77 protein-coding genes and 1 pseudogene (1 of these 78 only partly in view) are annotated in these 115,343 nt (G+C 49.8%); 14 read left to right on the top strand and 64 right to left on the bottom strand.

What is annotated here, in order from left to right; all coding sequences use genetic code 11:
- Positions 1-202: 202 nt before the first annotated feature.
- The 13 genes from M1L66_RS06850 to rbsK form a co-directional block, all read right to left on the bottom strand.
- Positions 203-2,311: an ADP-ribosylglycohydrolase family protein gene (locus tag M1L66_RS06850; RefSeq protein WP_434691705.1), complete on the bottom strand. Its 2,109-nt coding sequence runs from the start codon at positions 2,309-2,311 to the stop codon at positions 203-205.
- 12 nt (positions 2,312-2,323) lie between these two features.
- On the bottom strand, positions 2,324-4,558 hold the full coding sequence (locus M1L66_RS06845) for an ADP-ribosylglycohydrolase family protein (RefSeq protein WP_434691702.1): 2,235 nt from the start codon (positions 4,556-4,558) through the stop codon (positions 2,324-2,326).
- Between the two features lie 105 nt (positions 4,559-4,663).
- On the bottom strand, positions 4,664-5,506 hold the full coding sequence (locus tag M1L66_RS06840) for a carbohydrate ABC transporter permease (protein WP_434691699.1): 843 nt from the start codon (positions 5,504-5,506) through the stop codon (positions 4,664-4,666).
- 9 nt (positions 5,507-5,515) lie between these two features.
- Entirely contained in the window at positions 5,516-6,385 is an 870-nt protein-coding gene (locus M1L66_RS06835; RefSeq protein ID WP_002601214.1) for a carbohydrate ABC transporter permease, read from the bottom strand.
- A 106-nt stretch (positions 6,386-6,491) separates the two neighbouring features.
- Positions 6,492-7,928 (bottom strand): ABC transporter substrate-binding protein, encoded by a 1,437-nt coding sequence (locus M1L66_RS06830; protein WP_434691696.1) that lies wholly within the window; start codon positions 7,926-7,928, stop codon positions 6,492-6,494.
- A 472-nt stretch (positions 7,929-8,400) separates the two neighbouring features.
- A complete protein-coding gene (locus M1L66_RS06825; RefSeq protein WP_434691693.1) occupies positions 8,401-9,456 on the bottom strand; it encodes a LacI family DNA-binding transcriptional regulator in 1,056 nt (351 codons plus the stop codon).
- A 178-nt stretch (positions 9,457-9,634) separates the two neighbouring features.
- Positions 9,635-10,756, bottom strand: a complete 1,122-nt coding sequence (locus tag M1L66_RS06820; RefSeq protein WP_434691690.1) for an ADP-ribosylglycohydrolase family protein — start codon at positions 10,754-10,756, stop codon at positions 9,635-9,637.
- 13 nt (positions 10,757-10,769) lie between these two features.
- Entirely contained in the window at positions 10,770-11,687 is a 918-nt protein-coding gene (locus tag M1L66_RS06815; protein ID WP_187022445.1) for a carbohydrate kinase family protein, read from the bottom strand.
- Between the two features lie 33 nt (positions 11,688-11,720).
- Complete coding sequence (locus M1L66_RS06810; RefSeq protein ID WP_434691687.1) at positions 11,721-13,859, bottom strand: ADP-ribosylglycohydrolase family protein; 2,139 nt, start codon at positions 13,857-13,859, stop codon at positions 11,721-11,723.
- 16 nt (positions 13,860-13,875) lie between these two features.
- On the bottom strand, positions 13,876-14,712 hold the full coding sequence (locus tag M1L66_RS06805) for a carbohydrate ABC transporter permease (RefSeq protein ID WP_187022447.1): 837 nt from the start codon (positions 14,710-14,712) through the stop codon (positions 13,876-13,878).
- Positions 14,705-15,586, bottom strand: coding sequence for a carbohydrate ABC transporter permease (locus M1L66_RS06800; RefSeq protein ID WP_117621492.1), 882 nt, complete (start codon positions 15,584-15,586; stop codon positions 14,705-14,707). Before M1L66_RS06800 ends, M1L66_RS06805 begins: the two co-directional genes overlap by 8 nt.
- 121 nt (positions 15,587-15,707) lie before the next feature.
- Positions 15,708-17,102 (bottom strand): ABC transporter substrate-binding protein, encoded by a 1,395-nt coding sequence (locus M1L66_RS06795; RefSeq protein WP_434691682.1) that lies wholly within the window; start codon positions 17,100-17,102, stop codon positions 15,708-15,710.
- 32 nt (positions 17,103-17,134) lie between these two features.
- A complete protein-coding gene (gene rbsK / locus M1L66_RS06790; protein WP_434691679.1) occupies positions 17,135-18,004 on the bottom strand; it encodes a ribokinase in 870 nt (289 codons plus the stop codon).
- A 267-nt stretch (positions 18,005-18,271) separates the two neighbouring features.
- On the opposite strand from rbsK, the gene M1L66_RS06785 reads away from it, so the two are divergent.
- Positions 18,272-20,164, top strand: a complete 1,893-nt coding sequence (locus M1L66_RS06785; protein WP_117634400.1) for a PfkB family carbohydrate kinase — start codon at positions 18,272-18,274, stop codon at positions 20,162-20,164.
- An 87-nt stretch (positions 20,165-20,251) separates the two neighbouring features.
- Here the strand turns inward: M1L66_RS06785 and M1L66_RS06780 are convergent, their stop codons facing one another.
- Positions 20,252-21,706, bottom strand: coding sequence for a M81 family metallopeptidase (locus M1L66_RS06780; protein WP_187022450.1), 1,455 nt, complete (start codon positions 21,704-21,706; stop codon positions 20,252-20,254).
- Positions 21,707-21,777: 71 nt separating this feature from the next.
- On the opposite strand from M1L66_RS06780, the gene M1L66_RS06775 reads away from it, so the two are divergent.
- Complete coding sequence (locus M1L66_RS06775) at positions 21,778-23,052, top strand: PucR family transcriptional regulator (RefSeq protein ID WP_187022451.1); 1,275 nt, start codon at positions 21,778-21,780, stop codon at positions 23,050-23,052.
- A 4-nt stretch (positions 23,053-23,056) separates the two neighbouring features.
- Here M1L66_RS06775 and M1L66_RS06770 read toward each other — a convergent pair whose 3' ends face one another.
- The 3 genes from M1L66_RS06770 to M1L66_RS06760 all read right to left on the bottom strand — a co-directional run bounded on the left by M1L66_RS06770 (position 23,057) and on the right by M1L66_RS06760 (position 26,248).
- Positions 23,057-23,881: a carbohydrate ABC transporter permease gene (locus tag M1L66_RS06770; RefSeq protein WP_002601229.1), complete on the bottom strand. Its 825-nt coding sequence runs from the start codon at positions 23,879-23,881 to the stop codon at positions 23,057-23,059.
- 2 nt (positions 23,882-23,883) lie between these two features.
- Positions 23,884-24,807, bottom strand: a complete 924-nt coding sequence (locus M1L66_RS06765) for a carbohydrate ABC transporter permease (RefSeq protein ID WP_002601230.1) — start codon at positions 24,805-24,807, stop codon at positions 23,884-23,886.
- A gap of 70 nt (positions 24,808-24,877) precedes the next feature.
- Positions 24,878-26,248, bottom strand: coding sequence for an ABC transporter substrate-binding protein (locus M1L66_RS06760; RefSeq protein WP_434691673.1), 1,371 nt, complete (start codon positions 26,246-26,248; stop codon positions 24,878-24,880).
- A gap of 278 nt (positions 26,249-26,526) precedes the next feature.
- On the opposite strand from M1L66_RS06760, the gene M1L66_RS06755 reads away from it, so the two are divergent.
- The 3 genes from M1L66_RS06755 to M1L66_RS06745 all read left to right on the top strand — a co-directional run bounded on the left by M1L66_RS06755 (position 26,527) and on the right by M1L66_RS06745 (position 30,552).
- Positions 26,527-27,471, top strand: a complete 945-nt coding sequence (locus M1L66_RS06755; RefSeq protein WP_187022453.1) for a DUF1177 domain-containing protein — start codon at positions 26,527-26,529, stop codon at positions 27,469-27,471.
- A 13-nt stretch (positions 27,472-27,484) separates the two neighbouring features.
- Positions 27,485-28,630 carry a GNAT family N-acetyltransferase gene (locus tag M1L66_RS06750; protein WP_434691670.1) on the top strand — a complete coding sequence of 382 codons (1,146 nt, stop codon included), beginning with the start codon at positions 27,485-27,487 and terminating at the stop codon, positions 28,628-28,630.
- A 170-nt stretch (positions 28,631-28,800) separates the two neighbouring features.
- Positions 28,801-30,552, top strand: coding sequence for a sensor domain-containing diguanylate cyclase (locus tag M1L66_RS06745; protein WP_434691667.1), 1,752 nt, complete (start codon positions 28,801-28,803; stop codon positions 30,550-30,552).
- Positions 30,553-30,709: 157 nt separating this feature from the next.
- Here M1L66_RS06745 and M1L66_RS06740 read toward each other — a convergent pair whose 3' ends face one another.
- The 14 genes from M1L66_RS06740 to M1L66_RS06675 all read right to left on the bottom strand — a co-directional run bounded on the left by M1L66_RS06740 (position 30,710) and on the right by M1L66_RS06675 (position 47,622).
- The gene (locus tag M1L66_RS06740) at positions 30,710-31,990 is read right to left on the bottom strand and encodes a serine dehydratase subunit alpha family protein (protein WP_434691664.1); all 1,281 of its coding nucleotides are present in this window, start codon (positions 31,988-31,990) and stop codon (positions 30,710-30,712) included.
- 37 nt (positions 31,991-32,027) lie between these two features.
- Positions 32,028-32,675 (bottom strand): GntR family transcriptional regulator, encoded by a 648-nt coding sequence (locus M1L66_RS06735; RefSeq protein ID WP_002601236.1) that lies wholly within the window; start codon positions 32,673-32,675, stop codon positions 32,028-32,030.
- A 97-nt stretch (positions 32,676-32,772) separates the two neighbouring features.
- Positions 32,773-33,849 (bottom strand): M24 family metallopeptidase, encoded by a 1,077-nt coding sequence (locus M1L66_RS06730; RefSeq protein WP_434691661.1) that lies wholly within the window; start codon positions 33,847-33,849, stop codon positions 32,773-32,775.
- 44 nt (positions 33,850-33,893) lie between these two features.
- A complete protein-coding gene (locus M1L66_RS06725) occupies positions 33,894-34,733 on the bottom strand; it encodes a carbohydrate ABC transporter permease (RefSeq protein WP_110325130.1) in 840 nt (279 codons plus the stop codon).
- Complete coding sequence (locus M1L66_RS06720; protein WP_025530464.1) at positions 34,730-35,593, bottom strand: carbohydrate ABC transporter permease; 864 nt, start codon at positions 35,591-35,593, stop codon at positions 34,730-34,732. The genes M1L66_RS06725 and M1L66_RS06720 overlap by 4 nt, the downstream gene beginning before the upstream one ends.
- A 71-nt stretch (positions 35,594-35,664) precedes the next feature.
- On the bottom strand, positions 35,665-37,101 hold the full coding sequence (locus tag M1L66_RS06715; RefSeq protein ID WP_434691657.1) for an ABC transporter substrate-binding protein: 1,437 nt from the start codon (positions 37,099-37,101) through the stop codon (positions 35,665-35,667).
- Positions 37,102-37,116: 15 nt separating this feature from the next.
- Positions 37,117-38,076 (bottom strand): uroporphyrinogen decarboxylase family protein, encoded by a 960-nt coding sequence (locus M1L66_RS06710; protein WP_434691654.1) that lies wholly within the window; start codon positions 38,074-38,076, stop codon positions 37,117-37,119.
- Between the two features lie 381 nt (positions 38,077-38,457).
- On the bottom strand, positions 38,458-39,447 hold the full coding sequence (locus M1L66_RS06705) for an RNA-guided endonuclease TnpB family protein (RefSeq protein ID WP_434691652.1): 990 nt from the start codon (positions 39,445-39,447) through the stop codon (positions 38,458-38,460).
- Positions 39,448-39,460: 13 nt separating this feature from the next.
- Positions 39,461-39,889 carry an IS200/IS605 family transposase gene (tnpA, locus tag M1L66_RS06700; protein ID WP_187022461.1) on the bottom strand — a complete coding sequence of 143 codons (429 nt, stop codon included), beginning with the start codon at positions 39,887-39,889 and terminating at the stop codon, positions 39,461-39,463.
- Positions 39,890-40,108: 219 nt separating this feature from the next.
- Positions 40,109-42,829 carry a family 78 glycoside hydrolase catalytic domain gene (locus tag M1L66_RS06695; protein WP_434691649.1) on the bottom strand — a complete coding sequence of 907 codons (2,721 nt, stop codon included), beginning with the start codon at positions 42,827-42,829 and terminating at the stop codon, positions 40,109-40,111.
- A gap of 40 nt (positions 42,830-42,869) precedes the next feature.
- The gene (locus M1L66_RS06690) at positions 42,870-44,375 is read right to left on the bottom strand and encodes an FGGY-family carbohydrate kinase (RefSeq protein ID WP_434691646.1); all 1,506 of its coding nucleotides are present in this window, start codon (positions 44,373-44,375) and stop codon (positions 42,870-42,872) included.
- Entirely contained in the window at positions 44,372-45,304 is a 933-nt protein-coding gene (locus M1L66_RS06685) for a transketolase family protein (protein ID WP_434691644.1), read from the bottom strand. The genes M1L66_RS06690 and M1L66_RS06685 overlap by 4 nt, the downstream gene beginning before the upstream one ends.
- 4 nt (positions 45,305-45,308) lie before the next feature.
- A complete protein-coding gene (locus M1L66_RS06680) occupies positions 45,309-46,157 on the bottom strand; it encodes a transketolase (protein WP_002601245.1) in 849 nt (282 codons plus the stop codon).
- Between the two features lie 55 nt (positions 46,158-46,212).
- A complete protein-coding gene (locus M1L66_RS06675) occupies positions 46,213-47,622 on the bottom strand; it encodes an L-fucose/L-arabinose isomerase family protein (RefSeq protein WP_434691641.1) in 1,410 nt (469 codons plus the stop codon).
- A gap of 235 nt (positions 47,623-47,857) precedes the next feature.
- On the opposite strand from M1L66_RS06675, the gene M1L66_RS06670 reads away from it, so the two are divergent.
- The 3 genes from M1L66_RS06670 (at position 47,858) to M1L66_RS06660 (ending at position 51,720) form a co-directional block, all read left to right on the top strand.
- On the top strand, positions 47,858-48,868 hold the full coding sequence (locus tag M1L66_RS06670) for a LacI family DNA-binding transcriptional regulator (RefSeq protein WP_002601247.1): 1,011 nt from the start codon (positions 47,858-47,860) through the stop codon (positions 48,866-48,868).
- Between the two features lie 448 nt (positions 48,869-49,316).
- Positions 49,317-50,231, top strand: coding sequence for an alpha/beta fold hydrolase (locus M1L66_RS06665; RefSeq protein ID WP_434691638.1), 915 nt, complete (start codon positions 49,317-49,319; stop codon positions 50,229-50,231).
- Between the two features lie 91 nt (positions 50,232-50,322).
- Positions 50,323-51,720, top strand: a complete 1,398-nt coding sequence (locus M1L66_RS06660) for a condensation domain-containing protein (protein ID WP_434691636.1) — start codon at positions 50,323-50,325, stop codon at positions 51,718-51,720.
- A gap of 142 nt (positions 51,721-51,862) precedes the next feature.
- Here the strand turns inward: M1L66_RS06660 and M1L66_RS06655 are convergent, their stop codons facing one another.
- The 12 genes from M1L66_RS06655 to M1L66_RS06600 form a co-directional block, all read right to left on the bottom strand.
- Positions 51,863-52,792, bottom strand: a complete 930-nt coding sequence (locus M1L66_RS06655; protein ID WP_055659534.1) for a nucleoside hydrolase — start codon at positions 52,790-52,792, stop codon at positions 51,863-51,865.
- A 33-nt stretch (positions 52,793-52,825) separates the two neighbouring features.
- Entirely contained in the window at positions 52,826-53,671 is an 846-nt protein-coding gene (locus M1L66_RS06650; protein WP_110325120.1) for a carbohydrate ABC transporter permease, read from the bottom strand.
- Entirely contained in the window at positions 53,661-54,569 is a 909-nt protein-coding gene (locus M1L66_RS06645) for a carbohydrate ABC transporter permease (protein ID WP_002601259.1), read from the bottom strand. The genes M1L66_RS06650 and M1L66_RS06645 overlap by 11 nt, the downstream gene beginning before the upstream one ends.
- A 73-nt stretch (positions 54,570-54,642) precedes the next feature.
- Positions 54,643-55,986: an ABC transporter substrate-binding protein gene (locus M1L66_RS06640; protein ID WP_187022469.1), complete on the bottom strand. Its 1,344-nt coding sequence runs from the start codon at positions 55,984-55,986 to the stop codon at positions 54,643-54,645.
- Between the two features lie 398 nt (positions 55,987-56,384).
- Complete coding sequence (locus M1L66_RS06635; protein ID WP_110325118.1) at positions 56,385-56,612, bottom strand: hypothetical protein; 228 nt, start codon at positions 56,610-56,612, stop codon at positions 56,385-56,387.
- An 86-nt stretch (positions 56,613-56,698) separates the two neighbouring features.
- Positions 56,699-59,902, bottom strand: a complete 3,204-nt coding sequence (locus M1L66_RS06630; RefSeq protein ID WP_434691631.1) for an alpha-mannosidase — start codon at positions 59,900-59,902, stop codon at positions 56,699-56,701.
- A gap of 36 nt (positions 59,903-59,938) precedes the next feature.
- Positions 59,939-61,129, bottom strand: coding sequence for a serine hydrolase domain-containing protein (locus tag M1L66_RS06625; protein ID WP_187022472.1), 1,191 nt, complete (start codon positions 61,127-61,129; stop codon positions 59,939-59,941).
- Positions 61,119-62,648, bottom strand: coding sequence for a response regulator (locus tag M1L66_RS06620; RefSeq protein ID WP_434691628.1), 1,530 nt, complete (start codon positions 62,646-62,648; stop codon positions 61,119-61,121). The genes M1L66_RS06625 and M1L66_RS06620 overlap by 11 nt, the downstream gene beginning before the upstream one ends.
- 1 nt (position 62,649) lies before the next feature.
- Complete coding sequence (locus M1L66_RS06615; RefSeq protein ID WP_187022474.1) at positions 62,650-64,440, bottom strand: cache domain-containing sensor histidine kinase; 1,791 nt, start codon at positions 64,438-64,440, stop codon at positions 62,650-62,652.
- An 81-nt stretch (positions 64,441-64,521) separates the two neighbouring features.
- Complete coding sequence (locus M1L66_RS06610; protein ID WP_002601269.1) at positions 64,522-65,352, bottom strand: carbohydrate ABC transporter permease; 831 nt, start codon at positions 65,350-65,352, stop codon at positions 64,522-64,524.
- A gap of 1 nt (position 65,353) precedes the next feature.
- Positions 65,354-66,211, bottom strand: coding sequence for a carbohydrate ABC transporter permease (locus M1L66_RS06605; protein WP_002601270.1), 858 nt, complete (start codon positions 66,209-66,211; stop codon positions 65,354-65,356).
- Positions 66,212-66,305: 94 nt separating this feature from the next.
- Positions 66,306-67,700, bottom strand: a complete 1,395-nt coding sequence (locus tag M1L66_RS06600; RefSeq protein ID WP_117621524.1) for an ABC transporter substrate-binding protein — start codon at positions 67,698-67,700, stop codon at positions 66,306-66,308.
- Between the two features lie 221 nt (positions 67,701-67,921).
- Here M1L66_RS06600 and M1L66_RS06595 point away from each other — a divergent pair, with 221 nt between their 5' ends.
- On the top strand, positions 67,922-70,219 hold the full coding sequence (locus M1L66_RS06595; RefSeq protein ID WP_434691623.1) for a family 78 glycoside hydrolase catalytic domain: 2,298 nt from the start codon (positions 67,922-67,924) through the stop codon (positions 70,217-70,219).
- Between the two features lie 89 nt (positions 70,220-70,308).
- Here M1L66_RS06595 and M1L66_RS06590 read toward each other — a convergent pair whose 3' ends face one another.
- From M1L66_RS06590 to M1L66_RS06555, 8 genes are all read right to left on the bottom strand, one after another.
- On the bottom strand, positions 70,309-71,070 hold the full coding sequence (locus M1L66_RS06590; protein ID WP_187022479.1) for an ABC transporter permease: 762 nt from the start codon (positions 71,068-71,070) through the stop codon (positions 70,309-70,311).
- The gene (locus M1L66_RS06585; RefSeq protein ID WP_187022480.1) at positions 71,067-71,984 is read right to left on the bottom strand and encodes an ABC transporter ATP-binding protein; all 918 of its coding nucleotides are present in this window, start codon (positions 71,982-71,984) and stop codon (positions 71,067-71,069) included. Before M1L66_RS06585 ends, M1L66_RS06590 begins: the two co-directional genes overlap by 4 nt.
- On the bottom strand, positions 71,981-72,184 hold the full coding sequence (locus M1L66_RS06580) for a PLDc N-terminal domain-containing protein (RefSeq protein WP_002601275.1): 204 nt from the start codon (positions 72,182-72,184) through the stop codon (positions 71,981-71,983). Before M1L66_RS06580 ends, M1L66_RS06585 begins: the two co-directional genes overlap by 4 nt.
- A gap of 157 nt (positions 72,185-72,341) precedes the next feature.
- Positions 72,342-72,884: a hypothetical protein gene (locus M1L66_RS06575; protein WP_002601276.1), complete on the bottom strand. Its 543-nt coding sequence runs from the start codon at positions 72,882-72,884 to the stop codon at positions 72,342-72,344.
- 111 nt (positions 72,885-72,995) lie between these two features.
- Positions 72,996-73,469, bottom strand: coding sequence for a GNAT family N-acetyltransferase (locus M1L66_RS06570; protein WP_187022481.1), 474 nt, complete (start codon positions 73,467-73,469; stop codon positions 72,996-72,998).
- A gap of 8 nt (positions 73,470-73,477) precedes the next feature.
- Entirely contained in the window at positions 73,478-75,202 is a 1,725-nt protein-coding gene (locus M1L66_RS06565) for a methyl-accepting chemotaxis protein (RefSeq protein ID WP_243270290.1), read from the bottom strand.
- 5 nt (positions 75,203-75,207) lie between these two features.
- A complete protein-coding gene (locus M1L66_RS06560; RefSeq protein WP_434694211.1) occupies positions 75,208-78,558 on the bottom strand; it encodes a response regulator in 3,351 nt (1,116 codons plus the stop codon).
- On the bottom strand, positions 78,558-79,829 hold the full coding sequence (locus M1L66_RS06555; protein WP_187022483.1) for an ABC transporter substrate-binding protein: 1,272 nt from the start codon (positions 79,827-79,829) through the stop codon (positions 78,558-78,560). The genes M1L66_RS06560 and M1L66_RS06555 overlap by 1 nt, the downstream gene beginning before the upstream one ends.
- Positions 79,830-79,991: 162 nt before the next feature.
- On the opposite strand from M1L66_RS06555, the gene M1L66_RS06550 reads away from it, so the two are divergent.
- The 5 genes from M1L66_RS06550 to M1L66_RS06530 all read left to right on the top strand — a co-directional run bounded on the left by M1L66_RS06550 (position 79,992) and on the right by M1L66_RS06530 (position 86,820).
- A complete protein-coding gene (locus M1L66_RS06550) occupies positions 79,992-81,404 on the top strand; it encodes a GntR family transcriptional regulator (RefSeq protein WP_434691618.1) in 1,413 nt (470 codons plus the stop codon).
- 28 nt (positions 81,405-81,432) lie between these two features.
- Positions 81,433-82,137 carry a response regulator transcription factor gene (locus M1L66_RS06545; RefSeq protein WP_187022513.1) on the top strand — a complete coding sequence of 235 codons (705 nt, stop codon included), beginning with the start codon at positions 81,433-81,435 and terminating at the stop codon, positions 82,135-82,137.
- Complete coding sequence (locus tag M1L66_RS06540; protein WP_434691616.1) at positions 82,138-83,493, top strand: sensor histidine kinase; 1,356 nt, start codon at positions 82,138-82,140, stop codon at positions 83,491-83,493. It abuts the gene before it with no gap.
- Positions 83,494-83,635: 142 nt separating this feature from the next.
- Positions 83,636-86,110 carry an ABC transporter permease gene (locus tag M1L66_RS06535; RefSeq protein WP_434691613.1) on the top strand — a complete coding sequence of 825 codons (2,475 nt, stop codon included), beginning with the start codon at positions 83,636-83,638 and terminating at the stop codon, positions 86,108-86,110.
- A 23-nt stretch (positions 86,111-86,133) separates the two neighbouring features.
- Positions 86,134-86,820 (top strand): ABC transporter ATP-binding protein, encoded by a 687-nt coding sequence (locus M1L66_RS06530; RefSeq protein WP_434691611.1) that lies wholly within the window; start codon positions 86,134-86,136, stop codon positions 86,818-86,820.
- A 27-nt stretch (positions 86,821-86,847) separates the two neighbouring features.
- Here M1L66_RS06530 and M1L66_RS06525 read toward each other — a convergent pair whose 3' ends face one another.
- From M1L66_RS06525 to M1L66_RS06465, 13 genes and pseudogenes are all read right to left on the bottom strand, one after another.
- Positions 86,848-88,233: an SLC13 family permease gene (locus M1L66_RS06525; protein WP_187022488.1), complete on the bottom strand. Its 1,386-nt coding sequence runs from the start codon at positions 88,231-88,233 to the stop codon at positions 86,848-86,850.
- Between the two features lie 140 nt (positions 88,234-88,373).
- Positions 88,374-89,522 (bottom strand): iron-containing alcohol dehydrogenase, encoded by a 1,149-nt coding sequence (locus tag M1L66_RS06520; protein ID WP_187022489.1) that lies wholly within the window; start codon positions 89,520-89,522, stop codon positions 88,374-88,376.
- 14 nt (positions 89,523-89,536) lie between these two features.
- Complete coding sequence (locus M1L66_RS06515) at positions 89,537-90,322, bottom strand: sulfite exporter TauE/SafE family protein (protein WP_187022490.1); 786 nt, start codon at positions 90,320-90,322, stop codon at positions 89,537-89,539.
- Between the two features lie 29 nt (positions 90,323-90,351).
- Positions 90,352-92,871 carry a (2S)-3-sulfopropanediol dehydratase gene (gene hpfG / locus M1L66_RS06510; protein ID WP_434691608.1) on the bottom strand — a complete coding sequence of 840 codons (2,520 nt, stop codon included), beginning with the start codon at positions 92,869-92,871 and terminating at the stop codon, positions 90,352-90,354.
- A 34-nt stretch (positions 92,872-92,905) separates the two neighbouring features.
- Entirely contained in the window at positions 92,906-93,856 is a 951-nt protein-coding gene (hpfH, locus tag M1L66_RS06505; protein WP_187022492.1) for a (2S)-3-sulfopropanediol dehydratase activating enzyme, read from the bottom strand.
- Between the two features lie 321 nt (positions 93,857-94,177).
- Positions 94,178-96,070, bottom strand: coding sequence for an ABC transporter substrate-binding protein (locus tag M1L66_RS06500; RefSeq protein ID WP_187022493.1), 1,893 nt, complete (start codon positions 96,068-96,070; stop codon positions 94,178-94,180).
- The gene (locus M1L66_RS06495; protein ID WP_187022494.1) at positions 96,045-98,360 is read right to left on the bottom strand and encodes a bifunctional diguanylate cyclase/phosphodiesterase; all 2,316 of its coding nucleotides are present in this window, start codon (positions 98,358-98,360) and stop codon (positions 96,045-96,047) included. Before M1L66_RS06495 ends, M1L66_RS06500 begins: the two co-directional genes overlap by 26 nt.
- 44 nt (positions 98,361-98,404) lie before the next feature.
- Positions 98,405-99,514, bottom strand: a complete 1,110-nt coding sequence (locus M1L66_RS06490) for a response regulator transcription factor (RefSeq protein ID WP_187022495.1) — start codon at positions 99,512-99,514, stop codon at positions 98,405-98,407.
- A gap of 232 nt (positions 99,515-99,746) precedes the next feature.
- Entirely contained in the window at positions 99,747-100,664 is a 918-nt protein-coding gene (gene metA / locus M1L66_RS06485; protein ID WP_187022496.1) for a homoserine O-acetyltransferase MetA, read from the bottom strand.
- A gap of 3 nt (positions 100,665-100,667) precedes the next feature.
- Positions 100,668-102,605 carry an NAD-dependent DNA ligase LigA gene (ligA, locus tag M1L66_RS06480; RefSeq protein WP_434694209.1) on the bottom strand — a complete coding sequence of 646 codons (1,938 nt, stop codon included), beginning with the start codon at positions 102,603-102,605 and terminating at the stop codon, positions 100,668-100,670.
- 597 nt (positions 102,606-103,202) lie between these two features.
- Positions 103,203-103,964: pseudogene (locus M1L66_RS06475) on the bottom strand (pseudouridine synthase); the annotation flags it as partial.
- A 514-nt stretch (positions 103,965-104,478) separates the two neighbouring features.
- Positions 104,479-111,411 carry a family 43 glycosylhydrolase gene (locus M1L66_RS06470; protein WP_434691604.1) on the bottom strand — a complete coding sequence of 2,311 codons (6,933 nt, stop codon included), beginning with the start codon at positions 111,409-111,411 and terminating at the stop codon, positions 104,479-104,481.
- A 109-nt stretch (positions 111,412-111,520) separates the two neighbouring features.
- A protein-coding gene (locus M1L66_RS06465) for a bacterial Ig-like domain-containing protein (RefSeq protein WP_434691602.1) crosses the window boundary here: on the bottom strand, positions 111,521-115,343 show its 3' portion. 3,392 nt of this gene lie beyond the right edge of the window; the window shows 3,823 of its 7,215 coding nt (coding positions 3,393-7,215); the start codon falls outside the window, past its right edge; the stop codon is at positions 111,521-111,523.

Genomic DNA, 115,343 nt, shown 5'->3' with positions numbered 1-115,343 from the left:
TTCTGTCTCCTATTTGTAATGCAGCCGATTTCTTATGAAAAACAAAGAGTCCGGTTCGCCGGACTCGCGCGCCGGAGTGACCTCACTTCGTGCGGGGCCGCACTCCGTTGGGTCAGACCCCGCGGTCGCTTCAGCGGCCATATTTCCTAAGCGCGGAGTGCGCATCCCCCCGGAGGGTTATTGTTTCATAGGACGAACCATCCTATGAAACAATAAAGCTGTCACACGTCATAGTTCCTTTTGATATTGTAAATCCGGCTCCGCCGCCCGAGTAAGCGGCATCCGCCACCTCGATCAGCTTCTCCCCGTTCACTGAGAATTCCAGCTTCTCCTGATGGGCCGCAAAGGTAAGCGTATATCCCACATCCTCCTGATAGGAGTAGGGTACCTCCGCCAAAATCACCCGTTCCCGGTCCTTCTGTACATATACCACGGCGCGGCTGTAATCCATGAGCGCAGCTCCATAGTACCGCTTATGGCCCCTGCTCCTCACCACCAGGCCTCCGGCCTCATGAAGGCTGTAGAAGACTGTCGATGACACGGTATAATCTTCCCATTCCCTGCTGCCGATCGTCACCAGACCATCTGCTTCCACATTGGATACACAGTAGGTATGTTTGAAATCTGCCGCAAACTGAACCGCGGAGCTGGCAAAGCCGGCCAGCCAAAGCGGATTCGTATTCCAGATGGAGGTCATCAGCATGCCTCTCTGTGCGAAGTCCGTGGGCGCTCCCTTCCAGTCGATGCTGTAGATCACCGCATCACCGTCAAAACGTTTCCCGCTAGCAATCTCATAACCCAGTTTAAAGATGGACATGCCCTTCGTATCCGGTACGGTCCACTCAAATGTCTTTTTCGTTTCATCCAGCAGAACCGCATCTCCGTACATGACTCTGACCTGATTTTCAATATCGTAATAGAGAATATACGGACGCAGAGTCACTGCCTCCTGTGAACCGGTGCGGGGAGAACCAGCCAAGCCCGCCTCCGTCACCACCTTCTGAGAGGAGTAAAGCGTCGGAGACGCCACGGTAGAGAAATTCTGTGCCAGCTTTGAGAAATCGATAAATGTCTGTGTGGAAACGTCTGCGGTCACTCCGTCCGCCACGTGGCGGCAGCGGATCAGCAGGCCGTTCTCCTCCGATATTTCATTATAATTGGAAAGCTCAATGCACGCCTGACTGCCGTGGTCGTAGTCACATACTGCAAAGCCCTGAAGAGAACCGGGGTATTCGAAGGTGTACCGTTTGTCCGATACGGAAACCGATTCCCCGTGCAGTGCGGCCGCAGCCTGAAGCACTTTTTTGCTCTCTATCACCGCATCAGAGACAACAGACCCGCCATCCGAGGTAACGACATACATCAAATCGGCCACCGGCGTCCGGAAGTCCGCTCCCGCATTGATTCCATCAAGCCCCAGCCGGATTCCGTTGAACGCGCCCACATTGCCCGCGTTGCAGTCCGTATCCCAGGCAGCCGAGGAGGCGATGGAGATGGATTTCTGGAAATCGTCTCCGCCCAGCAGAATGGCCGCGATCACCATGGCGTGGTTGGGAATCATGTGACAGCAGCCCGGAAATACTTCATAGCCGTATTTCGGATCCAGGTAATCACGAACCTTTCTCCAGTCAGTTTCTCTGCCGCAGATATCCCGGACATCACCGATCATATCCTTTAAAACCTGATTCTGCACATAGGCCCCCGCCCGGTCCAGAAGCACATTCACGTCTTTTTCCGTAAACGCCATCGCTTCCAGCGCCGCTAAATGGCAGGCTGCTTCGACTGCAATGCCGTCATGGCTGACGCTGGCCGCTTTTCTCACCAGACTTACCGCCAGATCCGGATCATCAGGGCAGGCCATGGCGATCGCATCGATGAAAATCTGTGCTCCGATCTGCTCCGCCAGCGTGGTTCCATTGGTCCTGACCGCTCCGCTCTCCGGCGCATCCATGCCGTTCTTCAGATTCAAATAAGCCGTGTGCTCGGTTGACCGTCCCAGGCCGCCCCACCATAAAATCGTCCGGTTCTCGATGATATAGTTCAGCCACGTGTCCCCAAACGCCTTAGCCGGCAGTTCCCTGTCATATCCATTGTCCTCCAAAGCCCTGAAAAATGCGAACGTTCCGGATATGTCGTCATCCGCCACAATTAATGGAACTCCCACCTTCTCATGAACATAGTATTTCACCTCATCAAAGGTTTCCCTGATCTTATCGTAACTCCAGCCTTCCACAGGGCGGCCTAAATAGACACCGATAATCTTCCCCAGCACGCCCGCATAAATCTGTTCTCTATATTTTAATACACTCACGCTTTTTTCCTCTCAATCCTTCTTATTCCTGCGGGAGCAGATGCGTTTGACCTCAAAGCCATCCGCCAGGATCGCTCCGGAATCCACTACAAAGCCCGCTCCGCCGCACAGGTAACTCTCATCCTGTCCGCTCACCGCTGTTTTCCCATCCACTGCCAGAGACAGCCGCGGGCCATCCAGAGTAAAGGCAAGCTCCCGGGTATCGTCAATTTCAAAATCAAAGGCAGCTTCCGCCACTACGGTGCGTTTTGCATCGCACTGCTTGTAGATCACAGCCTTTTTATCCTTCAGCACTGCCCCGTAATACCTTCTGTGTCCCTTTGCCCTGGCCACAAGCCCGGCCGCATCCTGCTGGGAAAATGTAATCACCGATTTCACAGAATAGTTATCCCAGTCCATGGTACCCGTCGTCACAACACCGTTAGGCGCCGCATGGGAGATGGAAAATGTCGTTGTATAATCCGGGCAGAAATGATCCGCAGATGAGACAAATGTCTTCAGCCATGATGTGGTCGTCGTCCACGGAGTCAGGGTCGGCGTCATTTCCATGGATCTTCCCATGCGGTAGCACTCCGGCGCCCCCGACCAGTCGAGAGATTTGATAATCACGGAACCATCCAGACGGGAACCGCCTGCCGCGCCGCTCATCCCTTCCATCGGACTTCCAGGCCGTTCTCCGCGCGCACCGCTTCTTAAGGACATCCCCAGCCGGTAGATGGCGTGGCCGCCCACATCGGGAATCCGCCATTTTATCTGATTATCTCCGTCGTTAAGCTGGAAGGCGCTGCTGGATAAGGTCTCCAGCTCATCTTTCTCATTAAAATACTCGATGAAAAAGGTAAAGGCAGGACTTACCGCTTCCGCCGCTATAACGGCCTTCACTTCCTGGCCGCTGTACAGAGAAGGGGAACAGAGCACGTCAAAGTAGCTGGTCCCTTCCTTTCCCTTCGGCTGAAGGTCTATAAAAGTATCGATACAGGCGGTCGCATGCACCCCAGGCCCTAAGCCGCGGTAAGAAAGGCGGCATCCATACTCTTTTGTCTCCTCATTACCATTCTGCGGATCGCAGTGCCGGGGACTTTCCACCAGATTATCGATTTCGCACAGTACCTGTTCTTCCGTATTCTTATCGTAAGGAACAATCCCCTGAACGGCGCCCGGATATTCGAAGGCCAGACGCTCCTCCGGGAAATCAACCGGCTCATATTCCAGACGGCAGGCCGCCTTTAAGATTTTCCTGGTCTCCTGCACCGCATCTGAAATGCAGGAACCTCCGTCGCTGGTAACCACATACAACCGGTCCGCCACAGCCTTTCTCAAATCCGTGCTCGTGCGAAAACCATCGAGGCCCAGCCGGATTCCATTCAGACAGCCGACATTGCCGGAATTACAGTCCGTATCCCAGCCGGAACTGCAGGCGATCATACTCGCTTTGTTAAACTCATCGCCGCCCATGATAAATGCCATCAAAAGAGTCAAATGGTTTGTCACCATCGGACAGTTACCGGGATACTTCTCATATCCGTGGTGATCTGCGATCCACTGTCTCACTTCCCTCCAGTCAGACGCCTTGGCACACTGTTCCCTGACCGCTCCGACCAGTCGGATAAATTCAGGATTTTCTATGTAGGCAAGCCCCGCATCCAGCAGCCTGTCGATATCCTTCTCCACAAAGGCCAGCGACTCCATAACAGCCAGATAAACCGCTGCGTCGATGGCGATTCCGTCGTGGCTGACGCCGGCCGCTTCCCTGGCCATCTTAGCCGCCCGCTCCGGATTGCCCGGATTTGCCATGGCCCATGTGTCGATAAAAATCTCCGAGCCGATCTGTTCCGCCATGCTCCGACCGTTTAACTCGATGGAACCGCTCTTAGGAGCCCTGATTCCATTTTTAAGGCGCAGATACGCGGTGTGCTCCGTGCTTCTCGAGAGGCCGCCCCACCAGAGGATGGTCTCATTCTCAATAATATAATTTAACCAGCTGTCTCCGATCTGCTCCGACCGGATATCCGGATCAAACTTGTTGTCCTCCAGACTCCTAAAGAACGCGAAGGTTCCCGAGATATCGTCGTCCGGAACGATGAGCGGCGCGCCCGTCCTGTGATTTTTATAGTAGTTGATCTCACCGAAGGTGTCCCGGATGGCCTCATAGGTCCAGCCCTCTACCGGACGCCCCAGGTAAACGCCGATGATCTTTCCCAATACACCGGCGTAGATGTCATTTTTGAAACGAGCTATGTTTTTCATTTTGAATTCCTCCATTTATATCTGAGAGTGCCCTTAATTTTCTCTCTGTCTTTCTGCCCGCATGGCAGTATTAGTGCCTCCCGGTGTATTAACGCCGGGTAGCACCTAGCCTTTCACAGCTCCGCTCACCATGCCGTCTACAAAGTATCTCTGAGCGCAAAGGAAGAAGACGACGATCGGCGCGATCAGGATTACCGAGGATGCCATCAGAATCGACATGTTGGATCCGTAGCTTCCGTTCATAGACAGAAATCCTAAAGTAGCGGTAAAGTTCTTTTCCCCCTGTAAGAAGGTACTGGATACAAGATATTCATTCCAGGACTGAAGGCCGATCAGAATTCCAACCGTGATTAACCCCGGCGAAACCACCGGACGCATCACATGCCAGATCACCTGTCCTGTGTTGGCCCCGTCAATTCTGGCCGCGTCCTCCAGTTCCTTCGGCACATTTAAGAAAAATGTTCTCATCAGAAATACCGACAGCGGCATAAACATAGCCGACAGAATCAGACTGGTTGCCGGAATATTTCCAATCAGGTTAAGCTTTGCAAAAGCATAATACAGCGGGAATAAGAACAGCTGAATCGGAACAGTCATCGCCATCATAAAGTAGGTGAGTATGATGCCGCTCCCCTTGATCCGGTAACCCGACAGCACGTAGCCCGCCAGAGTGGAGCAGACCAGAATGATGAGAATCGTACAGCCGCTCAGCTTGATACTGTTGATAAACCCACGGGCAAATTTACCTGTCTTCCACGCCTGGATAAAATTCTCCAGATGGAGCACTTTGGGAATCGACAATGGATTCCTTACGATTTCAGCATTTGTCTTAAATGCGTTGATGACCACCAGCGCAATCGGAAGCAGGCAGATAAGCAAAAGCAGAATCAGTACAAAATGAATCAGCACATTGATCCATATTCTTTTCTTTTTCGAAGAAACTCCCATATTCTCCTCCTAATCCATGTTTTCTTTGCGGCTCATTCGCGTATAAATCAGAGAAGCAATCAACCCAAAAAAACTCATAAAGAGACCAACCGCGGCCGCCTTGCCTACCTTCATCTCACTGAATGCAAAGGAGTAGGCGTATGTACCAAGTACCTCTGTCGAATGTGCCGGACCTCCGCCGGTCAGCAGCTTAACGTAATCAAATGCAAGGAAGGAACCAATGACTATCATGACAAACATCAGATTTACCGTGGACTTAATATTCGGCAGATAAATGTAGCGGAATAACTGCCAGCCATTACAGCCGTCAATCCTGGCCGCCTCCACCTGATCGGTCGGTGTCTGTCGTAATGCCGCCAGATAAATAACGGTCAAATAACTCCAGTAATGCCAGATATCTACGCCTGCACAGGCAAATATCGCACTTTTCATGCTGGCAAGAGGCGATCCTAAGTCGATTCCAAAATTCTTTAAAAATGAAACAACACCAACAACCGGGCTGAAAATCACATTCAGCCACAGCATGGCATTTACCGCCGGAGCCAGAACGTAAGGAATTAAAAAGGCCACCTGATAGATACTTCTCGTCTTCGATCTCGATAAGAGAAGCATCGCGGCCAGCATACCGATACACACCGGAATTGTGATGAACATAATGGTCCAGATTAAGTTGTTGCGGATTGCCAAAAAGAAAATCCTGTCGTGAAACAATTCTTTAAAATTCTGCAGCCCTATAAAATTAAAATTCTGCGAAATACCGTTATAATCCGTAAAGGAATAGACGATGGTCATGATTCCCGGGAGCAGGATAACGGACACGCTGATAAGCAGCGCCGGAGCAATCAAAAGATAATTCCAGTTTATCTTTTTACTCTTCATTGGAAACCTCCTCTTCATTGGAGAAAAATGACCGGTATGCTGTTTTCTTCCTGCATACCGGCCATCTCCCTTCTTCCCTTTTTAAGTTGCCTGTGCTGTACTGATATCAGTTCATTGCCGGTTCCGGAATTGGAGGTACAAGGCCCTTAGCCAGTGCTTCCGCAAAATCCTTGTCTACCTTATCCAAATATTCGGATACCGGTACCGTATCGTACCAGACATCCTCAATGTTCACCATACTCTGCTGTGTGGAAGCCGGGAAAAATACATTGTCATAATATCCAAAGTTTCCTTTATCCACGGCAGCTGAAATATTTTTTACAACGTCAACAAAGGACTGTGATAAATATCCCATTTTGCTGGTGTCAATGGTGGTTAAATCTTTCAGCGGAGTTCCCCAGTATCCCGGCCATGCGGTTGTCATCTCCTGCATGAATTCCGGCTGGAACATCATATCAATAATCTTAGCCGCCTCGTCCTTATGCTCCTGGCTTACATTGGCATTAATGGACAGGGTACAGGAAGCGCCCAGAGTATACGTTTCATTGGGAACCGTCTCTGTGGAAGGGAATGGGATAAACGCAATATTTTCTGTCTTATCTCCGGTAAAGAAAGACGCTGCCCACTGGAATGCGATTGACGGCCCAATAAAGAACGGAGCTTTTTCATCAGATAAAAGCTGCAGCGATTCACTGAAATTTAAGTTTACATAATCATCACCTGCAAGATATCCTTTATCCCACCATTCCTTTGACTTTTCGATCGCTGCGGTGACATTCGGATTGTTCCATTTTTCTTCTCCGGTCAGACATTTGTACATGGTCTCCGGTCCTGCTACATGAGTTAAAAATACGGAAGCATAGTTTTCATTCACTGGTTTCCAGCCCTTGTTTCCCGTAACAGATGCATACAATCCCTTTGCGAGGGCATCATCCATGATCTTCTCCATGTCTTCGATCGTCTTCGGAACTTCCCAGCCGTTATCAGCCAGTACCTTCTTATTATAAAAGACTCCCATCGTGCTGACACCGCTGATTAAACTGTACAGTTTTCCGTTCACGGTTCCAGATTCATAGAACGGCTTCAGGATCCGCTCACTCCACCCGTACTGTTCGGAATAGGTATCCAGCGGCTCCAGTTTTCCTGCCTCTACAAGCGGCATAACGAAAGATGGACCGGAACCATATACGATATCGGGTCCCTGATTTGCTGCCAGTGCAGTTGACATATCCGTATCAACCGATGGTCTGAATTCGATAGCCAGCTTATACTTATCCTGAGAGCTGTTATACTTATCTGCCAGGATTCGCTGCATCGCTTCCTGTGCGTATGGCTCTGCGCCCCAGAACCACAAAGTGATCTCTTCACGCCCCTTTAAATCCTGGCTTGCTGTTGTCGTCTCAGCCGCCGCCGTCTCACCCGCTGCTGCCGTAGTTCCTGCCGCATCGCTCTCCGGCGTGCTGGTTGTGGATATGCTGCACCCTGACAAAAGAGTTCCAACCATGGCAACTGATAAAGCTGCTGCAAAAATTCTTTTTTTCATTTACTTTTCTCTCCTTTTTCACTGAAATTTTCACGGTACCTTTGAGCACTTGATAAATTTGTGATAAATATTTCTGTAATTTCATTATATCATTTTATCTACTTTTGTCAATACGAAAAATGAATTCAGAATTTTCATTTTCCCTCTGTATTTTAATGGTGATTTATTCTTATTTATCAGTTATTTTAATATATTTTTTGTACATATAATCCAAATTTACGCAGATAAACAGGAGTTAAACTGATTCTTTTATTTTTTCCTGTTTTATTTATTCAAATTCGCCGTTGACAAAACACAAAAAAATAAAGACAGGAAACGAATCAATACTCTTCGTTTCCTGCCTTTGCAATATGTGGTATTTAACTTTTATTTAACTTTTATTTAGCTTTTATTTATCCGTTATTTATCTATCAATCGACTTTTCCTTGCTGCTTATTGCGAATTACGGCGTTTCATCTTTTTTCACTGTGTCTTACCGCATTTCACTGCGCTTTGCTGAGCACTGATTCATCTCTCCCACCGAATCACGCTCCACCACAAACGGCGTAAAATAATAGTTTCTGGCCGGTTCCGATTCATCGGCGGCCGGCTCCTCGATTCTTCGCAGCAATACTTCAACCGCCTTGGAGGCCATCGTATCGGTATTCTGGTCCACACTCGTCAGCGGCACGTCCATAAGGCCGCACAGCTCCGTATTGTCATAGCCGATCACCGATAAATCACCGGGTATGGAAAGGTGATGCTCCTTTGCAAAGAGATACACGCCATAGGCCATCAGATCATTGCCTGCAACCACCGCGGTAACGCCTTTTTCCCACAGGATCTCCATCCCCCCCCGTCCTGACTCTATATCATAATTTCCGTAATAGACAAGATCTTTATCAAATGGAATCTTCGCCGCGGCCAGTGCTTCGCGGTATCCCTCCACACGCTTTCTGGAGGTGTAAACATTCACCTCGCCTACGAGGCACCCGATTCCGGTATGGCCGTGCTTAATCAAATATTCCGTGGCAATCCGCCCGCCATGTTTGTTGTCCGCCGTCACAAAGTCACAGAACACCGCATACGCCGCCCGATCCAGCAGCACCATGGGAACTCCGCTCTTCTGCAGCGATTTTAGCAGCTTCACATTTTCTTTATCCATCGTTCTGGGCGGTATGATAATGATCCCATCCACGTTCTTGGCCATCAGCCCTTCCACCGCCATATAGAAGCACTGGATATCGTCATTAGTATAACACTGAAAGACTGTGTATTCCTGGTAAAACGCATGTCTTGACGTTTCCTCCGCCAGCCTGTGATAAAAAGAACTCATCACGTCCGGCACCACCATGCCGAGCGTCTTCACCTTCTTAAACTCCGAAAAATCTATTTCCGATTCCTTCTGAAACTGCATTTCTCTGGCGACCCGAAGGATATGCTCCTTCGTGTCCTCCGCAATTCTGGAAGGGCGGTTATTTAAAACCAGTGACACCGTGGTGGGCGATACCCCTGCCGCTTTTGCAATGTCTTTTACTTTTACTTTCAATGTTATCCCTCCCAATGGTTAGTTGATAAATATATTTATCAATAATATATAATATTTATCAGATGACGTCAACTGTTTTCTTCTTTTCTCATGATTCTTTACATGCAAAATGAAAATATCCGGTAAATCCCTGCAGCAGGAGATTTACCGGATACCAAAACAGTACGTCAGACTCTGCTTACATACCGCTCTCTGCCATACATTTTTCTTCTCTGTGGCGCACAAGCCGGGCTTCCATCAGCTTATCGGCAAGATCATCGAAGGATATGTTATTTATTTCCTCAATTCTTTGCACCACCTCCCGTGTAATACCCTCTCCCTCATTAAAAGCGCCGCATATCCCGCAAGCAATAGCTGCAATCGTATCTGTATCTCCTCCTGCCCGTACCACATATTCCGCACATTTCTGCAGATCAGCTTTTGCCAGACAGACAAAAGAAATAGCAGCCGTTACGCTCTCCTCTACAGGAAGTCCGGTTCCGATAATATCTGCAATAAAAGCTATAACCTCATCCTCCGTATGTTTTTTCATATACTCTTGGCAGAGTTCCAGTCTGGCGCTGACAGAGGGGGCTCCAATCTGATTTCCTAATACGCGGCCTCTCTCAGCCGCCTTTCGGGCAAAGCCAAGCATCTCCTCAAGCTTTTTGTCAGCAGACTGTCCCCCTTTTTCCGTCTTTTCGCATTCCCGTGTGCTCCTGATATTTGCCGCATAACAAACTGCAGCAGCCACTGCACAGGCTCCGCTGATGGCAGGTGATGTATTGTGGGTCGGCAGGCAGAGCCTCCTGACATCTTCTATTAAGTCGTCCAGATCTTTCATCTCATGAAGCAGTCCAATCGGAAGAATCTTCATCGCCGCTCCATTAGTAGTCCCTGTCACCCCAGTTTCTTCCATCGGAACACCAGCGGCATTTTTCTCCATCGCCTTAGCCGTACTCGGTCCGATTACTGTATTACTCTTTGAGGATGTCTCCGCCCATGCTTTCAATAACTCCATGAATTTTCCAGGATCCACTTGTCCCCCACTGCCGCTCAGCATATCTATAACAAGAATCGTATTTATTGTATCATCTGTTACTTCACAGGCTTTAAGCCCCTTGGATATAAAATTATTATCATCCCCCGGCAAATGTTCCCGAATTCTTCCGTACTCTGCAGCAATTTTTTCCCGGCTCCACATCTCCACTGGCATCCCAAACGAATCGCCAAAGGCTATTCCAACGAGGGCGCCACGAATTCGTTTCCACAGTTCTTCCTTCGCTTCCACAGCCTTCACCTCCGCTAAAAAGTGTGTCATCCTTTACGCTCTGTCACAGATATTGACCTACCATCTCCAGATCAGGTGAAAATCTTGCTCCAAGGCCGCTGCACGTATGTGCAGCACAAGCTGTGGCAAAACCCATGGAGGACAGCAGATCTTTCCCTTTGATGCAGTAAGAATAGATGAAGCCTCCCATGTAGGAATCGCCCGCTCCCGTAGTATCAATCACATTCACCTTTTTACATGGGACTTCATACTTCGTTCCATCCCGGTCATAAGCGGCCGAACCGCCGCTGCCCAGAGTAAAGAGCAGAACTGCATCTGTATAATTTCTTAAATATCCGCAACACTCATCCAGGTTTTCAGTTCCTGTCAGATCAAAGAGCCCCTGCCTGCATGGAGCAAAGACATCGACTTCCCTGATACAGGCAAGAAGCTCTTCTTTTGATACTCCCAGACCATTCATCGTTGCCAAGCCTACCTGCATGTTGAACACCGTTTCAATTCCTCGATTTCTGGCAGCAGTAACTGCCTTCATTGCCGTTTTTCCGGGGCAGAGATCTGTATAGAATACCTTCGCTTTCTCTACATAAAGCTTTTTCATATCATCAAATTCCAGTTTTTCAAAGGTATCTCCCATGTTTAGCATAATGAATTTGTCACCATTCTGATCAATAACAATATCTGTGTGAAGTGTCACCCCCTTCTCAAACACCTCCATGCACGAAGTGTCTACGCCTTCTTCTTTCAGATTATTCAGGATATCAAGCCCATACCGATCCTTCGACAAGGCTGCAATATAACCGCATTCCGCCCCTAGCCTTGCCAGTTGCACAATCACATTGCTTCCACTCCCTCCTGGCTGATATGAAGTATTTTCAACCATGCAGAAGCCATCTTTTTGCGGGAGCATATCCACCTGCATAAGAACGTCCATCGCAATCGTTCCAAGTCCGCAAACCTCCATAGAAAACCGTCCTTTCCGTCAATCAATGCCTCCCTATTTCACTCGAATTCCGCTGCAGCTCATATGACTTCCTTCCAATACAGCCAGGCCGATCCCGCCGTGTAAATACGCTTCCCCATCGTCTGCCCAGGTGATTGTCTCTCCATCGATCCCGGCAGTAATCACATTCCCGGCAACATTAACGGTAATCTTATACTCTTTGCCGTACTCCCAGTCAAACAGCTTAGATGCCATCGCCTTATATCCATTTAAATTTTTAAACACGGTTAATCTGCCTGCCGCATCGAACCCTACACCGTACGACCTCATTGCCCCCTGGCTTCTGACAATCACCATATGGTGAGTCCCAGTCATCGGTGTTATAGTAAATTCGGCCGTATAATCAGTCCAATCATACCTTCCAGTACTGATCTCGCCAAAATCACCGCATGCAATGTGGACTTGTCCATTTGCGAGATACGTATTGCCTTTCAGTTTTGTAAACTGGCTGATCTCTCTGTGCACCGTGCCAGGCCAGTATTCTTCTTCCTCCTTTGTGAAATCCACCCTGTAATCCGCAGCGCCGTCAGCATAGAGATCATCAACAAATCCAACAAAATCAAAATGTTCCATATGCTTACCTTCAATATGAAAGCACATACCCATCTCGCCAATTAATGCATCCATATTTCCCGGAATCTCGAACGTCAGTTCTTTCCACTGTCCTTTTACCAGTTCTTTAATCTCTCCCTCATATACTTTTCCTGTATGAATGTCTCTCACATACAGGCCCGCTCTCGCCTTAGGCCCGTATTCCGGAATGCATACACTTCCATGAAGAATCTGGCCTGGATAAACAAGCGGTGAGAAGCAGGGATCATAGCGGCTGTCCGAAAAGTCTTCCGGCCTGTAATAAGTCTGCTTATAAACGTAGACGTTTTCTCCAGGTTCCATAGTTCTGGCCAGGAACTTCAAGGAACGTTCCCCTGTATATGCCGTCTCATTCGTATTCATAATAGAAAGTTCTCTGTTTTCAGAGGCCTTTCTGTCGTTCGTTTCGATTCTCAGTCTCATTGCATGGGTGGAACCAGGATACTCAAAGTGGCAGCTGTCAATCCTCGATTTTGTGATTGTCTTCCACAGTTCTGGAAGCTCTGTACCCTCCAGTTCACTGGCCAGCTTCACAATGTAGGACGCCCCATAAGGGATATCCATAATATTTAACGAGCCCACTACACCGGAGCAAATGAGCAGATCATTGATCGGTTTTCTCCATTTATCATAAGAAATGCCTTCCAACCCGCAGATTACTCCCATAATCGTCGCTACATTTCCCACGTTGCAGTCTGTGTCCCAACCGCAAAGATTACAGATCTCCAGCGTACGGTCAAATTCACCATTTCCATACAGGAGAGCCAGAATCATCACCGCAACATTGGGAATAATATGGCAGTTTCCAGGATATTTGTCATAACCATAATTATCATGTATAAAATGATAACACGCTCTCCAGTCATCCGGATGGCCCGCATGATACTTCATAACAATTCGTACCACGTTTGCATACTCGCAATTCTCCGGAATATAGCTCAAACCTTTTTCTATGATTTTAACAATATCTTTTTCGTCGAACGCACAGCTAATACAGGCAGCTACAAAGATACCGCCATACACGCCGTTACCACCATGGGTTACGCTGGCAGCTTCCCTTGCCATCACAGCGGCTTTATCAGGATTTCCCGGATTTACCAGTCCCCATGTATCAATAAAAATCTGACCGCCAATCTGTTCCGCCATCGTGCTTCCATTCTGTTCGATACTCCCGCTTCTCGGCGCAGGAATGCCATTTCTCAAGTTTAAGTACGCAGTGTGCTCCGTTGATATACCAAACCCGCCCCACCAGAAAAATCCATGTTCAAAGGGGGCATAATTCAGCAGGGCTTCCGCCACATCCTGAGATTTCACATGATATCCTTTTTTGCTGTCTTCCACCGAGCGCAGGAAAAACAAAGGACCATTGCTGTCGTCATCTGCCGCAAAATTAATATAATCCGCCGGATAATGTTCCAGCCTCTCGCCAAAGATATTTTTAATCTTATCATAAGTCCAGCCTTCAACAGGCGCTCCGAACCGAATGCCGATTATCTTTGCCAGCCATCCCGCGTATATCTTTTCTATATATTCCGTCTTCATATAGTCTCCCTTTCCACTACCCTTTCACGCTTCCGCTCGTCATACCTTCAATAAATTTACGGCTGAACAGCAGATACAGTATAATAACAGGTGCAATCGTAATAACACTAGCCGTATAAATCTTCGCCATATCGCTGCCATACTCACCAGTAAATTTGACAAACCGGGTAGCCACCGGTTTGATAATCTCCGTAGTAACAAACGTATTTGACCAGAGGTACTCGTTCCACACATTCACAAACACAAGAATAGCTACAGTTAAAAACATCGGTTTTGCAATAGGCAGTGTAATTTTCATAAAGCTGTCCAGTTCATTGCAGCCATCGATCTTCGCTGCCTCCTCCAGCTCTCTGGGAATTCCCGCCAGAAACGTCTTTAAAAGCAGCATATTAAACGGTATCTGCATCGCAATGTATACCAGCATCAGCCCTACTCTGGTATCGATCAGATGAAGTTTGTTAAAGATAAAGTAATCCGGTACGATATAGAGGAATCCAGGCAGAGAGATTGCCACGAAGAAATAAGCATTAAAAAATCCTCTTCCCTTGTATTCCAGCTTGCTGATAGAATAAGCCCCCAAACCGGCCACTGCCAAAACCACGACAATTACCACTGCCGCTATCAGTAAGCTGTTAATATATGCCTGTCCGTAACCGCCGATCTTCCATGTCTCAGGGTAATTGTTAAACACCCACTGTTTCGGCAGCCCTAATGGCATCGTCTTTACCTCCCGATCCGATCGGAAGGAGTTTATGAATACCTGAAGCAGGGGCACAAGCGCAAACAGCAGCATCCCAAATAAAAATACATATTTAACGATATACCAGATACTGATTTTCTTTTTCTTACCCATTCTCAATCCCTCCCTTCTCGCTGATCACCTTCTGCACAAAATACAGTATGATGCAGATACCACACTGAATTACGCAGAGTGCATTGGCATAACCTGCCCGGTACTTTGTAAATGCATTCTTATAAATATACGTCGACATAATCTCTGTCGCATTGGCCGGACCGCCGTTCGTCATAATGTAAACGTAATCGAATGTCAGGAAGGACCACATGATCGTCATAATGAGAACAAAAGCAATTGTAGGTCTGATTCCCGGAATAGACACGTGTAAAAGCTCCTGAAACCGGTTTGCTCCATCCACTCTGGCAGCTTCATAAAGTTCGGAATCAACCTGCTGAAGTGCTCCCAAAAATAACACCATGATAAATCCCCACCAATGCCAGTTGTCAACAAACGCAACCGAATACAGGGCGATCTTGGGATTTCCAAGCCAAAGTGTTTTCGCCAGCCCATCCCAGCCAAGCTTTGCAAATACCTGATTAAACCCATAATACGGGTTCATATAGGCAGTCCAGATTTTACCTGCAACCGCCGCCGATATGACATAAGGGATAAAAAATGTTGTACGAAAAATCATCTGTCCCCGGTTTAATTGGCTTACAATAATTGCTACAACAAACCCGAGAATGAGCGGTACTGTAATAAATACCAGCAGCCATTCAATGTTATGTAAGATTGCCTGTTTCACCATAGGATCCGCTGCAATCTCTTTAAAATTATCCAGGCCTATGAATTTAGCAGCTCCCAAACCGTTCCATTCATACAGTGACATAACCAGTGTGCTTAACGACGGCAGGGTAACAAGCGCAAGATGGATCGCAAAGGCCGGAAGTATAAAAAGATATGGTGTCAAATGTATTTTCTTGTTTTTCACGTATTCACCTTCCTGATAAAACACGGATGAGTGTGCGTTTCATGGGAATTCCCTTAATATTGAAACATCACTCATCCGTGTCCGATTTATTTATGATTCAGCTTTCTGCAAATCTTTTTAATTATTCAGGAAGCACCGGAGCTGTGCCACTTGCCAGCGCAGCATCGAGATATTCCTGAGATTTATTCATAAAGTCATCCACGCTGAGTACCCCTAAGAACATAGAATCCACATTTTCATTCATATAGACTCTCATGTCAGACGGATAGAATGTCCAAGAGCAGAAACCAATCTGGTTGTTCGTTTGTGCATCCATAAGCAGCTGGTACTGGTCAAACATCTTTGGGTCCATACCCTCAAGTTTGGATATGTCGAAATCCTTTAAAGGATATGGCTGATATCCTGCTTCATTAATCGATGCATAGTGACGGTCCATACTTGTAAATAAGAAATTTAATACTTCCGCTGCCAGATCCGGATTTTTAGAGTTAGCATTAATGGAATACCCACCACCTGTCGCAAACGGCAGGATGCTTCCGATCTCCGGATCTTTCGGCATCATCTCAGAATCCCAGTTACAGTCTGGATATGTAGTATTCAACTGGTTTGAAGCCCATGTTCCGTTTATCATCATTGCTGCTCTGCCTTCTGCAAAGAAAGCCATCATGTCTTCGTTCGTAATAGACTGGGAAGCGTTGTCTCCGAGCCAGCCTTCTGTCCACCAGTCAACCATGGTCTGAATTGATGCAGTCAGCTTCGGGTCTGTAAATTTGCCTTCTCCGGTCAAGGCCTTGCGAAGAACATCCGGTCCGGCGTAACAGCTGGTAAATGTTGAATACAGCCAGTCAACCGCGCCCTGATAATTGGAGTTTCCAAACGACAGTGGTATAATCCCTTTGCCCTTCATTTCTTTCATCAGGGTGATCAACTCATCTTTTGTTTCCGGCTTTTTCCAGCCATTCTCTTCCATGACATCCATATTGTAATAAATCACCATACCTTCAAAGCTTGTCGGCAGTGAAAACAGTTTTTCATTATAGAAACAGCTGTCATAGGCCCAGTCATAAAACATATCCTGCCAGCCATATTTTGCCGCATAATCATCTAGTGCCAGAACACGGTCCGCTTTCGCGAATTCAGCGACATCGGTTGGGCCATCCAGATCCAGAATATCAGGGCCGCCACCGCCGGCAACCTCCACCTGGAGGCTTTGACGGTCATTATACATCTTGATCTCAATATCCACATCCGGAAATGCTTCCTGCAGTGGACCATCTATATATTTCTCTCTTACCGCCACCTGCGCCGCATCAGCCAAATACGTGGAAATAACCAGTTTCTCTCTTTTTCCCTCCCCCTTTGCTGCTTCAGTTTTCTCTGCTGCTGTTGTTTCTCCTGCCGCCTGTTTTTCTGTTGTCGGCGTCTCAGACGCTTTTCCGCCTGAGCAGGCAGTCAGTGACAGCAGGCTACACGCCGTCAAAGTTAATGCCAGTATCCTCTTTGTTTTCTTCATCATCTTCTTCTCCCTTCTCTTTCTTAAAATATATTTCACATAATCACCGCCACTTCTTCTCGTATTGGAAGTGATTCCTGCGCCCCTTTCCGGGTTACTGCAATTGAAGAAGCTATATTGGCAAATAGTATTGCCTCTGCCTCGCTCTGCCCCTCCGCCAGCGCTGCAACCATAGCTCCATTAAAGCAGTCTCCAGCAGCCGTTGTATCCACTGACACCACTTTTCTTGCCGGATAAAATGTCTCGCCATACCGGTTAACCAGCAAAGCACCTCTGTCTCCCAGAGTTGCAATTACATTGCTCACTCCGCGGCCAAGCAGTTTTTCAGCCCCCTCCCTGATATCGTCTTTTCTTTTACCATTCAATGCGATAATTTCCGTCTCATTGGGGGTAAGGTAATCCACCAGCGAAAGGATTTCTTCTGGTATTTCGTCCGGTGCCGGCGCTGGATTTAAGATCACCGTCTTTCCCAGCTCTTTTGCCCGTTTCACCGAATACCAGACCGCTTCATAAGGAATTTCCATCTGAAGCACCACATAATCGCACCATTGAAATTGTTCATCCTGTTCTTTTAGATACTCAATATCACAAGCCATATTTGCGCCCGGAATTACAACAATACTATTGTCACCGTTATCATCTACATAAATTACCGCAGTTCCTGTCGGCAGTGCCCGGCTTTCTTTTATGTAATCAGTCTCTACACCGGACTCAGACAGGCTCTTTACCAGCTTCTGTCCGAATTCATCCTGTCCAACACACCCCAGCATCCGGACTCTCCCGCCCAGCTTTCCAGCTGCGCACGCCTGGTTCGCCCCCTTTCCTCCAGCTTTATAAGCGATTCCTCTTCCCAAAATCGTTTCGCCGGTCACAGGCATCTTAGCCAGGTCAATGGACAGGTCCATGTTCAGACTTCCTATTACCAATATGCCCTTCTTCATCATTACCTCCGTTTGATATTATGTATAGGAAAATGTTTTCTTAAATAATTTTCATAGTTATATATTATCATATTTTTCTAGCTTGTCAATATGTTTTATCATTAATATCAACAAAAATGTTTTTAGAAATCGTTTTTTTATATATTATCTACAATATGTTTTTTTATTTTAATTGACAAAGATTCCCATCTATACCATAATAGACTTAACATATATATAGGGAGAATCCATATGACCATTAAAGAGATCGCTCAACTTGCAGGCGTTTCCATTTCTACCGTCTCAAAAATTGTTAACGGCAAAGATGCCAATATTAATACAGAAACAAGAAACCGTGTTCTTAAAATAGTAAAGGAATACAATTACACCCCCTATGGCACTGTAAAGAATACTTCAGATGCCAGAACTTTTATTTTGGGAGTGCTTTTAAAATCCGCTGTTAAAACAAATCGTTTTATAAACGGGGCCGTATCCACCGCCCAGAATAATGGTTACAGTGTACTGCTCTACGACAGCAAAGACAGTCCTGAAAGTGAATTAAAAAATATAACTTCACTTTGCAAAAATAATGTTGATGGCGTAATCTGGGAACCGGTATGCAATAAAAGCCTGGAATACGAACGTTACTTTGCAGAGAACAATATTGAGGTCTGCCGCATCAGCGCTCCAGCCGAGCCTTCCTCTTTTTTTATTGATTTTTCTGCCATGGGCTATGCGGCTACAGAATTTTTGCTGCAATACGGGCATACAAAAATAGCCTGTCTGACCAAACACAGCAGTGTGCGGTCTGCTATGGTTTTTGAGGGATTCAAAAAATGCCTTTTTGACCATAGTATTCCATATAGTGACTCAATGAGGCTTTCTGTCGAAACGGATGACTGGTGCGACGGTATTCTGTCACACACTCCCACAGGAATTGTCAGTACTCATTATGCCTCCTCCCTGATTCTGATGGATCATTTATCGAGGCGCCAATTTCACGTACCACAGGATCTATCACTTGTCAGTCTGCGTGACGATGCAAGGGAAAATATAGCATTCCCCTGCATTTCCAGTATCAAGATTCCATACTACGAATTTGGAGCATTTGTCTGTAAACGTCTGATTGAAAAATGTGAAAAAAAAGAAGGGGGATCCGATAGTTTCCAGGCCGAATATGTTTTAGAGAATACAAAAAGCCTGGACCTTCCTTTCTCATCTCATGCCCGAAAGATTATCGTGGTTGGCAGTATCAATATCGACATTACGCTGAATGTGGATGAACTGCCCCAGCCGGGGCGCACCGTAGGTACCAGTAAACACTCGGTCATCCCCGGTGGTAAGGGTGCCAATCAGGCGGTTGGTGTCGCAAGGCTTGGCAGTGAAGCCGTACTGATCGGGAAGGTGGGAAGTGACTACGATTCGATCCTCGTCTACACCTGTATGGAAGAAAACCACGTAGATATTCAGGGCTTAAAACGGGTTCCCAATGAGGAGACAGGAAAAGCCTATATTCATGTACAAAACGACGGCGAAAGTATGATTACGCTTTTATCTGGCGCCAATAAAAAACTGTGTCCCGATGATATCACTCCATATGAGAAAGTATTTGAGACAGCCGGATATTGTCTGCTTCAGACAGAAGTTCCGGAAGAGGCTGTGGAGGCAGCTGCCAGGATATCAAAAAAATACGGCGTACTCAACATCCTGAAACCGGCTGCAATGAACCGGATCAGTCCCTCACTCATGGCGTTGATCGATATCTTTGTACCCAACCGAAAAGAAGCCGAGCTTCTTTGTCCCGAAATTTCTGATATAGAGGAGAAAGCAGAGGAATTTATCCGGAGAGGAGCAAAAACGGTTATCATTACACTGGGACATTCCGGGTGCTTTGTCAAAAGCCGCGATTTTACCGGCTATATTCCTGCAGCTCCCTTTACCCCTGTGGATACCACCGGTGCGGCAGATGCCTTTATCGCAGCTCTGGCTGTCTATCTCTCTGCAGGCCACTCCATAGAAAAGGCCGCAAAAATAGCGACCTATGCCGCCGGATTCTGTGTACTGAGACAGGGAGTCATCCCTTCACTAATTGATAAAAATTCATTGGAGACTTATATCAAGCGAGTAGAATCGGACATTCTATAGGATATTTATTCCGAAAAACACAAAACAGGAACGGACAAGGGGCATATCATATTTACCGCCTGTCCGTTCCTGTTATATTTTCTCCGGTCAATCGTCTGCTGCTTCATACGTCTCCGCAATCCGCCTCTCATCCCCCACGATATCAAGCGGCTCCATCGGCCTGCGCACATTCCTATACGCCGCCATAGTAAGATCCTGGGCGCAGTTTCCCGGTGTCAGAGCCATGATATACGCTTTCAGCACCTCGTAGAATTCCGGCGTCAAATACCCCTGTTTTACCACGGTAATCCGGTAATCATATGCGCTCAGTCCGTACGAATTCAGCACGGCCTCCGAGGTGATCGGACCGCGTTCGGCCAGTATCAGCACAGTCACCGCATCTGTTTTCACGACTGCAGCCGTCGCTTTTCCTCCCTGCCGGAATACCTCCACCAGCTCGGCGTCCGTAAGCACCGTTCTCACGCTTCCCACTGGGTCGATCGTGCCGCCCAGGCTTATATCAAACCGGTCCCCCTTCTTCTTTGCGGCGCAGAACGCCACAGCGGGGCCGTCAATAAAATGGGCGACAAGAACGCCTTTAATCCCCTGTTTCAGGATCATATCCAGCATATATGCGTTATCACCCGCCGCGCCTGCCGTCACATTATCCGCCGAATCCGAGAGAAAGGCCGGATAATGGCCGCACCGGTCCAGCGTGAGAAGCGCCTTAAGCGGCTCCATGGCCGTACCCTGGAACTTGAATTCCGCCCTCCGCTCCCAGATTTTCCTGCCCAGTTCCACAGCGGCCTTCACTCCCGGGCGCTTATCCCCCACTCCCGAGATCACAATGGACGAGCCGCCCTGCGCGCAGTCCACCCATGGCATTCCGGCGAAATACGAGGAGCACCAGACGCCCGGAACGCGCTCTAAATCCGCCACCATGGAGATCACCTCTTTTCCGAATCCGGATTCCGTCATCATGTTTTCTCCCGGCATCATGAAGGGCAGACGGACTAACTCCGTCCAGGGCTCTTTTCCTTCCTCGATCGCCTTTATCAGAAGCTTTGCGGCCCGTATGCTGGTCTCTTCAATGTCGATGTGAGGCGCGGTCCGGTATCCGTAGATGATATTCGACAGCCTTGCGAGAGTATAGGTGTTATTGGCATGAAGATCCAGCGCCAGGGCGATCGGAACCCTGGGGCCCACCCGTTCCCGCAGCATGCTGATCAGAAATGCGTCCCCGCTCCCGATAAACTCCACCTCCAGCGCCCCATGGGACGGGAAAAGGATGCCGCTCAGCGAACCATCCAGCGGAAGCCGCTCCAGGATCTCCCCCACCATCCTGCGATAGTCCTCCAGCTTTAAAATCCCCCCCGGCCAGGCACTTGCGCAAAGCCCGGGAATCACCTCATAACCGGCGTCCTCCAGTTCTTTGACGCCAGGCGTCTGAGACGTCAGTTCCTCCCCCTTCAAATACGTCAAAAAATCTTTTTGCTCTGACATGAGCGGAGAAAAGGAGTTGCTCTCCTGATAAATACCTGCCACGAATATTTTCTTTTTCATCTTACTATTATTCCTTTGCAATTTGTTTCATTTCGTTTATAATTAAATATACTTTTACAGGGAGGGAAATCATGGGAAACGATAAAGCTTACAACAAACCTGTCTATAACGAACTGATCCGGGTTTCCAACTTATATTATTCCAACTGCAGCCTGTCTGACCTTCTGGACTATCTCGCAGGTGTCTCGGGATTTACGTTCATTCTGACCGACGCCGGCTTTCATCCGGCAGCCGCCAGACTGGCCTTTTCGAGTCACAGGAACACCTTCGCCGCGTCTGATCACGCGTTCGGAGAGATTCCTCCCCCGCAGATTTCCCTGCTGTCCCCTGCCTGCGAACCGGAATCCGATACGGCCGAATTTTCTATTTCCGGAGAAACGGTTGTATGTAAGGCGCTTCCGCTTCCCAACTACAGCTATTACCTCTGCATCGATAAAAAGATCGAACTGACTGACAGCCGCTTTCTGGCCATTGTGGAGAACGCGCTTCCTTTTCTTGCCCTGACATTGGACAAGGAAACTGCATTTACCGCCGCCGGTTTTTCCAATAATTTTTATGCGCCGTTTCTCCAGGTTCTCCACAGCAGCAGCTCCAAAACTCCGGATGAGATCAGGAACATCTGTAATATTTACAATTTCAATCCGGACTTAAAACGGGTCTGCATGACGCTGCAGCTTCAGGACTCAGAGGATAACGAGGACGAGCTTCGTGAGCTCATCTCCAGACTCCGCAATTACCTCACTGCAGACAAGTATTTCCTGGTCTATAACCACAATTTCGCCAGCGTCTTTCTCCTCTATCCGTACAAGGACCAGGATCTGGATATCATCACAAAAAGCTATGTGCTGGCCAACAATCTGTACAAGGAGCTGGAATCCCGCTTTTCTCTGAGAATCGGGATCAGCAGCGCGCACTTCGGTGTGGAGACCATCGCCCTCTCCTTTGAAGAGAGCTTCAAATCCATCAAGGTTCAGAAGCAGCTGAACTTATCAAACAGTGCCTCCTCCTATTTTGAGCAGAGCATTTACCACATTCTCAACATCCCGGAGCTAAAGGACTTCCGGAAGCTGAGCCGTGATATTATTTCGCCTCTCATCGAGTACGACGCCAACAACGATACTAACTTTTTTGAGACGCTTCAGCAGTATTTTCACAATTCCTTTAACATCCAGAAGACTGCCAGGGCCCTGTATATTCACCGGAACACCTTGACCTACCGGCTCCAGCATATCAAGGAGCTGCTGAAATTCGATTTTGATTTTGAACACAACACAGATGCGCTCTTCACCCTGTATTTATGCATCTGTGTCTATCAGCTTGGATATCATAAGGATTTTACCTCGTAGACTTCTAGCCTTTCACGCCGGAGCTCATGCTTCCTTCTACGAAGTAGTTCTGTAAAAAGAAGAACAGGATTATCATAGGCAGGATCGCTATGGCGGAAGCCGCCATCAGGAGCGCCCAGTCCACTCCGTATGTATTGGTAAACTGGCTGAGTCCCAGGGAGATCGTCCATTTCGTGGATTTCGTCAAATAGATCAGCGGACCCATGAAATCGGTCCAGGACCAGACGAATGAGAAGAGCGCGACAGTGACGATGGCCGGTTTCTCCAGCGGCAGCGCGATCCTTGCGTAGACCCACAGTTCACTGGCGCCGTCGATTCTGGCCGCCTCCATGAACTCGTCCGGCAGATTCCGGTAAAACTGGCGCATCAGGAAGATAAAGTAGGCCGTACCCAGGAAATCCGGCAAAACCAGCGGAATATACGTATTGATCCAGCCCAGTTTCGAAAACAGGCTGTATAAAGGAATCATGGTGACGGTGAAGGGAAGCATCATGGTGGCAACCACGAGCATAAACACCTTATCCCGTCCGGGCCATTTTAACTTTCCAAAGGCATAGCCGATCATGGGGGCCGACAGAACATTTCCCAGAACCGCCAGAGAAGTGGTTTTCATCGTATTCAGGATATATTTCAGATACGGAATCGCCTCGAAGGCCTCCCTGTAATTGCTGAATTTTGCCGGCTTCGGAATCCATTTGGGCGGATACGAGAAGATCTGGTCGGAACTTTTTAAGGATGTGCTGATCAGCCAGATAAATGGCACCAGGAAAAATAAGCCCGCCAGACAGAGAGGAATATACTTCAGCGCCGATTTGATACGTCTTTTCATTCTCATTCACCTCCGTAATAGACCCATTTTTTCGATCCCTTGAACAGGAAAAAGGTAATAATGATCATTACTACCAGCATAATGGTCGCCAGCGCGCTGGAATATCCGAATTTCAAATACTTAAAGCCTTCGTTGTAAATGTCCACCGCATAGAATAAAAGCGAATTTTTCACACCGCCCAGCGTACCGTTTCCCTTGGGAGCCGAGGCTGCCACGATATAGGACTGTGTAAAGGTGTTAAAGCCCATGATAATGCCGTTTACGACCTGGAAGAAGGTCACATTTGAGAGCATCGGCCACGTTATGTAGCGGAACTTCGAGATCGGGCCGCCGCCGTCTAAGTCGATGGCCTCGTAATAATCTCTGGGAATATCACCGATGCCTGCGAGGTACACGATAATGGTATTTCCAATTCCCCACAGAGTCATCAGGATAATGGCCGGTTTAGACCACTCCGCCGAAGACAGCCACAACGGCTGCGGCAGATGAAAGAACTTCAGGACCGCATTTACCAGACCGTACTGAGGGTTGAGCATCCACATCCAGACAAGGGAGCTGGCCACCGGCGGCACAAGAGTCGGAAGATAAAAAAGGGTGCGGAAGATTCCTCGCCCTTTTACGTTCATATTAAGTAAAACCGCCGAAAATACCGACAGCGCGATCTGCAGGGTCACTCCAATCACCACAAAATAGAGGGAATTATAGACCGCCTTGTAAAATAAATCGTCATGGAATATTTTCTTATAATTTAACAGGCCGACAAACTTCGGAGCCTTCATCAGGTTGTATTCCGTGAAACTGTAATAGACCGTTGAGACAATCGGATAAATATGGAACAGGATCAACCCAATCACCCATGGCAGCAAAAATACCATGGCCAGACGGATCTGAGGTGCCTGCGAATTGTATTTTTTCTTTTTCTTCATCTGTTTTCACCTCTGATAGAAAACAGGGCCGCTTTTCCACGGACAGCAGCCCTGTACTTCTTATTAAAATTTATCTGGCATTTTTCCATTCATCTGCAAGCGGCTGCAGCTGTTCATACATACTTTCCACCGCTTCTTCCACAGTCTTGTCGCCGGAATAGACAGCCTGCTCCTCAAGCCCCTGAATGTCGGAGTATTCCGCGCTGAAAGGTACCGCAGGGAAGGCCTTCGCTTTGCCTTCCAGCACACTCTTTATAAACGGTTCCAGCTGAGGCGCCTGTTTTACAAGGTCTTCTGATTCCAAAGCAGAGTACGCAGTCGGAAGATTTCCAATCAGGGAACAGAATTTAACGTAAGCGTCACCGGAGGTAAGATAACGGATTACCTGGAAGGCCGCATCAGAATTCTTGCTGGTAGACGGAATCGAAAGGAGACTTCCCTGCAGTCTTCCGCAGCCTGCGATCTCCGGCTTTGCCTCGGTAACAGGAACCTGCACCGCTCCCCATTCGAAATCATCCGGTGCGTATAAATTGATGAAATTCTCAAACCACTCACCCTCGATGGAGAATACGATTTTCCCCTGGAATAATGCGTTATCATTAGAAGCGTAAGCGCCGAAGCCGCTCTTAAACTTGGTCACTTCCGGAATTCCATATTCAGTATAGAACTGTGCCTTATAATTCAGTGCGTTCTTAAATTCGTCACTGGTACACGTCACCTGGTCATTTTCAAAATCATAGAATTCCGCTCCGAACAGATACGGAATCTCAACTCTGTCGATCCACGGATAATCCGGAACGTATCCGAGCCGTGTGTACTCTCCGTTTGCATCCTTTACCGTAACCTGCTTACACATCTCCGCCATCTCTTCCAGTGTCTTCGGCGGCTCCAGTCCCAGTTCGTCGAGAACGCCTTTATTATAGAAAAGCATGTAGGAATCCATGGTATAAGGCAGCCCGTACTGTTCTCCGTCATACGTGCCGAGGGCGTACACGGAAGGGTAAATGTCATCGACCTTCACATTTTCCGAGGTAATATAGCTGTCCAGTGTGCTTAAGAGTCCGGCCTGCGCCCACTTGCTGCACGTAGTATCTGAAGTATGTACAATATCCGGGCCGTCGCCGCTGGGAATAGCAGTCAGCATCTTCTCCTCGGTCTGAGACGCCAGCACCTCAACCTGGATCTCATCCTGGCTGGCGTTGAAATCATCAATTACCGTCTGAAATGCCTCGGCCTCGCTGCCGCTCCACATATGCCACATACTGACCACCGTCGCAGAGCCGGAATCTTTCTTTTTCTCACCGCTGTTTGAAACCGTATTTTCGCCGCTGACCGCCGCCTGGCTGTTATCCGTCTTTTCCCCCGACGAACCGCAGCCTGCGAGAGATGCAGCCACCATGGCCGCCATTGTAAGAGTTGCCAAACATTTCTTCCTTCTCATAATCATTCCTCCTTGGTTTTTAAAAAATAGCGGACCGTCCCCAATCCAACGGTCCGCCTCTTTGCCGACGTTTCACTGAGATCAAGTATATCGGATTTTTTATTTTATGGCTTCGTTACCATGCACATGGTTTTTTTTATATTTAATGCGTTTTGCACAATTAACGCTCTATATTTTAAATATTCTCTAATTAACAGTCAAAACCTGGGAGAGCCTTCTTGATTTTCAATTTTCACTATACTATAATGACTCAACATGAAATAAAGGAGGCTTTCCTAATGGTAATGAAACAACTTCTCGAAGTTTTCGATATTCTTGATGACAGCGCGGCAAGCGGTGAGCGCATGAAAGATTATCTTCTCTCCGTCAATCCGGCTGCAAATGTCGAGGTATTTCCTCTCACCGGACCGAAAGGCAGCACGGATGTAATCCGTGTTCTGATTCCGGGAAAGAACGGTAAATCATCCGGCAGAACCGCGCCCACACTGGGTGTCATCGGCAGGCTCGGCGGCCTGGGAGCACGGCCGGTCATGACTGGATTTGTCTCTGACGGGGATGGCGCATGCACAGTTCTTACCGTCGCCGCCAAGCTGCTGGATATGCAGAAAAAAGGGGATATCCTGGAAGGCGACGTCATCATCGCCACCCATATCTGCCCTGACGCCCCAACGGAACCGCATGATCCCGTCCCATTTATGGGTTCTCCCGTGCAAATGCATCAGAACAATGAGACGGAAGTGTTGTCCGCCATGGATGCCATCCTGTCGGTCGATACGACAAAAGGGAACCGGATCATCAATCACAGAGGATTCGCCATCTCCAACACCGTAAAATCCGGCTACATCTTAAGTGTCTCCGACGATCTTCTGGACATCATGCAGACTACCACCGGACAGCTTCCCCGCGTATTTCCTCTGGCGACTCAGGATATCACGCCATACGGCAATGATTTATACCATATCAACAGCATCCTTCAGCCGGCCACGGCCACGGACGCGCCCGTAGTCGGAGTCGCCATCACGACGGAGACCATGGTAGCAGGATGCGCCACCGGCGCCACCCATCCGACCGATTTGGAGGAGACGGCCCGCTTCGTCATCGAGGCAGCCAAGTATTACGGCAGCGGCAAATGCAGCTTTTACCGTGAAGACCAGTTCCGCCATCTCACTGATTTGTACGGCGATATGAGACACTTACAGACACTGGGAGACACTTCCCGTTAGGAAAGGAACGCCTATGACAGAATACCGAAAAGCCCGCTGCGGAGAATTACCGCAGATCATTGAATTTATCGACATGGTTTTCAGCCTTTCCGGCACCACCCATGATTTTGCCTCCCTGGTCCCCAAATTATATGGAAACGGAAAAAATACCGAGCCATACCATTTTCTGGCCCTTGAGGAAGGGAAAATCAAGGCGGTCGTCTGCTCTCTGCCCGTAACACTCCGTTTTGGCAGCCGTTCTCTTACATGCGCCGCCATAGGCAGCGTGGCGGTCCATCCGAACAGCCGCGGGAAAGGCTACATGAAGCGCCTGATGAACGATGCCATCCGGGATATGAAGGAAAACCACATAGCGCTCAGCTGCCTCACCGGCTTGAGACAGCGTTACCGCTATTTCGGTTATGAACCATGCGGCAGCGTCACGACTTATCGGTTCAGCCGTGATAATTTCCGTCACTGCAGACATGCCTTTTCTCATTACAATGTAAGCCTGCGTGAAGTAACCGGAATCCAGGACCCTGCGTGGGTGGAGATCGCCCGCCTGCATAAAGCACTGCCATACCGCGCAGACCGTTCAGCCGCTGACTTTAAAGACATTTCAGGCAGCTGGTACGAAAAAACTTACAAGGTTCTTCACAGCGGCGCCTTCGCCGGTTACTTAACTGCGGGAAAAAATACGGTCTCTGAGCTGCTCCTGAAAGATGATTCCATGGTCTTCTCCTGCCTGGAGACGTATTTCCGGGAAATTTCCGATCCGGAACTTTTGCTGGAGGTTTATCCTCACGAGACTGGCCGCATGGAGACGTTGTCCGCATGCTGTGAGAGATGGCAGATGAGACAGGATGACAATTACCAAATACTCGACTTTGAGGCAGTGCTGTCATTCTTTCTCTCTCTGAAAGCAGCCTCGGAACCGCTCATGGACGGAAGCACCATCCTGTCGATAGAAAACAACGGCAGTTACCTGCTGACTGTGACCGATGGAGTTCCCTTCGTCTCCCGCACCAGCGAAATATCCTCCCTGCCGCTGTCCGAAACAGAGGCCATACGTTTTCTCTTTTCTCCTGATTATCAGGAAACCCGTGCTCTGGTGTGCAGAAACAGCCGGATCAACTGGTTTCCACTCCCTCTGTCCATGTGCTGTCTGGATAAATGTTAGCACATTCCTGGTATCAGACTATTTAAGTAAAATTTTTACTTATTTTGTAGACCAGCGGAAATCGCATAGATTTTTTCCCGCCTTCGCGCTATAATTCGGATATAATACCGATATTATACCGTCATCGGCAGGAAGGAGGATATGCGATTTCCGCGATTTGCGGTTTTTGTATGCAAGATATGGAAAATACCTGTAATTCACCGGTTGAAAATGGTGTTCCTATTACACCAGAGCATTTTAATCATCTGATGATGGAACTGAAAAAAGCCCAGAAGGAACTGGCTATGCTGTCTGAGACCGTGCTTGGCGGAACCGCACGTCTGTCTGTGGACGACGAATTCCGCATCATTACGGCCACTGACGGTTACTACCGAATGACTGGATATACGGAGGTGGAGAGCCAGTCTCCCCCCTTCTGCGGCAAGGGAATGAATCTCGTCGTGCATCAGGACCGCCCGATCGTCACAGAGGCGCTGCAGAAGCTTCTTGTAACGAATGAGCCTGCCACTGTCACCTACCGGATACAAAAAAAAGATGGGTCCATCGCCTGGAATACTGCCTACTGCGCGCGGGTGGAGAAAAACGGCGGAGAACGCATGGTAAACGTCTTTTTCATCGATATCACAGATAAGCGTCAGACAGAAAATAAGCTGGAAAACCTTATCAATACCATTCCTGACAGCCTGATCAGCCTGCTGTCCGGAAAAAAGAGTATGATACGTTATGTAAACAAAGAATTCTACCGTCAAACCGGTTATCAGCCAGAGGACCTTCCTCTCGGAAGCCGAATTTCTAAATTTTTTCAGATCATTTACCCGGCTGACCGTCAAATGGTGAAAACGCAGTTTCTCGACTATGTGAAGTCTGATTTGGACAGCTGTATCATGGATTACAGAATCCGCACCAGGCAGGGAAATGTGAAATGGATGCACGCCAGGGCATTTCGCTTCCGTTCTGACATGGAAGCCGGCCAGATCATTCAGTTTATCATTTCTGACATCACCGAGGAGAAGCTTCAGCGGGAGGCGACCGCACTCAACGAAGAGCGGTACCGGATTATCTCCGAACAGACCCGGGACACGGTGTTCGACTGGGATATTCTTAAAGACAGGATCCAGTTCTCTCCTGTCTATGAGAAAATGTTCGGGTTTCCTCCGCCTCCCGATATTTCTATTAAGAACCTGACGGAGTACGACATTGTCTATCAGGCTGACAAGCAAAATGTGGAAGATATGATCTCTGCCATACTGGGCGGCGCGCCCTATGCCGAGGCAGAATACAGGGCAAAACGTGCAGATGGCACCTACCTGTGGTGCCGGAACCGGGTGACCACCATCTTTGACAGTGAGAAGAGGCCCGTTCATGCCATCGGCCTGCTCAGTGACATCGATGACTACAAACAGGAGACCGCACTCCTGCAGGAAAAGGCCATGCGCGATTCCCTTACCAGCCTGCTGAACCGGATGGCTTTACAGCGGCAGGTGGAACGCCGGCTTAAGAAGTATCCTGACCGGCTTAATGCATTTCTATTGTTGGATATCGATCATTTTAAAGAGATTAACGATACCCAGGGGCACAGCATGGGAGATACCGTGTTAAAAAGTATCTCCGCGCTGCTCTCCCAGCATTTCCGCAGTACGGATGTCATCGGACGCATGGGCGGGGACGAATTTGCCGTCTTTTTGACCGACCTTCCCTCCCCTTCCGCGATGCTTCGAAAGGCCGGGGAATTAAAGCACAAGACTGCACAGCTCTTCGAGTCCGGCCCCCTGTCCGGAAAGGTCACAGTCAGTATCGGAATTTCGCTCTATCCCTACGGAGGAAAGGACTTCCAGACGCTGTATCAGAAGGCCGACGAGGCGCTGTATCAGGTTAAGAGGAAGGGCGGGAACGGTTACTTCATGAATTCTCCCCACCATTGAGCCAGTCCTCCGCCTGGCAGACCGGCTTCGCATGGCAACCGGCGCTGAAGGGGGGGCGCTGAAGGCGTTTGAAGGGGACAGAACTGCTGGCATTTTAAGGGACAGTAAAATCATGAATCGTATGATTTCACTGTCCCTTCTGTTTACTGTTCACTGTTTACCTTACCATAATTTCCAATATCTTCGCATCGGTCACATTCATTCCCTGTGATGCAATCTCACAAACGCTCTCAATCGTATTTTCTACGGTGTCCTTTACGATCCCGTCTCCCGGCTGGAATTCCTCCGCCTCCATCGACAGGCAGTGCGCCATAATCGCCGCATCCACGGCGGTTGCTATCTTGGCCGCGCACGATGGCTTGGCACCGTCACAGATCATTCCTGATACGTTGGCTAATGTATTTGTGATTGTAGCACAGATCTGCTCATACGATCCCCCTGAAAGATATGTAATTCCGGCGCCTGCGCCGCATGCCGCGCTGACCGCTCCGCAGTATGCCGACAATCTTCCGATTCCGGTCTTTTGGTGAATCGCAATCAGATTGCTGAAGACCAGTGCACGCACAAGCTTTTCATGGCTGACGCCCATCTCTTTTGCGTATTCAATCACCGGGACCGACACGGTAATGCCCTGATTTCCACTTCCCGAATTGATCACAACCGGATAAAGGCAGCCACTCATTCTCGCATCGCTTCCGGCCGCCGCCATGGCGCGTGCTCTGACCTGCACGTCATTACCGTAGTATTTCACAAGATTGGCGCCAACGGATACGCCGTACTCCTTTTGCATGCCCTCCTGCGCAATTCTTTCGTTATATTCAATCTGGCGGTCGATCAGCTCCTGAATATCCTCCATCTGAACTTCATCTGCAAAAGCCAGAATATCAAGGACATTCAGGCAGCTCCTGTCCGCCAGGGATTCGTCAAAGCTGCCGGGCTGATACGGTTTTTCGTACAAAGCAAGACCGTCTTTCTCGATTCTCACCAGATTGGTATGCTGATGTATCAATTCCACCTTTGCTTCATGGCCATCACGCGTCCCGGTAATTCTCACATGCAGGTTCGCCGGAGAATTCATAACCCTGACTTCACAGAAATCGCGGTCTTCAAGCAGTTTTTTCGTTAATTCAATCGCCGCTTCTGTTACTCCGGTCAATACTTCCAGTTTTAATTCCGGATTACCTCCAGCCGCCCCCAGCACCGCCGCGGCCTCAATCCCTTTTAATCCGCCGGAATTAGGAACTACGGCGCCTTTCACGTTCTTAATAATATTTCCGCTGCTCTCCACCACCAAATGATCCGGCATACCGCCAAGACATCCAGCCGTCAGAGCCGCCGCATAGGCGATGCAGGTCGGTTCCGTACAGCCAAGAGCCGGAACCAGTTCCTCCTCCAGCACGGCAATATACTGTTTGTAAATATTCTTGTCTATCCTCATACTTCTCCATCTCTTTTTTATCCGGAGAGGCTCATTTCTACGGCCCAAGAATCTCATTCCACAGGCATTCAATATCTTTTACCAATAGTTCTTCCGCCAGTTTTCCATCCTGATGGCGGATTGCTTCCATAATTTGTACGTGGCCATTGGCATCTGTCGGATTACCTGTCTCCCAGGACTTATTAAAGTACTGACTTGCCCCTCTGGAACAGAATTTTAACGCATCGTTTAACGATTTATACATAAACTGGTTGGAACAACACTCACACAGCATCAGATGGAACTCCATATTCGTCGCCCAATGGGTCGTAATATCACGCTTCTGCGCCAAAGCTCCCGCATGCTTTGCATGAGCATTTAACTTATCAATCTGTTCCCTTGTAATGATCTTCATCGTCTTTCTAAGCGCACCTGTCTCCAGGACGATTCTGTATTCGATTATCGCATTGATCTCAGAAGGTGTAATTACAGGAAGCTGATACCCGTATCTTGGAATATTCTTTAAAATCCCCTCACCGCATAACTGAACCAAAGCCTCTCTCACCGGTGTCTTGCTGACACCATACTTTTCTACTAACGTCCTCTCATTCAAAATTGAATTAGCCGGGTACACTCCCTGAATGATATCATTCAGGATTCCCTCATAAACAAGTTCTTTGATTGACTGATTTTTTGCTCCATCCATACCCTTGTTTCCTCTCTGTTGTCCTTTTCCTGCTGGCAGTCCTGCCTCTCGGAATTTCTGTACTAAATATACCACAATAGCAGGAATAATAACAAGTTTATATAATGGCAAATTCCTTTGAGGCCTTCGTGAAATTTTCAAAACCAGTCTCTGTTATAACTCCCATATCTTCAATTCTAATTCCAAAATCATGTTCCAGATAGATCCCCGGTTCCACGGTCATCACCACATTCGGACAGATTATTTCCTGACAGGTTTCATTAAATCTCGGGTTTTCATGGCCCTCCAGACCTATGCTGTGACCTAATCCGTGTTCAAAGCAGCCCTGATATCCGCTTTCGTTAATATAATCTCTGGCTATGTGGTCAATATCACAGCCTCTGACTCCCGGATGGATACTGATCAGCGCTTTTTCCTGGGCCCTTCGCACAATTTCATAAATTTCTTTTTGACGGTCCGTGGCGCTCCCTACCGCAAATGTTCTGGTACAATCAGAATGATAGCCTCCGATTACCGCCCCAAAATCAATCATAATCAAATCACCGGATTCCACCACCTTATCTCCGGTCCCGCCATGCGGCAGTGAGGTTTTGCTTCCGGATGATGATATATAGCCGATATCGAAATTCTCCGATCCCTGCCGGATCATGAAGCTTCCCAGTTCAATCCGTATTTCAGACTCTTTCATGCCCTTTTTTACGCATGTTAAAATATACTCGTATGCACGGTCCGTGATTTCCTGAGCTGTCCTCAGACAGGATAATTCGTATTCATCTTTTCGTTTCCGATTTTCCTTAATGATGGAATCCATACAGTACGTATCGTCGAGACAAATCCCCTCCAGAACTTCTTTTAAATACAGATACCTTTGATGAGATATATTCTTTTCGCAGCAGACAGAGGACAGCTTCCAGTCTTTTACGATCTGTCTCATAGCTTCTTCGATATTCTTACACAGCCGTACCTCGCAGTCCCGGACTGATAATGACGCCATCTCATAATAGCGGAAATCCACTAACAGTACTGCTTCCTCCTGAGTGATCAGCATACTGCCTTCCCAAATATCTGCATAAACCAGATACTCTCGGTTTCTCCGGTTCTCGATCAGAGCGGCCTCTATCCCTTTTTCTCTCATCTGTTTCTGAAGCACTTCAATTCGATTTATTTTTCCCATAGCTTTTTCTCCATTTTTATCTGACAGTCCGTTCTCCGGCTTTTTTAACCCTTTACAGCTCCTGCAAAACTGCCTCCCTTTTGGAATCGTTCCAGAATAATGTATAAAATTATGATAGGAATAATGATGAGCGTCGTTCCAGCCAGGATTACCGGCCACGGAGTGGAAAGCCCTTCACTGATCGGGAGCAGCGATATCGTCACAATCAACGTGTATTTGGCCTGTTTCCGCAGATAAAGCAGCGGCCAGAAGAAATCGTTCCATCTGGAAATTAATGTGACCGCCCCCCACGAAGCCAGGGCCGGTTTAATAATAGGTACCACCACCTTCATAAAGATCCCAAAATCATTGCAGCCATCAATTTTGGCAGCCTCCACCAGTTCGTCCGGCACATCTGAGATATACTGATTCATATAAAAGATTCCAATTGCGGTGGCTATTCTTGGCACAATCAGGGACCATAAGCTGTTTACCAGATTTAATTTTCTCATTATAATAAACAGGGGAACCGCGCCGACTTCCACCGGAACCAGCATTGTCGCAATAATAAAATAGAATAAGAATTTTCTTCCTGGAAAACGATACTTCGAAAATGCAAAACCGGCCAGGGCACAGAAAAACAGTGAGGTCAGGGTTCCTGCCACCGTAGTGAACACACTGTTAAACGTATTCTGGGCGATCGGGATCAGCTCGAACAGCCTTTTAAAGTTGGACAAGGTTGGATGCTCGATCCACAGAGAATGAAATCCTGTCATGCTTTCCGATGTACTCTTAAATGAGATCAGGCACATCCATAAGATCGGAAACAGGCAGAAAGCTGTGATAACGATCAAAATCGCGTGAACCATGAAGGACTGCCATTTTTTCTTTCCTGTATTTTTCATGATACGGTCTCTCTGCCTCCTTTTCTGACGATGAACTGCACCAGTGATATGATGGTCAGCAATACAATCAATATAACACCGATCGCCGACGCATAGCCCATGTTAAATACATTAAAGCCCGATTCATACATGTACTGGAACAGCGATGTATTGGACGTTCCCGGACCTGGAAGAATATAAGGTTCATTAAATATTTTCCACATGTCCACGGTCAGAGTAATGGAACAGAACAACAGAATATTGCTAATGGAAGGCAGCGTAATATAAACAAATTTCTGATAGGTATTGGCCCCGTCTACAGTGGCAGCTTCATAGTAATCCGGCGATATATTCAGAAGCCCCGATAATACAATCATGGTATACCATGGGGTATTTCTCCAGACGATCAGGAGGATTACCGGTATTTTCGAATACGCTGTACTGGCCAGCCAGGGAATCTTCTTTCCCAACACCTCGTTGACTAAACCGACATTCTCATCGAACAGCATTCTGAAGATCAACCCCATCGCTACAGCCGCGCAGATATTCGGCAGGAAAGTGGCCGTCTTAAAAAACGCCTTTCCCTTTAGCAGCTGACTGTTCAGCAGGGAGGCTATCAGAATCGCAAGAAATAAGATAAGCACAAGACCGGTGAGCCAATACACTACCGTATTCCACAGAGCTTCCCAGAACATGCCGTCGATCAGCATCTTTCTGAAATTATCCAGCCCCACAAATTCCGGTGCTCCGATTCCTCTCCATTTCGTAAGGCTTATGTAAAAAGTCCATACCGTGGGAATTAACTGAAATACTAAAAACAGAATAAAAAATGGGAGTATAAATAAATAAGGGGCTTTATATTTTTTTATCGTCTTAATCATCTTCTCACCTATAAAGATATGACAGCAGAATTAGCCGTCTGCCGTCATATCTCCCTCTGCTGCAATAGAAGTTATTTTACAATCTCAGCTTTTCCAATCTTAGCATTCAGATTTTTATCCATATTGGCAATTGCTTCTTCCATCGTCTGGTCTCCAGCTACATATTTTTCAATTTCGGCGGAAATGATCTCGTCTCCCTCCGCATCCTGCGGCGTTACAACCATATTATCTGCACCATTTTTAAGAGTCAGGGCCTCCCATTCACGGAAAGACTGTCCTCCATAATAATCAGAAGGCTCCTTCCAGAAATCGTCCTCTAAAAGCTCTAAGGAAATCGGGTTCGTATACGGCGCATTCTGCTCTTCCATCGATTTAACCCATGCTTCCTTTGATTCTTTATCAAAGGTGAAATCTTTCCACATCTGTTCTACCAGTTCCTTATAAACGCCGTCTTTTCCCTTTTCAAGCACGCATAAATAACTGGATACAGGGGCACCCGCCCTGCCTACACTGTCAAATACCGGCGCCGACATAATTCTCCACTGTCCCGCTACGGCCTGGCAGTTCTGTCTCATAAACTCGTCCCAGTAGGCGCCAATATCAAAGGTAGCGATCTTCTGGCTGTTGACCGCATCGTACAACGCGGGATCATACATCTCCACACGCATCAGAAGGCCCTCCGAATACATGGTATCCAATGCACCCAGGGCTGTCTTTGTCCCTTCATCGCTGCCTATAATGACATTTCCGTCATCGTCCCAGACCTTCGCATTCGCCTGCGGCATGAGTCCGCGCCTTCCCCAGCACTTCCAGGTCATATTATTAGAGCCTATCCAGGATAAGTAAACCTCACCGCTGCTTTTTTCTTTCAGCTGTCTACCCGCCTCAATATAGCCATCCATCGTAGACATCTGTTCCGGATCTACGCCGTACTTATCGAAAATCTCTTTGTTATACATCAGCAGCTGCGGCCTCACGGAATCCGGGAGTCCGTACATTCTGCCGCTTACCATGCCGTCTGTAACAGCGCCGTCAACCATTTTCTCTACAAACGGCTCCAAAAAGCCGGTCTCATCAACCAGTAATCCTGCCTGCACCAAATCCATCAGATTCAGCCTGTCTAAGAACACCGCATCAGGCAGGTCCTCCACCGCCCCCGCCAGGGAAGTCATCGTAATTTTTTCTCTGGCATCCGCGTTGCTCTCCACCTGCACGAACTCTACAGAAACTTCCGGTGCAATATCCCTGTGATTATCGAGCCACGTCTCAAAATACTGCTGTCTGTACTGAGGATTGCCGTTCATGTAAAAGGTTACAGTTCCTTTCGGAAATACTGTAGCTTCTGCTGCCTTCTCTGTCTCCTCCTTCTCTGCCGTTTTGCTCTCAGCTGCCTTCGTATCCTGGACCGCTGCCGTAGTCGGCTGACTGCTTTCTTTTGCTCCGCATCCCGCCAGTAATGATGCTGCCATGGAAACCATTAATAAAGTTGCTGCGCCTCTTCTTCTCATAACATTCTTCTCCTTTTAAATGCTTCTTACTGCGTCTACAATTATCTTAATCCTTTCATATGGAATCTCTGTTGGAAGGGTACAGTCAGCCCCCATGATGAAACCCTTTTTTCCAAAATCCATAACAACTTTTTTTGCTGCCTCTGCGAGCTGCTCTCCGGTACCATCTACCATGACACCACTTCGATTCGCCAGTCCCCCCATGACAGCGGCGTTCGGAAATAACTGTCTCCCCTCTTCAAGAGAAAATCCCGTTTCATAAACTCCCCAGTTCACGACATCGGCTAAATCGCCATACGTCGCATACCGGTTCATATTCAGATTGTTTTTACACATATGCAGAAATGTGTACCCATCCGCTTCTTTCACTGCACGTAAAATCTGCTTGTCATACGGTTCTATACACTCTGCAAACTCGTCGTCCGTAAAGTAATGCTTCTCTCCGCCTAAAGCCGCATAATAGACACCGTCAAGTCCCATCTCGATGTACTTCTGGGACAACTGGCACATGCCATCGGTTATTCGCTTAAATGCCTCGATTACTGGTTTCTTATTTTCCCTGATGTGAGTGCAGAACAGTTCTCTGACAGCCTCGTATCCGTATCTCGCTTCAATTGGATGGATTGCCGAAGCGCAGATCCCGTGAATGGTGCCTAATTTGAAAGCACTGGGATCACACTTTTGAAGAATCTCATCTACCAGATGAATCTGATCCTGCACAAAGGTGTCTTTTAAGGAATACGACGGAATCTTATTCCAGTCCTCCGGAACCCGTATCTCTCCGATATCCGGAACGAGATTCTCGTTCATAATCTTCAGAATATCCGTATCAGTCCTTTCAAAGAACTCCAGATGTGACGTTACAGCCTCCTTTCCAAATGCGCGTTCTGCAGGAAAATGCAGAGAAAAGCCAGTCGAAACATAATCGGCCTCACCCCCCTGAATTGCAGTGATTACCCGCTCCCTCTTTGTCATTGCTTACCTCCATACCCTTTTTAATATTATTTCTATTACTATTACTGATAATACTACAAAACTTATCAACAGTCAATACACTTTTAGTTAATTTGTATATAATTCTTCATATCATTTTTCCTTTTTATTCATTTATTACATATCAAGCAGAAAGGTCCTGTATTTCAACGCAAAATAAAACAGAGTGAACATACCAGGGCTGCCTTGCCCTCCCAGTATGTTCACTCTGTTTTTCCTGCTATATGTGAACTTACTCATGTATAAATACACGAGCTTCCTGTTTCAGCGCCGATTGCCCTTCTATTAACAGGTCTTATGCCAGCTCCACAGGCGTAGATTATACTGTTCGGACCGTCCCGGCCCTACAGTTTATGATCACTTCTATGCTGCTTTTCGATATATCTCATACCCTCTGTTTCTGATGTTGATTGCTGCATTTAAATCTCTGTCCATGCTCATTCCACAGCTGCATTCATAACGGTGTACCGATAACGGCATCTTCTTTACCTTTCCACAACTGCTGCAGGTCTTCGTGGACGCATACCACTTTTCGATGCGAATCAGACGCTTTCCTTTGGACTCAAGTTTGTACTTTAGCATGATAAGAAATGATCCATACCCGTTATCCATGGTCGCTTTTCCGTTTCCGAACTTTCTATTTGCCAGCGCCCTCATATTTAAGTCTTCCACACACACTAAATCGTACTGTTTGGCTATCTCAGTTGATTTTTTGTGCAGATAATCCTTTCTCTGATTGGCTGCCTTTTTTGCAACCCGGGCAATTTTTTTCTGCTGTTTCCGGTAATTTACTGACTGCAGCTGCTTCGCTTTCAGCTTCCTCTGCGCCTTTGTCAGCTTCTTCTGGTTCTTTCTATAATAATGAGGCATACCGCAACACCTGCCTTCTGAATCCATATATAATCCGTCCGATTTATAGTCCAGACCAATCACCTGCTCTGGATTAACTGCCTGCGGCATAATCACGGCCTCATACCCGTAAAGGACTGACACATAATAACTGCCGTCACCTTCCCTTGATACCGTGGCCTGTTTCAGACGCCAGTCTTCCGGTGCTGCCCTGTGGACAATTGCTTTGACCTTTCCGAGCTTTGGCAGCCTGACTGCTCCATCCAGTATGGCAATATTTCCATTCGTATAGTTCGTAGTGTAGGACATACGGCTGTGATGCCTGCTCTTGAATCTGGGATAGCCGCCCTGTTTCCCGAAAAATCTCTGGTAAGCAGCATCCAACGCATAGATGGCATTGGTCAGGGCAAATTTATCCACCTGCTTAAGCCATGGCTGCTCCTGCTTAAGGATTCGATTGCAGTCGTTATTACAGGCAGTTTTATTCATATAAGCCCTGTTCATCCTATTTCTCCTGTTACCGTTCTTTTTGTGAATCAATATAGCACTTTACCTGTTCATGGCTTCGGTCACTGACAGTCACTGCGCAGTAAGATGGATTCCAGAGATGTCCTCCCCACAGCTGTTTCTTTAATTCCGGATGGTCTAAAAACAGCCTTCTGGCCAGATTTCCCTTCATGATTTTGACCATGTCTGATATCATGAACTGCGGGCGGCAGTCCAGGAGCAGATGAATGTGATCCGGCATAACCTCCATCGCCAGGATCTGAAAAGAATACTGGTCCGCCAGTTCTGTCAGCATCTCCTTACATTGAATATCGATTCCATCTGTTAATACCTTCTTCCGATATTTGGTACACCAGATAAGATGGTACTGTAAAGAATATACATATCCACGACCATATGTTAATTTTGTTTTCTCTGATATTTCATATACTTTTTCCATAAATCAATTATACCATATGTATGTGAATTATGCAACAGGATTCTCGAATGTGTGTTCTGTTTTTGTGTAAAAATATGTCTGGCTATTTAAGATGATTTACTATGTTACAGTCAGGAAACTGACAATGGATTTTTTAAGAACCGTGTCGACAGACACATATATTTACATGTTGCAAAAGCGAATCCGGAACAAACCTTGCCGGTTAACTCACGATTGAAATCACGAAAATGCCCCGGCAAAATTTTCAAATTCAAACACAATCCGATACGTCCCGGACCCGGCTTCCGCCTCCATATATCCATCCCCAGGTCTAAAGCACAATCCGTCGTCTTCCACCACGCGCTGCGCACGGTCAAGACGTATGGCCGCTCCGGTGTTGGCCGGGATATCTGCCAATAAGGTGATCCGGTTTCCCTCCATCTCCCAGCGCACGCGGATCGTGCCGTAGATGGTCTCATGCCTGGCATCGGTATAGCTTAAGCCTCCGCCCATGCGCGGCCAGATCACCGCATGTTTAAAGCCCGCCCCTGTGAAAGCGGCCTCATCTGTCTCTATTCCAGCCATAACGCGGTACATCCACTCGCCGATGGCTCCGTAAGCATAGTGATTAAAGGAATTCATTCCCGGGCTCCACATGGTTCCGTCCGGCTTAATCCCATCCCAGTGCTCCCAGATGGTGGTCGCCCCCATCTTCACCTGATACAGCCACGAAGGGTAATCTTCCTTTAAGAGCAGGTCGTAAGCCTCCTTTAAGCATCCATTCCGGCTTAAGGCGTGGCAGAAATACGGCGTTCCGATAAAACCGGTTACGAGATGGCCGTCTTCTTTATCCAAAAGACGTTTTAACCCGTTTACGGTCTGTTCAGTCCTGCCTTCCGGCACCAGTCCGAAGTAAAGTGCCACGATATGGGCGGTCTGCGTCTGGGCCTTTAAGCTGCCGTTCCCGTCGAAAAAGGTGTCCTGGAACTTCTTCACGATATGCCCGTATAAGTCCTCATACTCCGCCGCTTCATCCTTCTTCAGAATTCCGGCGATTCTGGCAAACAATCCTGTGGAATAGGCAAAATAGGCCGTGGAGGTCAGGTCGGTCGGCGTAGCCCCGAAGAAGCTTCCTTCCTCGGCGTCCAGCGCCACCCAGTCGCCCAGCTGAAGCTTGTAATTCCAGATATAATCCTCGGAGTGCTCCCTCATGAACTCGATCCATTTCCTCATGCTGTCGTACTGCCGCTCCAGGATCGCCGTATCTCCGTACATCAGATACATGGTCCATGGAACAATGACGGCTGCGTCCGCCCATGCGGAGGCCGAATGAGGTCCCTGCTTCAAAAGCCAGTTGCCTTCCGCGTGCTCCTCCTCGATGTTGGGAACCACATGGGGAACTCCGCCTTCCGGCGTCTGATCCGCTTTTAAATCCCAAAGCCATTTCTTATAAAAGGTATAGGTATTCATCAGATAACACGCCGTGCGGCAGAAAATCTGAGCGTCTCCCGTCCATCCCAGCCGCTCGTCACGCTGCGGGCAGTCCGTCGGTACATCTAAGAAATTACCCTTCAGCCCCCAGAGATAGTTGTGATGAAGCTGGTTCAACAGCGGATTGGAACAGGTGATCTCTCCCGCCGGCTCCATCCCGGAGTGAAGCGTCTCTGCCGTAAATGCCTTCGCCTCCGGCGTTCCCGGATACGAGACCACCAGGGCATACCGAAATCCCATATAGGTAAAATGCGGGTGGTACGAAATCTCGCCGTCCCTCCCAAAGATATACTTCATAGTGGTTCTGGCCTTCCGCAGGTTATCCAGATAGACATTGCCCTCCGTGTCCAGAATCTCGAAGCAGCGCAGCTCTATGACATCGTCCTTCAACCCGCTTGCCGTCACGCGGATTCTTCCTGCCATATTCTGTCCAAAATCGATGACAGTCTCCCCTTTGGGTGTGACGAACACTTCTTTCGCAGGAATCCGGTCAATCACCCGGACTCTGGCGCCGCCCTGCGCATGCAGGACCGAGGTGTCATACGGGACTGTTTCCACGGCATGCCAGTCGCCGGACGTATGATCTGCGGCATTCCTGTCAGCCCCGCACCACCCCGGAAGCTCCAGAGAGGCGTCATACGTTTCCCCGTGGTATATTTCAGAAAATACCACCGGGGCGTCCGTCCCCTCCCAACTGTCTCCGGTGCAGACGGTCTCTTCCCGTCCGTCTTCATATCTCAAAACCAGCTGCATGGCAAACGCGGTCTGGTCTCCATAGTTATTGCGTGATCTCGTGAGGCCCATGACGCCTTTGTACCATCCCGCCCCCACCATGGCGCCCGCGGTGTTGACGCCCTCTCTTAAGCATCTGGTGACATCGTACGTCTGGTACAGCAGGTGACGGCGGTAGGATGTCCATCCGGGCGTCATCTCATCCGCTCCCACCTTTTCTCCATTTAAATAGAAATGGTACAGCCCCAGCGCCGTGGTAAACGCATACGCCTCTTTTAAACCACTGCCGACTGAAAAGCTTCCTCTCACCAGAGTTCCCTTCGACTCTTCCCGGCAGTCGGGCGCGGATTCGGCCGATACGAATGGCGCCTTCCACTCCTCGCTGCTTAACAGGGCTGTCACAAAGCTTCCCTCACACCAGGCGCTCTCCTCACATTCCACTAAAGCGGCGTGGAGGACATCTCCCGCTCCTGCCCATACCCGGACACGGACACCGTAATTCACAGCGGATTTCAGTTCCACGTGAAGCGGGCGGATGTGGGCGGATTCACAGCTCTCTGTCACTCCGCTGTCGTAGACAGGTGTATCAAAGTCAAGGTTTTCTGCAATCTGCAGCTGGTACGCCTTCTGCACGACACCGCGTTTATCCGACTTCAGTTCCCAGTTAAACTGGGGCATCTCTTCGACACCGGCCGGGTCTTTTTCGTAATCCATTAAGATTCTTACGATCTCTAACATGATGTTTCTCCTTTGCTCCCTCAGACACGCTATAGTCTTCTTAAGGCTTCAGCACCATTTCCACGGCCGCCTTCCATCCCTTCAGCTTTTCGTTCCGCTCCACGGGATTCATCGCGGGCGCGTACTGGATGCTCGGAAGCCTTCCAAACAGGGATTCATCGTAAATCCCGGCTCCAAGGCCGGCCGCATAAGCTGCTCCAAGGCCGGAAAGCTCCTCCACCCCGGGCACCCTGATTCTGCTATCCAGTATATCACTCTGGAACTGCATCAGGAAGCTGTTTTTTGTTGGACCTCCATCGACCCGAAGCTCCACCTCACCGATTCCGGCCGCTTCCTTCATCAGCGCCACAATGTCTGCGATCTGGTAAGCAATGCTGCATAAACCGGCCTTCACCATTTCGGCGCGGCCGGTGGTCCTGCTCATACCGACAAAGGCCGCAGACACGTCGCTGCGCCAGTACGGAGCCCCGAGACCGGAGAACGCTGGAACGAGGTACGTGCGGTCTGCCGGATTGCCCATTTCGGCCAGTTCCTCCGATTCCGCCGCATGCTTCAGAAGGCCCACCTGATCTTTCATCCAGGTGATGACGGCGCCCGTATAGTTAATATTTCCTTCCAGCACGTACTGGACACGGCCGCCCGTCTTCCAGGCCAGGGAGGTGACAATTCCCAGATCTGAGAAGATCGGCTGCTCTCCGATGTTCATCATAATGGAGGAACCCGTGCCGTACGTGGTTTTCATCATGCCGCGGGTGAGACAGCCCTGGCCGAACAGCGCGCCGTGGGAATCACCCATCACGCCGTGGATCGGCACCTCGGCAGGCAGGATTCCCTCAAAATCGGTCATTCCGAAATATCCATCGGAATCGGTCACCTCCGGCAGGCAGGCGATAGGAATTCCAAATATTCCGCACAGCGTCTCATCCCATTTTAAATCTCGTATATGAAAGAGCTGGGTTCTGGAAGCGTTGGAATAGTCGGTGCGGAATTCCTTCCCCTTTGTCAGACGGTATACCAGGTAGCTGTCCATGGTGCCGCAGCAAAGCTCTCCGCGGGCGGCCAGACCGGCAGCCCCTTCCACGTGTTCCATAATCCAGGCCAGTTTTGCCGCGGAGAAGTACGGGGAAAGCTTAAGGCCGGTTCTCTGTCTCACGTCTTCGGCTGCACTAAGATTGTCTTTTTGCCTCACAGCTCCTACCGCAATCCGCCTGCATATCTCCTCTCCCCTGGCGCACTGCCAGACGATGGCGTTATAGACGGGTTTCCCGGTATTCCGGTTCCACGCCATAGCGGTTTCCCTCTGATTGCTGATTCCCACGCAGGCCACGGCTTCGCGGTCCACGCCGCTCTTCCCCAGCAGCTCTTCCACCACCAGAAGCGTATTCCGGTAGATTTCTTCCGGATCGTGTTCCACCCAGCCGCGTTCATCGATCAGCTGGGCGTGGCTCCTGTCCGTCCGGTGAAGCAGGTTTCCATTTTCATCGAACAGTATCGCCTTCGTTCCCTGGGTGCTCTGGTCTATTCCTATGATAAATTTTTGTTTCATTCCAACAGCTCCATCGCCTTTTTCGCAATACCTTCTGCGTTCAGGCCGTAATAGTCAAATACTTCCTTCGAGGTTCCCGTAATCACCGGGGCATCCGGCAGCGCGAGGATATCCATTTTTCTCGGACAGTTTTTGGCCAGCACCTGGCTGACCATGGCGCCCAGACCGCCGAACGGTGCATGCTCCTCCACTGTGATTACCGCCTTCACCCCCTCTGCCGCGGCGATCACCGCTTTTTCATCAAGGGGCTTTAAGCAGTACATGTCGAGAACCGCGGCGGATATTCCTCTTTCCTTTAACAGTTCCGCCGCCTGCATGGCGGGCCGGACCATCTCCCCGCACGCAATGATCGCCAGATCGGTTCCCTCGCTGATCACAGTTGCGCGGTCCATCTCAAATGGAACACAGTCTTCCTCGTATATATCTTCCACCGGATTTCTTCCCACGCGGATATAGGCCGGCTTCTCATCCGATACCAGAGACTCCATCAGTTTTCTCGTCTGATGGCGGTCGCTGGGCACATAGACTCTCATATTCGGAATCGCGCACATGGCCGCAAAATCCTGGGCCGAATGGTGGCTCATTCCCAATGCTCCGTAGCTGATTCCTCCGCTGATTCCGATCAGCTTCACATTGGTGTTGGAGTATGCCACATCCACCTTAGCCTGTTCATAGCTCCTGGTGCTTAAGAAGCAGGCCGGAGATGCGGCATACGGTTTTTTCCCCGCCCTGGCCATGCCTGCGGAAATGCCGACTAAATCCTGTTCCGCAATTCCGGTCTCCACAAACTGTTCCGGATAGCCTTCCGTAAATGGCGTCATGGAGGCGCTTCCCCTGGAATCACTGCACAGCACGACGATGTCCCGGTCGGTCTTCGCATGCTCCATCAGCACGTCACAGATTACCTGTCGGTTTGGTATTTTATTCATAGCACTAAGCCTCCTTGTTATGCGCGCTGAGCGACCGTAACTCCCGCTCACTCAACTCTTTTACAGCCGCCTGATACTGTTTGGCATCCGGCACCTTGTGATGCCACCCGGCACTGTTTTCCATGAAAGAGACGCCGCATCCCTTCGTGGTATTGGCGATCACTACGGTAGGGCATCCCTTTGTCTCCCTCGCTGCTTCAAATGCGTCCAGAAGGGCGTCGATCTCATTGCCTGCCACACTTAAAACGTTCCAGCCAAATGCCGCGAAACGGGCCGCAAGATCGTCGTGGTGCATGACCTCCTCCGTGGAACCGGAGATCTGAAGCCGGTTTCTGTCGACTACGGCGCACAAGTTATCCAGACGGTACTGGGAAGCTGCCATGACGCCTTCCCAGACGGAACCTTCCGCCAGCTCTCCGTCTCCCATAACCGTGTAGACGCGGCTCGGCCGGCCGTCCATCTGGCACGCTTTTGCTATGCCCACGCACACAGGCAGTCCGTGTCCCAGGGAACCGGAATTCATCTCGATGCCCGGCAGCTTGTTGTTGGGATGGCCGATATACTTTGAACCGAATGTGGAAAAATTCCGGATGACGTCATCGATATCCAGAAATCCCTTCGCTGCCAGAACCGAATAGTAGGCCTCCACGGAATGGCCCTTGCTCATCACGAAGTAATCCCGGTCAGGATCATCCTGGTTTTCCGGGCTGATGTTCATTTCCTTCAGGTACAGGCTTACCAGGATTTCCATGACGCTGAAATCTCCGCCGATATGGCCGGTTTTTGCCCTGTATACCATGTCCAGTACATTTTTACGAAGCGCGTAGGACAGCGCCTTTAGATTTTCATTCATTCCATTTACCCCTTGTTCTGATATGCTGCAATTCGCTCTGATTTACTTACCCCATTCACCTGCCGGACGGACTGTAGATCGCCGCTTTTACCTCTTCCTCGATGGGATCATATAAATCCGGGGTGACTCCTATGTATTTGCATGCCTCATATAATACAGGCACTACGTCTTTGTGGATTCCCACACAGTGATGGATATACGGGCCGCAGACCAGCTTGTTCTCGAGGCGTTTTAAATCCTCTACCTCCACCCACACATACGTGCCTTTCGTGTATGGTCCCTCGATGCCCCTGGCATTTCCAAGAAGCAGGGAATACTCTCCGTTGTCGCCGTCGAAGCGGCAAAGGGTCATCTCACCGTGCTTCGCTTCGGCCTCCACTGCCCCCGGATAGTCGAAGGCCAGAGGGTAGCCGATGGTTGGTTTTTCCTTCGCCACGGAGATCGGCCACGGGCCGCAGTGCTGAAGCAGCTCCCCGTTTTCGTTGTCCGGATGGCGCACCGTCCAGTCCGCAAAGAAGGTTCTCGCCTCGTCCATCCCCGCCGCTTCCGCCATCACCGCGGTGATCGCTCCATGAATATCGGTCTCACAGACAACGGGAATTCCTTCTTCATTTAATAAGGAATTGGCCGCGCAGGGCATGATTCCGATCTCGCTCTGAAGCGCGTTCCAGCACTGAATTGCGACCGCGTTGCAGCCGTACTTTTCGGTCAGGCGTTTCATCGCTACCTTGAGGGCGGCTACATTTTCCAGTTCCCCATCTTTGATCTTGACGCACATGCCGGTTCTGCAGTCGTCCATCACAGCCTGCACCTCCACGCCCTCCTCCTTCGCCCGCTTCATCTCGGCGGTCAGCTCCGGAATCGGAATCGGGGATAACTGAATCTGAAATTTCTCCAGCAGTTCCCCTTCGTTGCACATGGTGGACCAGAAATCAAAGGGTCTCGGCCCGATCTGAAGAATTCTCGTATGGCGGAATACCTTCACCACGTTGCAGACCGCCAGGAAGTTACGAATTCCGCCCTCGAATTCCGGATCCTCCAGACGGCAGTTTGTTAAATAGGTAAACGGCACCCCGAATCTGCGCAGGACTTTTCCGGTAGCAAATAAACCGCACTGGCTGTCCCTTAAACGGATTCCATTCTCATCCGGCCTCTCATCCCTTGGTCCCCATAAGAGAACCGGAACATTCAAACGCTTTGCGAGCCTTGCACAGACGTATTCTGTTCCAAAATTACAGTGAGGAAGAAACAGTCCGTCAACACCTGCCTCCTCAAAACGTTTCACAATGGCGTCGAGATCGCCGTCATCGTATAGCAGCCCCTCTTCATTGATCCCGTCGAGACCGACAAATTCTACCCCCAGCTCTTCCAGACGTTTCTTTGTTAACCCGGCAAACTTTAACGCATCCGGAGCGCTGAATATGCTTCTTCTTGTAGGCGCAAACCCCAGTTTCAGTGATAACATACGTTTCCTCCTTTTAAATCTCAATTGAATTATATTAAATTCTATCTTTATTATTAACTTAATTATATTAAATCTTATTTGAAATGTCAATTGAATTTAACTTAATTTTCTTTAAATTATATAGGAACTATCTATTGACGAATTTAACTAATTCCTGTATGATTAAGTAAACAGTACTTTTTTATTTTTAAACAGTTTTTATGCGTTTGATATTTGTGTCAGAGGAGGGCCAAGTATGTCAATTTCAGCGAAGGAGCTGGCTCAGAAGTTAAATATATCGGCAGCTACGGTTTCCATGGTATTAAACCGCAAACCGGGCATCAGCGAAAAGACCAGAAACCTGGTCCTGGATGCCGCCAGGGAATACGGTTACGATTTTTCAAAAAAATGGGATACCGCCGAGGAAAAAGGCAGTATCCTGTATGTCATTTACAAAAAGCACGGAACCGTCGTCGCAGATACGCCGTTCTTCTCCCAGCTGACGGAGGGAATCGAACAGGCCTGCAAGGGAAAGGGATTCGAACTTCAGATTACTTATTTTTATGAAAATAAAGATATCGGCGCGCAGATTCAGGAGCTCTCGGAGAAGAACTGCCAGGGAATCCTCCTGCTGGGCACGGAGATGGATGTGGAGTACTTCCAGCCATTTACCAGGCTGAAGGTGCCTATGGTGGTGCTGGATACGTACTTTGAAGAGCTGGACTGCGATTCCGTCCTGATCAACAATGTGCAGGGTGCATACCTGGCCACCAACTACTTAATCGACAAGGGCCTGGGAGAAATCGGCTACCTGCGTTCCTCCTATCCCATCGGCAACTTTGAGGAGCGGGCGGATGGTTATTACAAGGCGCTGCGCCACCACGACCTCCCCACCAGCCACCCCTACGTCCACAGGCTGACGCCTTCCATGGAGGGTGCTTACACGGATATGTCGGAGATTCTCCGCGAAAAACCACCGGTTGCCCCGGCCTACTTTGCCGACAACGATCTAATCGCCGCCGGTGCCATGCGGGCCTTTAAGGAATTCGGCTACAAGATCCCGGAAGACATCTCCATCGTCGGCTTCGACGATACCCCGATCTGTGATTTCCTCGAACCGCCGCTCACAACCATGGAGGTTCCAAAGAAACGCCTCGGTGAACTGGCCGTTCTAAGACTCCTGCAGAAGATCGCGGGGGAGACGAAGGTGATGATTAAGACGGAGGTTTCGGTGAAACTGCATGAGAGGAAGAGTGTGAAGGGTTAAATAAACGTTTAATTATTTAGTGAATACATGTTTTTAAAACAGGCAGCTGCTCTCAGGAAGGATTCCCGGAGCAGCTGCCTGTTACTTTTTTATGTTGTTTTCTGTACCATGGTTTGTTATAATAATATTGCCATTGCTGACACTTGAAGGTCTGATCGCTGCTCTTAGTCTCTTACTGACAGCTTTTGGACTTGGCTCTGCCACAGAAGGCAATCATAATCACAAAATAACCGCCCTGTCCTGAGAAAACAAGCGGTCATTTTTGATTAAGCTGTTTTCATGGGGTCAACCGTACAATCGGCAGCGCTTCTTTAATATTATATATTATTATAATAGTATCTTTAAACATATAATGTCAATCCCAATTCACTATAATGAAAGCAGTACCGGTTACAGCGTTGCAGTTCACAGCCATAAATTCTGCAATTTAATGTCGAAGGAGGCCCCTATGCCAATCAACCACCAGACCACCATCACCCTTAACGGAGTACCGCAGTACGTATCAATCCGGGCTGAAAGAGATCATCTGCCCCTTCTTCTCTATCTTCACGGCGGCCCCGGAGACGCCGCGCTGCCGATAGTTCTGAAATACAACAGCGAGCTGGAGAAGCACTTTACCGTCGTCGTATGGGAGCAGCGCGGGGCAGGTAAATCCTATTACGATTTCGGAGACAGCACCGTCACCATCGCTACCTTTCTCGAGGATCTCCATGCGCTGGTGACACTCTTAACCGAACGTTACCGTCAGGAAAAGCTTTATCTCGTCGGACATTCCTGGGGAAGCGTCCTGGGGCTTACCTATACGGAGAAGCATCCGGAGAAGGTACGCGCCTATGTCGGATGCGGCCAGGTGGTAAACATGAAAAAAGCCAGCCGCACGGGCTACGAGTTCGCCGCCGCACACGCCGGTAAAAAAGCTCTTGCGCGGCTGAAAAAGGCGGACTGCACCTACACCGGTGAAAACTGGCTGGACGATCTGCTTTTCGTGACAAAACAGGTTGTAAAACACGGAGGCTCCCTCTATGGCAGGACAAATTATAATCCCCTGGTGACACCGTTCCTATTTTCCAGGTATTATTCGATTCCTGATTTAATACGGCGCCAGAAGGGCAGCCTGCAGGCAATTAAACGGCTGTGGCCTGAGCTTATGGAGGTTAATTTTGAAGGCCGGACTGAATATGGGGCGCCTGTCATATTCGTGGAGGGGCGTCACGACGTCCACGTCTCATCCGCGCTTGCAAAAGAATACTATGATACCATACAGACGGAAAAGCAGTTTCACTGGTTTGAGCACTCATGCCACTTTCCGCAGTGGAGCGAACACGAAAAATTCCATACACTCATGGTGGATTTACTCCACTGATTTTTGAGTGCTTTGCATGTGTTGTCATTGACCTTCCCCGGATTTCATATATTGTAACACTTATGCAATCCCGGAAAGGCAGCGTGGCCACATGACTAATACCCTTTTTCCCCTCACCTCTTCCCAGCGCATGCTCCAGCAGGCCCTTGAAGAATTCGGCACAGCCCAGATTTTAACCATTGGAGTGTGCATTTCCTTACATGCTCCCGTAGACTTTTCCCTGTTAGAAAAATGCCTGAAAGAAGAAGTCCGGCGTCTTGAGTGCCTGCGGGTCCAGTTCACGCCGCCGAACAGAGACGGTGGAATCCGGCAGTATATTGTCCCGGAGAGTTCCCCTGACATTATATATGAAAACTTAAAGGATAAAAGCGCCCCGGAGATCAAGGCTCTGATGAATCACTGGAGCACTCTTGGCTTTGACGAAGCGGATTCCCCCCTCCTGCGTTTTGTCATGGTATCCCTTCCAGGCGGCTGGAACGGCCTTTACCTCTGTATCGATCACCGCATCATGGATTCCTGCGGACTGATTTTTATGATGAATGATACGTTCCAGCTGTACTGCCATTACCTTTACGGATCGCCGGCGCCAGACATGCCGGCGTGTTATGAAGAGGTTCTGCAGTCAGATTTACGGCGGGAACAGGATCCGCTGCGCAGGGAAAGGGACAGCGCCTTCTGGAGGCAGCTGCTGTCCGCAGGCGAGCCCATCTACACAGATATAGGCGGCTCCCGGAAACTGATGCAAAGCCGGATCAGCCACGGCCTTCCCGGCCTGCGCGCTGCCGACCGGATCATACAGCCCATGGACGGCGATATGGAGAAGTTCACTCTGCCGAAAAAGGAGGCTGCCCGGCTGGAAGCATACTGCCGGAAGCATTCCGTGTCCATGGCTAATCTGCTGCTCATGGCCATGCGCACTGCGCTGTCCTTTGCCAATGATGGAGAACCGGACATCAGCCTCCGCAATTACGTATCCCGCCGCTCTTCCAGGCAGAGCCGTACCTGCGGCGGCTGCCGGATTCACTGCTACCCCTGCAGGACCGTAGTTTTGCCGGAAGCCACTTTTCTGGATGGGATACGGCAGATAAAGGCTTATCAAAACGGCATATACCGCCACGCCGACTTCGATCCGGAACAGGTAAATGCGCTGTTTGCCGATACCTTCGGGATGCCGCCGCTTACCACCTATGAAGGAGCCGCATTGACCTGTCAGCCCCTTCCTCTCTCCTCTCCCAACCCATTTTTAAAACACATCCCGCTGAACATCGAGTGGTTCTCAAGCAGGGCGGATATTCAGAAGCTTTACTTAACGGTGATGCATGCGCCTCAGAACCGCGGTTTGGATTTTTATTTCAAATATCAGACGGCAGAGCTGGATCGGGCAGATATCACTCGTTTTTACGAGGTGCTTTCTGAGATCCTTACACTTGGAACGCAACAGGAGACGCTTCCTACCGGAGAATTGATGGAACTGCTGGCACGCCTCTGATTTCTCTTTCAGGGTTCACTCTGCTCTTTGGGTAATTTGGGATCTTCAAAATAACAAAAGGAGCTTTCAAGCCGCTGCCATGGCAGACTTGAAAGCTCCTTTCTTATTTTATGACAGATTCTCTTCTTTCCGCAGCATCCATTTAACCGCTATATCCTTCCGGATGCTTCGCATGAAACAGCGCCAGCTTCGCAAAGAAGTCATCCAGGATCAGCCTGCTGTCAATGGAATGGTAAATCCGGATCGGTCTGTTCAGTTTCGTATGAACATAGGCCATGTCTTCCGTCACCAGCGGCGCTTCGACCCAGTCAAACTCAAATCTGTGCTCATATAAGAGCAGGCCCACGGCCGGGCTGTCCCCGACGACCCACGTCTCCCCGGTGCGGAAGGCGCTGTTTCTCGGCCCCTCCTCCTGCGCGTGTTCGTCCAGCTGCTGCAGAAGGTACTCTCCGATTTCCCCGTACGGAGCTACCTTATATTCCAGTTCTGCCAGTGACAGCGGCATCATCTCATAAACGTTCTTCGGAACCTGCCAGATCTCCATTTTACTCTGGAACACCACATTGGCCGCATTGATATCATTACCCAGGTTAAACTCCGGGCCGCCAGCCGGATACCTTCCGCCTCCGATCCAGATAGCCGTCATCCTGGATGCGATCTTCGGCTCCATGAGAAGAGCGCTCGCCAGGTCCGTAAGCGGGCCTAAGAAGATTGCGAACAGCGGACGGTCGTCGTCCTTCATGGCTTCTCTGACAATCAGCTCCGCCCCTTCACTCACAACCGGAGTCGTCTTGTCGGGAATTGCATGAGGCGCGCCGTGGAAAATCATGTTTTCCTTCGGGAAATGCATCTTGTCGAAGATAACCTCCAGCTCTTTAAAGCTCCGCTCCATGGAATCCTCATGTCTCGTTCCATAATGAGCCGCAATCATGCCTGCATTTTCAAATTTCGGGCTTAGCAGCGCCTGGACGATCGCAAACTGGTCGTCCGCCTCGTTCTTAGCATCGGTATTCACGATCAGCCTTACAATCTTTTCTTCCGGTACGTGAAACTTATAATCTGTATATCTCATTCGCGTTCCCTCTCATCATTTTTTATAGTTAAACTATCCCTTTACCGCGCCATTCGTAAGTCCTGACACAAAGTATTTCTGGAAATACCCGAATACCAGCATCAGGGGAAGGGTGACCATGCAGATTCCCGCGGTGTACTGTCCCCATTCAACGCCCATCTCCGTCTTGAAATTCAGAAGACCGACGGGAAGTGTCTTAATCAGCGCGTTGGAGGCCGTCGTAATGTTGGCCCACATCAGTTCGCCCCAGTTTCCGATAAAGGTGAATACGATGATGGTCGCAATCGCCGGCTTCACCAGCGGAAGCATAATATGGAAAAACGCCTCGAATTCCGTACAGCCGTCGATTCGCCCGCTCTCGATCAGTTCCTCGGGTATGGTCTCAAAGTACTGTTTAATGATATACATGGAAAATGGAATCTGCCATGCGATATAAGGCAGAATCAGGCTGATTCTTCCACCCGTCAGATGCATCTTGCTCATCATGGAATAGAGGGAGATATAGATCGCAATGCCAGGGATAAAGTTGAATACCATAAATGCATCCATGATCAGGTTTGCCTTCGGTATGTATAACTTCGCCAGCGCATATCCGCCAAGCAGTGAAACAATCGTGGTAACCGCTACGGAAACTCCGGTGACCACTACACTGTTTCCAAAATAGGTACCCAGTTTTCCCACACTCCACGCCTTGGCGTAGTTCATGATCTCCACGTTCTGCGGAAGGCCGAACAAGTTTACGAAGAACTCTTTATTTGATTTAAATGATGTAAAAAACATGAATAAAATCGGATAGGCAACCACAACCGTATAAATGCCCAGAACAGTATAGGCAAGCACCTTCATCCATTTATTCATGCCGAACATTCTATCGCTCATAGTTACCTCCTCTTACCAGCTTCTTGACCACAACCATGCCGATTAAAACAATGACAACAAAAATCATACTCATGGCGGAACCATAACCGTAATTGTTAAATGAGAACGAGTTTTGAAGAATCCATAACGGCATAACGGTCGTTGACTTGGCCGGTCCGCCATTGGTGAGTGCTACTACGGTATCGTAAATCTTAAGACCGCTCATGACTGCAAATATTGTGGAAAGCTGGACAAACGCCATGATAAGCGGCAGAATAATCTTCTTAAAGATCTGGAAATCCGTCGCCCCATCCAGTCTTGCAGACTCGATTAAGGAGTTGTCGATTCCCTGCATGCCTGCGAAACAGAGTACCATGGTAAGTCCTACCTGCTTCCATGCCGATACGAACAGAATACAGTTGAGCGCCGTCCCCTTGTTGGTCAGCCACGCATGCTGTAAATTCTCCAAGCCGAGAGTACCCAGAATATTATTTAAAATACCGATCTCCGGCTCATAGACGAACGCAAAGATAAGCGCCGTGATGACGGCCGGAATCATGCTGGGCGAAAAGAGGATGGTCCGGAAGAAGCCGCCCCATTTTTTCCCTACATAAAGAAGCAGCCATGCCATAAGAACACCTATGATCACGCTGAAAAACGCCGATGCCACACCGAGATAAACGCTGTTCCTGATGGCCAGGAGGAACGTTTTATCGCGGAACGCGGAAAAATAATTCTTCAAACCAAGAAACGTTCTCGGTCCAAAACCGCTCCACTCCTGAAATGACAGAATGAAACTGTCAAAAAACGGGATGACGGCAAATATAAGATAGATCACAATAGCAGGCGTCAGGAATGCAAAGCCTGCAACCATATATTTTTTCTCGATATTGCTCATTTTTCTCTTTGATTTCTGCATACTCTATACCTCAATGTAAGGAAAAAGGGAGCGCTGTCAGCACTCCCTTATCAGCGCGTATTTACTGCTTTCCTTATTCGCCTTTCACGGTTGCCTGCTTTAAATCTTCCAGCTGCTCCAGTGTGTCTTCTACACTGGTTCCTGTGCAGACCATGCCGACCATATCATTCTGAAGGAAGGAATTGATCTCGGAAGAAAGTCCCTGCATCTGCTTGTAACCGACTACATTGTCGCCTACCGTGGTTGCAAGAAGGTCTTTTAAGATTTCGCTGTCCACCTTATCCTGCATGGAGATAGTAGCTGGCAGTCTTCCGCTCTTAATGATCTCTTCGATGCCTGCGTCGCTGGTATAGTACTTCATGAAACGGACCGCTTCCTCCGGATGCTTTGCATTGGCCGGAATGAACAGTGCGTTTGTTACCGTGTTAAGCGCGTACTTTCCGCCTTCTGCTACGTATGGGAAGGGAAGGATGCCAACTTCAAATTCGCTGTTCTTTGTGTATTCGCCTGCGTTGGAGCCTGCGTCAAACAGCATGGCTACCTTGCCCTGATACCAGGCTGCCTGTGTCTGGTCCTTGGTGGAGGTTAAAGCGCCCTCGCCCGGATACCAGTAGCCTGCATCATAAACGGATTTCCAGTTCTCAAGACATTTCTTCAAGCCTTCACACTGTGTGAAGTCGCCTTTGCCTGCCACGTATTCTTCCAGTGTTCCGTCATTTGCCATATACTGGTATGCGAACTGAAGCAGCTGGTGGTTCTGGCCGTTCCAGTTGCCTACGCCGTATACGCCGTTGTCCTTGAATACTTTACATGCTTCTACAAATTCGTCCCATGTCTTTGGAATCTCTACATTATACTGAGTAAATAAATCCTTGTTATAGAAAATGGTCTCGATAACCGGCTGATAGCTTACGGCGTAGTACTTACCGTCAACCATGCCTGCGTCTATGTATGCCGGAACAAATGTATCTTTCCACTCATTGTTGTTTTCTGTTAAGTACGGAGTTATGTCGTATGCCATGTTGTCATCTGTAAATGCATTGATCTGGCTGCCCCAGAAGAAGCTTACGTCGACCGGATCACCGGAAGCGATGCCTGTCTTGATGATCTGCTCTGCGTTATCGAAGTCTACCGGTACGATCTCAACCTTAATATCCGGGTTCTCTGTCTGGAAGCCCGCTACGATATTCTGGTTGTACTCGGAGTCGGATCCGTAGAAACGAATGGTCGTTACCTCTCCGCTCTTCGCCGCCTCTGTGGCAGTGTCTCCTGCTTCTTTAGTATCTCCTGCTGCAGTGGTATCTCCCGCCGTAGTTGCTGCGCTTTCCTTTGTCGTCGTACCTGAACTGCCACACCCCGTTACCATGATCCCCGCTGCCAGGGCAACTGTAAGAACTGCTGTTAATTTCCTTTTCACGATTCTCCTCCTTGTTAAACACTATTGAATTTTTATTTAATTAACAATTAAATTATATTTAAAATATACACTAAGAATTAAGTTTTGTCAATATGATTTTACTAAATTTTACAATCTTTCTGGTGTTTTTCTCGCTGTACTCTCCCTTTTACCCTGCGGGCTGCCGGATACATTTTAATTGCTTCATAAAAAGCACTGAATTTTTGTTTAATTATTTTAATTATGCAATTGAAGTGCCCTCTTTACCCGCCGTCTGAACTGTTACAGTTTAATACATAGTGAACAGGTTTGGAGGAGGTAATACTTTCCAACTTTGATTTATAAGGTATTGGTAATTTCCTTTTCCACACAGAAACGGCGGAGAGGATTTCTTCTCCTCTCCGCCGCTTACCGTCTGCTCATGAAAACTTATATTTCACTTCGCATCCATAAGAGACCTTATTACAGATGTTCACCACCCGATCCATGACCGCGCTGAACTCCGCGGAATCCGCGTCGATGTCCATCTCCCTCAAGTCCTCAGAAATGTCCACCTTCTTTACCCCGTCCATTTTTCCGATCTCGCCGACAATTCGCTGTGCCTTCGAGGGGTCTGACAGGGAATACACATGATAGCGCCTGCTCATACCTTTTCCTCACTTTCACCAGTTGTTATTAACAAGTATTGGCAGAAGAGGGAAATTTTAAACACGGGGCGCGGCGCCGTTATTTATCAGAGCCAGATTTTAAATGACCGAATCTCAAACGGCTGTAAAACCGCTGTTATTTCATCGGTTTCCTGGGCGCCGCAGTCCTGTTCCAGCAGGTTGCAGACGGCCCATTTCTTCACGGGGTAATTGGATCGGACGGATACCGTCTGCCTGCTGCCTGACACTTCATGGAGACGTACAATCAGGCACTCTTCTCTTTCTGCCTTTTTTACCGCATCCACAAATACCGACGGATTATCCGTCCATACGATCCTTTTGCCTGCTGTCTGCACCTTCTCTCTGCCTCTTGACGAGCCGACCGGCACGTTTAAATTCAGACTCTCCGGAATGGTTCCTCCCTCCGTCACCGTTCCCGCATGGGGATAAAGCGCATAGGTGAAGGTATGCAGTCCCATGTCTGCCTCCGTATCCGGGAATTTCGCGCTCTTCAAAAGAGAGAGTTTAAGCGTACTGTCCTTGGCACTATAGCCATATTTGCAGTCATTCATCAGGCTGACACCATAGCCGCTGTCGGAAATATCCGCCCACTTGTGGCCCGCCACCTCGAACTTTGCCTGATCCCAGCTGGTATTATAGTGAGTCGGGCGCTCCACATGGCCAAACTGAATATCGTATACTGCCCTGGTACTCCTGATGTCCAGCTCGAAAGCCGCTTTTAAGAGCCGGTGGTCCTCATGCCAGTCTACCGTGGTCTCAAAATCAATGCGGCGGCTGTTGCCATACAGGATCATGTCCTGCACGATGGTTGATTTCCGGTATACGTAAGAGAACCGGATCACCGTCCTCAATTCGTTATTTTCCAAAAGCACCGGCGGATCTGTGAGCTCCGCGTTCTCAACCTTTTCCATGTAAAAGATGTCTATATCCCAGGCGTCAAACCGCATGGGCTTATCCTCGAAGATCTCCAGGCGGTTTCCTTCGCCCTTCAGCACCTCACGCTCGTTTTCCTTATCATAGACAGAGGTCAGCTGTCCCCTGTCATTCCAGCGGATCCGGTAATACCGCGTCTCGGCCGCGTTCTCAGAGACAACAGCCGAACGATTCCAAACCGCCTCTTTCCGAACGTTTTCTTCCCTTCTGCCTGTTTCCTGTCCATCTGCTTTCTGCCCGGATTCTTTCTGTCTGTCTTCTCTCCATCCGTCGTCTTCCTGCCTGGCTCCGATCGCCCCCGGCAGGAAACAAATACTCCGCATCTCCAGTCCCCGCATACTGGCCTGCAGCCAGTAACCGCTGCTGTCACGGCATGCGTTTATCAGTGTTCCGTCGAGTTCCGTAAACCGGCCCTCCCGCGGCTCTTCGATCCGGACCAGATCGTTTCTGCTATAGCTGCTGAAATTCCAGAGCGTCCAGTAGTTGTCGCTGTTGTCCGTAAGACCGGCGAGAAGAACGGCTCTCGTCTCGTTAAGCAGCCGGTCCGCCTCCCGGTATTCCTTTTCAGAATCTTCATAGACTTCATGGATGGAGGATCCCGGAATGATATCATGGAACTGATTGCGCAGAACGATCTCCCATGCGTGATGGAGGGCCTCCTGCGGATATTCCTGCCCGTCCGCAAGGCTGCGGCTGGCCAGCCATTCCGTCTCCGCCAGCTTCCACTCCAGTTTCCTGTTCCATCTCTTATTTTTCGCCTGAGACGTATAGGTGCCGCGGTGGTATTCCAGATACAGCTCGCCATCCCATACCGGCTGCTGGCTCTTCCGTTCCTCCATATCGCGGTGAAGCTTCTGGAAATAGCCTCCTGCCGTGTCATTCACCACATGGGGCACTCCGGGAAGCATATCCATGGACCGCCTGCTCTTTAACATTCCCGTTGTCACTCCACCGCCGCCGTCCCCGTGGCCAAAGGGGATCAGCACATCCTTCGTCAGGTTCTTATCCCGGAACCGCTCCCAGCTTCCGAATATCTCGAACGGCGTCAGCTTTCCGTTATACGTCGCTCCGTGCTTATGCTCTGAGCTTTCATACGGCGTTGTAATGAAATAGGTCAGTATCTCGCTTCCGTCGATTCCCCGCCACCAGAAGAGGTCATGCGGCATCCGGTTCACATCATTCCAGCTGATTTTCGTGGTTGCAAATGTCTGAATCCCACACTGCTTCAGAATCTGAGGCAGCGCCCAACTGTATCCGAACACATCCGGAAGCCACAGATGCGTGCATTCGCGGCCGAATTCCTCTTTGATAAAATTGCAGCCATGCAGGAACTGGCGTACCAGCGCCTCGCCGGAGGTGATATTGCAGTCGGCTTCCAGCCACATGCCGCCGTCCACTTCCCATTTCCCTTCCGCAATCCGTTTTTTAATCTGTTCGTAAATCTCGGGGCAATCCCGTTTGATATACTGGTAAAGCTGAGGCTGGCTCTGCAAAAACAGAAAGTCCTCATTCTGTTCCATGAGCCTGAGAGCGGTGGAAAAGGAACGCATTGCCTTTTCCCTGGTATGCTTTAATCTCCACAGCCATGCCACATCGATATGGGTATGGCCCACGCAGTGCACCGTGATGTCACTTCTCTTATCCATCTGTTTGAAATCATCTTCCAGTTGCCGCAGCGCCGCCTCCACCGTAGGATAAAAGCGGTCCTGATCCCAGTCAATGAGCGTGTACGCATCGTTTAAGGCAGTCAGGATGGCCTCCTTCTCGGTGCCAGTCTCCGGCATCAGCGCAGCGCTCTTAACAACAGCATCGGAATGGTAGAAGAAACGGTCCGCGGCCAGATTCAGATATCCAATTCCCGCCTTCTTAAAACGGTGGATCTGCCCGGTGCGGACACCGCCTCCCTCCAAGCCGGTCCAGAGCAGAAACGTCAGCTCTATAGTCTTGCCGGCAAACGGTTCCAGAATCACCTCATTGTGGAACGTGTCCACTCCCTGGTACGGCTTCCCGTCGATAAACAGCAGGGACTCGAAACCACTGTTGAACCCCTCCCCCGTCTTGCCGAAGTCGAAGACTCCCATGATCTGGCTCCCCTCCCGTTTCTCCGGAACCGCAGCATCCGCCTGCAGCCACAGATAGCGGTCACGCCCGATAAAGAATTCTCCCTTCCGGACCAATTCCCCGCCGGTCAGGCGCCCCGGATACCGGGACAGAACCTCATCGGTCTCACAGCCGGCGTCTTTGGAGACAAAGGGGAATACTTCCACGGTCTCCTCATATCTCCTGCTCCATATTTCCTCCGTATAAACGGTTAATTTCTCATGAGTTAAAAACATCTTGTTTTCCTTTCTGTGATGGGATTCCTCTCCACATCATGATAAATCGTGTGAAAATAATACATTTTTCAGCCTCGTAACAAGCATTCCGGCATCCTTTTTCTGCTGCATCACGAGAAAGGTAAGCCGTTCCCTGGGACAGTTCACAAAGCTGCAGCCGAGCCATCCGTCCCAGCAGTACTCCATCTGCCGGCCGAGAACAGAGGCCTGTCCCGGATTCCACAATACCCTCATAAAATTTCCGTAGCTGAATCCGCGCTGTCCGAACCAGCGTTCAAAGCTCCCCTGCGGGCTTTCTGACAGCGTATCTCCAAAAAGGCGGCCTCCTGTCAGATATTCCACCGTCCCTGGCCGAAGAATCTGCCTCTCTTCAAAACTCCCCTTTTGAAGAAGCATTCTGGCAAACCGCTCATAATCATCGATGGTGGAGGCCAGCCCTGCGCCTCCGGATTCGAATCCTGCTTTTCCCTTCATACGGTTGTTGATTCCCAGGAAATTGCCGGTGTATTCCTTCAGTTTCCCGTCCGTTCCCGTCTCATAGGCCATTGCAAGGCGGTGCTGTTTTTCCTCCGGCACATAAAAACCGGTATCCGTCATACCCAGCGGTTCAAAAATCTCACTCTTCATGAACGCTCCCAGAGTCTGATTCGTAACTGTCTCGATGACCGCCCCCATAATATCGGCGGCTATACCGTATTTCCACGAGGTGCCGGGCTGATACAGAAGAGGGATCGCTCCCGCCTTTTCGGCAAACTCCCGGGTCGTCATCGGTGATTCTGTGATCAGACGGCGCTCCGTCTCGCAGAAGAGCTCCCTGGTCCGCCTCTCTGTCTCCGTATTCGAATCCCCGTAGGACAGCCCCGATGTCATATTCAGCAGGTCATGGATCGTTACCGGGCGGATGGCCTCTTCCAGACGGCCGTCACGCCACACCTTTCCGCCGGAAAATGAGGGGATATACTCGTAAACCGGTGTCTGCAAACACAGCTCTCCTCTCTCCAGCAGGATCATGGCGGCTACGGCGGTAATTGGCTTGGTCATGGAATATAAGCGGTAAATCGTATCACATTTTATCTTCCTGCCGGCCTTCCTGTCCGCATAGCCTGCCTCCAGGCGGCAGAGTGTTTTTCCGTCTTTCATTACCAGGACGCTGGCCCCGCTCATCTCCTGCTGATTCAGGGCGTCTGCGAGAACCGCTTCCATTCGCTGCTGCAAATCACTGTTCATTCCCTTGTATCTCCTGTTCCTTTTTCTGATTCTGAACCCGTTCCATATAATCGGAAGGGCTGACACCCACCACCGATGCGAAAATTCTGCTGAAATAGAACTGGTCGTTATAGCCCGCTCTGGCGGCTACATCCTTCACATAGACGGAGGTTCCCTCATCCATTAAGTCTCTGGCGCACTGAATCCGGGCCAGAGTCAGGCACTTGTTAAAGGAGCTGCCGGAGTATTTGCGGAACAGCTTATTTAAATACGTCGGCGACAGGCCAAATTCTTTACACAGTCTCCCCATGGAAAGTTCCTCTGACAGATGGCGCTCCATGTAGCCGGTGATCCTTTTAAAGAATTCCTCTGTGTCCATTTTCTGCTGTGCCGGTTCTTTCTTTATCTTCTGCATCAGCATGTTTTGTATCGAGTCTGAAACCTCATCCAAATCTTCCGCATAGAAAAAGAGATCATCCAGAATCCGCTCCGTACTCTGCTCCATTCCGGAGAGCAGGCCGGATTTATCCATCAGGATCAAAAGGTATCTCACCTGGGCTTCCACATACATCTGCGTTCTCTTCGTGTGCTTCCAGCAGTCAAAAAGCTCCGCCACCGCCGATATGATTTTCTCTCTTTGACCTTTTTGAATATAGTTTTCCAGGGCCTGAAACTCTCCGCCTGTCGTTTCCTGTCCGTCCTGTCCCTTCCGTTTTTCCTCTTTCAGTTCCTCTGCAATCAGGATCTGGCTTGCGCCGATCACGATATTGCTGTCGAGAAGCTGGTACAGCTCTAAAAAGACGTCATCCGCACCTCCGATGGAAAACGGCGTTTCCCGGATAATACCGGTCACATAGTTGGAGTTGCCGTGCTCCCGCCGGATTGTCTCGGAGATGATCTGATAGAAGCTCTTGTAAAACAGAATATCTTCCGGATAGAGATACATCGCCTCCATCTCATCTCTTCCATAGAGGTAGATTTTCTCATCCCTGCCGGAAAATATCTCAAAGCCGGAATTGCCGGAATACCGCCGCGGCAGTCCATTTCGCCTCACAAGCGCCGCGTAATATTTCCCCGCCGGGAAGCAGCGCTCCAGCAGTTTCCTATCGACACTGTTCTTCTCGCACAGGCTCTTCATCAGGAGATTCCGCTTTCTGGCATAACGCTCAGCCAGCACCTCCTCCATGCTGTTTAATGCATTCTGCAGGGCAGACGGCTTAATCGGCTTTAACAGATAATCATAGACGCCCGACCGTATGGCCGCCTTCGCATACTCAAACTCCTGATACCCGCTCACCACCAGCGACAGCACCTCGGGATAGCGCTCCTTCACACGCTCGGCCAGCGCGATTCCATCCATGACCGGCATTTTTACATCCGTGATCAGGATATCCGGCGTATCCTCCTCCATCCGCTTAAGCGCTTCCTGGCCGTGCTCCGCCGTGGCGGTCACCTCGAACTGCGGGCATTTGATGGCGATAATATTACAGATATGCTTGATGGCCGCCGGTTCATCATCCACTACTAGAATACGGTACATATTACGACTCCCCCTCCAAAGTACTGCTTTTGCGAACTCCGAAAAATACTTCCGCTCCCTGTTCGTAATTACCTGCGCGATAGATCAGCTGTTCCGAATACAGCAGATACAGGCGGGCAAAGCTGTTGGCGTTGCCCATACCCCCGATTTCCAGCTCCACATTTCTCTGTATGGAGCTGATCTGCATCCTTAATTTCATGATCTCGTCCCTAACGTACTGAAGCGCCTCCTCCGAGAAACCATCCCCGTTGTCCCGAATCCTGATATACCAGCCCTCATCGTCCTGCCATCCTGTGATCTCCAGGCGCATGATCTCATAACCATTTTCATACCCATGGGAAATGCTGTTCTCCACCAGCTGCTGCAGCACCAGCTTCGGCAGAATACAGTCCTTTATCTCGGGCTGAATGGTAATCTGGTACTCCAGTTTATGCTCATAACGGCACTTTAGGAGCCTGATATACGCCTCCAGATAATCGGCCTCCTTCTCCACCGTGGCATACCGCTCCTTCGTATTGGTGGAATAGCGGAGCATGGACGCAAGACCGTCGCAGATCTCACAGATGACGTCGTCATCATTCAGGACGCCTCTGCTGGAGATGACGTTTAAGATATTATAGATAAAATGCGGATTCACCTGCGCCTGAAGCGCGTCAAACTGGGCCTGGAGCTGGATCATGGAAGTTCGCTTTTCCTTTAAAATAGCGCTGTCCAGACGCTTCAGCATGTTTTCATAGGACTGCCGCAGCAGCTCGATCTCATTGCTGGAGGTCTTCAGCTCCACATTTTCCGTGATATTGGTAAGCTTTGTGCGTTCCATTAAGTCCGCCAGTTCCTGTACCGGCCTGGCCAGATGATTGGAGGCCGCCACAATATAGAGAACGGCCACTCCGATAAAGCTTGCCGCCAGAAGCAGTGTGCTCATAAAAATGTACCGCAGGTCACTCTGCACCGTGTCGTACCGTTCCGCCACCAGAATCGCAGCGCCGGTCTCTGCGGACACATTTCCCGCCAGAAACTCGTCATTTCCCGTAACGGAATTGCGGTATCTCCTGGCAGTCGTATCCCCCTGTGCTAAAAAATCCCCATAGCCCAAGTCCCCTTCGTACCGTTCATTGCTGAACAACAGATTCCCCTTTTCATCGAAAAGGAGGACCTTTATCTCCGGATTGGAGATAGCAAACAGGGTCCGCAGCGAGTCTTCCGTCCTCTGGACCTCGATATAGCCCAGATTATTCCCCTGGATTTCCTTTACTACAGAAAAGACATTCTGCTTCTTCTCCCCCCAGTCGTCCTCGTGAGGGCCTATGACTGCAAACTGCCCGTATCCGACCGAATCCAGCTGGTCCTTCCATGGCAGGGCGTCCAGATTCATTCCCGCGTTCATCTTCCGTTCTTCGTGGGTTGTCGCTATCACCACTCCATTTTTATTGTAAAAAAGAATCCTGTAAAAATTACTGATGAAGTAATCGGTATTGAGTATATTTCGCACCACTCGGGCCGCCTCGTTAAAATACAGGGAAACGTAGTCGGCATCCTTTGGAAATACCGACAATTTCCGTATGGCCTCCAGGGCATCCACGTCGCTTAAAACGTAATGGCTTACATTTTTCATCGCCTTGATGGACTCCTCGTACTGCTGCGTCAGCTGCCTCGACATATCTTCCAGATTCCGAAGTTCCTGATTAACGGAACGCTTCACGCTGGAGTAGTAAAAGAATCCGCCCAGCAAAACAGCCGCCGACAAGACAAACGCCGAATAAACCAAAATCATACGGGTGCGAAATTTCATAAAAGTAACCTCTTCCTATAATTCAATCCAAAATAAGTAACTTAAGTTTACCTATCCTCCTGCAATTAATCAAGTACCAGATTATCCTTTGACCGAACCGGCCACCATGCCATCCACAATTCTTTTGTTAAAGAACAGAAACAGCACCAGCATGGGGAGCGTAATCATGATCACGTTGGCAAACAGCAGATTGTAAGAACTGGAATACCGTCCGATAAAATTAAACAGCGTCAGCTGGATCGTGGCATTTTTCGTTCCGGGCAGGAAATAGAGGGGATTGGTGAAATCATTAAATACGGCTACCGCATTTAAGATGATGACGGTGGAGGTTACCGGTTTTAACAGGGGAAGAATAATCTTCGTAAACATCTGGGTTCTGGTACATCCGTCGATGTATCCCGCCTCCTCCAGCTCCAGCGGAATGGAGCCCACAAAGCCCCGGTAAAGCATGATGGTAAACGGAATCTGCAGCGCGCATTCAATCAGCATCATACCCGGAAGCGTCTTATATAGGTGCAGTCCCTTCATGACCCAGATCGTTGGCAGAATGGCCGGCGGTACCATGAGTCCCGATAAAATAATGCTGTTTGCAATGCCTGTCAGGCGATCCCTTCTTCTCTGGAGTACGTATCCGGCCATGGAGCAGACCACAATCAGAAGAATGACCGAGCCTGCCGTGAGCACGGCGCTGTTTTTAAAGGACCGGATCAGCAGATAGTTGTTGGCCTTTATCACTTCCAGATAATTTTCCCACTGAAACACTTTAGGAAGGGACAGCTGCAGCAGATTGGCCTCCCGCCGCTCCTTTAAGGAGCTGACCAGCATGAAGATGAACGGAACTACAAAGATGGTTCCCGCCACCAAAAGGCCAATCACATCGCCAAGCAGTCTCACTCTTTTTTTACGTGTCATATCAGTCCACCTCCCTGCTCAATAAGAATTTCTGAAGCGGATAGGCCAGAACCGCAATCATCAGGAACATAATCACATTCCCTGCCGTCGAAAGGCCGTAATACCCCGCCGCATACTGCTTATATACCGCGGATGCGACCACCTCCGTCGCATATCCGGGTCCGCCTCCGGTCATCGCCCAGATCAGGTCAAAGCTCCTCATTCCGCCGATAAAAGATAACATGATGACCGAGTTCATGGCCGGACGGGCCAGAGGAAGCGTGATATAAAGCAGCTGTTTCCATTTATCCGCCCCATCGATCACTGCGGCCTCATAATACGTCTTGTCGATCGCCTGGATACCAGCGATAAAGATCACCGAGGCCACGCCGAGGCCCTTCCATACATCCGTTCCGATTACGGAAAATAAAGCCAGCTTCGTATTGCCCAGCCAGTCAATGCCCTGGATTCCGATCAGCCCCAGACACTTGTTGATCAGGCCCTTTGACGGATGCATCAGAGCGGTAAACGTAATTCCCACCGCAATGGTAGATACCAGGTTTGGGAAAAATACGATCGACCGCAGCAGATTCTTTGTCTTGATACTGCTGGTTAAGAACACACCAATCAAAAAACCGAGCACCACCTTGGCCCCGCACGTCAGTACCGCGTAGATCATCGTATTTTTCACACCCGTATTCAGGGACCGTTCGGAAAAGAACATCTTAAAATTCTGCAGGCCGCAGAATTTCACCTCGTCGAAGTTCCAGATCGTCAGGCTGAAATACAGGGAAAGAAGCAGGGGTATCAGAAAGAATACGGTAAAAACGGCCATGGCCGGCACCAGAAACCACGTGGAATATATTTTTTTCTTATCCATACTATTCTCCTGTCTAAGAAAGAACGAAGCGTATCACCGGTAGTGAACGCTTCGCCTTTCGCTCTTCTCTATTCCCGCAGGCCGCGGGCTTTGATTACCAATCCAGTCCCAGCTGTGCCGCCTGTTTCTTACAGTCTTCATCGTATGCCGCGGCCGCTTCCTCCGGAGTCGTCTGTCCCGTACCAAGCTCCTGGCAGATTGCAGGACAATCGGCGCCCTTTACCGGCGTGATAAACTCCAGTGCAAGTCCGGTCTTTCCTGAATCAAAGTACTGCTGCAGATCGAATTTAACAGCGTCGTAGGCGTTATCCGGCAGCTTGTATCCCTTGACGCAGTACGGTCCTTCCGGAAGCAGAGCCGCCGTATAGACATCGAGAGCCTCGTCGGAAATCATGAATTCCATTAACCGCTTGATATCGTCTACCTTGCCGGAATTCTTGTTGCCGTACCAGGAAGACGGCTCCCATACCGTCAGACCCTGTTCCTCCGGATCGTCACCCGGAATGGCAAATGCCCTGACATTGTTCACTTCATCCCCGTACAGCTCGTAGATATTGGAGAGTGCCTGCGAACTGGAGAAATAGTGCGCGCCTTCGCCTGTCACGATCATGTCACAGGCATCGTTATAAGTCGTAGCCATATAGTCATCGTTGTAATACGGAGTGGTATCCGCTAATTTCTCCCAGCTGCGCAGTCCCGCTTCGTTGGTAGCAAACTTGATTTCACCCTTTTCGAATTTCTCCGCAAAGTCCGGTTCCTTCACCATAACGTTGTAGTAATCCCCCAGGAATGGGAACTGAGTCGTCCACTGATCCGCATAGGAACCAATCAAAGCCACTTCCCCGGCTTCTTTTAAAACGTCACAGTTATGTAAGAACTCGTCCCATGTCTTGGGAACTTCCAGGTTGTATTTTTCGTAAACGTTCTTATTATATAAGATTACGCCGCCCTTTGCCGATGAGGTTGGGATTCCGTATACCACGCCGTCAATGGTGACCGCCTGCTTATACGTGTCATCCAGCCTGTCCGCCCAGTCCTCATTGGTGATATCGATGAAATACTCTGCCGGGTTGAGTGCGGAAAGCAGTGCTCCCGAGTTGGTTCCGCAGAGATCCGCCATATCGCCGGATGCCAGCCGCGTCTTGATGATGGCGTCACCGTTGTCTCCGCCGCCCCGCACTTCTACTTCCACGTGAATTCCCAGTTTCTCTTCCGCCAGATCGAATACTGCCTGGTATCCCGCCGGCGCCAGATCGGTACCGATGGACGCCGTCAGCGTCGCTTCTTTATATTCCCACTGGCCGTCCTCTGCCTTCGCTTCTGTCTCGCCCTCGCCGGACGTTTCTGTCTCTGTGTCCTTCACCTCCGCCTTTGCAGTCGTCTGCTCTGTCTCCGGATTCGTCTGCTCTGTCTTGCTGCTGCCGCATCCTGTCATACTGCCTGCGGCAACCGCTGCCGCCATCATGAGTGCTATTGTTCTGCGTTTCATCTTGTAAACCTCCCTTTTGTGTTTTATGACCAAATTCTATCATATCTGCCCCTGTTTTTAGAATGGAAAAAGCTGCCGCGATACGGTGAAAATTTCACACTAAAGAACGGGAGTTCCGCCTCCTGCATTCATTTCTCCATCTGTTGTGTCCGATTTTCCATGGACAATTTTACTCTCATTATACTATGATTAACAAAATATTTCATGGATTGGAGGAAGATATGGAATTAGGAGATACGGTAATGAAAGATATGGAAACAAAAGGCATGGAACTGGAGGATATAAAGCTAAAAAATATGAAACTGAACGATATGGCATTGGAATATGAAAATCTGGATAATGAAAACTGGATACAGGCCTCCGGCCCCTGTGACGCCCCGTACTTTCGAAAATCCTTTCAGGTCAAAAAACCGGATAAGGCGTCGATCGCCATCTGCGGCCTCGGATTTTACGAGCTTTTTATCAATGGCCGGAAAGTAAATGAGGAATGCTTTATCCCGGTGACATCAGACTACCATCCCAGGGATATATCCAACTTTTTATACCCTATGAAAGGGACGTTCACCCACCGGACCTACTATGACGTCTATTCCATCGGGGAGTATCTGCTGGACGGATACAATACCATCGCGGTCGCGCTGGGAAACGGCTGGTATAATCAGAAGGACCGGATCGTGGAGGGCCGTCAGTCCTTCGGTGAACCGCGGCTCACCTTTCATATACGGATTATAGGGGCGGAAGACAGGATCATTGTATCGGACGAGAGCGTGTGCTGGAGCCGGAGCGAGGTCACATACAACAACTTATTCTTTGGAGAGAAGCACGATCTTCGCCTGAAACAGCCCGGCTGGCAGCTCCCGGACTTCGATGATAACGACTGGGAAAATGCAGCGGCCGTCCCTCCGCTTGAAACACAGTTATGTCCTTCCGACTGTCCTGGCGACAGAATGATCCGGACTATGGTTCCCAAACTGCTGTATTCAGATGAAAGCCGGGCCATCTATGATGCCGGTGAAAATATAAGCGGCTGGGTCGTTGTAAACGGCGTTCTAAAGGACGGGCAGACGATAAAAATTCTGCATTCCGACGAACTTTCTCCCACCGGAGAATTGGACTTTCTGTCCAGCGGCGGCGACAGCCAGATTCAGGCTGCGGAATATACCGGCAATGGTCTTCAGGAGACCGTACATCCCAAATTCAGCTGGCAGGCTTTCCGTTATTTTGAAGTAACCGGTCATCGGAATGTCAGCGGCGATTCACCATTTCTATGTGCCGTAGTCCATGCGGATGTTGCGCAGACATCCAGTTTCCGATGCAGCAATGAGACGTTGAACTGGCTGTATGATGCCTACATAAGAACACAGCTGTCCAACATGCACTCCGGCGTCCCCTTAGACACACCTAACCGGGAGCGTTTAGGCTACACCGGCGACGGCCAGCTGGGGTGCCGCACCGTAATGCTTACGCTGGCTGGAAAGAGACTGTACCGCAAATGGATTCGTGACGTCCTGGACTGCCAGGATCAGACGAGCGGACGGGTACAGCACACCGCCCCATTCCAGGGAGGCGGCGGCGGCCCGGCGGCCTGGGGCGCCGCAATTGTCGAGGTACCCTACCAGTATTACGTCCACTATCAGGACATCGACATCCTGAAGGATAGCTTTGGCCCCATGCTTCACTGGTTTGAGTACCTGGAAAGCCGAAGCGAAGACGGCCTTGTCTCCTATGGGGAGCCCGGCGGCTGGTGCCTCGGCGACTGGAACACCACACAGGAAATCCTTCTTCCGATCCCCTTTGTCAACACGTATTTTTACATCAAGGCACTGCGGACTGCCGCAGAGATTGCAGAGATACTGGGTCTGCCTGAGGAGAAAAAACATCTGGAAGAGACGGCTGAACAAAAGAAAGAGATCCTGGTCCGCCATTACTACAGCGAGGAGGAAAATACCTTCTGCGGCGGTGTTCAGGCCGCAGACGCCTACGCCGCGGATCTCGGTCTGGCAAACGCCGGGATGCTCGATGCTCTAAATGAGAAGTATGCCGCTATGAACGAATTCGACACTGGCATCTTCGGCACAGATATCCTCATTCGTGTTCTGTTTCAGCACGGTTATGCACAGACGGCCTATCATCTTTTAACGGCAGACGGCCCCTGCTCCTTTGAAGCGATTCGGAGAGCGGGCGGCACGACGCTGTGGGAATCGTTCCTGGACATGAAAGAATCGAAAAACCACCCCATGTTCGGAGCTGTGACCCGTTATCTGTTCTCGAATCTGTTAGGGATTCAATACTGCGGAAAAAATGAAATACAAATCCGTCCGGCCATCGTCGATGGCCTGGATTACGCGGAAGGGAAAATCACCACAATTTATGGTGTGATTGAAGTGAGCTACGTAAAACACGAAAAAGTGATTGAATTTGTGATTCACTGCGATGAAAGGATTTCCCCCACACTGGAGTACGGCGGACGAGTGGTGCCGGTTTCTTCTGGGGAAAGGATTGTGGTGGAGCGAATTTAGGAAAGATAGAATAAATTTAGGAAATAAAAACTGTACAGCAACGCACAAAATCCGGCGGCCTTGAAGAATATTTCAAAGCCGCCTGACTTTCATAACGCCTTTCTGTTAAACACCATAACAGACAGCAGCAGCAGTACCGCCGACAGAATTACGGTAAGAATCCCAGGAAATATAAACTGGGAAGCTGCCGCTTCTCCGGTGAGCAGATCTACATTTTTCATGACAAGAAAAGATGGGCTGACGCCTTCCAGCAGCGGCGTCATGCTCAAAAGTCCCATCACGACGGTGAACACCAGCAGAAACAGTATGGCGGTAAAGGCCTGACGGAACATCACACAGCCCAGCATAAGAATACATAAGTACAGCAGCGCGGTGAGCCACACCACAAAGGCTGACAGCAGAAGGTGTTTAAAGCCCTCTCCCGGCCACAGATATGCGGTATATGCCCAGGCGACAGCAAAACTGAGCCAGTAGCTCACCGTCATAATCACCGCGGAGGAAGTAAATTTTGAGAGAACTACCGCCCTGCGGGACAGGCCTTTCGTGAACATGATCGTCAGCGTGCCCTTTGCGTATTCCCCGGACAGGCTGCTGCTGAACAGAATGATCATCAGGCTCAGGCCGAGAGAGGACACATTTTTATAGAACTGCATCCATGCGTCCGCCGCGCCTGGTTCCTTCACCGTTATCTCCATATTCACTGCAAATGTTTCAATGAGAAGAGGAGTGAATTTCGCCAGCAGCGGACTCGATACTCCAAAGAAAAAGAACAGGGCAAGCATCAGAAACATACGGTAGGTGCGAACATTCTCCACCAGTTCTTTTCTCGTAAACGCGGCCATCCCACTCATTTCACCACCTCCAGGAATAAATTTTCAAGTGTCGGCTCCATAAGCTCCATTTTGAGCGGACAAATCTCCGTCTCTGCCAGTGCCGCAATAACGCGATGCTGAATCCGGTCCATGTCCGTTCCATGCAGGATCATTTCCCTTTCTTTCATCTCCGTGTGTTCCAGCAGGGGAACGATCTGCTCATTGGCCGCAAATGTATGGATATCATCACTGCCGGAAAACTCCAGCAGCAGGCTGTCCCGCCCATGCAGCGCCCTGATCTCAGGAAGCGTTCCGCTGACTGCAATGCCGCCCCTGTGCAATACGGCGACACGGTCACAGATCCGCTCGACATCCGACAGGATATGCGTCGAAAATATCACCGTCGTGGTGCCTTTTATCTTCATCAAAATATCCAGTATCTCCTTCCGCCCTACGGGATCGAGGGCGCTTGTCGGCTCGTCACAGATCAGCAGGCGCGGCTGTGACAGCAGCGCCTGCGCGATGCCGAGACGCTGTTTCATGCCGCGGGAGTAACCGCTGATCCGTTTCTTCACGCCCTCCAGTCCCACAAGGTTCAGGAGTTCATGGCTCCTGTTTTTCGTCTCTTCCTTTGGAAGCCCCGAAATCTCGCCGCAGAGCGCAAGATATTCGACGGCATTCATGTACGTGTAAAATTCCGGGACATCCGGCAGATAGCCGATATGGCGGTTGGCCGCTGTCCCTCCATACTCCACCGGCTCCCCGCAGACGGTAATACTCCCGCAGTCGGCTTTCAAAAGACCCAATACCATTTTCATAGTCGTTGTCTTTCCCGCCCCATTTTGGCCAATAAATCCAAATACGGCCCCTTCCGGCACGGAAAGTTTCAGACGATCGATCACCTTCTGTCCTCCGAAGCTTTTAGACAAATCCTCTATCGTAAGAATATTCATTTTTCCTCCCCTCGTCCCAGGACGAAATACGCGATCGGCCCGATCACCTGAATGAAAAGCACGATCAAAGCCCACATGATTTTATTTCCAAACCGGTAATGCGGATGGCGTAACACATGAATGAGCGCCGTGACTGCCAGGATCACTTCGGCAATGATAAGCGGGATAAAAAGCGGTAAGTTGGCCATGAGTACATCCATATAATATCCTCCATTGTTTTATATCATCATGATATCATCATCATTTTTATAATATTATCATATTGATAACAATAAGTCAATAGAACGGCTCTTCCAAAAATTTCCGCCCCTCTGCTGTCAGCATGATACGGTGTTTCCGGAAAGAGCCGTCTCTGATTTACTCATTATATGTCTCGGGTGGTGTCACGATAAGGCCGATGGTTCTCAGCCTTCTGCCCGGAGCCGGCGGGTTATGATGCAGCGGCTCGATGATTCGCGCGAACTCCCCAACCGCAGCTTCCAACTCTTCATTGGTTGCATAGACAGGGGCCATGGTAAAAGCTGGATGGTCCTCCATGATATCGATATCCGGACGTTTGCAGTACTCCTGAAACTGCTTGACGAGTCCCAGCATATAGTTCATAAAGAGCAGCATAAACGCCTCCCCGGAATTGGAGCTTACGATATCCTCTATCCCTTCGCCCAAGGGGATAGCCAGGGCATAGGTCTTCTCCACAGTTCCCCTGATCGGATTCTCTCCCACGATTTTTAAGATCCCTTCGTCTGTCATCCGCTTCAAATAGCGGTACAGCGTTGCCTGCGGAATATCGCTGTATAGCTCCGACAAACGCTTTGCGGTCGTCTGACCGGAAGCGTATATTTCCAGCAGCAGCTTACATTTAATCGGATTGGCGAAGCAATCCATTATTTTCTGATCCATTCTGCATCCTCCTCGCATTGCTTACAAGAATATTATCACTGTGATAATAAAAAGTCAATGCTGCTCAGACATCCTTACCGTTAAATTCCCCGTGGTATCCTACTAAATTTTCTACAGTTCACATACCATAAGATACTCCTCCGCATGTTCAGCGACGATCTGAAACCCAAGACGGAGATACAGTCCCGCCGCATAATTGGCCTTCTGTACAGAGAGAGACACACGGCTGAACCCGATCTCTTTTAAATGGGTAAGCATGGCCTTCATCAGCCCGGTTCCTATACCGAGCCCACGGTACGGCCCGTAGAGGGATATTGCGAGTGACGGCGTGCTGTCATCGAAATGACCGTAGTCATTCATGATCCGCACCCATACGGCCCCCACAAGTTTTCCGTCCGCCTCCGCCGCCAGCGCCTGATCCGCCGTCTGACTTCCAAAATCCGCAGTGTAGACCTGCAGCTCCGGTGTCTGAAGGATCGACCTTGCAGGCGGCTTCATGCCTTCCGGCACAAATATCGCCTCGTATAAAAAATCTTCCAGCAATGGATATTCCGATTGTTTCAATTTCCGTATTGTGTACTCCATATTTGACCTCACCTGCCTTCGCCTTCCGCCAGATCCGCCAACTTGAAATGACTGACCAGTTCCTTTAAGAGCTGCGCCTGAGAAGCCAGTTCTTCGCTTGCGGCGGCGCACTCTTCCGCCGTTGCGGAATTCGTCTGAACCACTTCGGAGATCAGATTGATATTCTCCGTGACCTGCCGGTTCGCGTCAAACTGTTTTGACGACGCGTCCGTAATATGGAAGAGCAGCTCCGACACGTTGTCTATCCCGCTCACCACCTCCGCCAGCGCATTGTCCGTCTCATTTGCGATCCTCCGGCCGTTTTCTACAGCCTGAAGGGAACTCTGAATCAGGGCCGCAGTACTCTTAGAAGCGGCAGACGACTGGTTTGCCAGACTCCGCACCTCATTTGCCACCACGGAAAAGCCTTTGCCGCGGTCTCCTGCACGCGCGGCTTCCACCGCCGCGTTCAATGCCAGGATATTGGTCTGGAAGGAAAAATCCTCAATCGTCTTAACGATTTTCCTGATTTCGTCGGATTTGCCGCTGATCTCCGCCATGGCCTTTACCATCTCCTGCATGGAACGGCTGCTTTCGGTTGCATTTTCTTTGACCATCTGCGCTTTTTCACTGGCCTCCTGTGCGTCCCTGGAATTCCGGTATGCCTGATCCGATATCTCGCTCATCATGCCGGTCAGTTCCTCTACGGAAGCGGCCTGCTCCGTGGTTCCCTGCGCCAGATTCTGTGAACTGGAGGATACCTGTTCTGAACCGGCCGCCACGTTGTCTGCCGACCGGCTGATCTGAAGCAGGAGCTCACTTAATCCGCGGCTGATCTTTTTCATGGAGCGCATCAGCTGCTCAAATTCTCCGATATAATACTCATCTCTTTCGCTTTGAACGCTGAAATTCCCCTCTGCCATCTCATTCAGTATATAGGTTTCATTCTGAATGACATCTGTCAGAGTATTCACCATGCTGCGGATATCTCCGGCGAGGCTTCCCAGTTCATCCCTGGAATCATATGCAACGCAGACCGCCGAGAACTCTCCTTTGGCCATGGCACGTGCCGCCTGCTCCAGTTCTGTGACCGGCAGAGTGATCCCGCGTGTTATGTAAACGCCGAATACAATGCTTACCGCCACACTGATGCCTCCCAGGATGATCACGGTAAATACAGCCATCGCCTGCTTCTCCCTCAGTCCAGATACTAGATTCTCTCCCTTTTTATTCCCGCTCTCAATCAGGCTGTTCAGTACCACCTGTGCCTCCTGAATCGCGAGAATATTATTATGCTCCATATAATCCGCCGCCTCGGCCTTCTGATTCTCCGAAGCAAGCGTAAGAACGTGCTCTCTCATGGGCGCCAGCTTTGCCAGCGCTTCCTCCAGCCGGTCGATAATCTGCTGATCGCCCAGGAAATGCGCTTTCACAACAGGAACCTCTTCCTGTATGATTGCAGCGCAATTCCTGGCATCAGTGATCGCTTCTTTTACAATTTCGGAATCCGTATTCGATATAGAACGGTAAACAGACTTCTGCATCCGTTCAAAGTTTGAATTAATAACACTTGCACTGTCATTTACAGTAAACGGCCCGTCATAGAAGGTCTCTATCTGCCCTCCCAGCCTGACGAAATCGACAATACTCACCACACAGCTCATAATAAGCAGGGTAAGTATGATCGCATATGAGATCGTCAACTTCTTTGATACCTTTAAATCCTTCAATGCACCCTTCCTCCTTATCATCATTCCTGTCACTCTCCCGCGCTCGACAGATACCGGCCCAGCAGCTTCTCCAGCGCCTTTACATCGATCGGTTTGGAAAAATGATCATTCATGCCTGCGCGAAGCGCTTCCTGTCGGTCGTCCTCAAATGCATTAGCCGTCATGGCCACAATGGGAATCCGTTTTGCGTCCTGCCGCTCCAGATTCCGTATGGCTTTCGTCGCCTCGTAGCCATTCATGACCGGCATCTGAACATCCATCAAAATCAGATTGTAGTATCCTTCTTCCGAACCGATTACCTTCTGGACCGCTTCTCCCCCGTCGCAGGCGTCTTCCACCTCAGCCCCCATCTCCGCAATCAGAGTGTGGGCAATCTCCCGGTTCAGCAGATTGTCCTCGGCCAGCAGAACCCGTTTGCCCTGAAAATCACGGCTGTCCCCCACCTCTTTGTATTCGACAGGATTCTTCTCTTCCTCCAGCTCCCTTAAGAGGTAGCAGATCTTGGAACGGTAGAACGGCTTCGCCAGAAATGCCGTCACGCCCGCCTCCCGGGCCTCGTCCTCGATATCGGACCAGTCGTAGGCGGTCAGAATAATGATCGGCACCTCATTCCCAGCGATCTTCCGAATCCGCCTCGTAATCTCCACCCCGTCGATATCCGGCATCCTCCAGTCGATAATCATCAGCTCGAACGGATCCATACTGTCCATGGCCTGTGCCGCCAGGCTTACCGCCCTCAGTCCTTCCGTCGTAAACTCCGCGCGCAGTCCGATATCCTTGAGAAGCTCCGTGACATTTTTACAGGTCTGCATATCGTCGTCCGCGATCAGGCAGTGGATGCCAAGCCATTCACCAGGAATCTCCTCCTGAGGAGCGTTCTGCAGCCTCAGCGGCAGGGTCACGGTAAAGGTGGAGCCTTTCCCCAGCTCGCTCTTCACCTGGATATCACCGCTCATCATATCTATGATATTCTTTGTAATGGCCATGCCGAGACCGGTTCCGGTGGCCTTGCTGTGTGTAGAATCCTGTACCCGTTCAAACGGCAGAAAGAGCTTATCCAGGAATTCCGGGCTCATGCCCAGTCCGGTATCCATGCACTCGAACACGTAATTCTGATACTCCCCGCGTCCGCTGTTTTTCTGGTATACATTAACCCTGATGCGGCCGCCTTCCATCGTATACTTGACTGCGTTGCTCAAAATATTGAAACAGATCTGGCGGATTCGGAGCGGATCACCGATCACCATCTCATCCTTTAACTCCAGCAGACTGATGTCCATGCGAAGGTGATCCGCATCGGCCTGCGGGCGTATCAGCTCCGTAACCTCCGCCACCAGACCCGCAAAGTTAAACGGCTCCTCCCGCAGGGATATCTTTCCGCTCTCAATCTTCGACATATCCAGGATATCATTGATCAGGCTCAGCAGATGCTGGCTTGACAGATTAATCTTCCTTAAACATTCCCGCACCCGATCATGGTCCTCCATGTGGGAAGCGGCGATCGCCGTCATGCCCACAATGGCGTTCATCGGCGTCCTGATATCATGGCTCATATTAGACAGAAACTGACTCTTAGCCACACTGGCCGCCTTTGCACTCTCCAGAGCGCTCTGAAGCGCCTGCCGGTGCTGTTCCTCCTCGTGCTTCTGTTCGTCAATCCGGCGTGATAACAGGATTGCAAGCTGATCGCTGGAATACGGATTTTCCACGTAAATGATCTGTGTGGAGGTCCAGTGATACTGACCGTCCGCCAGCATAAGCCTGGCCTCCAGGAACACCTCCTGCCTCCGGATTCCCAGGGTCTTCTTAAGGCTCTCCGGCGCCAGACGCTTCCTGAATTCGTCCTGAAAGTCCGGATGCACGGAAGCCAGAAATTCCTGGTACAATCTGTTAAAGGATTCCTGCCCTCCCAGGTCGGCCAGGAGTCCCGGCTGTATATAAATGAATTTAAGCGTGTCACAGGTTAAATTCAGACTGATAATAACCGGGAACACATTGGAGACCGCGCTGATCAGCATCCGGCGCTCCTGCAGCTTCTCCCGCTCCGCCTCTTCCTCCGCCAGCTTCTCCAATGTAATGTCGTGGAAAGTGGCAATGAGGACCGGAGTTCCGTCTTCATTCAGCATTTTTTCCACCAGTCCGGCCGACCAGAAGAAACTTCCGTCTTCCCTCATGACACGATTCTCAAAGGATCGCTTCTGATCGCCCTCGGCCGCCTCCCGGAAGATATCCACAATCATCGGATAATCCTCCGGATGGATAAATTCCATGAGTTTCTTTCCATTAAGCGAGTCGTTAGATGCCTCCTCCGGAAAATTAAGCAGCCTGAGCCCCTCCTGGTTCAGTTGAAGCAGTTGGAATGGGTCCTCCAGGGTTATCAGAGCGATTCCTTCCGGTATTGCATTATAAAGATGCTCGATGTAGCTGGCCTGCCCCCTCAGCTTCCGGTTTATCTGTCTGACGTAACGCAAGTAGACGATCACCAGTATGGCCAGTCCGATCAGGATAACCGCAATAAGAAGAAAGGTGCGGATTAATATCTGATTCGTCTGCGCCTCAACAACGTTCTGCGGAATAATCGAGATCAGATACCAGTCAGAATTCAGTCCCAATGGAATATAACAGAATACGGTGTCCTCATCCTGATACGTGAAGGTAGCCCATCCCGTCCTTTTATCGATCAGGGACTGTGCAAACTGGTCCAGCCTGGCAGAATCATTCTGAGATTCCGGAAGCATGTCAAACAGGTTCTGCACCGTCTTGTTGCTGCCCGGATGCGGCGGACGGATCAGCACATTTCCGCTGGTGTCCACCACATAGGAAAAACCGGCGTCCTGATAAAACGAGACGGTGAAGCTGTCCACAATCTCCCCCACTTCGTACGATTTCAGAAGGTATCCCGCCGTTCCATCCTGCAGGATCACTTTTATGTACAGGTTAAATTCATTGACTCCCGTGCCGCTGCAGATGTGAGGATCGATGATCCCCTTTTCCTCAGAAGCTGAGGCCAGAAAATCCGCTGCCGCCGTATCACCGGGATCACCGGACGGAAATTTGGTACCGTCTTCCAGATATAACGCAATCCCATTGTCCATACGGCTGTAGCTGCTGATCAGCCCGTCCAGCTCTTCCGTCTGGCCGGCGGTATATTTTTTCAGATAATTCGTGAGGGACTCCATAACCCTGTATTCTTCCTGCAGCTGGACCCGCAGCGTATTCAGCCCCTGCTGGGTACTCTCCCGAATAGTGCCTATGGACTGCTGCCAGAGCTGCTCCCGCACCGAGCTGACAAAAAGCACACTGATCAACGCAATCCCCACGCTGACGAGTAACGCCACCAGCGCAATTTTAATCCTTGCCGTTCCGTCCTGTTGCTTCATCATGGTACAATCCTTTCCTGAGCCTGCTGATCCAGCCAGCTCATGGTAGAATTAAGACTTTCCCCTGCCAGCAGCTTTTGGGAAGCTTCCGCCGTCAGCTCCCATATGGGCAGCTTCAGCAAATCATCGGTTCCGATCACCGTCCGCCCCGATTCATAACAGGAGATCAGAGGCTGGATCTCTAAAACACTGGAGGGGTTCCCTTCCTTTAACGGGCTGAAGGAAGATTGCTGGTCGGCAAACCGCTGTATATTCCCAGCTTTCGTAAAATACTCCACAAATTTCATGGCAGCGTCAAAATGTTCGCTGTCGGCATTTACGCTCAGACGTGTATCGGGATTGATCACCAGCATACTGCCCTCGTCGAGAATCGGCAGCGGCGACACCTCAAACTGAAAGTCCGGCTTCATACGGACCACACGCCCTGCCGCCCAGGCTCCTGTAAGCATAAATGGAGACTCGCCCAGAATAAATTCCTTCAGATCGTCGGAGGTCTTTTGGGTCTTCAGTGCCTTATCCGCGTCCACATACCCTCTTTTGATAAACGACTCTACAGTTGAAAATCCCTCTGTCAGATATTCGCTCAGTTTCTCATCACTGCTGTTAAGACGTTCCAACACCTCCGTCTGGCGTTTATCCTGGTATACCTGGTAGAATCCCCGGCCGATCGCCAGTGTCTTCAGGGAAATGTCATTGTTGGCAATAACCGGAGTGATTCCTCTGCTGATGAAATAGTCGCAGACGGCTTCCCACTCTTTCAGTGTACCGGGAACCTGCTGTTTATGTTCCTTCAATAAATCCAGATTGCAGTAAAGGCCGAAAACGGACACCGTTGTAGGGACCCAGGTAGTCCTGCCGTTCCCCATCTGGCTCCTCATCTCGTCCGTAAAATCAGGCAGCGTGGAAAGGCCGGACAAATCCGCCAGCTGTCCCTTCTCTTCCAGCTTCAGCAGGATGTCATGATTCACCATAAATATGTCGTCTCCCTTTCCACTCTCCATACGTTTCTCAAGGGCATCAAAGTACGCTGTTCCCTTAAGGCTCTCATAAGATACACGGATATATGGATTTTCCTTCATAAATTCCGACATAATCTGTTCGATCACGGTTACATTATCCGGCTCATATTTGTTTCCAAAAAAGGTGATTGTCACAATTTCCTGGCTATCCAGGGTATCATCATTCACCACTCTGTTCTTACCGCCGCAGCCTGTGAGGGCCGATATCGCAAGGGTAAGAAACAGGAGCAGTGCGGGGATTTTTCTTGACATCGCAGTTCTCTCCAGTCTTTTTGTAATACATGGTATTTTCTCTCTGTTCACATACTAATTGGATTCTACCACAACCTGACTTCGAATACAATCGATTCTGTCTTCTTAAACGGTACTGTACCGTTTCATGAGCTCATGGTATAATAAGGAAGAGGTGAAAACATGAAAGGCAGCAATGAATTATACAGACTCGTATACGACTATTACGCAACCAGAATCTTATTTGGTTTTTATACTTATGGGGACGCGATGCCGTCCATCCACAAAATATGTGTTCAATTCAGCCTTGCGGTTCCGACGGTACGGACAGCATTTACTTATCTGGAACGGGACGGATATATACAGGTCGAAGCATCCAAAGTAGCCCGCGTGGTTTACAAGGCCGCTCCCTCCCGGATCCGGAAAAATATTGCCGACTACTTTCTGCCGCGTGAGGACGGATTAAACGACATCGGAGTGGCCGGACAGATTTTAATCGAACCGCTTTTCGCACTGGGACTTCAGCGCTGGGAAGAGGACCAATGGAATCAGCTGCGTGAATGGCTTGCCAATCCCTCACCGGACACGCTGTTTATGCCGATTAAACTCTATATTCTGGCACTTTCTGCGCTGGATAATAAGCTCCTGCTAAATCTTTACTGGGAGATGGTCCGTTACCTCTGCTTCCCCTATCTGTCCGAAGACCAGGCGGCATGGAAGCGCTCTCTGGAAGATCTGGGAATCCAGACAAACGAAGAGCTCATCCACGATCTGAAGGCAGAGTATTTTAAAGTTTATAATAAAACAGCTGATGACCTGTTTTCTTTTCTGAAAACAGTACGTCCCCAATATGCACCCACGCTGCCTGAGCCGGTCCCCTTCCGGTGGAGCCTCTACCGGCAGCGTCCCCAGATACGCTATTCCCTGGCCGCCAGCATCATCCGTGGAATTGTTTCCGAAGTTTACCCCATCGGAAGCTATCTCCCCTCTCTGCCGCAGCTGGCCGCAAAGTACGGAACGGCGTTGTCGACAATACGCCGTACGGTCTCGCTCCTCAATGACCTGGGGGTGGCAGTGTCCCAGCACGGTAAGGGCATCCTGGTCTGTATGACACCGCAAACCATCGATTTTTCCAGTCCCGATGTGCATGAAATGCTGGATCTCTATCTGGAAAGTCTCCAGATACTGGTATATACCTCCCGGTCAGTCTCCCTGTTTACATTTCAGTCCGTCTCCAGGACGGCTCTGGAGGTTTTAACCGAGCAATTCAGGTGCATCAAGAAGGAAAGCCGAACGGATCTCTATCTCGAAATCTATCTGGGTTTTATCGTTAAGCACTGCTCCTCCGCCACGGTTCGCGAGTGCTATGACAAATTAAAACAGCTTCTGTCCTGCGGCTATCCGGTCACCCTGATGAGGCTGAAAAAGGATAGTCTGGGCAAGGAATACAATCCTGCCGTCCTCCAGGCCGTCACTTTTCTGGAGGACGGTGACACGGAAGGCTTCACTGATCAGTGGTGTGAATTCTTAAGCCAGCAGGAGAAGGAGACGAGATCATTTATCATGGAACAATGGAAGCATTCACCTCAAAATTGAAACATTCACCAGAAAGCAGGTGGCAGTCATAGACGGTAAGATTTTATTGGCAGACGATGAAAAAGATATTGCAGACCTTATGGAAGAAGTCCTGCGCCAGGACGGTTTCCGGGATATCCGAAAGGCGTATAACGGCGCGGACGCGGTGAACATCTGCCGCGAATTCCAGCCGGACGCGGTTATTCTCGATATCATGCTTCCGGATATAGACGGTCTGGAGGTATGCAGGCAGATTCGGGAGTTCTCCTATTGTTCCATCCTGTTCCTGTCTTCCAAAAATGATGATGTGGATAAAATTCTAGGTCTCGCCTCAGGCGGAGACGACTATATCACCAAGCCCTTCAGCCCACGCGAGGTTGTGTTCCGCGTCAAGGCGCAGCTCCGCCGCCAGCGCTATCAGGCATCCCCATCCCGGGACACTGGCTCCGTCTTAACCGCAGGTCCCCTCTCGCTGGATAAGGAGAGCGGGCGGGTCTATAAGGATGGACGCGAGATCGCCCTGACTGGGCGCGAATTCCTTCTGCTCTCCTATCTCATGGAAAATACGGACAAAATCATCAGCAAAGAGCGTCTCTATGAACAGGTCTGGGGGGAAGCCAGCAGTATCTGTGACAACACGATCATGGTGCACATCCGCCATATTCGGGAAAAAACAGAGACGGACCCGTCGAGGCCGCAGCAGCTCATCACCGTAAAAGGCCTGGGCTATAAACTCAGGAAAAGGATCAAATAAATGAAGAAATCCGGTTACCGAACCACATTCCACATATATTTTATCTTCCTGCTGACGCTGATTGGCACGATCCTGTCGGCAATTCTTCTCTTTTTTCTGCTGATAACGGTTCGAAAACCGGATGGGTCTTACGTCAGGAGTGACTGGCCAAAATCCTTTACAGAGAGTTTTGGCAGACAGATCCAGTTTATGGACGGTACGCCCCGGGTTACACAGGCCGGAATCGAACTGCTGCAGGACAACGGCGTGGGTCTCCAGATCTTAGCTCCGGATGGCCGGGAGGCGTACAGCTACGGAAAGCCGGATTCCGTCAGCGGCTCTTATTCCGCCTTTACCGGCACCGTTCAAGACGCCGGGGAAGACTGCGTCTATATACTCTATTTTCCCATGAAAATCTCCGCCATCACCATGTATCTCAACGGGGATCGTTTTTCTGGCGGCCGGCCGGTCTTTCTGACCCTTTTATGCGTGCTGTTCCTGGTGGTTCTCGTCTCCGGCGCCCTCTACGGCTTCTGGACCTCCAGACAGTTAAAGCGGCTGACTGCCTCCATCCGGGATATCTCCCTCCGCCGCTGCCTTTCCGATCACAGCCGCGGCGCGTTTGGGGATCTGTACGCCAGCCTGAACGCATTAGATGCCGAGATCCGGGCCAGCGACCGCCTGAGGGAAGAGACGGAGAAGATGCGGGAGGAATGGATTTCCAACATCACTCACGATCTGAAAACGCCCCTCTCCCCGATTAAGGGCTATGCGGAGATCATACAGGACGGGGACGACGGGCAGGAGGAATCTTACAGGCGGTACGCCGCGGTCATACTGAAAAACGCCGCCTACATGGAAGCGCTCATTGACGACCTGAAGCTGACGTACCAATTGGAGAACGGCCTGCTTCCCGTCAACCGGGAGCATCAAAATATGGTCCGCTTCTTAAAAGAGCTGGCAATCGATATTTTAAATACGCCCGAGTACGAAGACCGCGTCATTGGTTTTGACAGCACGGAGGACGCCATTTTCTATTCCTTTGATCCAAAGCTGCTGACGAGGGCCTTTCGCAATCTGATTATCAATGCCTTTGTACACGGAGGAGAAACGGCGGAGGTTACGCTCCGGGTATCCCGCATTGACGGCACGCTGCTGATCCAGGCGGCCGACAATGGAAAGGGCATAGGTTCGGAGGAGGCCGAACACCTCTTTGACCGCTACTACCGCGGCACCGGCACCGGAGAGAAGCCGGAAGGGACCGGCCTGGGTCTGGCAATAGCGAAAAGCATCATCGAGCTGCACGGCGGAACCATTTCCGCTTATGGCACTCCCGGCGCAGGTACCGTGTTTTCGATTGAATTTCCTGTTTCTTAAGGTTAATTAAGGTTGTCTGAAAGTCAGATTAAGGCTGACAGTTTATCATAATTTTCATGATAGCTGTCAGCCTTTTTTAATTATGGTAAACAGGCAATTATAATTGCAAAATCAGACAATTCCACGGAAAGCAGGTGCCACAATGAAGATCATACTAAAATATATTCTCACCAATATTAAAGAGCGAAAGCTGCGAACCACAGTCATGTTCCTGTCCATTCTGCTCTCCTCCATGCTCCTGTTCGTATCCTTTTCCATCGGCGCTTCCTATGAAAGTGCACAGAAAAAAATGGCCAGGGGCATGGCGGGCAGCGCAGTTCTCTCTGTAAAAGCGGCCGGTGGGGCCATTAAAACGGACGAACTTCCCCCGCTTTCGTCCATCGAGGCAGGCGTGGGCGTGCTGAAGGGCACGGCCCTCTATCATGAGAACGGCTACTATGAGACCATCGATTTAATTGCCGCCGATTTAACGGAGCTGGCTAAAATCAATCCGCCCCATCTGGCCAATGGTGAGAAAATCACTGATTTCACCGGCAGCCTGGTGATCCTGCCGGACCGTTTTACTTTAAAATACGGAATAAATAAAGGTGATACCATTCATTTACAGATCAATGGCGCCACGGTTCCTCTTCAGGCCGCAGAAATTGCAAACTATGACACAGTCTTCCTCCGCCATACGAGGGGAGCGACAGCCCTTCTGCCTCTTTCCACCCTGGCCGGACTCCTGGATCAGACGGACGGATACAGCGAAATCCTGATAAAGCCCGCTGCGGGAGCTGACACCGCGGTTTTGAAAAACGAAATCGCCGCTGCTCTGCCCGCCCCCGCTTATATTGTATCCGAGGTGGTCAACGAGGCGCAGATCGAGGCCGACGCAAGGCAGAAATCCATGCCGTTTTTCCTCATCAGCTTTTTCTCCATGACCATGAGCGTGTTCATTATTTACAGCAGCTACAAAGTGATTACCCTGGACCGCCTGCCAGTAATCGGAACCTTTCGCAGCATCGGCGCAGAGAAAAAGACCGTGACCCGCATCTTCATTCTGGAAAGCCTCCTGTACGGAAGCGCAGGCGGCCTTCTGGGAATCCCGTCAGGCGTTGTGGTCCTGAAGCTGATTCTTCACGGCATGGGGCAGTCTCTGTCCCAGGGCATCGAAATCCCGGCAGTGATCTCCCCGCTCAGTGCGGTGATCTCATTTACCATGGCAGTAACCGTGGCATTTCTCTCCGCCTGGCTTCCGATCCGCCGTGCGGGACGCCTGCCGGTGAAGGACATCGTACTTGGCACCGCAGAAGAACCGCACACTTCCGTCAGATTCCTTACGAGCGTCTGTGTAATCGTGTTTCTGATATCCATGCTGCTGCCCCGCCTCGTATCCGGGCCCATGCTGTACCTGGCCGGCGGCCTCTCTCTGCTGGGAATGACTGCATCGGCCGTGCTTCTCGTTCCCATGCTCACCACCATCTGTTCTGAGGCACTCACACCGCTTTACCGCTCCCTCCTGGGAAATGAGGGCTGGCTGGCTGCCCGGAACATGAAAGGCAATAAAAATACAGCGCAGAATATCACGCTGCTCTTCATCAGTATCTCCGCCGTGATCGCCATAACGGTTGTCGGTGATTTTGTCACAACGTATGTCAGTGACGTCTTTCATGGGGCGGAGCTTGACGGCTTTGCGGATGGACATATGGAACCGGAATTTGTCGATAGAGTGAAGGAAATGGATGGTATAGAGCAGGTTCTGCCGCTTTACGTCTATAAGAATGAGATAACAGCGGACGGCCTTCCCCTCAGCCGGCTGGAGGCAACCGACCGCCTCGACTGGTACGGCCCCATGCTGGCGCTCCATTATACGGAAAAGGACATGGAAGCTTCCGCCATTTCGGCCTTCGCCTCCGGGCGCGCCGTCATCCTGAGCACAGACTGCATGAAACGAATTGGCGCTTCCACCGGGGACATCCTGTCCCTTTCCGACGGCTCCGTCCTGCAGGACTATCTGCTCGTCGGCAGCTTCAAATCAAGGGCCACCGATGTTGAGGCCGTTATTCCAGCTGCATGTGCGGTTTCCGATTTCGGAGCCGTCTCCTACGGCTTTCTCGCTTATACCGCAGCCGATCCGGACGCCATCATGGTAAAGCTTCGCAGCCTGTTCGGTGAAACCTCCAACTGGAGCCGGACAGTAGAAGAATTCAACACGGACGCCCTTTCCACGGTCGGAACCTTTTTGAAGCCCATGCGCACAATGACCTGGTTTATCCTGCTGCTGGCCGCGGTCGGCGTCGTCAACAACCTTTTGATCAGCCATATTCAAAATCGCCGCAGCACCGCCATGTATAAGTCTGTGGGGCTCTCCAACCGACAGATGGCGTTGGTCACAGTGATCGAAGGCTTTTCATCCGGCCTGATCAGCGCGGTCCTTGCCGTATTTATCTCTTATATGGAAATCCAGACCATCTTCCTTGTAGCTGGTCCAAAAATACAGATTGTGCCGGAGCTGAATGTTTTTACGTTTCTAACTTCCGGTATCCTGGGAATCGCGGTCACTCTGCTTGGCTCTGTCGTCCCCATCATCAAGTGCCGGGAAATGAAACTTGTGGAAGAAATCAAATTTGAATAGCTTACAGAACTGGAGGATAAGAAATGAAACCTGTTATAGAAACTGCCGCCGTAGAAGGACGGCATATCGTTAAGAATTTCCGGCTTGGAGATACCGTAACCGAGGTGCTTAAGGATGTCTCCCTGCGGGTAATGCCGGGGGAATTCGTCTCAATTATGGGACCATCCGGTTCCGGAAAAAGCACGCTTCTCTATATTCTTGGAGGTCTGGACACCCCGACAGGCGGCCGCGTGCTTCTGAACGGTACCGATATCTCCAGCTTCGGAGATGAAAAAATGAGCGTTCTCCGCCGCCGGAACATCGGATTCGTCTTTCAGTTTTACAACCTGATTCCCAACTTGAATGTGGAAGAAAATATCATGCTCCCGCTTCTTATGGACGGTCAGAAAATGGAGCGCTGCACAGACCGTCTCGACCAGATTCTGGAGATGGTGGGCCTGTCCGACCGGCGCAGACACACGCCCCGGGAGTTATCCGGCGGCCAGCAGCAGCGCGTGGCAATCGCCCGCGCGCTCATCGGCAATCCCGGAATTCTCTTCGCCGACGAGCCCACCGGCAATCTCGACTCGAAATCCGGCGCCGATATCATGAGCCTGCTGCGGGAGATCAACCGCAGCACCGGGCAGACCATCATTATGGTGACCCACTCCCCGGAAGCTGCCAAAAGCAGCAGCAGGATTATTACGGTGCGGGATGGGAGCATTGTGTGATATGGCGATGCCGGGCTTCCGCATACACTACATCAGTCCAAACAAATTCCATAATGGATACATGACAACAATAAATCCCACAAACATGATTAACGTCTTTAAGCCTTCCTGTTTGATAAAATCCTTCATCGGCATCATTCCGTATTCGTACATAATCAGGTTTCCGTTGGACTCATACGGCAGAAACAGCATTTCACATGCGTACACCAGGATCATGCAGGCCACCACCGGGTTAATACCCAGGGACACGGCGATCTGCGCAAATGGAATAGACAGTCCGCCCAGCATCGCAAGGGGTGTCATAAAGAAATTGGCAATCATTCCAAACAGCATAAAGGAGATGCATACGACCAGCACGCTCTTTCCGGAGAGAAACGGCACGGCGATATTCGTCAGGAAATCCCCAAATCCAACGGAAGCTCCCACGACGCCGATCCCGAGGCAGGCCGCTACAAGGAAGATCATGGAGAAATTGATTCTTCCGATTATCTCCTTGTCCCCGATTTCAATACCCGGAACGAACATCAGATACGGGATCGTCATAAATCCATAGGCTGCCGGAAGGCCGGTAAAGTTTGAGGAAAACAGCCAGGTGAACAGAAGCACGATCATGGCGACCGCCTTTTTCTCTTTTTTGCTCATCTTTCCCAGCTGCTCGTATTTTTCATCAAAAATCCTACGGTTCAGCTTTCCATCCATTTTCTTCGTCTTATAGACCTTCATCAGGATAAACAGCGTCAGCAGGCACCAGATAATGAAGCAGCCGTTGTACAGGAATGTGGTGAACATCCCCATGCTGTATCCAGGCACAAACTCCTGCAGCGATGTCTCAATCATGGAATAATAGCTTGGATAGTACAGAAACACCGTGCTTCCTGTACACCCGATGGTACCCGCGAAGCACACCAGCGATGATTCCCTGGAGGGCTTCAAATCCATGGCCTTGCACACACCGAAGATCAGGGCGCCGGCAATCACCCATCCATAGCAGAATGTGACCAGATTTAGAAGAATTCCAATGACAAAGCAGCCGTAAACCACACCGCCGTAGGTTCCGCCGCATTTTCTTATAACATAGTAGGCGATCCGTTTTAAAAGACCGCACTCATCCAGTACCGTACTGAAGATAAGTCCCCCCAGGACCATCCAAACCGTCGTATTTGACCAGGAACCAAAAGCCGTTGCGGCCGGAACGATTCCGCTGACAATATACAGTGACGGAAGCAGAATCGCCGACACCAACAGCGGAAACAGCTCAAAGGCAATGATCAAAATCATAAACAGCGTAATCATAAAGAACCGCTTCAGACTTTCTGTAAAATCCCCCGAAACCGGAATAAAAGCAATGATGACAGGAATCAGTATGCTGACTGCCCATCCGATCCGTTTTTTCTTATCTGCACTCGTACTCATTCTAGTGTCTCCCCGTTTTATAGTTTCTCTCAATATCCCACGGATATTGTCTTTTTTTTGTCAATCAAGGTTGAAAAAGTACATCCCAAATGCCGGATAACCATCTGAACATCTGGGATGCCCTTTAAAACAATCCTATTTTATAATGCTTTCCTATAAAGTTCCATAATATCTTTTACATTTGTCTGTCTCGGGTTGGCCGGAATGTTGCCGCTCTTCATGGCATCCTCCGCCATAGCCGGAATCAGCTCCTCTTTAACGCCTGCCTCGGAGAGTGATTTCGGAATGCCTAAGTCCGCGTTCAGCATTTTAATCTCTTCCACCAGCATCTCCGGTTTGAAACCATTTAATACTTCATTGCCCTGGCGGATATAATTATAAATCACTTCATAACGGCCGTTGTCGGCAAGGGCGTTGTATTCCAGAACTGTTGGAAGCAGAATGGAATTTGCAACGCCGTGGGGGACATGAAAGTAGGCGCTTACCGGGTGGCTCATTGCGTGTACATTGCCGAGTCTGGCCCATGCAAATGAGATTCCTGCAAAATTGCTGCCTGCCATCATGGCGCTGGCCGCCTCCTCATTCTTTCTGTTTGCGACAAACTGACGGAGGTTTCCGCCGATTAATTCCATTGCTTTTTCAGCCATTGCATCCGAGAACGGGGAGGCATTGACGGAAATATACGCCTCAATGGCGTGAATCAGTGCGTCGACACCGCAGGCCGCAGCGATGGACGCAGGCGCCGTCATAATCAGTTCCGGATCCAGAACCGCGTATTTCGGCAGGATTTCATAGCTGAACACCGACAGCTTGTAATTTCTGGATTCGTCCGTGATAACTGCGGAAGCGGTTACCTCACTGCCGGTTCCCGCTGTTGTGGGGATCGCAATCATCGGCACAATCGGGCCGGGAACCTTATGATTTCCCTCATAGTCCGTAATGCTGCCGCCGTAGTTCGCCAGCACGCCCACGGCCTTCGCCACGTCCATCGAGCTGCCGCCGCCAAGAGCGACGATGCTGGTCGCTCCGCATTCTTTATAGAGAGCAGCCGCTTCATTGACGATATCGGTGGTTGGATTCGGAATGACATCCAGATAGGATGTATACCGGATTCCTCCCTCTTCGATGATGTCCTGAATCTTTCCTACCACGCCGATTTTCTCCAGTCCGCGGTCAGAGATTAAGAATACGTGCTCCGACTCGTTTTCTTTCAGGATCTCGGGAAGCTTTTTTAAGCTTCCCAATCCAAATTCAATATTTTGAGGTATTTTAAAACGAAAATCTTTCATTGTTCTTCTCCTTTTTACAAAACTGCCATCAGGCTGGTGATCAGCATGTTTGCGCCGATAAACAGAAGTACTAAGTATACGATACGCAGGAACTGCTCACGGTTAATTCTCTTTAAGAAGCCCATGCCGAGGAAGAATCCGATGGCGGCACAGGGAAGGCCGATTCCCAGAGCGCTCCACATGCGGGGGGTAAATGCGCCGTTGCGGAACTGGGTATAGATGTTCCAGGTATTTAAGACCACCCATACCATGTTCATCGTGTTGCGGAATTTTTCTTTATCCTTTACCGCCTCGATGGTGTAAACCGTAATCAGCGGGCCGCCGATGGTAAATGCGCCGTGAACGATACCGCCTAATATGAGACAGCCGTAGCGGAAAATCTTCCTGCCGGTTGTGTCGGGCGCGTCTTCCTCATCTGTTTTTTTCAGAACCAGCGGCCTGATGATGTGCTTATAAATGTTCATCAATGCTATGATGGTAACCATGGCGCCGATACAGATCTTCGCGGTCGTCGGGCTGATCTTGTAAAACAGATAATTGCCGATCAGGATTCCCGGCGCACACAGTGCAACGATTTTCACCAAATCTTTCCAGGAAACCTCACGCCACGCCTTCACGCCCAGATAGTATAAGAATGGAATTGTGAGGAGAGTTCCGTATGGTACCCCCTCCGCGGTTCCCAGAAGTCCGTTCGTAACCGCCGCGGCGATAACGGTACAGCCAAATCCCGTACATCCCTGTACAAAGAATCCAAAAATCTGCATCAAGCCAACCAGTATAAAATCAAACTCAAAAGTCATAATATCCCCCTATATATATTCCGTGTATTTTAGAAATGAAGCTCTGTACGCTGAATCAAATCCTTCTGCAGCGGCTTGCCCAGTTCGACAAAGTACGCGCTGTATCCGGCCACTCGCACAAGCATGTCTTTGTAGTCCTCCGGCTTCTTCTGCGCCGCCCGCATTGTCGCGGAGCTCATGATATTGAACTGGACATGCATCGCCTGCTTTGCCATATACTCATCGATAAATCCGATCAGAGTGTCTCTTCCCTCGACGCCGGCAACAGATTCCTCCGGGAATCTTAAGTTCATCAGCGTGCCGTTGGACGCCAGGGAGTGGTCCACCTTTGTCAGGGAATTCACAAGCGCTGTGGGGCCGCAGATATCGTGGGAGCCGCCGTCGGTATGAACCGGTCCCATGTTGTCGGAGATCGCCTCTCCCGCCTTACGGCCATCCACGGATGCGTTGGTATTCAAGCCCATGGCCACGTTGGCATTGACCGAGTAGACTCCCGGGCTGAACTCGCCGCCTCTCGGATTCTTTCTTCCTCTGATATGTCTGCAGTAGCATTCGAACATGTAGCGGAACAATTCATCCGCATAGTCATCGTCGTTGCCGTAGTGGTGAACCTTGGAGCTGTTTACAAGGGCGTAAAGCTTATCATGGCCTTTCCAGTTGTCCTTCACCGCTGCAAGCAGTTCAGAACCGGTACAGCGCTTCTCATCAAACACGAGCTGCTTGATCGTAGCCAGGCTGTCCGCGCAGGTTGCCATGCCGCTGGCCTGCGGACCGGTGCCGTTATACTTGGCTCCGCCTTCCGTCAAGTCCCTGCCCGATTCCATGCAGTCCTCATAAAATGCGGATACATAAGGTACAGGCTTTAAAGCGCGGTGGGCGTTGTCAATGATATTCAAGCTGCTGCACATCTGATCGGTCCAGTAAGCAAACTGTTTATCTACACTTTCGAGAACCTCGTCGAAGCTCTGATAGGTATCCAGGCTTCCGGTATCCGGTCCCAGATGGCCGCCGAGGGCGCCGCATTTCTCCCATCTTGCACAGTGAGGTCCGCAGTCCAGACAGCGTCCGCCGTTTAATACCATTTCCATCATCTTCGCCGTGTTGACGTAGGCGGCGTCGTGCCAGCCGTACTCCTTGCCGGGAAGATCAATCTCCACACAGCCTACGACACAGTAATCTCTCGCTTCTTCCAGGGTCATGCCTTTTCTCATCATGCCCTTGATCGCCGGGGCATCGTTGAAAAGCTTTGGATGGCCGTAGCCTGCGCGGATACATTCCACGGTCTTGACCTTTAGCTCATAGGGGGTATTTTCATGCATACGCACGCAGACCCACGGATTCATCATGCGGGTATGGGCGGAGCCTTCCAGCATCAGCATCGTCAAGTCATTGGTGGCGTCATTGCCGTCTCTGTCCACGCCGCCTATGGTCAGGCTCTCGCCTCCGAAACCGCGGCCGTTGCGCACAGCCATACTTCCCTTATCCTTTAACTTGGTCGGGTTGTTCATCTTTACGTATTCGACCTCAATCAGTTCCAGGACAAATTCCTTTGTGATGGTGCCGTTTTTCATGTCCGCCTCATAGTACGGATACAGCCACTGATCCATACGGCCGTAGGAAATGGAGTGGCCGTTGCTCTCAACCTGAATGAGTGTTGTGGCTATATTAAATAACTGCATTGCCTGCCAGAACGTCTTCGGCACACCGCCTGCGATCTGACGGCAGTTATCCGCCATGACTTCCAGCTCTTTCTTTCTCACCGGGTCCTGCTCTCCTGCGGCATACTCATCAGCCAGCTTCGCATAGCGCATAATGTATTTTTTCGCAGCCTCATGCATGATAATCATAGCCTGGTAGGTATCCCGCTTGTCGCCGTATTCCGGATCTCTCTTATCCAGCTTCTCCAGACCCGCTTTGGCATTTTCGATCAGGCCATTGTAACCTATATTCATCAGCTTCGCGTAATCGATAGCCAGATGTCCGGCGCCTGCGAAATGGTACAGGTTCGTCTGGAAGATCTTCTTTCCTGCTTCGGAACCCTTAATCTGCTCTTCCTCCAGCCGCACATTGATTAAATCATCCACGGTTCTGCCCTGCCAGTATTTGCACAGTTCGATAATTTCTTTTCTCTCTTCGTCATTTCTTATGTAGAACTGGTCGTGTTCGCGCTCCTCAAACGGGGAGTGAAGGATCTCTTCGATGATCCAGTTCACGGAAAACTCCGGATAGATCGGCGATGCCTTGGGCGGCGCGGCGATCTCACCCAGAATCAGATCTCCGTCATCAATATACAGCTTCGTACCACGCAAAATGTTCTCAAAGGCATAGGCACACTGAAGCTTACGGGGACAGACTTCATGCTCTTTATAGCTTTCCGTCACCAGCCTTAACCGCTCCACATCGACCTCATAAGGTCTGTCTAAAAACGTCTGTCTGAGCATGTTTACCCTTGGAAATGGGGACCAGTCTTCATGGTGAACCTGGTAACCCAGACTGTAGACATGATCGAAAGGTTCTGTTCCACACGCGTTTGTGTGATTCTCGTTCATTGCAATTCCTCCTGAAAATATGATATAAATTGGTTTACTGTTTTTCCTTTGTTCCCACCAGGCAGTGAATTCCCCGGCTGTTAAAATACTCTGCAAGCTCGCCCACATGCTTCTGAAAGACCTTTCTGTTGATCTTCACGTCCTCCATCTGATAGGGCATTCCCAGGGAGGCGTATTTCTCTTCCCCAAGACGCATGAAGCTTAAAAGCTGCAGCGTTCTGACGCGGCCGCCCAGCTCGTTTATGATAAAATCGGCTGTGGCTTCTATGTTGGCCATATCATCGTTGACATTGGGGATCACCGGAATCCGAAGGATCAGTTCCCGGTCCCCGCCGGCCAGTCTCTTTAGATTTTCCAGGATTCTTTCGTTGCCTGCTCCCGTGTATTCTTTATGAATCCTGCTGTCCATGTGCTTGATATCGGAGATAATGAGGTCCGTATACGGCAGAACCTTCTCGACTTCCTTCCAGTCAGCGCAGAATGTGGATTCACAGCAGGTATGGATCCCCTCTTCCTTGCACGCCTGAAACAGCTCCGCCACAAAATCGCTCTGAATCAGCGGTTCCCCTCCGGATACGGTAACGCCCCCGCCGGAACGGTCGTAATAACCCCGGTCCTTTCGGATCTCCTTCATGCAGTCTTCCACGGACATCGACTGCCCCCACTGCTTGATCGCGTCCGACGGACACGCCTGATAGCAGGCCAGACAGTTGGTGCATGTACTTCTGTCGATGAAAGTCAGCTTCCCGCGTGTAAATTTAAGCGTGCCTTCTGCCGGACAGGCTTCCTCGCACGAACCGCAGTTCTTGCGGGAAATGCATTTGCTTTTATAGATGCCCGGCTGGATATGCGCAGTCCAGCTCTCGGGATTGCTGCACCATCTGCATCGCAGCGGACAGCCTTTTAGAAACAATTCCGTCCGCATCCCCGGTCCGTCATGGATTGTGAAACGCTGAATATTGAAAATAATTCCCTGTTGTGACAAGCGGCCCCCTCCTCCCAATGGTCGTTCTCTCCGGTACTTCTGATTGATTGTATCTCTCTTTCGTTGTCCCGGGGTTGTTTTGTATGTTAAAATTATATCAAACCCGACGTACTGAAAAAAGTGGCCATCTGTAGTATTTCGTATAGGGAATGTTCCCTATTTCGACAGGGAAATGGGAGTCTTTCGGAATCGCTAAAGCGGTTTTCCGGCTCATACAAAACAAAAAAAGCTCAATCAGGAAATAAACCATCTCTGATTGAGCTATTCTCTTCTTACACATCTATCTCATTTATATAAAAACAATTTTCTCCAATACAGCCCCTACCTGACCGCAAACCGTCCATCCTCTACCGGTTCTATAGTCTGTTTCTCCTCCAGCGTCTTCACCAGCACATCATAAACCGTCATGCCGGTACTCTCACTCTCAAGGATAAAGCTTTCCGGAACTATGGTATCCATAATGGCAACCGTATAGACCTTCTCCTTATCGATCGCATTTCCATCTGCTGTCTGTATTGTCCCAATTCGCTTTCCCGGTTCTGCGGTGGGGTCATAGCTCATGGAAAGTCCTGAAAAATAGTAGAACCAGCCGGACTGATTCTCCACAACAATTGATTTTTCCAGAGTCTCGATCAGGTTTTCTCCGGTTATTTTTATTACACGCATCTCTCCGGTATCGGGACTCTTCAGGTCCGGAAGAATGCATTTTAAATCCACATTCGTCACATCACCTTTGTAGAGTCTGCCGCTCAGTCCCTTGCCGTTATATAAGCCGTCTTTCCCATTATCCATGAACAGGGCGATCTCCGCACCGCTCTGCCCGCGCATGGCGTCCGTAATAAAATTTCCCGTCTGAATCAGAGTGAAGTCAGAAGCCGCTGTTCCATATATCTCCGGATCAACCTTATGAACAGGCTTTTTATTTTGCTCATCCACCATCTGAATCACGTCTTCTTTTGTCTTCTCTTCCCTCAGCATACCCGCCAGGCCTTCCTCCAGCGCTTCCTGCGCATATTCCAGCTGGCCGAACACCGCGTAACGGCCGGCGCGCAGGACCGGAATTAACGATTCTATTTCAGGGACATCCGGCAGGTCCGTGTTGTTCAGACTGGAAAACATCGCTCCGGTGTCTGCCATCATGGCCTCCTGTCCCTCCGGCGTGGAAATGAAATCCATAATCTTCATCACCTGACTATACTTATCGCGATTTTCAGGCTCCGCCAAATGTTTGTTCACTCCCACATAACATACCATATAAAGCCGTGCCCAGTCGTTGCTGCTGCCTGGATTAAAAAACGGCATAAGCGCAAACTCATCACCCATTTTGGAAATTTCATGCCCTCTTCTGGCCAGAAGCGCAGAGTCCTCGACCATGGCACACTCCCTGGCGTAAAGCATGGTCTCCCGTTTGGAGTACTCCACCTCCAAATCAGAGGCCTTCCAGATTCCTTCCTCTGTCATCTGCTGAAAGACGTCTAACGCCGGGCCGAAATGATCCCCGAAGCTGCCGGTTCCCTTGTTATAATTCGCTATCCACTGCTGATCCTCCGGCCTGCTGAAGCAGCTGCCAAAATTAAAACCGGTAAATGCCGTATTTAAGACCTCTGAATTCTCAAATCCCAATTGAATCGACCGGATTCCACTGGCTTCTATGGTTTTACAGAGCTCCACAAACTCTTCGTAATTACAGGGAACCTCCCAGCCGTTTTCCTGAAACAGAGTCTTATTATACAGAATCCCTCTCACCTGAGAAGGTCCCGGCAGATAAAAAAGTGTTCCAGCCCTGGAAATACTGTTTAATATCGAAAGCTTGTATCGGCTCGTAAAATCTTCACCAGACAAATCCAGAAGTCTATCCGCCCAATATTCCTCCCCTACCTCCAACGGCCACGTCATCACGATATCCGTCAGATCGTCGTGCTCCAGCCTCCGGCTGTATTCTTCAATCCCCATGTCCGGAGTATAATTACCAATCTGGACAATATCGATATCCGGGAATTTTTCTTCCACTGCTTTTTCAAAGCTGTTGATGCTAAACGCATATTTTACCAGAACGGTTACAGCAGTTCTGCCATCTTCCACCTTTTTCTGAGAAATGATGTCATAGCTGCCGCTATCCTTTTTTCCTCCGCATGCGGTCAGAAACAGCATGCCGCACGCGAGGCCGATCAATCCCGCCTTCTTAACTTTACTCCGGTTCTCCCAACGGATCACTTTTGCGCACCTCCGCTAAACTTTCACCAAAAGCCTTCTGTTCAAACAACGCAATGTTCATGGGTTTATCAAATATATACCCCTGAATGTAGTCGCAGCCTTCCTGCTTCAGCATCTCCACCTGTTCCCTGTACTCCACGCCTTCCGCGACTGTCACCATCGAAAGGGAGTGGGACATGCGGATGATGCCGCCAACCACAGCCTTCAGACGGTCTAATTCCATTGTCTTATCTTTGAAAAATACCTTATCAATCTTTAAGGTATCAACCGGAATCGACTGAATAAGATTCAAAGAAGAGTAGCCGCTCCCGAAATCATCCATCGAACAACCGAATCCCGCTGCCCTGATTTGTTCAATGATCTTAATCAGGCGCTCTGTATCTTCAAAAACCACACTCTCCGTAAGCTCAATCTCAATCAGGCTCCTGTCAATCTGATATTGTTCTGCGATGGCCAGATAGGCCTGTAAGAACTTCTCATTTTTAAAGTGAACGCGGGAACAGTTGACAGAGATCTTCACCGGCTTCACTCCGCGATCTGTCCAGGAACATAAGGTGCGGCAGACCTCCTCAAACACCCACAGATCCAGCGTAACGACAAACCCGTTTTTTTCAAACAATGGGATAAATTCGTCCGGATAGATCATTCCCTCCGCCCTGCTGCACCAACGCACCAGCGCTTCCGCCCCGTCGATCTTTTCCTCTGGAAGGTGGTATTTGGGCTGTAAGTACACCTGGAATTCCCTGTTTTTCAGAGCATCCTCCATCACATCCGACAGCTGCTTCTCCCGGAACATACGGGAACGGGCAGCGTCATCGTAAAAAGCATACCGCATCTTGCTGCCGGCCTGCCGCAGCGTCTCCTTCAGCGCAAGCTTCGCCCTGTCGATCATCTCCGGAAACGGCATATCCTTATTCTCGATCACATAGACGCCCAATTCGATCTGGGGCATCCCCCATGCGGGATTCAGTCTGCCGATATTCGCCTCGGCTCCGGCCGACCAGTCTTCGAATCTCTCTATCATCTCCTCTTCACTCCGGCAGATCAGCATGATACAGAAATTATCGGCAAACAGCCTGCCCATACATTCGTTTTTATTCAGTACAGAGGATAAATATTTGTAAAACTGCTTTAGGATCATATCGCAGTTTTTCCGGCCGATCTGTGCGTTCAGAATTTTGAAATTTTCTATATTGGTATAGACCAGTGCATACTTCTGTTCCGGGACAGACTCCATCCTTTCGGCTGCCAGCTCATAAAACCTCTGTATGGTATTCCCCTCGGTTATCCCATCCACGTAAGCGAGTCTCTCCAGCTTTCTTTTATTCGCACGGAAGATCCAGAACAGAATGGCCACAAGCCCGCAAAACAGAATTACAAGCAGCCCGCAGATACGCAGAGTCATAACCAGCAGCATATCCGACTTCTCGTTCACCGCCTGAAACGGAACAAAGGTCAGAAGATACCAATCGTCCGGCTGAATGGGCGTATAAACCATGTATCTATGTACACCGTCTAAAGAAAAACTGATCTGGTCCGCGACATTATTTTCAATGTCGCTGTTTACTTTCGCCAGACTCTCTTTTTCATCCATCTGCGCATTCTGAAGTGTGGAAAAAATATTATAACCGCTCTTTATGGCAAATGGGAAGCTGGCCTTTGTCACAAGCGTCCCCGATTTCGTGATAATCTGAGAATATGCCTGCCCGTTAAAAGAGGTCATCGACAGCACCTGATTCAGCGTATCCGGGTCATAACAGGCGGCCAGCGCCATAATCTTTTCCCCACCGACCGCAACATGATTCAGGGAAACGGCAAAAACAAAGTACTCTTTATTGTCCATAATCTGGGCTTTTGCAATCGCGGACTTATAGGCCAGCATGCTGTCGAGCATGGCATCATCGAAGGAAAAAAATACCGATTTGCTGTCCGCAATATTGTATGCTCTCCCGGATTCCTCCACCAGCATGATTGTTTCAAACTCGCCAAACCCCTGCTGCTTCTGTAAAAGCTGCCTGACTTCCTCCATCGTCTCAGGCTCCGTCGTCTCCAGAGATGCTCCCATCATGTTAAGCATGGCGAAATTATCTTTCGTAATGCGGTCAAGATTGGCGGCGACCCTTCTGGAAACCTCCTGAAGATATCCTTTGCTCTCTTCTCTTATGGTCTTATGCAGGTTCCTGTAATACAAAAAACTAAAAGCACTTGCTAAAATACAGATCACTATAAATACTACGAATATCCACCGGTATGACCCGTTCTTCTTTACTCCAGCCTTCCTCCGCTCCATACATCAGACCTTATTACCTTTCCCTCTGCTTGCATCCTGATAACCTACTGCTCTCTGTTTTCCAGCCACTTATATAACTGAAAGCGGCTTTTTACTCCACACTTGGTATAGATATTCTGTACATGCTTCTTCACTGTATGATAGCTGATCACAAGCTCATCAGCAATGGCCTTGTAGGTCAGTCCATTGTACATGAGCTCTGCAACCCGCTGCTCCGCCTGTGTCAGCGGCAGCATGGTCCCGGAGCCTTCCAGCAGCTTTCCTTCCTCTTTCCTGGAGATGGTAATCCAGTGATACCGGTCGATGATTCCATTGGAATAGCTCTGATCGTACGTATAGATTGTAAAAATATAGTTTTTAATTACCCGTGTCTGGACCCGGTCCGCCGTAAAATTCTTCTCCTCGCCGCCCAGTAAGAACGGCAGCCAGCTGCACGGTGTGGTCGTGCTGATCTGCTCAGCGATGGAAGGGCCCAGAATCTCTTTTAAATAACTCTGAGCCGTCTTGTTGTAGCTCATGATATGCATAAAGTCATCCGTGACAAAATAGGCCTTTTCACCGGATGAAATAATCTCACTCTGAATATTTGACACGATCTTGGCCTGCTCGTATTTCTTGAAATTCTTATAGGAGTTGGCCACATAAACGTAGATTTCATTCAGCGCCTCAATTTCCTGGTCTGTAAAATCCCCGTTCTCCAGACTCTTAAAAAAGGCGACCTGGATATAGGCGTTGATGCCGAATGCCATCGTCACACTGTAATGTGCATGGAAGTTTTCCGCCAGAAAGCGGACGTAGGCGGAGTGGGCGTAATCGACAGGGCTGATGACATCCGTGGATTTATACAGCCTTGGTATCACATTAAAGTAAGTCAGGTGGTCACGGACCGCGTCCTGATAAACCACATGCCTGATTACATCATTTGCAACAAATTTCCTGTATGGATGCTCTTCACAGTCCAGCAGGATTCCGTTCCGATTGATCCATGAAAGAAATGTTCCATGTGTATCGAAATAGGATATCAGCACATGCTTTAAGCCGAAATTTCTATCCAAAGAATCCAGAAGAACGTTGCTGAAAAATTCACGTGCCGAAATCTGATGTTCCGCCATTTCCGAGAAAAAATTCATCTGGCCGGCATTTTCGTATTTCATGGTTTCTTTCCCCCATTTTTCGTTTCGGATTGCGCTCTTATGCGGTAAGGCAGGTTCCGTCCACCTTACCATACTCCAAATACATGTAGAAATTATAGCATGAGAATCAGGAACTCTCAAGCGAAATTGATGCAGCCTTTTTCACCTGAAAATCCGGTATCCGGGCGTACTGAAAAGGTACAAAAATAACCGCCCCTCCCGTGAGTTGCGGTCATTTTCATGTGGTTGTATTTTATCCATCTTCGCCTAAAATATACGGAGTTTCCTGATATACGTAGAAATTCAGCCAGTTGGCATACAGCGTGTTCGCCGCGTTCCTCCAGGAAAGCACCGGTACTGCGAAGGGATCGTTGTCCTCATAGTAATTGCATGGGAGTTCAGGATTGAGTCCCTTTGTTAAATCCCTGTGATACTCATTGTTCAAAGTCATGCGGTCGTACTCCGGATGGCCCTGGACAAACACCTGGCTTCCGTCGCGCTTCATCACCAGATAGACGCCCGCCTCCTCCGACACTGCAAGAATCACCAGATCAGACACCTTCTCAATGTCCTTTCTGCGCACCTCTGTATAGCGGGAATGCGGGGCCATGATAAAGTCGTCCATGCTGCGTACCAGCGGCACCTTGCGGTCCAGAACCTTGTGGCGGTAAATGCCGGAAAGCTTCTTTTCCCGTTTGTATTTCGGTATCCCGTAATGGTAGTAGAGTCCGGCCTGGGCTCCCCAGCAGATATGTAAGGTGCTTGTCACATGACTCTTACCCCATTCCATAATCGTCTGAAGTTCTTCCCAGTAATTGACCTCCTCATACTCCAGGTTCTCCACAGGCGCGCCGGTGATGATCATACCATCGAACTTCTTATTCTTAATCTCGTCAAAGTAAACATAAAACTTGTTCAAATGGCTGGCCGACGTATTCTTCGACGTATGGGTGGCCAGCATCAGAAACGTGCAGTCCACCTGAAGAGGAGTATTGGAGAGCGCCCGCAGAAGCTGCGTCTCCGTGTCCTCCTTCACCGGCATCAAATTTAGAATAAGAATCTCCAGAGGGCGGATGTCCTGGCTCATCGCCCGATCCTCCGCCATGATGAAGATATTCTCTTTTTCCAGTATCGCCTTCGCAGGCAGATCTTTTTGTACTTTAATCGGCATATTTTACTCCCCCAGCATCTTGATAAACTCTTCCTCGGATATGATCGGCACGCCTAAATCCTTGGCCTTTTTATTCTTAGAAGAATTGGACGCCACGTCATTGTTGATCAGATACGTTGTCTTCGAAGTTACAGAGCCTGTGGCCTTACCTCCCCGCACTTCGATGGCCTCCTGCAGTTCCTTTCGGTTGGCAAAATGTTCCACGCTTCCGGTGATCACGAAGGTCATGCCCTCAAAGATGGCCTCCTCCGTGGATTCCTCCTCCTGCTCAAATGTGAGTTCTGAGAGCAGGTGGTCCACAATCTCCTGATTCTTCTCATCGCCAAAGTAGCGGATCCATGCATCGGCTAAGACTCCGCCGATTCCATCGACCTCGATCAGCTCCTCCGCCGTGGCATGACGCATGCGGTCAAAATCGAACTTAAACTTCCGGCACAGCATCTTCGCATTGGCCAGGCCAATCCCGGAGATTCCAAGGCCGTAAACCATCCGTGCAAGAGTCGTGTGGGACGCGGTCTCTGTCGCCCGGATTAAATTATCATAGGACTTCCGGCCGAAGCCTTCCATCTGGGTAATCGTCTCCTCATGCCGGTCAAGATGGAAAATATCTGCAAACTCCTTAATAAATCCGGCGCCGATAAATTTCTCCAGAGTCGCCTCCGAAAGGCCGTCGATGTTTAGCGCGTCACGGCTGACAAAGAGGGCGAAGCTCTTGATGCGCTTGGCCTGGCAGTCTGGATTCGTGCAGTAAAGGCTGCGGACATCGCCTACCTGTCGCACCTCCGTCTTACCGCCGCAGACCGGACATTCCTCCGGAATCCGGATCTTCCCGCTTCTGGTCAGGTTATCGGCAATCTGCGGGATAATCATGTTGGCCTTATATACCGTGATGGTGTCGCCCTCGCCCAGGGCCAGGGAGTCCATAATGCTTAAATTGTGTACGCTGGCGCGGCTCACCGTGGTTCCCTCCAGCTCTACCGGTTCGAACACGGCGACCGGATTGATTAAACCGGTCCGTGACGGGCTCCACTCGATATATTCCAGCTTCGTCTCCTTAATCTCGTCCGCCCATTTGAATGCGATCGCATTTCTCGGGAATTTGGCAGTCCGTCCCAGAGATTCTCCGTAAGCGATGTCGTCCAGAAGAAGCACCAGGCCATCGGAAGGGATATCGTAGCCGGAAACGGCTTCGGCAAACTCTTCCACCGCCTCCGGCAGCGTCTCCGCCGTAACGGTCTTGTACTCTACCACATCGAATCCCTGTCTCTTCAGCCACTCAAACTGTTCCTTCCGGGAGTTCTTAAAATCCACGCCCTCGGCCGTAACCAGGGCAAATGCCTCGAAATTCACGTTCCGCTCCGCCGTGATCTGGCTGTTCAGCTGACGGACCGAGCCGCTGCATAGGTTTCTGGGATTCTTATATTTGGCATCCACATCATCGATGGCCTCATTAATCCGGTTGAATTCCGAATAACGGATGACGGCCTCGCCGCGCAGCACCAATTCTCCCTGAAAGGAGATGGTGACCGGCACATTCGCAAACACTCTGGCGTTGCTGGTAATGACCTCGCCAATCTCACCGTTGCCGCGGGTAACGGCCTTCTTCAGCGTTCCGCCGCTGTAAGTGAGGACGACGGTCAGTCCGTCCAGCTTCCATGAGAGAATTCCCGTCTGATCGCCCAGCCATTCCTGTAAATCGGCCGTGCTCTTCGTCTTGTCCAGCGACAGCATGGGACTCTCGTGGCGCTCCTTCGGAAGTTCGGAGAGCACCTCATATCCTACGTTCTGTGTCGGGCTCTTGGACAGCACAACTCCTGTCTCCTTCTCCAGTTCCACCAGCTCGTCGTACAATTTATCGTATTCGTAGTTGCTCATGATCTCACGGCTTTCCTGATAATACGTCTTCGCCGCGGCCGTAAGAGTGGCAGCCAGTTCTTTCATTCTGCTGATTTTCTCGTCCACTTACAATCTCCTTTTCACTGCGTTCTTTCCTTATTAATGCATGATTGTTGTATTGCTGTTTATGATCGATAGTTTTGATCAATAGTTGGGGGACCTGGTTCCGACAGATGATCCTGATCGATATTTCTGGGTTCTGGATCCGACCACTATTGCGATTTTTTATTTGATCACTTATACCAACCACTCTTCCTTATCATACCGGAAAAAGTGCCTCTCCATGCATCACTTCCGCTTTCCAGGGGCTTTTTTTCGTTTATCTGTCCGAATTTCCAGATTTTCATTTCGGCCTCTTTCATTTCTTGTCCGGCCTTTTGTATCTTCATACCGGCCTTTTACATTTTTCGTCCGACCTTTTAGATCTTCATTCCGACCATATTCATTTTTCGTCCGACCTTTTAGATCTTCATTCCGGCCTTTTTCATTTTTCGTCCGACCTTTTAAATCTTCATTCCGGCCATATTCATTTTTCGTCCGACCTCTTAAATCTTCATTCCGGCCATATTCATTTTTGACGCGGTCTTTTCTATCTTCATTCCGGCCCTTTTCATTTTTTCCCCGATCTTTTTCATTCACCATCCGGTCTTTTAAGGAGAGGCCGGATGTATCTTCCAGCCGGCGCATCAGCTCCGCGTATTCCTTCTTCGATACAGGCCGTGATTCACCGGCTTTTAGATCGCCCAGCTCTATATTCATGATTCTGACACGCTTCAGTTTTCGCACCTTGCAGCCCAGCTGCTCGCACATCCTGCGGATCTGGCGATTCAGTCCCTGGGTCAGTACAATGCGGAACGATTTTTCTCCCGTCATCTCTGCGAAACACGGCTTTGTCGTCACATCCAGCTCCGGAAGAAAGACTCCCTTTTTCATCTTCTGAATAAATTCCGGTTTCACCGGCCGGTCAATAAACACGAGATACTCTTTCTCATGGCCGTTGCTGCCGCGCATCAGACGGTTCACTAAATCGCCCTGATTGGTCAGCAGAATCAAGCCTTCAGAATCCTTATCGAGACGGCCCACCGGATAAATCCGCACAGGGCTGTCCACCATGTCCACAATATTGGGGGCACGGTCCTTGTCCGAGGTGGTGCAGACAATTCCGCACGGCTTATGCACCGCTAAGAGCACCCGGTCCGGTTTCTCCTCGGCGCCCTTTGTTCCTGCCGCAATTGTCCGTCCATTACAGACAACTGTTTCTCCATTTTTTATCTTCTGTCCCGGAACGGCGGTTCTTCCGCCGACCGTTACCTTACCTTCTTCTATCAGCCGGTCTGCTTCCCTTCTGGAGCAGATTCCAGCACCGCTTAAGAATTTATTCAGGCGGATTCCGTCATCTCCCATGTCCTATCTCCTTTTGCTCATTAAATAAAAATTATATCATTGTTCCATGGCAGAAGTCAATTTATTCCGGAATGCGAATTACGTATTTTCCGTATTAAAGTTACAGTTCACTCCTCACCAGTGGCACCGCAGTCCGGTTCGGTCGGGCAGGCTTCCTCAGCCTTTCCAGTTCCGGTTTCGGGCATAAGAAGTTCTAAACGTGCAGAATTTTTCTAAAAACCAGGTGAAATTCCCAAACTCGCTGCGCTCAGACAAGTGGGAATTTCACCTGAACGAAAAATTTTGCGCGTTAAGAACTTCTAATACCCTGCAAAGTCACAGGAAAAGCTGAGGAAGCCTGCCCGACCGAACCGGACTGCGGTGCCACTGGTGGGGAATGAACTGTAACGTATTAAAGCTGCCTCCACCGCCTCACCAATCCGTAGGGGGCAGCCATAATCAAACAGGGCGGAGCGGATACCCGGAAGTGTTTGCTACTCTCTTCCTGGTATCCTGCTCCACCCTTTATCTGCGTTTACTGCTGCCGGACTCCATTTTCATCTACCCTGTAACCATCCGGTGTTATTTCATTAACCGCCAATACGCCTTTACTGCCGTCAGATGCCGGATTGAAATAGTACCAGACATTGTCAATCAGCTGCCAGCCGGTCACCATGCGTCCTCTCGTTCCGTCTGAAACCGGATTTAAGTAGAACCACTTTCCATCTGCCAGATACCAGCCCGTCACCATATTGCCGTCCGCATCGAAGAAATACCAGTCGTCGGACTGGCCCCAGCCGGTATAAATCCATTCATTCTTCGGGACGGTCCCATCGGCCTTCTTAAACTGCCAGCCTGAAGCCGTTTCGTTCCAGCTGCCTGCCGAATAGTACGCTTCTTTTTTCTGTGAAGCCTTGCTGCTTCCTGACGAGCCGGAACCGAAGCTGCTACCTGACGAACCTGAACCGGAGCCGCCGCTGGAATCGGACTTCTTCACCGTCACCTTGAACTCTGTCTCAAAAACTTCATCCGTTCCATCTTTTCCTGCCGCCACATAGGAGATGGCAACAGTTCTCGTTCCCGGCTTCGAGAAATCATAGGATATCTGATACTCTCCTTCACTTAATATCTCTTCGGCCTTCTCCCCATTGGGCATCATGACAATCCGCTTTATAATCATTCCACTCGTATCCAACTCATCGTCTGTCTTGTACTCCGTCTTAAACGGCATTGCCGTCACTTTAATACCTGAAGTATATTCCGTATTCCGGCCGGGATCTGCCGCTACGTTCACCACCACATAGTCTGTGAACTTCTTTTCTTCTCCAGCCTTATCCGTGCCGTAGTAAACAGCCGTTACCTTTCGTCTGCCCTCGCCTGAGAAATCGTAAACCGTCTCAAATTCATTTTCCCCAAGCACTCGTTTTCTCGGAGCAGCGTTGCTGGCGCTGGCTTTTAAGTATTCCGTAACTACCATTCCAGTCGGGTCGAATTCCTCATCAACCACGTAGTCCGTTTTGTTTGGTTTCCTCGTAATGGAGATTCTGGACGTATAATATTCCGCCTCCTCAATCTCTTCCAGTACCTTTACGGTAAGGGAATCGGTAAATATCTCTTCCCCGCCGCTCTCTCCCACAGCCGAATATGATACAGTAACCTCAGTTTCGCCGACTTCAGAGAAATCGTACTCCAGCTCATAGGCGTCTTCTGCCAGAACCTTTATCCTCTCTGCATTGCTTCCGCTGGCCTTCCGGTACTCCGTTACTTCCATGCCCTCCAGATTGAAGTCATCGTATAACTCGTACTCCGTCTGGTACGGTTTTGCCGTTATGCTGATATGATCCGTATAGAAATCTTTAACGGCGGTCAGCTTATCATACGCTTCCGTCAGTTTCAGGAAAGTCTCTTCTAAATCCGGTTCGGAAGCCACCTGGGATTTCATCAGCGCTTCTGCCTTTCTAAGCGCCACCTGGAATTCCTCCCAACCTTCCTCTGCATACTCTTCCTGATCCACATTCTTCATAATTTCAAGAATTTCTTCGTATTCCGTGCGGTCAGCCGAAGCGTCGTAAATGCGCACATCATCAATCTTACCGCCTGTCGCTACGGCAATTGTGCCCATTTTTACAGCATTACCGTAAGCGCTGGACTCTTTCTTATGAATCAGCTTTCCGTTCACATAGACACTGGCTGTGCCGTTCTGATACAATACCGCCACGTTGTACGTCTTACCCGCTTCAAAGGGATAGGCTGCTTTATCGTCCTTATAATTCTCACGGATATTAACGCCTGATTCCTTTAAATCAAATTTCACATAGGAGCGGTCTCCCTGCACACCAATCTGGCCATAAGACCTGGCAGTGTTTTCTTCGGGTCCTGGTATCATAACATCCATCATAATCAGGGCATCCTTTAGATCTGATACCGCTTCCGCTGAAATATCGGCCTGTCCCAGCTTCGGTCCATTCGTGACAGCCACTGCCTGTAAATACCGGTTGCCCTTCACATCTTCCTTTACAACGAAGGAATCGTTATTCATGGAATACTGTTTTGTTCCATCCCTGCTTTCGAGAGTTTCTCCCTTTTCGGCGCTGTCTTCAATATCATAGTCATCAAAGGTATCCTCGTAAACCGGGGCTGCCGTTCCGATCACCTTTTCCATCAGTTCCGTCCCTTTAAGGTCCGGGCTGTTTATGGATGCCGGTCCATACTCTTCCATGATTGCATCATACTCCTTAGACGTCACTGGCAGAACGCTTCCGTGACGCATCGTTCCCGGGAAGGAGTACTCCGTGGTGTCGAGGCGCGTAAACTCACCGGAACCGATGTCCTCCGTAATCAGCGGGAAATATCCTCCGCCACCAAAATTGTCGAGAAGCAGGCACCACTTGTCTTGTCCGTTCAACTGAAATGCGGTTGCGCCTTCCATTCCGTTTATGTAGTTGATGACGGATTCAATCTCGGTCCACTGACCTAGCAGGGAATCGCTTTTCTCGAGTATCGTATATTTACCGCCTTCCGGCAGGCCTTCCCGGTGCGCCTTCGTCGCCTCGTTCTTGGTAAACCGGTAGTACGTATCATCCACCTTAATTACAGTGGCGTCGATCACGCTTAGAACCTCGCCGCTCTCACTGTGCAGTTCTATCCAGACCTCGGGTTCGGTAAAGTGATAGAAGTCTCTCGTCTTCGCATAATAGACGCGGTGGGTGTAGTCATTGTTGGTCACAATCTGATCCTTCGGAATCTTAGAGGACCAGAATACGACGTACTCTCCCGTCGTCTCATCGTAAAACGCCTCCGGAGCCCACGTACAGCCGGCCCCCTCTGCAGCCACTTTCACCATCCGCTGGTCAGACCAGTTCACCAGGTCTTCGGACTCCCAGATCATAATGGACTGGCTGCCGCTTGTCTGTGCCGCCGACCAGTTGCCGTTGCCGTTGATCTTTAAATCGGTAGCAATTAAATAAAACCTGTCGCCTTCTGCCGACCGCATGATAAATGGGTCGCGCAGTCCTTTTTCTCCCATACCAGAAGTTATCACCGGTTTTGATGCATTTAAATCTTCCCAGTTCATGCCATCCCTGCTGGATGCCATGTAAATCTGTTCTCCGCTGCTTAAGTCCTCGCCCTTGAAGTAGGCAAAGACATAGGAATCCATGGTCTTTTCTTCCGGCTTCGCGGCCACATGGGCGGTAAATACCTTTTTCCTGCTGACCCCCCTGAAGGTTATGGTTGCGGTCAGAGTGACCTCCGTATTCGCATCCGGTCTGGTGACCACGCCAATCGGAGTATTCTCATCTAGTCCCGTTACGGCGATGATGGATTCGTCTGAAGACTCCCATGTTATGGTTGTTTTGTTGGCTCCTGTCTCCGGAAGCGTCAAATTACCTTTCACATCGTCAATGTTTGAAATGTTCAATGCTTCATAGTCGAGATCCACCGCTTCAGAAGACGAAAGCTTTTTCACCTTTTGGACTGCCAGCCAGCTTAAGACTCCATCCAACTTGGCGTTTTTCTTCACATGGAATTCTACCACGCCGTCAGCCGGAAGTTCAAAATCGTTATCGCTCTCCAGAACATGGCCTTCTGTATCATTGCCTAATGTCAGGGTTCCCAACTCCTCGACCCGGTGTTCTCCTTCCGCATTCTGCCAGGCCACATCTACTGCCATCGAACGGCCGCTGTTCCATTTAGACCACCATTCCCGATAACCGCTGGCAAACCGGTAGGTTCCCTGCTCCAGGGTCAGTTTGTATACAATTTCCTGATCTGCTTCCGCATAAAGACCGTTTTCGTACTTGTCATCCGATTCGGAGTTGTACAGCTTAACGCCGTCTTCCACGTAGCCCCAGGTTCCGTCAAACCTCTGGTCTGAAACCGCGTTGCTGAGATTCATAATTCCGTTTACTCCCTGCCAAGCGGGCGATACCCGTTCTTCTGTGAAACCGCTGTCTATGAAGTATACCAGGTTCTCCGGAATCACCTCCACTCTTGCGTTCACTACGACTTCGGCACCCTCCAGCATTCCTGTCACTTCCACCGTCTTCCAGGCTTCGTTAAAGCCATCTGCAGGCAGAGTCCAGGTTACTTTTTTGGCCGTCCGCTCTCCGTCTGCCGTCTCCACATCCACGGTTTCCGGTAAATCCGGCTTCCCTCCGGTGGTTACGGACAGGGACAGATTATCATCAAATACCTTTGTGATACTGCTCTTTTCAATGGCAATATACGATACAACCGGCGCCTGGTCAACATCGGCCGTAAAGGTGAGTATCACCTTTGTCTGATCCTCCGGCACGGTAATGCTTCCCGACACAGTCTGCATCACTCCGCCGTTTCCGCCGGACCATGAGGCAGTACCCAGCTCCACGGGCATACTGCTGCCTTCAAAGGCGGCTGTCACCTTCGTCGCGCGTCCCGCGCTCCACCACTCCGTATGGCCCGTGGTGATTTTATATGTCCCTTTATCCAGAACAAATTCATAGGAAAAAGCATTTCCGGCTTTATTAGCGCTGCCGTACCAGCCAGTACTGTGAAGGCCGGAACCGGCCCGCCAGGCAAGCGCGGAACAGCCCCCGCCGTATCCCCAGGTGTTTGTACCGGCCGCCTTCTGGTCGGCCGCCTCGTTCACCAGCTTCCCATGTTTTTTTACATCTTCATAGATATCGGATACCTTCGGGCTCCCGCTGGCATCCATCACACCGCAGTCCACCAGATATTTTAATCCATCCGAATAGACAAATCCATTGAGCGTCACCTTGCGTCCGCCGTTTTCCGTCATTGTACCGTTGAGTGTCACCGGTCCCGTGCTGTTTAAATCTCCGGAAACCAGAGTCCACTCGACAGGAGTATCTTTCGTCTCATTGTTAATGGTGATATTGATCTTCTGCGGCAGATCGCTGAGTGCCGTTCCCTTCTTAATGCTCTTCGGAAGCTCTGTATTCACGATGATCGGCGCCATATAATCCAGCATATCCAGTTTCCAGTCAACATAAGGGCGCAGAATCATGCTGCCCTCTCCGTCAAATTCCACAGGAAGCCATACGTACTGAGGGTCTGTCAGTTCATTTTCTCCCGGATTCTTATTATTCCACCGGTCTCCCATATAGATGAACTTTCCATTTTCCGCATCAATGGGGATGATGTTGGTGGACTGGGTTCCAAAGGTCAGCGCATTCGTGTATTGGCAGATGGAAGTATCTGTCACACATGGGTCACCGATGATCTTCCAATCACCCATGACACCGTTTTCCGAAACCGCGAAGCTGGCCTGGTTAGCCCCCCAGCCGGTGCAGCCGGAGGTCATGAGGTAATATTTCCCATCGTATTTAAACATCGCCGGCGCTTCCCGCTTCTGTCCAGCAAACGTCTCGCTTCTTAAAAAGTCTTCCCCCGGGACCGCAGCTTCCGGGCTGGCGGATAAATAGGTGTAATCTTCATTGAGCTTTGAAATGAACAGGGTTGCATTTTCCTCACTGGAATAGATGATATACGCTGTCTTGTCGTCATCTACAAAGAGATTCATGTCACGGGCCATGCCCTTGCTCTGATCGTGCTTTCCATCCACATAGTTTAAGCGGTAACGGTCGATAAAACGGAAGGGGCCTGTGGGACTGTCGCTCACGGCAACTCCTGCGCTGGCGGCCGCATAGTTGGAATTGCTGGTCTCCGTCGGGCCGTCTGCGTGAAACCACATGACGTAGTTATCATTCTTCTCGTTGTAGATTACCTTTGGTCGTTCCAGAACGGAGGTGGTATCATTGATGGCCAGCAGAACCTTCGCCTTCTGTTCCTCCGTATAATCCTTGTACAGTTCCTTAAAATAATCCTCTTCAAAATCGTACTCATCCGTCAGGTTGCGGAGAGCGACGCCTTCCTCCTTCCAGTTATAGAGGTCTTCAGAAGAGTAGACGCGGACACCGCCGTCCACGGTGCGGTAGCCATCTGTTTTGTCTTCGCCGTACCAGTACCATTTCGTCTCTCCCTGATATGTAAACTTCTGCACCTGACCGCCATGTGCCTGGATTGGCGTGCCTTCCGTATCCAGCCACACATCGCCGTCTGTCCCGGAAAAGCTGGTGTAATTTATCGCATCCTGCCTCGGCTGAAGACCGTTATACCTGGCGATCAGTTTCTTTAAGTTCGAGGATATCTTTTCAGCAGATACCGGTTTTTCCGATTCTGCTGCCAGTTTTGCATACTTGTAGGCCTCGTCATACTTTGCGAGTGATTGTTTCGAATACAAATCTCTGTCCGTATCAGCCAGAATATACTGCTCCATCGCTTTCTGTAAGTATTCCTGGTCATAGGGTGCCTTGATGATGATGTAGCTGAGCATGGCATCCTGGCTGGAAGACTGCCGGCTCTGATTATGAACCCACACGTCCAGCACGCCGTCGCTCACCGTCACGGAAAAAGTCTCTTCCGCCAGACTGTCCTTGGCGAAGGTCCATCCACTTTTCACAGTCTCGCCCTCGAGCGTGACATCCACCGGTCTGGAATCCCAGGGATTTTTGCACCCCAGGGTCACCTGGTACGTCCGCTCGCCTTCCGGCATCTCGAAACGGTATGTAATTCCGCTCACATCACTGTCATATGTAATGGCGTCGCTCAGATAGCGCAGGCCTGATTCTAAAGAATTTTCTGACGTATCGCGTTTTCCATACATAATGGACGACCCGTTCTCCACGTATCCCCAGGTATACCCGGTACTGTCCGGTGCCTCCTTCTGGTCCGTTCCGGACTGAAGCACTCCCATCTTATATCCGTTTGGTATCGCCAAAGGATTGGAAGCCCCGCATTTCACCAGATACAGGGTATAGTCAGCGGCCATCAGCTCCTCATATCCGGGCATGGACCGGAAACCTCTTTTTTCTCTCTCGGGCGCTGCATAGGCCGGAGCGGCTCCCGGTAAAACCATGGCCAGGGACAGCGCGATGGCTGCTAGGCGTTTAAATGGTTTCTTCTTCATAATTTACCCCCATCAAATAATTTTCAACCTGTACTGAAGCGGGCACAGCATCTGAAAATAAGATACCATGCCCACTTCTGTCATTCCTCTGTTGTCATTTTTTCTGCTTTTAGTCCTGCTTATCGATGCGCGCGCCGTCGGCGCCCACCACATGGCCATCCGGCGTGGTTGCTCCTGCAGCCATGATTCCATCCCCATTCAGATAGTAGCTGCGGCCGTTCCAGGTGATCCAGCCGTTTAAAGCCATCGCTCCTCCTGGCTGGAGGAAGTACCAGCAGTCTTTATAGCAGATCCAGTTGTTATCCACCATGGCTCCATCAGGATTTAAGAAATACCACTGATTGTGATACAGGGTCCATCCGGTCTGCATATAGCCATCTTCACCGAAATAATACCAGCGGCCATTGATCTGCGCCCATTCGGCCTTTACGTAACCGCCGTTTGTCTTTGCAAACCACCAGCCCGCGGCATCCTGCATCCAGGTTCCTGTTACAGTGGAGGTCGTATTGACTTTCGGGCCTCGCTGGCTGCTTCCGCTGCCGGAATGATTATTATCATCCGGATCAACTGCTTTTGCCTTTACTGTCACGGCCAGAATCGCCTTATGTCCTTCATAGGAGACGGTGACATGCTTTACACCTGCGGCAGAAGAATCAAAGCCGGTTATTTCATAATCCTTTATAACCGCTTCTGTTCCGTTTTCATAGGTTGCCGTCACTGCCATTCCATCGGTTTCGAAGTCCTCTCCGATCTCGTAAACTGTCTTATACGGCTTTGATGTAATCCGGATACCGGTCACCTCCAGAGTTCCCGGGTTAGCTGCTGCAAACACGCCGGGTTCGGATACTACAAATCGCATCCAGCCATCCGCCGTCTCCGGAACGATCGTCTTGATATCACCGTTTTCTGTTATATAGTAGATTACCAGATTCCTTTCCCTGATGCCTTCCGGCACGCGCATGGTCAGGAAAAGCGGCACTGTCGGCTGAACCTCTTCATCAGCTGCCGTCAGACGAATATTCATGGCCTTCGCCGTCTTAACTTCCGGCAGTTCTTCCGGCACATCCATATCTTCAATAATCAGTGTTACTACCTGATTCTCCTGCTCCACATCTGCGCTGAATACCGCACCGGTAACGGCTGCACCTTCTGCCAGTTCTGCGTCACCCTTGATTCTAACCGTTATATTCGGGTATGCCATCCGGAAATACGCTTCCATTTCCGCGATCTGTTTGATCATGGTATTCGTCAGCTCGCCTTCATATCCTTCCAAGCTGGCGGCAAGCGCTTTTCGCAGATCCAGTGCTGCTGTCTGCTTCTCTTCTGTAGTGCGGTAAGGCGTCGTATTATTATCCAGAACCCCCGCCGCATCTCGGATAACAGTATCCAGCTTATCTTCCATTACCTGCGCTTTGTTTTCAGTTACTGTTACCGCCGCTTCCGCGGTAAATACCTTTTCTTCTCCATCTCTTCCAATGCCGGTATGTAAAATCTTAACGTTCTTACTGCCTGCTTCTGAGAAGTCGTATTCGCCAATCTCGTAATCTGCAGCCGGTTCCGCATAGGAGGCGTTGCTGGTACTGGCCTTCATTACGGCCTCCACCTCCATGCCTGTCGGATCAAATGGTTCATCCACGTCATATACTGTTCTCTTCGGCTGTTTTGCGATATAAATGCCCTTCTGATAGAACTCGTCGTTCTCATCTAATACCGTCACCTTGATGGTATCTTTCAATTCCTTTTCTTCCCCGTTGTCAGTCAGGTAGGTGTAGCATATCTCTACTTCACCTCTTCCCGGTTCAGACAGGTCACTGATGACGTCATACTCTCCATCTGCAAGTTCAACCGCCCTGGCCGGAATAGCATCGCTGGCCGTTGCCTTCATCAGAAGACGTACCTCCATACCATCCGCATCAAAGTTCTCACCCGGCAGATAGATTGTTTTTTCCGGTTCCTTCACTACTTTAATGCTGTCCGCCCTCATATCCTCCGGATCGTAAACCGTGATTCGGAAGAAAGCAGAATACACTTTTCCATCCTCGTTTTCGTAAGAAACAATCACTTTGGACCTTCCTGCTTCGTCCATATTCGGTCTTTCTATGGTGTACTCGTCCTCTGTCAGTTCCCGGACAAGCTCACTTCCATGGTATCCATTCACCACCATGCCGGTCGGTTCAAACTCTCCGCCCAGTTCATAAACGGTCTTATTAGGCATCATGTCCACTTTGATTTTGTTGACCGCCAGCTCTGTAACAGGCGCCTCCCCTTTTGCAATGGCAATATAGGAAACAGCCGCTCCCTTTGCCTCCGTGGCCGTAAATGTCAGAGTCACCTCTGTGCCATCTGCCGGTACGGACAAATGGCCCTGTACGTACAGTTCTTTCCACTGGGTTCCTCCGGTAGATCCCGAATTGCCGAATTCGGTCTTTACAACGGTGCCGTCTTCCTTTTCATAGGAAGCCGTAACTTTTGTAGACCGGCTGTTCCCTGCCCACCACTCGGTATGGCCTGTGGTGATGTTGTATTCTCCCGCATCCAGGGTAACCTTATAGGTAAAGGAATCTCCGATCGTATTCTTTCCGTAATAGCCGGTCGCATGCAGGCCATGACCCTCTGCATATCCCTTCATTCCGTCATAGTCTGAACCGATTCCCCAGGCGTTATCCCTTCCTTCCTGATCTGCCGTTTCATTCTTCAGACTCTCCGATGCAGCCTTCACCGCCTCGTAAATTTCCGAAGTCTTGTCTTTATTGTCCTTGCCTACACCGATACCGCAGTCGATAAAGTATACCTGTGAACTGCTGAAGACAACCGGCGACCAGCTGAGTGTTCCTGCATCCAGATTTTCCAGGACTCCTTCCAGCTTAACCATGCTTCCCTGTAAGTTCCAGTCTCCTTCTTTTAATTTCCAGGTGACCGCTACGTCCTTCACCTCACCATTTACCTTTAAGCTGAGCGTCTCCGGCAGCTTATCTTTGGCAGCGATGATTGGAAGCTCTGGTATCTCTTCCACCGAGTCACCACCGACCATAACCCTAATCGAGGCCTCTGCACTGTCTTCTTTGGAAGTGATCGTCACGGTTTTCTCTCCCGGCACGGAAGAATCAAAGCCTGTTACTGTATACTCGTTTTCCTTCAGCACTCTGCTGCTGTCATTATCGTAATGACCTGTTACTGTCATTCCCGTAGTATCCAGCTTTTCACCGATGGAATACATGATCTTGTCCGGCATCTGAGTGACTTCAATGCTCTTTAAATTAGCGGATTTCTCCACTGCCAGCCAGCTGATAATCGGCTTTTCATTGGCTGCATTCACAAGCTTATAGGTCACCTCACCGCTTACCGGAATCGTAAATTTGTTGGTTACCTTCATATCCTTTCCGCGGGACAGGATCGTATCAAAGACAATTACCTGTGTCCTGCCGTCCGTATCCAGATAGGTGAGCTCCGGCTTCATATCACGCGAGCGTGTTCCGTACCAGTCATGGAATCCGTTGGTAATTTTATAGGTACCCGCTTCCAGAGTCAGACGGTATACAATCTCTGTGCCGTTCGTTCTCCAGCCTGCGGTATAGGAGTCATTGTACTCACCGGCAGCGCCGTCCGGACTCGGCTTTAACGGATTTTTGGAGTCTGTTATCTCAAAGCCCCACTCATCCTCTGCCGCCCCGTACCTCTGGTCCGCCGTCTCATTAAGCAGTGGCTTATTATTAGTCTGGAAATATTTCGCGACTGCCCTGTAAACCGCTGAAGTAATTGATAAAGTGCCGCCTCCGTTTGGATTTACCGGCACATCGGCCGCACAGTCGATATAGTACTGCAGATCCTGAGGAACCACCATAACCTTAGCTTCCACCGGATACTTGTCTTCTCCCGCCGAGCCGGTCACCGTCACCGTCTCATAGGCAATATCAAACTGATCCTCAGATACT

Origin of the sequence: Hungatella sp. SB206, from assembly GCF_051132295.1 — a bacterium.
Taxonomy (GTDB): Bacteria; Bacillota; Clostridia; order Lachnospirales; family Lachnospiraceae; genus Hungatella; species Hungatella effluvii.
The sequence above is the reverse complement of the archived record's forward strand: the minus strand, read 5'-3'. Positions and strand labels throughout refer to the sequence as shown.

Bases quoted from the DNA above. Each gene is read 5' to 3' on its own strand.
- M1L66_RS06650 (WP_110325120.1), bottom strand. From the start codon at position 53,671: ATGAGCGATAGAATGTTCGGCATGAATAAATGGATGAAGGTGCTTGCC.
- M1L66_RS06550 (WP_434691618.1), top strand. From the start codon at position 79,992: ATGAAAGGCAGCAATGAATTATACAGACTCGTATACGACTATTACGCA.
- M1L66_RS06560 (WP_434694211.1), bottom strand. From the start codon at position 78,558: ATGAAGCAACAGGACGGAACGGCAAGGATTAAAATTGCGCTGGTGGCG.
- M1L66_RS06690 (WP_434691646.1), bottom strand. From the start codon at position 44,375: ATGAAACAAAAATTTATCATAGGAATAGACCAGAGCACCCAGGGAACG.
- M1L66_RS06740 (WP_434691664.1), bottom strand. From the start codon at position 31,990: ATGAGGATAGACAAGAATATTTACAAACAGTATATTGCCGTGCTGGAG.
- M1L66_RS06695 (WP_434691649.1), bottom strand. From the start codon at position 42,829: ATGTTAGAGATCGTAAGAATCTTAATGGATTACGAAAAAGACCCGGCC.
- M1L66_RS06525 (WP_187022488.1), bottom strand. From the start codon at position 88,233: ATGAGTACGAGTGCAGATAAGAAAAAACGGATCGGATGGGCAGTCAGC.
- M1L66_RS06600 (WP_117621524.1), bottom strand. From the start codon at position 67,700: ATGAAACGCAGAACAATAGCACTCATGATGGCGGCAGCGGTTGCCGCA.
- M1L66_RS06680 (WP_002601245.1), bottom strand. From the start codon at position 46,157: ATGAATGAAAATCTAAAGGCGCTGTCCTACGCGCTTCGTAAAAATGTA.
- M1L66_RS06470 (WP_434691604.1), bottom strand. From the start codon at position 111,411: ATGAAGAAGAAACCATTTAAACGCCTAGCAGCCATCGCGCTGTCCCTG.
- M1L66_RS06765 (WP_002601230.1), bottom strand. From the start codon at position 24,807: ATGAAGAAAAAGAAAAAATACAATTCGCAGGCACCTCAGATCCGTCTG.
- M1L66_RS06715 (WP_434691657.1), bottom strand. From the start codon at position 37,101: ATGAGAAGAAGAGGCGCAGCAACTTTATTAATGGTTTCCATGGCAGCA.
- M1L66_RS06675 (WP_434691641.1), bottom strand. From the start codon at position 47,622: ATGTTATCACTGAAACTGGGGTTTGCGCCTACAAGAAGAAGCATATTC.
- M1L66_RS06845 (WP_434691702.1), bottom strand. From the start codon at position 4,558: ATGAAAAACATAGCTCGTTTCAAAAATGACATCTACGCCGGTGTATTG.
- M1L66_RS06755 (WP_187022453.1), top strand. From the start codon at position 26,527: ATGGTAATGAAACAACTTCTCGAAGTTTTCGATATTCTTGATGACAGC.
- M1L66_RS06520 (WP_187022489.1), bottom strand. From the start codon at position 89,522: ATGAAAGATTTTCGTTTTAAAATACCTCAAAATATTGAATTTGGATTG.
- M1L66_RS06645 (WP_002601259.1), bottom strand. From the start codon at position 54,569: ATGCAGAAATCAAAGAGAAAAATGAGCAATATCGAGAAAAAATATATG.
- M1L66_RS06670 (WP_002601247.1), top strand. From the start codon at position 47,858: ATGTCAATTTCAGCGAAGGAGCTGGCTCAGAAGTTAAATATATCGGCA.
- M1L66_RS06570 (WP_187022481.1), bottom strand. From the start codon at position 73,469: ATGGAGTACACAATACGGAAATTGAAACAATCGGAATATCCATTGCTG.
- M1L66_RS06535 (WP_434691613.1), top strand. From the start codon at position 83,636: ATGAAGATCATACTAAAATATATTCTCACCAATATTAAAGAGCGAAAG.
- M1L66_RS06735 (WP_002601236.1), bottom strand. From the start codon at position 32,675: ATGGATGGAGCAAAAAATCAGTCAATCAAAGAACTTGTTTATGAGGGA.
- tnpA (WP_187022461.1), bottom strand. From the start codon at position 39,889: ATGGAAAAAGTATATGAAATATCAGAGAAAACAAAATTAACATATGGT.
- M1L66_RS06635 (WP_110325118.1), bottom strand. From the start codon at position 56,612: ATGAGCAGGCGCTATCATGTGTATTCCCTGTCAGACCCCTCGAAGGCA.
- M1L66_RS06725 (WP_110325130.1), bottom strand. From the start codon at position 34,733: ATGAAAAATACAGGAAAGAAAAAATGGCAGTCCTTCATGGTTCACGCG.
- M1L66_RS06830 (WP_434691696.1), bottom strand. From the start codon at position 7,928: ATGAAAAAAAGAATTTTTGCAGCAGCTTTATCAGTTGCCATGGTTGGA.
- M1L66_RS06730 (WP_434691661.1), bottom strand. From the start codon at position 33,849: ATGGGAAAAATAAATCGAATTGAAGTGCTTCAGAAACAGATGAGAGAA.
- M1L66_RS06835 (WP_002601214.1), bottom strand. From the start codon at position 6,385: ATGAAGAGTAAAAAGATAAACTGGAATTATCTTTTGATTGCTCCGGCG.
- M1L66_RS06515 (WP_187022490.1), bottom strand. From the start codon at position 90,322: ATGACTTTTGAGTTTGATTTTATACTGGTTGGCTTGATGCAGATTTTT.
- M1L66_RS06630 (WP_434691631.1), bottom strand. From the start codon at position 59,902: ATGTTTTTAACTCATGAGAAATTAACCGTTTATACGGAGGAAATATGG.
- M1L66_RS06705 (WP_434691652.1), bottom strand. From the start codon at position 39,447: ATGAACAGGGCTTATATGAATAAAACTGCCTGTAATAACGACTGCAAT.
- M1L66_RS06565 (WP_243270290.1), bottom strand. From the start codon at position 75,202: ATGATGATAAGGAGGAAGGGTGCATTGAAGGATTTAAAGGTATCAAAG.
- M1L66_RS06580 (WP_002601275.1), bottom strand. From the start codon at position 72,184: ATGGATGTACTCATGGCCAACTTACCGCTTTTTATCCCGCTTATCATT.
- M1L66_RS06575 (WP_002601276.1), bottom strand. From the start codon at position 72,884: ATGGATCAGAAAATAATGGATTGCTTCGCCAATCCGATTAAATGTAAG.
- M1L66_RS06760 (WP_434691673.1), bottom strand. From the start codon at position 26,248: ATGAGAAGGAAGAAATGTTTGGCAACTCTTACAATGGCGGCCATGGTG.
- M1L66_RS06615 (WP_187022474.1), bottom strand. From the start codon at position 64,440: ATGAAATTTCGCACCCGTATGATTTTGGTTTATTCGGCGTTTGTCTTG.
- M1L66_RS06655 (WP_055659534.1), bottom strand. From the start codon at position 52,792: ATGAGATATACAGATTATAAGTTTCACGTACCGGAAGAAAAGATTGTA.
- M1L66_RS06815 (WP_187022445.1), bottom strand. From the start codon at position 11,687: ATGGAGGTTTGCGGACTTGGAACGATTGCGATGGACGTTCTTATGCAG.
- hpfG (WP_434691608.1), bottom strand. From the start codon at position 92,871: ATGAACGAGAATCACACAAACGCGTGTGGAACAGAACCTTTCGATCAT.
- M1L66_RS06540 (WP_434691616.1), top strand. From the start codon at position 82,138: ATGAAGAAATCCGGTTACCGAACCACATTCCACATATATTTTATCTTC.
- M1L66_RS06605 (WP_002601270.1), bottom strand. From the start codon at position 66,211: ATGGATAAGAAAAAAATATATTCCACGTGGTTTCTGGTGCCGGCCATG.
- M1L66_RS06770 (WP_002601229.1), bottom strand. From the start codon at position 23,881: ATGAAAAGACGTATCAAATCGGCGCTGAAGTATATTCCTCTCTGTCTG.
- ligA (WP_434694209.1), bottom strand. From the start codon at position 102,605: ATGAAAGAACTGGCTGCCACTCTTACGGCCGCGGCGAAGACGTATTAT.
- M1L66_RS06620 (WP_434691628.1), bottom strand. From the start codon at position 62,648: ATGTACCGTATTCTAGTAGTGGATGATGAACCGGCGGCCATCAAGCAT.
- M1L66_RS06720 (WP_025530464.1), bottom strand. From the start codon at position 35,593: ATGATTAAGACGATAAAAAAATATAAAGCCCCTTATTTATTTATACTC.
- M1L66_RS06795 (WP_434691682.1), bottom strand. From the start codon at position 17,102: ATGATGAAGAAAACAAAGAGGATACTGGCATTAACTTTGACGGCGTGT.
- M1L66_RS06805 (WP_187022447.1), bottom strand. From the start codon at position 14,712: ATGGGTAAGAAAAAGAAAATCAGTATCTGGTATATCGTTAAATATGTA.
- M1L66_RS06625 (WP_187022472.1), bottom strand. From the start codon at position 61,129: ATGAACAGTGATTTGCAGCAGCGAATGGAAGCGGTTCTCGCAGACGCC.
- M1L66_RS06585 (WP_187022480.1), bottom strand. From the start codon at position 71,984: ATGAATATTCTTACGATAGAGGATTTGTCTAAAAGCTTCGGAGGACAG.
- M1L66_RS06665 (WP_434691638.1), top strand. From the start codon at position 49,317: ATGCCAATCAACCACCAGACCACCATCACCCTTAACGGAGTACCGCAG.
- rbsK (WP_434691679.1), bottom strand. From the start codon at position 18,004: ATGGACCTGTCCATTGACCTGGCTAAGATGCCTGTGACCGGCGAAACG.
- M1L66_RS06820 (WP_434691690.1), bottom strand. From the start codon at position 10,756: ATGACACACTTTTTAGCGGAGGTGAAGGCTGTGGAAGCGAAGGAAGAA.
- M1L66_RS06590 (WP_187022479.1), bottom strand. From the start codon at position 71,070: ATGAGTGGGATGGCCGCGTTTACGAGAAAAGAACTGGTGGAGAATGTT.
- M1L66_RS06785 (WP_117634400.1), top strand. From the start codon at position 18,272: ATGACCATTAAAGAGATCGCTCAACTTGCAGGCGTTTCCATTTCTACC.
- M1L66_RS06490 (WP_187022495.1), bottom strand. From the start codon at position 99,514: ATGAAATACGAAAATGCCGGCCAGATGAATTTTTTCTCGGAAATGGCG.
- M1L66_RS06495 (WP_187022494.1), bottom strand. From the start codon at position 98,360: ATGGAGCGGAGGAAGGCTGGAGTAAAGAAGAACGGGTCATACCGGTGG.
- M1L66_RS06610 (WP_002601269.1), bottom strand. From the start codon at position 65,352: ATGACACGTAAAAAAAGAGTGAGACTGCTTGGCGATGTGATTGGCCTT.
- M1L66_RS06750 (WP_434691670.1), top strand. From the start codon at position 27,485: ATGACAGAATACCGAAAAGCCCGCTGCGGAGAATTACCGCAGATCATT.
- M1L66_RS06840 (WP_434691699.1), bottom strand. From the start codon at position 5,506: ATGGGAGTTTCTTCGAAAAAGAAAAGAATATGGATCAATGTGCTGATT.
- M1L66_RS06810 (WP_434691687.1), bottom strand. From the start codon at position 13,859: ATGAAGACGGAATATATAGAAAAGATATACGCGGGATGGCTGGCAAAG.
- M1L66_RS06745 (WP_434691667.1), top strand. From the start codon at position 28,801: ATGCAAGATATGGAAAATACCTGTAATTCACCGGTTGAAAATGGTGTT.
- M1L66_RS06780 (WP_187022450.1), bottom strand. From the start codon at position 21,706: ATGAAAAAGAAAATATTCGTGGCAGGTATTTATCAGGAGAGCAACTCC.
- metA (WP_187022496.1), bottom strand. From the start codon at position 100,664: ATGCCGATTAAAGTACAAAAAGATCTGCCTGCGAAGGCGATACTGGAA.
- M1L66_RS06660 (WP_434691636.1), top strand. From the start codon at position 50,323: ATGACTAATACCCTTTTTCCCCTCACCTCTTCCCAGCGCATGCTCCAG.
- M1L66_RS06555 (WP_187022483.1), bottom strand. From the start codon at position 79,829: ATGTCAAGAAAAATCCCCGCACTGCTCCTGTTTCTTACCCTTGCGATA.
- M1L66_RS06530 (WP_434691611.1), top strand. From the start codon at position 86,134: ATGAAACCTGTTATAGAAACTGCCGCCGTAGAAGGACGGCATATCGTT.
- M1L66_RS06685 (WP_434691644.1), bottom strand. From the start codon at position 45,304: ATGAATAAAATACCAAACCGACAGGTAATCTGTGACGTGCTGATGGAG.
- M1L66_RS06595 (WP_434691623.1), top strand. From the start codon at position 67,922: ATGGAATTAGGAGATACGGTAATGAAAGATATGGAAACAAAAGGCATG.
- M1L66_RS06710 (WP_434691654.1), bottom strand. From the start codon at position 38,076: ATGACAAAGAGGGAGCGGGTAATCACTGCAATTCAGGGGGGTGAGGCC.
- M1L66_RS06775 (WP_187022451.1), top strand. From the start codon at position 21,778: ATGGGAAACGATAAAGCTTACAACAAACCTGTCTATAACGAACTGATC.